This window comes from Micromonospora sp. NBC_00821 (assembly GCF_036347035.1).
GTDB lineage: Bacteria > Actinomycetota > Actinomycetes > Mycobacteriales > Micromonosporaceae > Micromonospora > Micromonospora hortensis.
This window is the reverse complement of record NZ_CP108880.1, coordinates 3768025-3878758: the sequence shown is the minus strand read 5'-3', so window position 1 is coordinate 3878758 and position 110734 is coordinate 3768025. Positions and strand designations below refer to the sequence as shown.

Here is a 110734-nt window from a genome sequence, read left to right as displayed (position 1 = left end):
CAGGGGTTGGGGTTCCTCCTCGCCGACGCGGCCACCCAGATCTCCGCCGCCCGCGCGCTGACCCTGGCGGCGGCCCGGCTGCGTGACGCCGGCCGCCCGTACTCGATCGAGGCGGCCAAGGCGAAGCTGTTCGCCACGGACATGGCGATGCGGGTGACCACCGACGCGGTGCAGGTGCTCGGCGGCGCGGGTTACGTGGCCGACCACCCGGTGGAGCGGTACATGCGTGAGGCGAAGGTGTTGCAGATCGTGGAGGGCACCAATCAGATCCAGCGGATGGTGATCTCCCGGGCGCTGGCCAAGGGCTGACGACGGCACGCGGTGGTGGGGCCGCGGTGGGTGCGTCACGGCCCACCGCGGTCCGCCACTCGGGTACCTCGTCGCCGTGCGACGGTTTTCCCGGTAGGTTGCACGCCGTGGAGGAGATCGACCGCGCTATCGTCGCCGCGCTGACCGCCGACGGCCGTCTGTCGTACACCGACCTGGCCGAGCGGGTGGGGCTGTCGGTGTCCGCCGTGCACCAGCGGGTCCGTCGGCTGGAGCAGCGCGGGGTGATCAAGGGGTACGCCGCCCGGGTGTCGTTCGAGGCGCTGGACCTGCCGCTGACCGCGTTCGTGGCGATCCGGCCGTTCGATCCGTCGCAGCCGGACGACGCACCGGAGCGACTGGCCCACCTGCCGGAGATCGACTCCTGCTATTCGGTGGCGGGGGAGGACTTCTACCTGCTGCTGGTGCGGGTGGCCAGCCCCACCGACCTGGAACGGGTGCTCCAGGAGATCCGCACCTCGGCGAACGTCACGACCCGGACGACTGTGGTGTTGTCCACGCCGTACGAGAACCGGCCGCCGAAGATCAGCTCTGCGGCACCGAGTCGGTCGCGGTCCCGGGCGCCGGAGGAGCCGGCTGGTTCCACCGCAGGATGACCTGCCGGCCGTGTTCGTGACCGAGCGCGCTGACCGTGGCGGTGTCCAGGCGTAGCCGCCCACCGGCGGACGGGGGCAGGCCGATCCAGCGGGCGCCGAGCACCCGCAGGCTGTGCGCGTGCCCGACCAGCGCGACGGTGCCACGGTCGAGCAGGGGGGTGACGCGGGCCAGCACCCGGTCGAGCCGTTCGCCCACCTGCGCGGGGGACTCGCCGCCGGGGCAGCCGTCGGTCCAGATGTTCCAGTGCGGATCGTCGTCGTGGATGTCGACGGTGGTGCGGCCCTCGTACTCGCCGTAGTTCCACTCGCTGAGGTCCTCGTCGACGGCGTCGACGGTGAGCCCGGCCAGCTGCGCGGTGCGCAGCGCACGGGAGCGGGGGCTGGTCAGCACTGTGACGAAGCGCCGGCCGGCCAGGAACGCGGCCAGGGTGCGCGCCTGTCGCTCGCCGTCGGGTGTCAGCTCCAGGTCGGTGTACGAGGTGTGCCGCAGGCTGGCGCTCCAGGTGGTCTCGCCGTGCCGGATCAGCAGGAGCTCTCCCATGCGGTCAGTTAACCATCGTGGGGCGGTGCCGACAGGAGACCCTCCCACTACCTATCTTCCTAGGATGCCTTAGCGGGTGTGCCGACCGACACTGCCGGTTTCGGCACCCGGAGACCGGGCAAGCGAGCCAGGACAACCGCCAGACCGAGGAGGCGCGATGAGCTTCACCGAGAAGGCAAAGAACAAGGTTGAGCAGATGGCCGGCGCCGCGAGGGAGCGCGTCGGCGACATGACCGACAACGAGCGGATGCGTGGCGAGGGCGCCAGCCAGCAGAGCGACGCGCGCGCCAAGCAGGCCGGTCAGAACGTCAAGGACGCTGGTCGCAACGTGAAGGACTCGTTCACGAAGTGACCTGAGCGGTCCATGGGTCCCCGGGCGCACCGTCGCCCGGGGACCCGTCGTGCTGCGTTCCCTGGTGCTGGCGGCGTTGGCCCTTTTTCCTGCTCGGCGTGGCGGCACCATGAACGCCCCGCGCAGTTCTGCGTGGCCAACTGCGGTGGCGGCCTCGGCACCCTCTCGGGCGGGAGAACCCTTGGTGAGCCATATACCTGGGAGTCATATTTATGCCTCTGAGGTATATCGCTTACCGGAGCGGCACCGCCCCGACGCGCGACGCGCGCAAGGCCCGCGTCGCCAGGGGCCACTGCCTGCTCTGGACGAGGTGGGCGAGGTGCGTCCGCCGGCGTTCGGGACGGTGCGCGCGGGACAGTGAGGCGCTTTCGCGTCTGCGATGATCTGCGGCGTGATCCGACCCCGCCTCCGCCCATTGTGGTGCGGCGTACTGGTTGCGGCTGCCGTTGTCGGCAGTGTCGCGTGCACGGCCTCCCGGGTTCCACCGCCGGAGGGGCCGGTCTTCGTCGGCTCGTCCGCCTCCGCCTCCGCCTCCGCCTCCGCGGCCGCGCCGCAGGCCGGCGCATCGCAGGCGGTTCCGACGCCGACGGCTGCCGCCACTCCAGAGAGTGCCCCGACGCCGACGGTTGCGGCTGCTGTCCCGGGGGCGACGCGGGTGGGGAGCAGGGCGCCGGTGGTGGATCACGGGCCGCGTACCGGCGCCACTGTCGCGCTGACCTTCGACGCGGACATGACCGACGGGATGTTGGCCAGCCTCCGGGCCGGCCGGGTGAAGTCGTACGCGAACCTGCGCATCCTCGACCTGCTGGAGCGCGAGCAGGTGCCGGCGACGTTCTTCCTGACCGGCAAGTGGGTCAAGCGGTATCCGGACGTGACCCGGCGGATCGCCGGCAACCCGCGCTTCGAGTTGGCCAACCACACCTACGGGCACGCGGCGTTCACCGCCGACTGTTACGACCTGCCCCGGCTGCCGGTCGACGAGCTGGCCGGCGATGTGGCGAAGACGTTCGAGGTGATCGCGCCGTACGGGGGTCGGCAGACCCGGTACTTCCGGTTTCCGGGGTTGTGCCACGACGCGGCGGCGTTGGACGCGTTGGCGCCGCTGGGTGTGACGGTGGTCGACGGGGACGTGGTGAGCGGCGATCCGTTCGCGACGGCGTGGAAGCCGTTGGTGCGGGCGGTGTTGGACCACGTACGCCCCGGCTCAGTCGTGATCATGCATGTGACCGAGGCGAACGCGGCGATGACGGATGAGGCGTTGCCGCACATCCTGGCGGGGTTACGGGAGCGAGGGCTGGTGCCGGCGCCGTTGTCCGAGGTGCTGGCCGAGGGCTGAGGCTCAGCTTTCCTGCACGTCGTCGACGGTCAGGACGATCTTTCCGCGGCGGGATCCGTGCTCGGCCGTCTGGTGCGCGTCGTCCGCCTTCTCGAGCGGGAAGGTCGCTTCGATGGGCACCCTGAACCGGCCCTCGGTGAACAGTTCGGCTGCGGCGGGCAGGCCGTGGCGGCCGTCGGGTTCGCCGGCCAGTTGCCCCATGGACAGGCGGACGCCGTGGGTGGGCGCGGTGAAGTCGGCCAGGGTGAGCACCGCTGTCGGGTCGCCGGTGAGGTGGAGCAGTTCGGGCAGGGACCCGGCGCCGGCGACGTCGAGGGCGCGGTCGATCCGGGTCACGCCCAGGGCGTCGAGGCGGCCTGTGAGGTCGGGGCCGTAGGTGACCGGTGTCGTCCCGAGCTGGCGGAGGAAGTCGTGGTTGTCGGCGCGGGCGGTGCCGATGACGTGGACGCCGCGGGCGGTGGCGAGTTGGACGGCGGTGCTGCCGACGCCACCGGCGGCGCCGTCGACGAGGAGCGTCATGCCGGGCCGTAGGTCCAGCAGGTCGAGGGCACGGGTGGCGGTCTCGATGCTGGTGCCCGCCGCGCCCGCCTGGGCCCAGGGCATGGCGGTGGGCTTGTGCGCCCAGAGCTGTAGTACCGCGAACTGTGCGCTCGCGCCGCCGAGTCTGGCCAGCTCGACTATGCCGAAGACATGGTCGCCGAGGGTGACCCCGTCGACGTCGTCGCCGATCTCGTCGACGATGCCGGCCGCGTCGACGCCGGGGATGTGTGGCAGCGGCAGTTGGGCGCTCATCGGGGTGCGGCCGGAGCGGAGGCCGATGTCGACGGGGGAGACGCCGGCGGCCTGGACGCGGATGCGGATCTGGCCGGCCCGGGGCCGTGGCGCGTGAGTGGTCCCGAGGTGCAGTACCTCGGGGCCGCCGAACCGGTCGTACTGCACGGCGAACATCAGGGGCTCCTCTGCCTGGGAAGACGGGGTGATGGTCGTACCGTAGGCCGGAAACGGAGCGGCCGTTCCGCTGTGGGGTCAAGTGAGAGGGAGGGCGGTCGGAGATGTCTCAGATGCAGCGTGCCGATGCCCGGTTCAACCGTGACCGGGTGGTGGCGGCGGCACGGGAGGCGTTCGCGTCGGCGGGGCTCGAGGTGCCCATGCGGGAGGTGGCGCGACGGGCGGGGGTAGGTGTGGCGACCCTGTACCGGCACTTCCCGACGCGTACGGAGTTGGTCGCGACGGTCCTGGCCGAGCGGGTGGACGACTGCGGTGTGCGGATGCGCCGCGCGCTCGACGACCCGGACCCGTGGCGGGCGTTGTCCGGCGTGGTGCGCGAGTTCGCCGAGCGGCAGATCCACGACCGGGCGCTCAACGAGGCGTTGTTGGGGCCGGGTGAGGTGAGTGCGGCGTTTCAGCGGGAGCGGCGGGAGCACGCGCAGGCGTTGAACGTGCTGGTCGGGCGGGCCCGGGCGGCGGGTGTGCTGCGCGACGGCGTCGACGTGGACGACGTGCGGGCCGGTCTGCTGGCCATCGCGTCGCTACGGCGGTTGCCGGCTACGACGAGCTCCCGGGTGATCGGTAGGGTCGCCGATCTGGTGCTCGCCGGTCTCCGCGCCTGACTGGTGTGGGCTGTCACGGTTGTCGTCGCACCGGACATGGACTGGATGTGAGCTCAGGGACAGAGCAGGACGAGGGCCGCTTCCGGCGGGTCTACGCCGAGGACTTCGAGGCGCTGTTGGCGTACGCGTTGCGTCGGGTCGCGCATCCGGAGGATGCGGCTGACGTCGTCGCGGAGACCTTCCTGGTGGCGTGGCGTCGCCGGCAGGACATTCCGGACGGCGGTGAGGCTCGGCTGTGGCTGTACGGGGTGGCCCGGCGGGTGTTGGCCAACCAGCACCGTGGTGGTGTTCGGCGGCAGCGCCTCGGGGAGCGGTTGCGCCAGCAGATCGTGGTTTCGGTGGCCGATCCGGGGAGTGAGGTGCCGGAGCGGCTTGCGGTTCGGGCGGCGTTGGCGGGCCTGGCCGAGGTGGACCGGGAGGTGCTGATGCTGACCGTGTGGGAGGGTCTGCGGCCGCATGAGGTGGCTGCGGTGCTGGGGGTGGGTTCCGCCGTGGTTCGGACCCGGTTGTCGCGGGCGAGGGCGAGGTTGCGGGGGCTGGTCGGTGACGACCCGGGGCCGCCCGGACATGTGCTGGATGTGTTGACCGCGCCTACCCGTACGGAGGACTGATGAGCGGCGATGAGCGTGTTGACCGGCTGGTTCGGGATGCCGACCCGGGTGGGCTCGGTGGCGTCGGGGACCTCGCAGGGGTGAAGCGAGCCCTCTTGGAGGAGATCGTGTCCGAGTCGGGGGTCGAGGGCGGTGCCGGTATTGCGCGGCGGCGGTTGCGGGTGCGTCGCTTCGCGGGCGTGGTGACGGCGGCAGCGGTGCTCATGAGCGTCGTGCCGGCCTCCATGGTGTTGCGGGGGCAGGCCGAGGGCGGTGGGGTTTCTCCGATTGTCACCCCGGCCGAGGGGGTCGTCTTTTCGCCGTTGGTGCTGGCGGCGGCGGAGCGGAACCCGCGGCTGCTGATCGATCGGCCTGGCTGGAAGGTGACTGATCTGTCGGGGTTCACCGAGGAGCTGGGCATGATCCGTTTTCGCCGGGGTGAGCGGGAGTTGGAGATGAACTGGTTTTCGGCGTGGGTGTACACGTATCGCTATTCCGATCGGCTGGCCGACGGTCCTCCGAAGTCGGTGCGGGTCGCTGGTTGGCCGGGTGATCTGTTCCAGAACCTCAACGGTGATTTCACGGTGCTGTTGCGTCCCCACGACGACGTGGTGGTGGAGATGAGCACCTCCGGGAACTGGTCGCGTGAGGACCTGGACAGGGTTCTCGCGGACATCGTCCGGGTGGACGCGCGGACGTGGTTGGCCGCGCTTCCGGCGGAGATGGTCGTGCCGGTGGGGGAGAGGGCGGCGAAGGTGCTCGTCGATGTGCCGCTGCCGCCCGGGTTCGACGTCGCGGCGCTGGAGGACATCGGCGTGAGTGACTCGTACCAGTTCGGTGTGGGTGTGACGTCCCGGGTCGGCTGCGGGTGGATCGCGGAGTGGCAGCGGGCGAGGGCGAGTGGGGACGAGGCCGGGGTGCGGCGGGCCGCCGACGCGTTGCGGAGCAGTCACGGGTGGCGGGTGCTGCGGGACATGGACAAGGCCGGTGACTGGCCGGAGGTGTTCTGGGAGTACGCCGACGAGATTTCGGCTGGGACCCTGCGACCCTCCTACGTCCCGGGCTTGGGCTGCCAGTGACGGAAGACAGCGGCGCCCCCGGGAAGACCACCCCGGGGGCGCCGCTGTCGGTGGGTCAGTCGTCGCGGTGGTCGTGCCACCACTGCTGGCCACCCTCGGGCAGGGTGTCGATCGGGTCGTAGTAGGCGTAGCGCTTGTTGAGCGCCTCCAGGTCGGCGGATTCGATGGAGGTGCGGTAGTTCTTCGTCCAGTAGGAGATGCCGCGCTCACGGTCGTAGTCGGTGAGCATGTGCACCCAGCGCTTGCCGACGAAGGGGACGTCGCAGACGATGCGGGGGGTGGCGTAGCCGGGGAGGTAGCCCATGATGTCGTGTTGGAGTTGTTGGGCGTGCCAGACCGGGACCCGCCAGTGTTCGGCGTTGGGGATCATGTCGCACATGTAGAAGTAGTACGGCAGGATCCCGGCTTCGCCTTGGAGGGCGAAGCAGAGGTCGAGTAGTTCCGGGGTGGTGGCGTTGACGCCGCGCATGAGCACGCCCTGGTTGCGGACGTCGCGGACGCCGACGTCGAGGGCGGTCTGGGCGGCCTTGGCGACCAGTGGGGTGAGCGACTGGGCGTGGTTGACGTGGGTGTGGATGGCGAGGTTGACGCCGCGGCGGGCGGCGGTGCGGGCCACCCGCTCCAGGCCCTCGACGACGTCGGGCTGCAGCCAGTGTTGGGGTAGGCCCATGAGGGCCTTGGTGGCGAGCCGGATGTCGCGGACCGTGTCCAGTTCCAGCAGGCGCATGAGGTACGACTCGAGGTTGCGCCAGGGGACGTTGGCCACGTCGCCGCCGGAGACGACCACGTCGCGGACGCCGGGGTGGGCCTTGAGGTAGGCGATGTGGGCGTCGTAGCGGTCGACGGGCTTGAGGGTGAGTTTGAGTTTGTCGACGGCGGGGGTGGAGTTGCCGACGAGGTCCATGCGGGTGCAGTGCCCGCAGTACTGGGGGCAGGTGGAGAGCAGTTCGGCGAGGACCTTGGTCGGGTAGCGGTGGGTGAGCCCTTCGGCGACCCACATGTCGTGCTCGTGGAGGCTGTCGCGGCTGGCGTAGGGGTGTGAGGGCCAGTCGGTGCGTCGGTCGGAGGCGACCGGGATCATGTAGCGGCGGATGGGGTCGGCGAGCAGCGCCTCGGTGGTGAGGGTCGCGAACGGCACCATCGTGTTGATCATTTGTGGTGGCACCAGCATGGACATGGTGGCCAGGGCCAACTGGTCGGCCTCGAGGTCGGCGTAGAAGGTTTCGTCGATCAGGTCACCGAAGACGGCGCGGAGCTGCTTGATGTTCTTCACGCAGTTGACGCGCTGCCACTGGGCGGATTCCCACTGGTCGCGGGTGACGTGGCGCCAGCCGGGGAAGCGGGTCCAGTCGGGTTCGACCAGGGGGCGGCGGTGGTATTCGTAGGGCTGCCCGGCGGTCGGTGTGGCGGCCGGGACGTGACGGGGGTGCGGGATGGTCTGGGTCACGGCCCCTCCTCGGTGTTACGGCTGATCATCGGAGCCCGAAGGCTACTGGAAAATATTCGGTACAGAAACTAGTCTGCCGTAAGTTTTCCCGTTACGCGAGCCTTGACCGGGGCTTCGGACGGCTGTCAGGGGGAGGTTGGCGTGACGTCACCGGTGGGACTGCACCGCGTCGTGCAACCGGCGGGGGTGCTGCCGCAGGCGGCCTGGCGCCTGGACACGTCGGCGGCGATCGCGCCGAACGAGGTGCGGATCCGGGTGCAGCGGCTCAACCTGGACGCGGCGAGCTTCCGGCAGTTGTCCGAGAAGCACGGCGGGGACGGTGACGCGGTCCGCGCCGAGGTGCTGGAGATCATCGCGACCCGGGGGAAGATGCAGAACCCGGTGACCGGTTCCGGCGGGATGTTGATCGGCACGGTCGAGGAGGCCGGTCGGCGGTCTCCGCTGGGGCTGAGGGCGGGGCAGCAGGTCGCGACGCTGGTGTCGTTGACGTTGACGCCCCTGGTGATCACCGATGGGTTGGCCCGTTGGGACGGGCGCAGCGAGCAGGTGCCCTGCGACGGGTGGGCGATCCTGTTCGCGCGCTCCATCGCCGCTGTGCTGCCCGACGGCGAGGACCCGCAGTTGTCCCTCGCCGTGCTGGACGTGTGCGGGGCGCCCGCGCTGACCGCCCGGGTGGTGTCGCGCTACGTCGAGGAGCGTCGGCGTAGCGGTGATCCGACGCCGGTGCGGGTCGCGGTGATCGGTGGGGCGGGTAAGAGCGGGTCGCTGTCACTGGCGGCGGCGCGACGGGCGGGCGCCGCGCGTACCGTCGGGGTGGTGCCGGTGGCGGCCGAGCGCGATGCGCTGACGGCCGCCGGTCTGGCGTCGGTGGTGGCGTTGGCCGACGCACGTGACCCGGTGGGGTTGTCCACCGCGGTGACCACGGCGCTGGGGGTGCCGGCGGACGTGACGGTGGTCTGCGTGGACGTGCCGGGGTGTGAGCACGGGGCGGTGCTGGCCACCGCCGACGGCGGGACGGTGATCTTCTTCTCGATGGCGACGAGCTTCTCCGCGGCCGCGTTGGGCGCGGAGGGGTTGGCGGCGGACGTGACGATGCTGGTGGGCAACGGGTACGTGCCGGGGCACGCGGAGTTGGCGTTGGGGCTGCTGCGGGCCGAGCCTGGGGTGCGTCAGCTGTTCGCGGCGCGGGTCGCGGCAGACTGAGGTCATGACGAACCCCTCGACGTTGTATCGCGGCGGCGTGCTGCACTGCCCCGCCGACCCGAGCGCCACCGCGCTGCTGGTGTCCGGTGGGCGGATTGCCTGGTTGGGGACCGACGGTGACGCGCCGCCGGCCGACCGGGTGGTGGACCTGGGCGGGGCGTTGGTGACGCCGGCGTTCGTCGACGCGCACGTGCACGCCACCGACACCGGGTTGGCGTTGTCCGGGTTGGCGTTGTCCGGGGTGCGTTCGGCGGGGCAGCTGCTCGACGCGGTGGCGGGGTTCGCGGCGGGTCTGCCGGCGGACGCGGTGGTGCTGGGGCACGGCTGGGACGAGTCGGGTTGGTCGGATCCGACGTTGCCGGACGCCGCGGCGCTGGACCGGGCCGCCGGTGGTCGGCGGGTGTACCTGTCGCAGGCGTCGATCCACTCGGCGTTGGTGTCGTCGGCGTTGCTGGCGGCGTGTCCGCAGGCGGCGCAGGCGGCCGGGTACGACGCGTCGGGCTGGTTGCGGCGCGACGCGCACCACGTGGTGCGGGCGGCGGCGCAGGCGTCGGTGAGTCGGGCGCAGCGGGTCGCGGCGCAGCGGGTGGCCCTGGGTCACGCGGCGTCGTTGGGGATCGCGGCGGTGCACGAGTGTGGTGGCCCGGAGATCTCCGACGAGGAGGACTTCACCGGTCTGCTGGGCATCTCCGGCGCGGGGTTGCCGGAGGTGTACGGGTACTGGGGTGAGTTGGGTGGCGCGGCGCGGGCCCGGGAGTTGGGCGCGGTCGGCGCCGGTGGGGACCTGTTCGCCGACGGGGCGTTGGGCTCGCGCACGGCGCACGTGTCTCGGCCGTACGGCGACGGTGATGGCTGCGGGCACGGGTACCTGTCGGTCGAGCAGGTGCGCGATCACCTGTTGGACTGCGCGGCGCACGGCATGCAGGGCGGTTTCCACGCCATCGGTGACGCGGCGATCGGCACCGTCCTGGACGGGTTCGCGGCGGCGGCGCGGACGGTGGGGGTGGAGCGGTTGCGCGCGGCCCGGCACCGCATCGAACACGCGGAGATCATGAGTAAGGCGTTGATCGCGCGGTTCGTGGAGTACGGGGTGGTGGCGAGCATGCAGCCGGCGTTCGACCGGTTGTGGGGCGGCGCGGGCCGGATGTACGAGACGCGGTTGGGGTTGGACCGGGCGTTGGAGTCGAACCCGATGGGTGCGATGCACTCGGTGGGGGTGGCGTTGGCGTTCGGGTCGGATTCGCCGGTGACCGCGCTGGACCCGTGGGGTTCGGTGCGGGCGGCGGTGGCGCACCACAACCCGGCGCAGCGGATGGGTGTGCGCTCGGCGTTCGCGGCGCATACCCGGGGCGGGTGGCGGGCGGTGCACCTGGACGTCGAGGGGGTCCTGGCGTTGGGTGCGCCGGCGACGTTCGCGGTGTGGTCGACGCCGGCGGGGGTCGAGCGGGGTCTGCCGGTGTTGCAGGCCGAGGACCCGGAGGCGCGGGGTCCGGACGATCCGACGCCGTTGCCGGTGTGCCGGCGTCTGGTGCTGCGCGGTGAGGTCATCTACGAGGAAGGGTCATCATGACCGGAAAGCTTGATCTTGATCCGGTGCTGGTGGCGCGGGCGCGGGAGTTGGCGCGTCGGGCCGGGCAGCCGGTGGTGGACCTGGCGCGCAGCCACACCACGGTGTCGGTGGAGCGGGCGGTGCTGCGGTTGGCCGGGGTGACCGGCGCCGACCCGGATGGCATTCCGTGGGTGAACCGGCTGGTCGACGCGGTCGCCGCGGACGTGGGGTTGGGTCACGGGGTGGCGGTGCCGGTGTTCGACGCCCTGGTCCGTGAGGGCAGCACCGACGTGACGTTGCTGGCGCAGAAGGCGGCCGCCGGGTCGGTGCGGTTCGCCCTGCCCACCGGGAGGGCGGCCACGGCGGCCCGGTCGGCGGCGCGCAAGGCGGTCGGCGCGGGCATTCGGCGCATCGACCGGCGGCGCGCCGAGCGGGACCGGCTGGTGAAGCGCCACGGCGACCCGGCGCAGCGGCCGTGGATCTACCTGATCGTCGCCACCGGCGACATCTACGAGGACATTCCGCAGGCGCAGGCGGCGGCGCGCGCCGGCGCGGACGTGATCGCGGTGATCCGGTCCACCGGGCAGTCGTTGCTGGACTACGTGCCCGAGGGCGCGACCCGGGAGGGGTTCGCCGGCACGTACGCCACGCAGGAGAACTTCCGGCTGATGCGCGCGGCGTTGGACGAGTCGTCGAAGGAGGTGGGCCGTTACGTGCGGTTGACCAACTACGCGTCCGGGCTGTGCATGCCGGAGATGGCGACGCTGGCCGGGTTGGAACGCCTCGACATGATGTTGAACGACTCGATGTACGGGATTTTGTTTCGCGACATCAACCCGGTGCGCACGTTCGTCGACCAGCGGTTCTCCCGGCAGGTGCACGCCCGCGCCGGGATCATCATCAACACCGGTGAGGACAACTACCTGACCACCGCCGACGCTGTCGACGAGGCGCACACGGTGACGGTGTCGCAGTTGCTCAACGAGTTCTTCGCCCACGAGGCGGGGCTGGCGGACTGGCAGTTGGGGTTGGGGCACGCGTTCGAGATCAACCCGGAGGTGCCGGAGTCGTTCCGGTTGGAGTTGGCGCACGCGTTGCTGGCCCGGGAGTTGTTCCCCGACGCCCCGTTGAAGTGGATGCCGCCGACGAAGCACATGACCGGTGACGTGTTCCGGGGCAACCTGCTCGACGGGTTCTTCAACCTGGCCGGCGCGCTGACCGGTCAGGGCATCCTGCTGGTGGGGATGATGACCGAGGCGGTGGTGACGCCGTGGTTGTCCGACCGGGACATCGCCCTGCAGAACGTGCGTTACGTCCTCGGCGCGGCAGGTGGGCTGCACGAGGACTTCGTGCCGGCGCCGGGCGGGTTCATCCGCCGCCGCGCCAACCAGGTCCTCGGTGAGGCACTGGACCTGCTGGAGCGCATCGGGGAGCAGACGCTGCTCACGGCGATCGCCGAGGGCACCTTCGGGATCATGAAGCGGCCCGCGGACCGCGGCAAGGGCCTGTCCGGGGTCGCCGCGCACGAGGCCGACTACTGCAACCCGGCCACCGACATCCTGGAGGCCGCCGCGTGAGCAAGCAGATCGTGCGCCCGTACGGGGACACCACCGGTGACGGGATGGTGCAGGTGTCGTTCACCCTGCCGGTGACCCACGACAAGCGCGCCGAGGGCGCGGCGGTGCAGTTGGCCAACAAGATGGGCATCGACCCGGCGATGGTGGTGCACGCCAGGCCGATGGGCGACGGGTTCACGTTCTTCGTCGTCTACGGGCGGGTCAACCACCTGGTCGACCTGGGTGCCGTGCAGGTGGTGGAACGCGACTTCGCGCTGCTGTCGGCGAAGGACGTCAACACCGTGATCAAGCAGCGGTTGCGGCGCAAGCTGTCAGTGGTCGGGGCGTGCATCGGCACCGACGCGCACACGGTGGGCATCGACGCGATCCTCAACGTCAAGGGCATCGCGGGGGAGAAGGGCCTGGAGTACTACCGGGAGTTGAAGGTCACCAACATGGGCGCGCAGGTCAGCGTGCCGGAGTTGGTGGAGACCGCCCGGGCGGAGAAGGCCGACGCGGTGCTCGTGTCGCAGGTGGTCACCCAACGCGACGCGCACCTGCACAACACCCGGGAGATGTCCGCCGCGTTCCGGGAGGCGATGCCGGCGGGGCGGCGTCCGCTGCTGATCGTCGGTGGTCCCCGCTTCGACGAGTCGATGACCGACGAGTTGGGCGTGGACCGGATCTTCGGTCGCGGCACCACGCCCGGCGAGGTGGCCAGCTACCTCGTGCACGCCCTGATCACGCAACGGAAGGCGATGGCATGACCGACGCACGGCTCGGGTTGACGGTGACGCACCGGCGGTATGTGCCGTACTCGCACGCCCACTACGCCGGCAACCTCGTCGACGGGGCGTACGCGCTGGGGTTGTTCGGCGACGTCGCCACCGAGGTGTGCATCCGCACCGACGGTGACGAGGGCCTGTTCGCCGGGTACGCCGATGTGCGCTTCCACGCGCCCGTGCACGCCGGGGACGTGGTGGAGGTCACCGCGCGGGTGTCGCGGGTGGGCACCCGCAGCCGCACCCTCGAACTGGAGTGCGCGGTGGTGTGCCGGGGTCGCCCGGACCGCTCCGCGTCCGCCGCGGAGGTCCTCGACCCGCCGATCGTGGCGGTCACCGCGACCGGCACCGTGGTCGTCCCCGCCGCCAGCGTGAGTCGCGAGGAGTGAGCCGGGGTTGCGAGCCCCGCAGTCGCGAACAGGAAAACTCGTGAGCCTGGCGGTCTGCGCCGACGTCGGTTCCACGTACACGAAGGTGGCGGTCGTGGACCTGGCCGCCGGTGTCCTGGCCGGTGCGGCGTCGGCGCCCACCACTGTGGGCACCGACGTGTTGCACGGCCTGGACGCCGCGGTCGCGGCGGCCACCGCCGGGCTCGGCGCGCGCGACGTGCCGTGGTACGTGTGCTCGTCGGCCGGTGGTGGGCTGCGCCTGGCCGTGATCGGCTACGAGCCGCTGGTCACCGCGCAGGCCGGCCGGCGGGTCGGGTTGTCCGCCGGCGCGCACGTGGTGCACGTCGCGGCCGGACGGCTCGGCGCCGCCGACCTGACGGCGTTGCGGGCGGCCCGCCCGGACGTGGTGCTGCTCGTGGGCGGCACCGACGGCGGCGACGCCGACACGGTCACCCACAACGCCACCCGCCTGGCCCGGGCCCGGTGGCGCCGGCCCGTGGTGTACGCGGGCAACGCCGACGTGCGCGAGCAGGTGACCGGGCTGCTGCGTGACGCCGGGGTGCCGGTCACCGACGCCGACAACGTCCTGCCGCGCATCGGGGTGCTCGCCCCGGCGTCGGCGCGGGCGGCGATCCGCGCGGTGTTCCTGCGCCACGTCATCGGTGGTAAACGACTGTCGCGGGGTGCCCGGTTCGCGCGGCTGGTGCGGGCGGCCACCCCCGACGCGGTGCTCACCGGTGTGGAGGTGCTCGCCGACACCCTGGGCGGTGACCTGGCCGTCGTCGACGTGGGTGGGGCCACCACCGACGTGTACTCGGTGCTCACGCCCGACGAGCGGGCCACCGGGCCGGGCCGGGAGGTCGCCGGCAGCCTGTGGCGGGCCCGCACCGTGGAGGGCGATCTGGGCATGCGGTGGAGCGCCCCCGGGGTGGTGCGGGCCGCCGCGGAGGAGCGGCTGCTCACCGACGGTGAGGCCGACGACCTGGGTGCCGCCGCGGCGCGACGGGCGGCCGACCCGGCGTTCCTGGCCGTCGACGACGTCGAGCGGGCCGTGGACCGGCGCATCGCCACCCTCGCCGCGACGGTGGCGCTGCGCCGGCACGCCCGGGGCGCCGCCACCGGTGAGCGGGCCGGGAGGGACCTGCGCGACGTACGGATGCTGGTGGGCTCCGGTGGGGTGCTGCGACACTCGCCGCCGGACGTGTCCGGGCAGGTGCTGACGGCGGTCCTGGCCGACCACGCCGGCGGGTGGGCGCTGCCGCGCGCCGCCGCGGCGGTGGTCGACGCCGACTACGTGTTGGCCGCCGGAGGGCTGCTCGCCGAGGAGCACCGGGGGGCGGCGCAGGCGCTGCTGCGTCAGCATCTGCGGACGCATTGAGACTCGCCGACCCGACACGCCGTGTCGCAACACACGACAGGCCGGCTGCGGGTTGACAACCGACGGGGGTCGGCACGTACCGTCTTTGAGTCCTACCACGGGAAGCGGCTGTTGTTCGCTTCGTCCCTTCGTCCGCTGGCCGAGCGACATTTTTGAGCGTCATCGTCGCGGCGGCCAGGTCCAGCGGGCGGGGGTCGGCGGGGCGGCGCGAACCGGCCGCGGTTACCGGTGTACGGGCAGGGTGAGGTGCACGGCCAGTAGACAACGGCCCGGCGGGGGCAGCCAGTCCACGTCCGGTCGGTCCGAAGGTCGTCGTGCCCCATCCTCGCCACACCGGCCGGGAAGGGCCTGGGAGCATCGGGGCGCGGCGCGAGCCGCGCCCCGATTTCATGTCCACCGGGCGGTTCGTGCCCGACGGCCCGACCGGTCCGGTGCACCCGCCAGCCAGGTAACCTTCGCCCCGTGATCGAGGTGAAGCGGTGACGACCCTGGACCGGGATGAGACGCACACCCCGGCGGCGCTGCCCCGGCCGGTCGTTCCCGGTCGGCCGCTGCCGCTGCGGGTCGCCGTGCCCCTGGCCGTGGCCGCCGGGCTGGCCCTGCTGGTGGCGTTCCCCCCGTACGGGGTGTGGCCGCTCGCGCCCGTCGGGGTGGCGTTGCTGGCCGCCGCCGCGCATCGGCGGCGGTTACGCGCCGGCGCCGGCCTGGGCTTCCTGACCGGGGTGGCGTTCTTCGCCCCGCTGCTGGCCTGGACGAACCTGCACACCGGCTACCTGCCGTGGGTGCTGCTGTCGCTGCTGCAGGCCGGCTACCTGGCGTTGCTGGGGGTGGCCACCGCCTGGGTGTCGCCGCTGGTCGACCGCGTCCGCTGGGCGTGGCCGGCGCTGACCGGGCTGCTGTGGGTCGGGCAGGAGGCGCTGCGCGACCGCACCCCGTTCGGCGGGTTCCCGTGGGGGCGGTTGGCGTTCAGCCAGGACGGCTCACCGCTGCTGCGCCTGGCCGCGCTCGGCGGCGCCCCGCTGGTCACCTTCGTCGTGGCCCTCATCGGCGGGTTGCTGGTCACCGCCGCCTGGCGGGGCTGGGTCACCGCCCGACGCCGGGCAGCTGAGCCCACCACCGCGCCGGGCGACGCCACGCCGGGCGCTGACGGCCCGCTGGACGGCCCGGCACGCCCCGGGGGTGCGTCGGCGCGGCCGTGGACGCCGGTGGTCGTACCGGCCGTCGTGGCCGTCGCGCTGACCGCCGGGGGCCTGCTGGTGCCGGTGGCCACCGCCGGGTCCGGCGACACCGTCACCGTGGCGATCGTGCAGGGCAACGTGCCCCGGCTGGGCCTGGACTTCAACGCCCAACGGCAGGCGGTGCTCAACAACCACGTCGACGCCACCATCGAACTGGCCGAGCGGGTCGCCGCCGGGCAGCAGCGGCGACCCGACCTGGTGGTGTGGCCGGAGAACTCCAGCGACATCGACCCGCTGCGCAACCCCACCGCCGGTGCGCGGATCTCCCAGGCCGCCGACACCATCGGCGCGCCGATCCTGGTCGGCGCGGTCCTGCTGGGTCCCGACGCCGGGCAGGTCCGCAACGCGGGCATCCTGTGGCGCCCCGGCACCGGCGCGGACCTTGGGCAGCTGTACACCAAACGCCACCCGGTGCCGTTCGCCGAGTACGTGCCGCTGCGCGACGTGGCCCGGATGGTCAGCAAGAAGGTCGACCTGATCCGCAACGACTTCGTACCCGGAAGCACCCCGGGCGTGGTACGCGCCGGCCCCACCGTGCTCGGTGACGTGATCTGCTTCGAGGTCGCCTACGACGAGGTGGTCCGCGACACCGTCACCGGCGGGGCGCAACTGCTGGTGGTGCAGACCAACAACGCCACCTTCGACGTGGCGGAGGCCCGCCAGCAGATGGCCATGGTGCGGCTGCGGGCGGTGGAGCACGGACGGCCGGCGTTGATGGCCTCCACGGTCGGGGTGTCCGGGTTCGTCGCACCCGACGGGCGGGTAAGCGATGCCACCGGGTTCAACACCCGGGAGGTCGTGGTGCGGCAGTTGCGGCTCGACGACGGACGCACCCTCGCCACCCGCCTCGGCTGGTGGCCCGAGGTGGCGCTCGCCGCGCTGGCCGCGGCGGCCCTGGTCGGCGCGGCGGTGCTGCGCCGGCGGCAGCGGGTCAGGCCCGGATAGCAACAGCCGGTACGCCGGCGGGAGCGGAGGAACCGTGATCCAGGCGACCGATACGATCCGACGCGCGGACGAGGTGCCCGGGGTGGGCCGGGTGCTGGTGGTGATCCCCACCTACAACGAGGCCGACAACATCGCCGTGATCGTGGGCCGGGTCCGGCGGGCCGCCCCGGCGGTGCGGATCCTCATCGCCGACGACAACAGCCCCGACGGCACCGGCGCGATCGCCGACGCCCTCGCCGACGGCGACGCGCACGTGCAGGTGATGCACCGCCAGGGCAAGCAGGGCCTGGGTGCGGCGTACCTGGCCGGGTTCGGGTGGGCGCGCGAGCGTGGCTACCAGGCGGTCGTGGAGATGGACGCGGACGGCTCGCACGCCCCGGAGGACCTGCCGGCGCTGCTGGACGCCGCCCGCGACGCCGACGTGGTCATCGGGTCCCGGTGGACCAGGGGCGCGCGGGTGCTCAACTGGCCGCTGCGGCGGCTGTTGCTGTCGCGTGGCGGCAACCTGTACGCGCGACTGGCGTTGGGCATGCCCGTCTCGGACGCCACCGGCGGTTACCGGGTGTACCGGATCAGCGCGTTGGACGCCATCGACCTGGAGTCGGTGACCTCGCAGGGCTACTCGTTCCAGGTGGAGCTGTCGCGGCTGGCGCACCGGGCCGGGGTGCGGATCGTGGAGGTGCCGATCACCTTCGCCGAGCGGGAACGCGGCGACAGCAAGATGAGCCCGAAGATCGTGGCCGAGGCGCTGTGGCGGATCACCGCCTGGGGGGTGCGCGACCGGCGCCAGGCGGTGCGCCGGGGCCTGCACGGCACCGCCACCGGCCAGGCACGGTGGCCGTGAGCGGGTCAGGCACGGTGGCCGTGGGCGCGGCCGTGTCATGCTGGATGAGCGGAACACGTCCGTGGTGTCCGCAGGAATGGCGATGAGGTGAGATGCGCCGAGGACTGAGGTTCGTACCGTTGGCCCTGTTGCTGGCGGTGGTGCTGGAGCTGGCGGTGTTCGTCGGCGTGGGGCGGGCGCTGGGGTTCGGCGCGGCGGTGTTGCTGGTGTTCGCCGCGTCCCTGCTGGGGTTGGTGCTGCTGCGCCGCGAGGGGATGCGCGCCTGGCGTGGGTTCCGCGCCGCCGCGGCGGCCGGGCAGCCACCGGGTGGGCAGGTGACCGATGGGCTCGTCGGGTTGGCCGGCGCGCTGTTGCTGGCGGTGCCCGGCCTGGTCAGCGGGTTGGTCGGGTTGCTGCTGCTGGTGCCGCCGGTGCGTCGACTGGCCCGCGCCGGGGTGCGCCGCGCCACCGAGCGGCGGGTGTCGTCGATGGTCGCCGGTGACCTGTTCGGGCCCCGCACGGTGCGGGTGCGCCAAGGTGCGCCGCAACCCACCCCGCAGCCGACTCCCCAGCCGGAACAGCCGGTGGTGGTCGACGGCGGTCGCGCCATCGAGGGCGAGATCGTCGAACCCGGCCGGCACTGAGACCAGGCCAGCTACCCCGCTGAAGACAGACACGACGGCGCCCCCGGGGTCTTCCCCGGGGGCGCCGTCGTCGTGCGTCGTGCGGCTCAGGCGCGGCCGCGGCGGGTCCGAACCTCCTGCAGGCGCTCCTCCAGGATGTCCTCCAGCTCGGCGATGGAACGCCGCTCCAGAAGCATGTCCCAGTGGGTACGCGGCGGCTTGGCCTTCTTCTGCTCCGGCTCGTTGCCGTCGACGAGTCGGGCGACGCTGCCGTCGAACTTGCATTCCCAGGTCGTCGGGACCTCGGCGTCGACGGCGAACGGCACCTCGAACTGGTGGCCCTTGGCGCAGAGGTACTCGCGGGTCTGACGCGGCGCGAGCTCCGTGTTGCGGTCGGATTCGTAGCTCACCGCGCCAAGGCGGCTTCCGCGCAGCATACGCTCGCCCATGATCGACTTCCCCTCGTTCGTGGTGCTGGTCTTCTGGGTGTAACGGTGCGTCCCCGTCGAGCCATTCCCGCCCGAGGGCGTGAGGCGTCCACGGGTGGGCCGGGACCAAGGGTAACCGGCCGGGACGCTCACCCGGTGAGGTGATCCCCAGGCGGGTCGGGACAACGGTGTGTGTCCGCTGCCACCGGGGAGGTTAACCGCCCGAGCCTACCGAAGGTTGCGCCACGATCATCAGGTGGCGTCGCCGGGAGTGGCGGCGCCGAGGCGGGCCAGCGCCAACGCCAGGTCACTGACCTGGTCACCGAGCTGCGCCACCCGCCGCTGGGCCAGGTCCCGGTCGGTCTCGGCGGCGTCGAGTCGTACCGTCAGGGCGGTGCGGTGACCCTCGGCGGTCGCCGCGGCCTGCCGGGCCACGCTCAGCTCGGCGGTGAGCGTGTCGCGCTGGGCGGCCAGGGCCGCTACCTCCGCGCGCAGCCGCGCGGCCAACTCGGCGGCCTCCTGCCGGGCGCCGTCGGCCTGCCGGGCGGCGACCTCGGCGCGGTCGCGGGCCCGGTCGGCCTGCTCGCGCGCCCGGGCGGCGTCGGCGGCCTCGGCGCGGGTCCGCGCCGCGTCAGCGCGGGACTGCTCGATCTGGCGGCGGACGTCGTGCACCTCGGCCTGCCACCGACCGGCCCGCTCGGTCGCCTCGGCGGCGGCCCGGCCGGCCCGTTCGGCCTCGGCGCGTAGCGCGTCGCGTTCCACGCCCAGGTCGGCCACCCGCTGCCGTTGCGCGTCGCGCTCGGTGCGCAGGTCCCGCGCCTCGACGCGGGCCTGGTCGCGGTCGCGCTCGGCCTGGGCGCGCAGTGCCTCGGCGGCGCTGGCATCGTGGCGCGCCTGGTCGCGGGCGGCCTCGGCGTGCCGCGCCCGCTCGTCGGCGGCGGTGGCCTGCCGCTGCGCCAGCTCGGCGCGCTGGCGGGCGTCGTCGGCCTCGGCGCGGGCCTCGCGGGCCTGCTCGCGGGCGCGCGCCGCGTCGGCCGCCACGGTCTCGGCGTCGTCGCGGGCCTCGTCGCGTTCGGTCTGCGCCGCGGCGATCTCGGTGGCGGCCTCCGCGCGGACCTGCGCGAGCTGCCGCTGCACACCCACCGGGGACAACTCGGCGTGCAGCGACTCGGTCAACGTCTCGACGATCTGGTCGAGTCGGTCCACCGCCTCCCAGGTGCGGGCGACCTGCCCGGGCAGACCGGGGGCGTTGCGGTGGCGCATCCGGCTGTTGCGGGAGGCGCGCTGGCAGGCGCCGTCGTTGTCGCGGCAGTAGCGAAACGGTCGGCCCGCGCCGACACGCTGCGGCACCGGCGCTCCACAGTGGGCGCACGGGCGGGTCTCGGTGGTGCTGGGCTGGGCGTCCATCGAGGGCGAAGTCTAGTGCCGCCCGATCAGCTCGCCGCCCGGGCTGTGGCGTCCAGGGTGTAGCGGCGTTGCAGCAGCAGCGCCGCGAGCATCGTCACCGCCGGCAGCAACCCGAAGCCGTAGCGGACCGCAGCGAGCGCGGCGTCCGGCTGCACCGGCGACTCACCGGCCGTGGACGCCACGAAACCACCCACTGTCAGGCACAGCGCGTACGCGTACGGGCCCAGGGCCGCGCCGGTGGCCTCGGTGGCCGTCCACACCCCGGTGTAGGTGCCGGCCCCGGTGCTGCCGGCGTTGCTGGCGGCGCGAATCACGTCGGGCAGCATCGAGAACGGCAGCAGCTGCATGCCGGCGAACGCCACCCCGAGCACCGCCACCGCGGCGACCAGCACCGGCAGGCCGGCCGGTCGGCCCACCGCCAGCACCACCGAGCCGATCGCGAACGCGCCCTGCGCGCCGAGCAGCGCCCGCTGTTTGCCGACGCGTCGGGCCACCACCAGCCAGGCCGGGGTGACCAGCAGCGCCGGCGCCACGAACGCGGCCACCAGCACCGTGGTCAGGCCGGGGGCGCGCAGCTCGTACTCGGCGTAGTAGGGCACCCCGGCGAGCACCAGGTGGGTGGTGGTGGACATCGCCAGGTACGCGGCGACCAGCCACCGGAACTGCCTGTCGCGCAGCGCCGTGCGCAACGCCCGCCACCCACCGTGCCCGGACGCGGCGCTGGCCGGCGCGGACCCGCGCAGCCGGGCGATGCCGGCGACACCGACCAGCATGGCCACCAGCATCCCCACGGCCAGGACCACGCCCATCCGCTGGTAGCCGTCCCGCGTCGCCGCGTCGCCGCCGGTGAGCAGCGGGGCCAGCAGCCCGGAGACCAGGATGCCCAGGGTGAGCACCACCATCCGGAACGCCATCAGCCGGGTGCGTTCGTGATAGCCGATGCGCAGGTCGGCCGGGGTGGACAGGTAGGGGACCTGGTAGGCGGCGAAGAGCAGGTTGCCGGCGATGAAGAACACCGCCACCCACGCCGCCGCCGACGCGCCGGTCAGGCCGCCGGGCACCGCGAAGAGCGCGGCGAACGCGACAGGCAGGGCGCAGCCGAGCAGCAACAGGCGACGACGGTCGCCGCGTCGGGTCTGCTCGACGTCGGCGCGGTGCCCCACCCAGGGGTGCAGCAGCACGTCGGCGATCTTCGGCAGCAGCAGCGCCAGGCCGGCCAGCCACGGTCCGACGGCCAGCACGTCGGTGAGGAAGTAGAGCAGCAGCAGGCCGGGCACCGTCACCCAGACACCCATGCCGAGCGAGCCGGCCGCGAAGCCCGCCAGGGGGCCGCGCGGCAGCGTCGCGTCGGTGGCGGCCGCGGGCCGCCGGTCCAGCCCGGTCATCGCCGCATCCTCTCCGCAATCCAACGGTTGCTGGATTCTAGGGGCAGAATGGCGGTCATGACCATGCCCCGCCGCCGCCCGGGTCGGCCCCGCCGTGACGAGACCCGGCCGACCCGCGAGGTGGTGCTCACCGCGGCGACCGCGCTCTTCGCCGAGCGGGGCTTCGACGCCGTCGGGCTGCGGGAGGTCGCCGCCGCCGCCGGGGTCGACGTCGCCACTGTCGCGCACCACACGGGTACGAAGGCGGCGCTCTACGACGCGTGCTTCGCCCGGGTGTTCGCCGCCGAGCGGGACGTGCTGACCGAGGCCGCCGAGCAGGCCCGCGCCGCTCTCGACGCGGGTCCGGACGCGGCGCGGCGGGCCCTGCACGAGCTGGTCGACGTCTTCGTCGACTTCCTGGAGGACCGCCCCGAGACCACAGCGCTGTGGCTGCGCCGCTGGTTGGAACCGCAGCGGCACGCCGAACTCGACCAGCGCTACGCCGACCCGTTGTACCGGCTGGTCGCGGAGCTGCTCACCGCCGCCGCGGCGACCGGCGCGCTGGCCGAGCCGACCCCGCACATCACCGTGCGCAGTCTGGTGTGGGCGACGCACGGGCACGTGGTGGCGCTGGCCGCGGGCGCGCCCGGGGCTCGGGAACGGCGCGAGTTCCGGGCGTTCGTGCATCGCCTGCTCGACGGGCTGTACGGACCGCCGACCCCTTGACGGGCCGCCGCCACGCGACGATTATCCATCGGACGTTGGATTAATGGGGGCGGCAATGGGCGTACCACAGCGGGTGGCGGTGATCGGGGCCGGCGCCGCCGGCCTCGCCGCGGTCAAGGCACTACGCGACGCCGACGTGCCAACTGTGGGCTTCGAGGCCGCCGAGCAGGTCGGTGGCCTCTGGGTGTACGGGGCACCCGACTCACCCGCGTACCGCACGCTGCACCTCAACACCAGCCGTGGTCGTACCCAGTTCGCCGACCACCCGATGCCGACCGACTGGCCCGACTACCCCGACCACCGTCGTGTCGCCGGTTACCTCGCCGACTACGCCACCCGCTTCGGGCTGGCCGACACCATCCGGCTGCGTCACACCGTCGAGCGGGTCACCCAGCACCCCGACGGCACCTGGACGGTCACCGCCAGCGGTCCGAGCGGCCCGGTCGAGGTCACCGTCGACGCCGTGGTCGTCGCCAACGGGCACAACCGGGTGCCCCGGCTGCCCGACCCCGGCTACCCCGGCACCAGCACCGCCGAGCAGATCCACAGCCACGACTACCGGGGCCCGGAGCAGTTGGTCGGCAGGCGGGTCCTGGTCGTCGGCGGCGGCAACTCCGCGATGGACATCGCCGTCGACGCGTCGTACGCCGCCACCCGGACCCTGCTGTCGCTGCGCCGGGGCGTCTGGGTGGTGCCGAAGTACCTGCTGGGGCGCCCTTCGGACACTCTCAACGGGGCGTTGGCCCGCCGGCTGCCGTGGCGTCTGCGCCAACGCATCAGCCAGACGATGCTGAGCACCACAGTCGGCAACCCCGCCCGCTACGGGCTGCCCGCGCCGACGCACGGCTTCCTCCAGGACCACCCGACGCTCTCCGACGGGTTGCTGTCGCGGCTGACCCACGGTGACGTCGAGGCCCGACCCGGCGTCGCCGCCCTCGACGGCGACCGGGTGGAGTTCACCGACGGCCGCAGCGACAGCGTCGATCTGATCATCTGGTGCACCGGCTACCGGGTGGACGTCCCGTTCCTCGACCCGGCGCTGCTCGCCGGAGGCGCCGACACCCTTCCGTTGTACCGGCACGTGTTCCACCCCGACGCCCCCGGGCTGAGCTTCGTCGGGTTGATGCAGTCCACCGGCTCCGCGTTCCCCCTGGTCGAGGCGCAGGCCAAGCTGATCGCGGCGCACCTCGCCGGCCGGTACGCGCTGCCGGACCCGGAGCGACAGCGCGCCGCGTGCCGGGCCGAACTGCGGGCCGCGACCGCCCGCTGGGGTCAGCGCCGCCCGGCGATGCGGGTGGACTTCGACGTCTACCTGGCCGAGCTGGCCAGGGAGTTGACCGCCGGGACCCGCCGCGCCCGCTCCGGCGCGACGCCCCCGGTGGGGGCACCCCGGTGAGGGACCGAACACTTGCCGGTCGGCGGGTGCTGGTCACCGGGGCGAGCGGGACCTTCGGCCGCCACCTCGGCGCCGCCCTGAGCGCGGCCGGCGCCCGGGTGGTGGGGCTCGACCTGCACGCCCGTCCCGACGACGACGTTCCGGTGCTGGGCTGCGACCTGACCGACCCGGACGCCGTGCCGGCGGCGGTGCGGGCCGCCGTCGACCGACTCGGCGGGCTCGACCTGCTGATCAACAACGCCGGGGTCGGTGGTCCCGCTCCGGCCGAGTTGCCGCCCGACGAGGTGGTCCGCCGGCAACTGGAGGTCAACCTGCTCGCCGCCTGGCGCACCACCGCCGCCGCGCTGCCCCCGCTGGTCACCGCACGCGGGCGGGTGATCTTCGTGTCCAGCCGGATGGCGGTGCTGCCGCTGCCGCTCGCGGCCGCGTACGGGGTGAGCAAACGGGCCCTGGTCGCCTACGCCGACGCGCTGCGCCACGAGGTGGGCAGCCACGTCGGGGTCAGCGTCGTCTACCCGAGCATGGTCGCCTCCCCGATCCACGACAGCACCGCCGAGGCCGGCCTGTCCCTGCGAGGAGTGTCGCGCCCCGAACCCGTCGAAGGGGTGGTCGCGGCGATCCTGCGGACCGCCACCGCCCGACGGGCACCCCGGGACGTGGCGACCACCGCACGCGGCCGGCTGGAGATGGCCGTCGGCCGGCACGCTCCCGCGCTGGCCGACCGACTGGTCCGCCGCACCCTCGCCGCCCGGCTCGCCGCCGGTGACCTGGACGCCGCGCCACTGGCCGCCGGGATGCTCGGCCGCCAACGGGGGCACTGAGCACCGGGTCAGGGCGTGGCGACGGCCGCGCGCGACCGGTCGGCGGCGATCCGCACGGCCAGCGCCGCGAGCGCCGTGCCGGTCACCCACCGCTGCACCCGCAACCACACCGGCCGGCGGGCGAAGAACCCGGCCAGCGAGCCGGCGCTGAGCACGATCAGCGCGTTCACGCTCAGCGCCACGACGATCTGGGTCAGACCGAGCAGCAGGCTCTGCGTGGCCAGATGCCCCCGCGTCGGGTCGATGAACTGCGGTAGCAACGACACGTAGAGGATCGCGATCTTCGGGTTCAGCAGGTTGGTGACCAGGCCCATGGTGAACAGCCGCCGGGGCGGGTCCGGCGGCAGCGGCGCGGGCGTGAACGGCGAGTGCCCACCCGGACGCAGTGTCCGCCAGGCCAGCCAGAGCAGGTAGCCGGCGCCGGCCAGCTTCACCACCGCGTACAGCGTCGGCACCAGGACGAAGACGGTGGCCAGGCCGGCGACCGCCGCCGCCAGGTAGACGCCGAAGCCGGCGGCCACCCCGAGCAGCGAGACCAGACCGGCTCGGCGGCCCTGCGCCACCGAGCGGGACACCAGGTAGACCATGTTCGGGCCGGGCGTGAGCACCAGCCCCAACGCCACCAACGCGATACCCAGCAGTGCACCAGTACTCACCACGACGCTTCCCCCGTTCGGTAGTCCCCACACCGACCGTAATCGGGATGAACATCCCACCCCAGGGCCACCTGACAGGCCGTGGCCTGCGATCCGTGGTGATCTACTCACGTTCGGCGCAACGGCGCCACAGTCGGCGGGAATGCGCGCCGTCGCGGACGTGCTGACCCCTGGCAAGTGCGTGTCGCCGGCCGGAGGCGGCGCGTTACGGTGGCCAGGGAGGTGCCGCACGGTGACCGAGGCGTGGGAAGCGTCAGTGGAGGCGAAGATCCAGGACGCCGTTCAGCGCGGCGAGTTCGACGACCTGCCCGGCATGGGCAAGCCGATCCCCGGTCGGGGGGCGCCGTACGACGAGGCGTGGTGGATCAAGAGCTTCCTGGAGCGCGAGGCGCTCCCCAGCGACCTGCTCCTGCCCACGTCGCTGCAACTGCGCCGACGCATCGAGCAGGTCCCCGACGAGGTCCGTGACCTGCCCACCGAACAGTCCGTCCGCGACTTCGTGGGGCAGCTGAACGGGCAGATCGTGGCGTGGCTGCGCTTCCCCGACGACGGCCCCCGGGTCGCGGTGCGCCCGGTGAACGCCGAGGACGTGGTCCGCCGTTGGCGCGCCGAACGTGCCCGCCCCACGGTGACGACGACCGGCACCGAAGCGGCGGTCGTTCTGCCGCCGACGCGCCGGCCCCGCCGTAGCTGGTGGCGTCGGTGGCGCCGTCGGGGCTGACCCCCCGGCCACTGCCACGGCAGACTGTGCCGATGATGATCGAATCTCGGTCACCCGACATGCCCTCGACGCCGGGTGTCGTCCTGCGGCAGTGGTGCGCCGACGACCTGGATGAGCTGGTGCGGGCGTACCGGGATCCGGTCCTGCGCCGCTGGACCAGAGCTCCGGTGACCACCCCCGCCGAGGCCCGACGGTGGTTGGACGGCGCGCTGCGCGACTGGGCCGACGGGCGGCGGTACACCTTCGCCGTCCTCGACGAGCAGGCCGACGGCGCCCCGCTGGTGGGCAACGTGGTGCTCAAGGGGGTCACGCCGCAGCGTCCGGCCCCGGAGGTCGGCTATTGGACGGCGTCGTGGGCACGCGGCCGCGGCGTCGCCCCGCGTGCGGTCACCGCGCTGAGCCGCTGGGCGTTCGACAGGTTCCCCGAGGTGACGCGTCTCGACCTGCTGCACCAGGTGGACAACGTCGCGTCCTGCCGGGTGGCGCAGAAGTGCGGCTTCGTGTTCCAGGAGGTGCTGCCGGCCCGGCCGCCCTTCCCACTCGACGGCCACCGGCACTCGCTGCACACCGGGTAGCCGGGCATCACCTGCCCGCGCCGACCGTCCGCACCTGTCACGAACGGATCCGAACAGGTCCGAACGCCTGCTCCCGGCCTCGACGACGCGAACGCGGATACGGTCGGGGCCGAGCGCCCAGATGACCGCCGGCGCGGGAGGGACGGGGCGACGTGACCGAGCGCGCCGCGACGTACGCCGAGGTGTTCGCGGTACGCGAGTACCGCCACCTGTTCGGTGCGTACCTGCTGTCCCTGGCCGGTGACCAGCTCACGGCCGTGACCGTGGCGTATCTCGTCTTCAGCGAAACCGGCTCGGCCGCGCTGGCGGCGGCCGCGTACGCCAGTTCCTACCTGGCCTGGCTCACCGGCGGACCGCTGCTGTCCGGCCTGGCCGACCGGTTCCCCCGGCGAAGCGTGATGATCACGTGCGACCTTGGCCGCGCGGCGCTCATCCCGCTGGCGGCGCTGCCGGACCTCCCCGCGCCAGCCCTGGTGGTGCTCCTCTTCGTGGTCAACCTGATGCGGCCACCGTTCGTGGCGGCGCGGGCGGCGTTGATGCCGGAGGTGCTCGACGACGACCGCTACACGGTGGCCAACGGCGTGGACAACATCTGCGCCCAGGTTGTTCAGGTGGTCGGCTTCGCCGTCGGGGGGAGCCTGGTGGCGGTGCTGTCGTTGCGCGGTGCCCTGCTGGTGGATGCCGGCACGTTTCTGGTGTCGGCACTTCTGATCGGGATCGGTGTGCGTTCCCGCCCCGCGCCCCGACCGCGGTCGAGCCCGACCGGTGAGGCCCGGGCGGTTGGCCTGCGGGTGATCTTCGCCGATCCCCGGCTGCGGTCCTACGTTCTCCTCCTGTGGACGGCCAGCGCCTTCACCTACGCGGCCGAGGGGCTGATGGCGCCGCTGGCCCGACAGTACGGTGGCGGCGCCGCCACCGTCGGGCTGTTGCTGGCGGCGGCGCCGTTGGGGATGTCCCTCGGCGGGGTCGCGCTCACCCGGTTCTGTCCACCGGCGGCCTGGCCACGGCTCATCCTGCCGTTGGCCGCGATGTCGGCCGGCGTGCTGACGGTGGCGTGGCTCGTCCCTCCGCTGTGGATGATGCTCCTGTTGTTGGTGCTGGCCGGAGCCGCGAGCGCCTTCGCCATCCCTCTGAACGCGTTGTTCGGCCGGGCGGTGCCGACGCAGTACCGGGGACGCGCGTTCGGGGTGGCCATCACCGGTCTCAGTGGGCTACAGGGGACGGCGATGGTCCTCGCGGGTCTGGGCGCCGACCGGTGGCCGGCCACCACGGTGATCGGGTTCAGCGGATTGGCGGGCGCGGTGGCGGTTCTCGCTGTCGTGCCGCTGTGGCAGCGGCGACCCGACTCCAGACCTGCCACGTCCGAGTCTCCGGTCGAACAAGCCCGAACGACTCCGAACGCCGACACCGGTACCGCCGAAGCAGTCCGTGGCCGACGCTGAGGTCACCTGGCGGGCACGGGGGCCGTCACCGAGGGGAGAGGAGACGGGCATGCGCAGCGTTCGCAACCGTGGCATCAGCTGGACCTGACCCTGACGCTCCAACCGGGTGGTCGCCCGGCAGGCGACCACCCGGCCCTCACCGTCGGTGCGAGTCAGTCGACCGCGGCCCGCCAGCTCCAGGAGGTGCGCCGGGCCCGGCCGGGCAGCTCACCGCGGCCGGTCATCCAGAGCAGCACCTCGGGCGCCGCCCCGGGCGGGGCGTCCGGGAAGAGTCGCCGCAGCACCAGCGCGCTCAGCCGCTGCGGCGGCTGCCACGGCACGCCGAGACCGACGGTGACGTCGTGGGTGTGCAGCACGGTCTCGGCCACGCCCATGGCGGCGAAGCCGGCCGGATCGCACGCGCCGAAGTGCCAGGCCCGCGCCTCCGGCCCGGCGGCGTCGACGGCCGCGGCGAGCAGACCGGCGCAGGCCCGCACCACTGTGAGCACCTGCGTCGGGCTCGCGTCGGGGGAGACCCGCAGGTCGTACGGCAGATAGCCGTCATCCGGGCGGCCGGTGACCTGGCCCGCGTACGCGAGGAGGTCGTGCGCGACGTGCGCCGCTGTGGTCCAGCAGCTCCAGCTCAGCGAGCCCGCCGGCACCGACCAGTCGCGTTCCCGGTGTGGCAGCAGCACCCGGGTCATCTCGTCGGCCGCCTCCCGAATGTCGGCGCCGGTCACCGCCGACATTCGCCAACCCTCCGGGCAGCACCGGGCGTGGAAACCGCGTTGTGGGTAGGGACAGTCGAAGCATGCAAGAATCCATCCTCGCATATGGGGGGAGGCGAACGGAGTGTTGCCCAACCTTGTGGTGGACACGACGGTGCTGCCCCCGGCGGACCGTTTCGCGTTCTGGTATGCCCTGGTCGCCCAGGAGACCGCGCCGGCGCACATCAGCAGCGGCCATCTGGACAACTTCGTGGCCTACGCGCAGGCCATCGATCTCGGCCGCATCCGGATGACCTCGCTGCGTTACCCGTCGCTGGACTCGATCCGGCCCACGACACTGGTCCGCCGAGCCGAGGGGAACGTGTATCAACTCGCGCTACCACTGACGGGTCGCAGCACCCTGATCCAGGACCGCACCGAGTCCACGCTGGAAGCCGCGAACCATTTCACCCTCTTGGACACCGCACGGCCGCACGTCGCCCGTCACCGCGCGGACGGTCCCGGTCCCGCCACCTCGATCACCGTGCAGATACCGCACGCGGCGCTGCCCCTGGCGCCGGACCGGCTCCGCCGCCTGCTGGCCACGCCGATGCCGTCGCACCTCGGCGTCGGCGGGCTGTTGGCCCACCACCTGCGCAGCATCGCGGCGCACCCGGAGCAGTTCGAGCCGGCCCAGGCCGAGATCCTGGGCGGGGTGGCGGTGGACCTGCTCACTGCCGCGCTCGCTCAGTACCTCGACATCGAGGACACCCTGTCACCGGAGGCGCGGCAGACCGCACTGCGGGCCCGGGTCGTCGACTTCATCGACCGCCACCTCGACAGTGACGAGCTCAGCCCTCGCAGCGTCGCCGCCGCCCACCACATCTCGCCGCGGTCGCTGCACCGCCTGTTCGAGGCGGAGTCGACGACGGTTGCCGAACTCATCCGCGCCAAGCGCCTGGAGCAGTGCCGGCGTGATCTCGGCAACCCGCTGCTGCGGCAGTCGATCCAGTCCATCGCCGCCCGTTGGGGTTTCCCGGACAAGGCCCACTTCAGCCGCCTCTTCCGTGCCCACTACGGACGTTCACCCCAGGAATACCGCACGGGCGTCGCTCGCCGAGATCGGTGACCCGCCGACCGCTACCGCCGACGGTCGGTCGGATCGTCCTCGACGAAGTCCCGGACCGCGACGCGGATGCTCTCGCCGTACGGGTCGTCCGGTAGCCGTTTTAGGTGTTCACGGGCCAGGGCGAGGTTCTCCCGGGCCGGGCCGACGTTGCCCAGACGCCGGTGGCAGTCGGCCAGGTTGAGGTACAGCGACGGCAGGAACGCCTGGACCTGGAGCGAGGACAGATACCGCTGGGCGCGTTCGTCGGTCAGGTCGGACACGGCGGCCAGGGCACGTTCGTCCCAGGCCAACTCCGCCTCGGTGGTGTCCTGCAGGTCGGCGAGGTAGTGCGCCAGGGTGCAGCGGTGCAGGGCGTCACCGGTGGGGCCGAGTTCGTCCCACAACACGGTGAGCAGCTCACGGGCTCGGGCAGGTGCGCCGCTCTGGCCGAGCTGCACGGCCTCGATGATGCGGGTCATGGTCGGGTCGACGGTCGCCTGGTCGGTCATGTCGCCGATGGTCGGGCCTCAACCCGGTCGAGGGTCAACTCCGGACGAAAGTCGGGCTGGCCGAGCGGAGCGCGGCGTCGATCGCGCAACCCGCCGGGCGGACGACGCTGGCCGAACCAGTTGACCTTGCGCCTGCATGTCAGCAGGGTGTTCTCTACCCGGCGGAGGGAGGCAGATGCGGCGGCGAGACTACTCAGGACCCGAGGACCTGATCGCCATGCAGCGTGCCGTCCAACGCTCCTGGACACCGGCGAGCCGATGGCACATCGGTGACCTCGCCTGGCAGCGCAACGCGGCGCCGCGGTCAGCCTGGCCTGCCTGCACGCGCTCCGGGCAGCCGGCGCCACCCGCGCCGTCGTCTACCCCCGTGCCCGGACACCTTTACCAGCGGCTCGGATTTCGCCCAACCGCGCGAACCGTCACCCATTGTCGTTCCGCCTGAGCCAGAGCCACACCACACTCGGACTCGACGATCCCGACGTCGACATGGAGTTCCGCCACGCGGTGTCGCCGACAACCCCTCACCGCCGGGCCACGATGGCCTCGAGGACTGAGCGGACGGATGTCGGGCGGTGGCCGATGACTGTCTCCAGCGTCGGATCGGTCACGGCGAACTCCTTTCCTCGCGCCGCGCGGTACATGCCGAGCGTGAAGTCGGCCGCCGCCGCGGGCATGCCTCGCTCGATGGCGGTCGCCCGCCACTGGTCGTCGTCCGCGACGACCCGTTCGACCACGCGGCCCGTGATGTCGCTGAGGATAGCGGCCACCGCTTCCAGGTCGAGCATCTCCGAGGCGGTCAGCGGTGCCGTGACCCCGTCGAGTACGCCGTCCTCGGTGAGGGCGACGGCTGCGGCCTCGGCCAGGTCGGCGTGCGCGGTCCAGGACACCGGGCCGTCCGCCGGCGCCACGAGTTGCCCGGTCTCCAACGCCGTGCCGATGGAGAAGCTGAGCGTGCTCGCGTAGAACCCGTTGCGCAGGGCGGTGAAGGGAACCCCCAGTCCGGCCAGGTGTTCCTCGGTCGCGGCGTGCGTGGGCTGGGCGGCGAAGAGTGAGTCCCGGGAGGCGGCCTGGTGGCTGGTGTAGAGGATTCGACCGGCTCCCGCGGCGCGGGCGGCGTCGATGGCGGCGCGATTCGCGACGAACGCGCCGGGGCCGCGGATGGCGGCGGAGACGATGAGGACCTTGTCGGCACCCTCGAAGGCGTGCCCCAGCGTGGCCGGGTCGGTGAAGTCCGCGGCGCGCACCCGCACCCCCCGCTCGGCGAGGCCGGCGGCCCTGTCGACGTCGCGCACGCTCACGCCCACCGCGTCGGGCGGTAGCCGGTCGAGCAGCCGCTCGACGATCTGGGACCCGAGGTTTCCCGTGGCACCGGTAACGACGATCATGATGAACACTCCTTGTTATCGGTGTTACGCCAGTCAAGTTAGCACCGCTAATCCTTAGCTAACAAGATGCTGTTAGCATCGGTTCATGGTGATGACGCAGGACACCCGCGACGACGTCCGCGCGGGCATCGTCGCGGCGGCGACCCAACTGCTGCGGGAGAAGGGCGCGAACGCGGTGACGACGCGGGCCGTCGCCCAGGCCGCAGGCGTGCAGGCGCCGACCATCTATCGCCTGTTCGGCGACAAGGACGGCCTCATCGACGCCGTCGCCGAGCACGTCATGGCCACCTACGTCAGCGGCAAATCGGTCGCAGCGGACGGCGCGACGGGTGATCCGGTCGCGGACCTGCGCGCCGGATGGCGCGCGCACGTGGCGTTCGGCCTGACAAACCCCGAGCTGTACGCGCTGATCGCTACCCGGGGGAGCGGCGCGCCCTCGCCGGCGACGATCGCCGGCCTCGACGTGCTACGGCGACGGGTCCGGCGACTCGCCACAGCCGGCCTCCTGCGGGTCGACGAGGAGCGGGCGCTACTGATGATCCACTCTGCGGGCAACGGAACTATCCTCACCCTGCTGGGAACGCCCGCCGACCAGCGCGACCTCGGCCTGGTCGAGGCCATGCTCGAGGCCGTGCTCACCAGCATCCTGGCGACAACTCCGGCCACACCCGACACGAGCGCGAACGCGGTAGCGGTGACCTTCGCGACGGTGCTGCCCGACCTCCCGGGGCTCACCGACGCCGAACGCGCGCTGATGGCCGAGTGGCTCCACCGATCGCTGACCCACCCAACGCCGTGATCACCTGGCGAGGAAACGACTCGACGGGATCACGTTGGCGAGATAGCTTGCAGTCGACCGTGACACCGCCCGAGGAGGTGAGACCCATGAACGTTGTAGCGATGTGGGTACTCCCCCTTACCGTCATGGTCGGGCGATTGACGTAGGTGTCGCCGGGAGCGCCTTGCCAACACGGCACTCCCGAAAGGCAACACCTATGTACCCTCCGCAATTCAGCGCCGAGCCCCCGTCGACCGATCGCACGCCCCGCACGTACGACGTGATCATTGCCGGCTGCGGGCCGACCGGTGCGGTGCTCGCCGCCGAACTACGACTGCACGACGTGCGGGTCCTCGTCCTGGAGAAGGAGACCGAACCGGCGTCGGCCGTCCGGATCGTCGGCCTGCACATCCGCAGTCTCGAGCTGATGGCGATGCGCGGGCTGCTGGACCGCATCCTCCCGCACGGGCGGCAGCGTCCGGCCAGCGCCTACTTCGCCGCCATCGCCAAGCCCGCGCCCACTGGCCTGGATTCCCGGTACGCCTACCTGCTGGGTATCCCGCAGCCGGTCATCGAACGGCTGCTCGAAGAGCACGCCATCGACCTGGGCGCGCAGGTTCGGCGCGGTCGGGCGGTGGCCGGGTTCGAGCAGGACGACGAGGGTGTGACAGTCGAGCTGGCCGACGGGGAACAGCTGCGCTCGCGCTACCTCATCGGCTGCGACGGCGGGCGCAGCACGGTGCGCAAACTCCTCGGCGTCGGCTTTCCCGGCGAACCCGCACGGACCGAGAGCTTGATGGGCGAAGTGGAGGTGGGCGTTTCGCAGGAGGAGATCGCCGCGAATGTGGCCGAGATCCGCGAGACCCACCAGCGGTTCTGGCTCCGGCCCGCGGGCGTCGGGGTCTACAGCGTCCTGGTTCCCGCCGTCGGGGTCAGCGACCGCGCCGAACCGCCCACCCTCGACGACGTCAAACGCCAGCTGCGCGCCATCGCCGGGACCGACTTCGGCGTGCACTCCCCGCGCTGGTTGTCCCGCTTCGGCGACGCCACCCGGCTGGCCGACAGGTATCGGGTCGGGCGGGTGTTGCTGGCCGGCGACGCGGCGCACATCCATCCGCCCATCGGTGGACAGGGCCTCAACCTGGGCGTCCAGGACGCGTTCAACCTCGGCTGGAAACTGGCCGCGCGGATCCGCGGCTGGGCGCCGGAGGCACTGCTGGACACCTACCAGGCCGAACGCCGTCCGGTCGCCGAGGCGGTGCTGGACAACACCCGCGCCCAGACGGAGCTGCTGTCCACCGAACCGGGTGCCCAGGCCGTACGCAGGCTGCTCATCGAGTTGATGGACTTCGACGAGGTGAACCTCCATCTGCTGGAGAAGATCACCGCCATCGGTATCCGCTACGACTTCGGCCCCGGCCCCGACCTGCTCGGTCGCCGTCTGCCCGACCTGGACGTGAAACAGGGCCACCTCTACGGTCTGCTGCACCGCGGCCGCGGCCTGCTGCTGGACCGCACCGAACGCCTCACCGTCGGCGGCTGGTCGGACCGGGTCGATCACGTCGCGGATTCGACTGCGGCACTGGACGTTCCGGGTGTCCTGCTCCGCCCCGACGGCCACGTCGCCTGGATCGGCGACGACCAGCGGGACCTGGACGACCACCTTTCCCGCTGGTTCGGGGAGCCCGCCCACTGATCTCAGGCCACCGGCCTCGACATCGAGGTGAAAAGTGTGGCCCAGACCAACCATCGGCGGACGGGCTCGGGGCGACGCCCCGAGCCCGGTCACTCAGGTTTGGTGGAACCGCCAACGGGTCGCGGTCAGCCCGTCCGGGCCGTAGCCGAAAGCCCGGACGGGGGAGACCTCGTAGAAGGCATACTCGGGCGATCCCGGCAGACTCTCGTCATGGACTCGTCCGTCCCTGATGGCGAACGTCCAGTCGTACTTTGTCGCGAAGGCGGCGGCCACCCGGCGCAGCGCGGTGCCGCCCGACACCTGGTGAGCTCCACCGCTGACCACCAGGTCGAGGTCGTCGCTGCTCACCGTGATGACAGCACGGGGGTTGCGGGCCAGGTTTCGGCTCTTGCGGGAGGTCGGGCGGCTCGCGATGCGCGGCACCCCATCCACCAGCACCACCATCACCGGCGCGGCATGTGGTCGGCCGTCCGGTCCGACAGTGGACAGCCAACACTTGTGCGCGGACTCCAGACAGGCCAATGCCTGGCTCCAGGGCTTGAGTGTCGCCAGGTCGGTGTTGAAGGGTGTTGCATCGTCCTGCCGGAAGAGAAGCTCAGCGACTGGCGTGTCGACTGTCATGACGCATCATTTGTCGTGTCGTACTCGTCGTGCAGCCGCCACCACTGGTAGGGCTGGGTCTGCGGCCAGCCTTCCGGCGAGTCCTCCCAGGTCTCCTGTCGGCCGTATGGCGTCAGGTCGAGGAAGGTCCAGTTACTGCCGAGGCGTTCCACGCCCCTGGCGGTGGTGGTGTAGGTGCGGAAGATCCGGTCCTCGGCACGGAGGAAGACGTTCAGCGCGAATCCGTCGCCGGTTCCCATGTCGGCGTTGAAGCTGTTGTTCAGTGACGAGTACCAGGGCAGGGTCCAACCCATTCGCCGCCGCAGCGCCAGCAGGTCGTCCAGTGGGCCATGGGACGTCAACGCCAGGGTGACGTCGCGGGCGTTGAGGTGGGCCGGGTGCCCGACGTTGTCGGTGAACAGCGAGCAGCCGGAGCAGACAGCGTCGACGCCGTGCCACATGAAGGTGTACACGATGAGCTGACGGCGGCCTTGAAACAAGTCGGTCAGACTGACAGGCCCGGACGGGCCCTCGAACACGTACTCCTGCTCGACCGGTGTCATCGGCAGCCGGCGACGTGCCGCGGCTACCGCGTCGAGCTGGCGGGTGAGTGCCTTTTCGTGGACGCGCAAGGTGTTCACTGCCTCTTGCCAGTCCTCGGTCGACACGATCGGCGGATGGTTCATGCGGGCCTCTTTCGGCTTCCAGACGCGTGTGGAGGGGGCATAGACCAGTCCGTTCCTTAAGGAGATGGACTGATGCGACGCTAACAGAGTCAGTTCCCTGAAGGAACCATCTTGCGTATCGTGGCGTCATGCAGCGAACGCAGTTCGGCGCCATGGCGTGCTCGATCGCCCGCACCCTCGACGTCATCGGTGAGCCGTGGTCTCCGCTGGTCCTGCGGGACATCTACGCCGGCACGCACCGCTTCGAACAACTCCAGCGCGGACTCGGCATGTCCCGCAAGGTGCTCGCCGAGCGGCTGAACTGGCTGGCCGAACAGGGCGTCCTGGCCCGGCGTGAATATTCCGCCCGGCCGGTCCGGCACGAATACCTGCTCACCGACAAGGGGCAGGAGCTCTGTGACCTGCTGCTCGTCATGGTGCGGTGGGGTGACCGGTGGACGGCGGGCGAGGCCGGCCCGCCGGTGCTCCACCGCCACCACGCCTGCGGCAAGATCAGTCACGTGGAACTACGGTGTTCGGAGTGCGAACAGCCCATGCGGGCTACGGACATCGATCTGTTGCCCGGGCCTGGGGCCGACGACCCAAAATCTTGATCATCGGATCGGTCAACACCACCGTGATCCGCATGCGAAGCGCGTCCCATCGACGGCGGCCACCTGCCAGCCCACTGCGAGCAGCCGCGCCGGGCGGAGGTCGGCCCGGGCGTCGACGAACACGGCGTGGGTGGCTCGGTAGGAGTCCGGGCGCAGGCGATGCTGGCTGCGGTGCCGCACGCGCAAGGTCGATGCTGGGCGGCCTATCTGATCAGGTGTCATCGAGGATCAGCCGATCGGCATTCGCGGTGATCCACATTGCGTCGCGTCGGTAGAGCCCGACGTGACCGCGAATGTCCTCCTGGCCCTGATCAGCCCGCGCCTCGGTGAAGGCGGCGAGGTCGTGTAGCCGAAGGGCTGCGACCTGGAGGACGTGAGCAGGGTCTTGGGCCGAGCCGTAGGTATCGCAGAGCAGGCGCAGCCGACGTGCCCGTTCGCCCAGGTCACTGGCGATTGCGTCGCCGTTGTCGGGATGGGCCAGCGGCACCAGTCGGTAGGCGAGGTAGGCAAGATCCCACGACCGGGGACCGGGCGAGGCCGTGTCCCAGTCGATGACTCCGGTGAGCCGCCGGTCGGTGAAGACCATGTTGTACGGCGCGAAGTCGTTATGACAGACGACCTCAGCTGGCTGCCGCACCGGGAACTGCCACACCTCGCCGACGGTGTCGAAGCTGGTGCTGGCCTGGTGAAGTTGTGCGAGGTAAGCACCGGCATCGGTGAGGACGGCATCGCTCCAGATCCAGTCCGGCAGCGGGTACCGCGGCACGATGCCCGGCAGGTACGAGACGCTGTCGCGTCCGTGCTCATCGGTCCCGAGTGGCTGCGGAGCCCAGGTGACGCCGTGCTCACGCAGATGTCGTAGCAGGCGTTGAATCGTCGGGCTCCAAGCCCCGGCGGTCCGCCGGACAGTGGCACCGACACGTGTCGCACCCCCCATGTTGCCCCCGGGCAACGCTTCCTCCTGCTCGTCGGCCGCGTTCGCGCCGTGGTCATCCATGCCCACATCCTCAGCGCGTGAGGTCCGCGAAGCCAACGCGTTCTTGAGGCGGAGCTGAAGCTCGTGGCCGGGGCCAGGGGAGCCAAATACTGGATTGTTATTAACGATAATCCGTTAATAACCTGGGACGAAAGGAGCGAAACGTACAGGCACCATAATGACAGTTCTTGTGCGTAAGGAATCAGGATGTTGTGTTGACGGCTCTGGCCTGCCCTACTGGTGAGTGCGTCTGTTCGACTGTCGCGAGCTCTCGGCGCGCAGGCTTGCTTTAGCCACTGTCCGGAGCGAGGGCGTCAAGGCGTTCCTGCAGCGCGCGGGTCTGCTCGTGGTCGGGGCCGCGCTGGCTGCGGGACGCCTCGACTGCGGCGCCGAGCTCGGTGCGGGCCTCGGCGGTACGGCCGAGCCAGTGCAGGATCTGGGCATATTTCACGCGGGTTGCGAGGGTGGCCTCGTGATGCTCGCCGAAGTCGCGGCGGCGCTGGGCGACGGTCGCCCGATAATCGGCCTCGAGCGCCTCCAGCGTGACGCGGTCGGCGCCGGGGATCACGCCGTGTCCGGCGACGATCTCGTCGAGCCACGCGAGGTAACCGGAAGGGTCGTTCTCACCGAGTGACGGGAGCGCGGCAAGGTACTGCGGCGAGCGCAGCGCCGGCCCGGCCCGCATGGCCAACTCCTGCGCTGCGGCGAAGTTGGTGTCGACGTAGACGTTGATCAGCGCGTTGGCGCACTTGGCCCACTGGACGACCTGTTCGTCGCCGCTCCGGACGCCTGCGACGTCGTCGTGGGCCTCGACGGCCAGATCAACCCGTCCGGCGCGCAGGTGGCCGCACAACGCGCTGAACGCGACGAGCACCCGCGCCCGCCGCACGCCCTCGTCCCCGGTCGCGTCGGCGAGCGCGCCGAGCGCTCGGTGCGCCCGGGCCGCTCCCTCCGCGTCGCCGCGCCGGACGTACACCATGACGGCCTCGAACCCGATCGCCGTGAGGTTTCCCAGGACGGTGTCGGCGGCCCGGTGCGGGCGGTAGGACGTGAGCAGCGAGACGGCGAAGCCGAGGAGGTCGTCGTCCGGGCCACCGCCGGGCTCGGTGAGGGCGAACAGCCGCCGGGTCCACGCGGCGGCCACGAAGACCTGGTCCGCGCGGTCCGGTTGGTAGACGGCCGCAAGGTCGCGCACTGCATCGGCCTCGGCCCGGGCGGCCTCCTCGATCCGCCCCGCGTTGGCCAGCCTGTTCGCCAGGCTGTTCGCCGCCACCGCCCGCGCCAGCAACGGCCCGTCCCTCGCCACCCGCACCGCCTCCCGGGCCGCCGCCTCTGCCTCGGTGTCCGGACCGTCGGCGAGGCGCTCGTGGAGGCGCCCGCGGGCTATCAGCGCCCGCTGGAACGCAAGGCGCTCGTTGTCGTCGAGGGTCCGCCCGACCGCGACGGCGGCCTCGATGACGACGGCGGCCGCGTCGACCCGCTCGACCGGCTGCCCGCCAACATTGTCCAGCCAGGACAGCCCGAGGTCGACGAAGGCGTCGACGAGGACGGCGGCCGCCTTCGCGCCGATCCTGGTGAAGATGTTGACGGCGAACGTCGCGTACACCCTCATGCCGTTCAGGTCCCGCCGGCGCCCCCTGTCCCGGCACAGCTCAATCACGGCGGCGGGCAGCGCCTCGGCAACGGCGCCGCGCGCAGCGGCCACCAACGGATCGCTCTCGTCGGCGGCCTCGCGCCGGGCAGCCAGTGCGCGGGCCGCGGTGAGGATGGCCTGGGCGTGCTCGACGCCGTGGCCGTCCGGGGACTGCACCGCGTGCTCCCGGATTATGGTGACCGCGCGCATCGCCGGGTCCAGCGCCTCCTCCGGCCGGTCCGCGTCGATCAGGGCCTGGGCGCGGCCGAGAGAGACCAGGCCGAGGAGGTGGTAGGCCCCGCCGATGTCGCCCCGCTCGGCCGCGGCGGAGTCGATGGCGAGCCGGGCGTGGATCTCGGCGCGGTCGGACGCGGCGGCGGCTGACCCCGCGCGGCCGGCGTTGAGCAGCCGCACGCTGAGGGTGTGCCAGGTCGTCGCGACCACGCCAGGGGAGCGGATGCCCAGCTCGGCCAAGGCGTGGACGGCCGCCTGGGCGGTGCGGATCGCGGCCAGGTGCTCGCCCGACGCAGTGTGGCACGCGGAGCGTACGCGGAGCGCTTCCAGCAGGTGTAGTCCGGGGTGTAGCCGTGCGGCCTCCACCGCCGTGGCCGCTACCTCGCTCGCACGTGCGAGGTCACCGGTCTCCAGGAGCCGCTCAGCGTGCTGCACGGCGAGTCCCGCATGCTCCGGCGTGCCGGCGCCGACTCCACGATCGAGCAGGATCCCGGTGATGACGGCATCGGTCGAGCCAAGCACCGTCGTGTGCGGCGGGATGCTCGCCCGCGCCGCGACGAGAACCTCGGTCGGCAGGTCGGTCTCGCGCAGGACCCGGTCGAGGTGGACCCCCATCGGCTGGCCGGTCTCCACCGCGACCCTGATCGCCGGGCCGACGAGCCGGGCTGGGTCGCGCAGCAGCGCGTCGACGATCCACCTCCCCACGTTCTGCTCACGCTGCGCGAGCCGGGTCAGCACGGTCAGGGCGTGGACGGCCTGCTCCTCAGTGAACGGCACCGAACGCCCCGAGCAGAAACGGATCGTCGTCGAGCGTCGCGGCGACCAGGTGCTCGCCGAGCAGGTCCGGCTGGACGCCCGCGAGCCAGGCCGCCGCGGGGTAGAGACAGTGCAACACCTCGCCGACGACGGCCAGCGCGGCATCGGGTTGGCCGCCGAGCAGCGGAGCCTGCCGCAGCAGCTCGACTGTCTCGGCCGGGCCGGCCGCCCCGCCGGCCATCGTGACCAGCGCAGCCGCCTGCCGCACCGCACGGCCGGCGAGTTGCGGCAGACCGGCGTCGCGCATCGCGCGGTCGAGGAAGCCCTGCTCGCGGCGCAGCGCGAAGTCGAGCAGCCCGTCCTGGGTCTGGGCCGGGTCGCCGAGGACGGCGGCGAGCGCGTGCAGGTGGATGAACAGCACGCGGTCGTACAGCGGCGAGTCGAGCGGTTCCCCGAGCACCGTGCCCGGCATGTCGAGGGCGGCACCGAACGCGACGACCGCCTGACGGTGGATGTCGGCGCGGGAGCCCGGATCGCTTGCCAGCGGCGCCAGCTCGTGCCGGGTCGCGGCGGGCCCGTTGACGAAGTCGCCGACCGGGCCCGGGGCGTGCCGCAGCTCCAGCCACCAGTCGCCGGCCGACCGGGCCAGCAGCACGATCCGGACCCGGCTGCGGCAGCCGAGCGCAGCCTCGATGAGGGCGGCGGTCGCGCCCCGGCGGATTTCGGCGTAGTCGACCGCGACCAGCACGCCGGCCGCCCCGGCGGCGAGCAGGTCGAGCTGCCTGGCGGTGACACGTTCGACAGTTGGGTGCAAGAACCCGGCCCGCCAGGAGTTGTCGCGGGCGCGGGCACACGCTTCGAGCAGGAGGCGGGTCTTGCCCATGCCGCCCGGCCCTGTGTAGATCCGCAGCGACGTCATCGGTCCGTCCGAGAGCCCGCCGACGAGGTCCTCCAGGGCCCGTTCGCGGCCGAAGAAGGGCACGATGCGGTACTGCGCCCGCAGCAGCGCGCTCGGCGGGTACTGCTCGCGCCACCAGGGCCACGCAGCGTCGTGCAGGACCGCCGACGCCTCGAGAACCTCCTGGGTCTCGCGCAGCTCGTCGGTGGCGGCGGCCTGCGCGGAGAGCCGAGACAGCACCGCACCCTGGAACTCGCGGGTGAGATCCGGCAGCTCGGCCGCTTCGGCGGCGAGGGCACCGACGGCCGCGTCGAGGGCCATTCCGGTCAGCCGCCGATCGGTGTCGTCGAGCCTGGTCAACGCGGGCTCGGCGCGGCGGCGCATGACTGCGGCCGCCCGGTCCGGGTCGAGGTCGGCGCCGGTGAGGTCGGCGACGGTCAGTGGATGATCGGTCAGGATCTGCCGCACGTTCTCCAGCGCCCGGGCGGTGGCCGCGGCGTCGATCCCCTCACCACGAGCGAATGCGACCAGGCCGGCCTCGATCCGGTCGGAGACCCTCGCGAACCGCTTCCGGGCGTCCGGCGTCGCGCCACCGAACGCCAGGTCGAGGGCGACCCCGCCGGCTTCTTGCAGGGCGGCGACCGGCCCGCCGAACAGCCCGGCGAGGGAAATCCGGGCGACGCGTTGCGCGAACCCGCGCGACTCCGCCGGCATGACAGCAAACCGTAGTCGATTCAGCACGCTCACGAGTTCCCGCCGATCCGGTTACTCAGCGAACTCGGTGCCCGAGACGGACCGGAGACGGCGCCGCACGCACTCAGTCCGCCTGCCGCCCGTAAGCCGCCCGTGCTGCGGCAACCTCGGCGGCCTGGCGGACGCGCCACCTTCGCTGGGACTCGCTGTTGCACACACGACACACCTTGCGGTAGCGGCCACTCACGGGATCGATCTCACGCTCGTGCCCGCGGCGGCAGCGCGGCTGCTGGGTGCGGTTGCGGCAGTTGTCGGCGTGTGTCACCTGCTGCAGATGAGTGGGTTCGATGCAGTCCGGCACGCCACAAAGGTGGCGCACGTCCAAACTCGGTTCGTAGCCGCCCACGAAGACAACGTAGGCCGTGATGTGGGCCCAAGCCCTCCCGGCGACCTTCTGGTACACGCCCCGCTGGCTACCGTAGCCGCAGACGATCAGGCAGCCGTCGTCTCGACGAACCGAACGATCGATGAGGTACGCCCGCAGGGTCTCCTCAGTGAAATGTCGGGACAAGCCCTTCACCTGCGACAGCATCTCACCAGGTTAGGTCAGTGCTCCGACGCCTTCGACCTGCTGGTACCCCGATCCGGCGGGCGCCCTGCCCTGAGCAGCGCCGCGGCGACGGAGTGGGTGCCGTAGACGTCAACTGTTGACTGCGAACCGGTCGAGGGCTCGAAGGACGTGCTCACGCGTCTCGGCGGTGCCGAGATGCCCCGCGTTCTCGACAACGATCAACTCCGCGCCGGGCCAGGCGCGGTGCAGTTCCCACGCCGTCTGCAGCGGCCCACCCAGGTCGAGTCGACCATGGATAAGGACACCTGCGACGCCGGCCAGCCGACCGGCATCGTGCAGCAGTACGCCTTCCTCCAGCCACGCCCCGTGGGAGAAGTAGTGCGCGCAGATTCTCGCGAAGGCCAGCCGCGCCGCGGAAGGGCGGTCGCCGTACGGATTTGCTGCCCCGCCGGTCTCTCCGGACAGCACCGCGTCCTCCCAGGCGCACCAATCGGCCGTGGCCTTCTCCCGCACGGCGGGGTCCGGATGTTCCATGAGAACGGCGTAGGCCGCGACGACGTCACCGTCGCGTGGTGTGCCCGGGGCTCCAGCGAGGAACCGCTCCCACTGCTCGGGGAAGAACCGGCCGACGCCCCGGTAGAGCCAGTCGATCTCGGACCGCCGGGTCATCGTGACCGCGGCGATGACGATCTCGGACACCCGTCGGGGTTGCTGTTGCGCGTAGGCCAGGATGAGCGTGGAGCCCCAGGAACCGCCGTACAGCAACCACCTGTCGATGCCCAGGTGCTCGCGCAGCCGTTCCATGTCGGCGATCAGATGCCAGGTGGTGTTGTGCCGCATGTCAGTCGTCGGGTCGCTCGCGTGCGGTGTGCTGCGGCCACAGCCACGCTGGTCGAACAGGACGATCCGGTACCGGTCCGGATTGAAGTGCCGGCGCCAGCCGCTCCCACACCCTGACCCGGGTCCGCCGTGGACGACCAGCGCGGGCTTGCCGGCCGGGCTACCACAGACCTCCCAGTACACGAGGTTGCCGTCGCCGACATCGAGCATGCCCGCCTCGTACGGCTCGATCGGCGGGTAAAGCTCGTTCAAGGCCCGGACCTCCAAGAAGCAGGAATCGATGTCGCAGTGGCACCTCTCTACAACGATGGCGCATTCACTGAAGATCAGACGTCGCGAGGTGCTGGACCGCCGCGTCGATGCTGGCCGCAGCCGCTGGCAGCAGCGGCAACCGTACTCTCGGGGTCGGGATGCGGCCTTGCGTGTGTAGCACCCCCTTGATCACGGCGGGGTTGGGCTCGGCGAACAGGGCGGCGGACAGTCGCCTGAGCTGGTGTCCCAGCGGCCGCGCCTGATCCGCCTGCCCTGCCTGAAGGGCTGCGGCCAGCGCACGGAATTGTGCTGTGGCCACGTGTGCTGAGGCGAGGATGGCGCCGTGTGCGCCGAGTGCCAGCATCGGCGCCAGCAACTCGTCGGTCCCGGCGAGGACGGTGAACCCTTGGGGTGGGTCGATGAGAAGATCGACCGCGTCGCCGTCGATGGCGCCCGGCGCGTACTTGATACCGATCACCGCGTCGATCGCCGCCAGCCGCCGTACCGCACCTGTCGACAGGTCTTGTCCGGTGCGGTGCGGCACGTGGTAGACCACGAGCGGCACCGGGCTGGCCGCCGCGAGGGCGTCGAAGTGCGCCACTACGCCATCCTCGCCGGGGCGCAGGAACGGTGGCACCAGACACAACGCGGCGACCACCGATCGGCGTGCGGCCAGCGCGTGCAATTCCTCGGCGGTGTTGGCGCCGACCAGTAGCGGGGCACCTCGCCTCATACAGACCCCGGTCAGCACCCCCAGCACCTGGTTACGTTCGGCGGCGCTCAATGTGGTGGCTTCGGCGGTGGTACCCAGTGCCACCAGACCGGCGGCACCGGCGGTCAGCACGTCGTGCGCGAGTTCTTCCAGTACGCCCAAGGCCACCGCCCCGGCCTCGTCGAAGGGAGTGATCAAGGGAACGTACACGCCGTTCAACGTCATGGATTCAGCCTGGCTGACGGCACCAGTAAGATCCAGTTCCGATTCCTGCGCTGATGCGTAAGGTGAGCTGATGCTCGATGGACGCCGGTTGCGGCTGCTCAGTGACCTGGATCGGCTCGGCACGATCTCCGCCGTCGCCGCCGTCCATGCGTACTCACCATCGGCAGTCTCCCAGCAGCTGGCCGTGCTGGAACGCGAAGCGGGTGTCGCGCTGCTGCGGCGCAGCGGCCGCCGAGTGGAGTTCACCGCCGCCGGCCGGGTGCTCGTACGTCATGCCGCGACGGTGCTCATCGCGCTGGAGGAGGCCACCGCCGCGGTCGCCGCCGTACGCTCCGAGCCTGCCGGGCCGATCCGCATCGGCGCCCATCCCACCGCCGTGCGCACGGTGCTGCCGGCGGCGCTGGTCTCGCTCGGCCGCGACCATCCGGGGTTGGAACTGTCAGTCAGCGAACTCGACCCGGTCACGGTGCCCGGCGCGCTGCGCGACCGCCGGCTGGACGTGGGCCTGCTACATGACTACGACGTCGTGCCGGCCGTCACGGACCCGTCGCTGGAGTCGGTCCCGCTGCTGCACGAGGCCGTCTACCTCGCCGTAGCGGCGGACGCACCGGTCACCACGCTCGCCGATGCCCACGACACCGCGTGGATCCTGGCCAGCTCGGGCACGCTGTGCCATGACGTGGCTCTGCGGGTGTGCCAGGGCGCCGGGTTCACCCCGCGTGCACGGCACCACATTGATGACTTCGCCGCAGTGCTTGCCCTGGTCAGGGCCGGACAGGGGGTCGCGCTGGTGCCCGAACTAGCGGTGATCGCGCCGGAGACGGGAGTACGGCTGATCGCCGCGCCGACTCGACGACGCACCCGGATCGGGTACCGCCGCGGCGCCGCCGAGTTGCCGGCAGTGGCAGCCGTCGTCACCGCGCTACACGCCTCCGCACGAATGTTCGCCGCAGGCGGGCCTTGGTTGTCATGTTCTCCGTAGAGGAACGCGACCTGATCCGGCAGCGGCTGCTGCACCTGGCGGAACACGACAGCGCCATCGTCGCCGCCGCCATCACTGGCTCGCACGCCACTGACGATGAGGACCGCTGGTCAGACATCGATCTGGCCTTCGCAGTCAGCGACCCGCTCGACGCCGTCATGCGTCGGTGGACGCGACAGATGTATCAGGACTTCGCCGCGGTGCACCACTGGGACCTGACGGCCGGGTCCGCGATCTACCGGGTATTCCTGCTTCCTCGCTGCCTGGAAGTCGACCTCGCGTTCAGCCCGGAAGCCGAGTTCGGGCCGCGCGGCCCGAGTTGGCGACTCATGTTCGGGCAATCCACACCACCCCCAGCGGCCAGGACGAGCGGCCAGGACGAGATGGCCGGCCTGGCATGGCACCACGCTCTGCACGCGCGGATCAGCATCGAGCGAGGCAGATACTGGCAAGCGGAGCACTGGATCAGCGCCATGCGCACCCAGACGATCGCGCTCGCCTGCCACCGTCTGGGCCTCCCCACCAGCTACGCCAAGGGCGCCCACCTCCTACCCGCCGACATCAGTGGGCCGCTCGAAACGACACTGGTCCGCTCCACCGACGAGACCGAGTTACGTCGCGCGCTCCGGGCCGCCGCAACGGCCCTGGCCGAGGAACTCACTCGTACGGACCCGAACCTGGCCGGTCGACTACGCCCGATTCTCACCGAACTCGCCACCATCACATGACGCCCTGAAGCAGCAACCCGCGCGTCGGCGTCACCGACCTGCACGTGTGTCGGTGACGCCGACGCGCGTCTCAGGTGCGGACGCGGTAGTGGAGGTGGACGACGCCGCTGCTGAGTCGGCGACTGTCCAGTAGCTCCAGGCCGAGGCGGGTGCCGCTGGGCAACCCGGGCTTGCCTCCGCCGGTGAGGATGGGGTGGATCAGCAGGTGACACTCGTCGACCAGTCCGGCCCGGAATGCCTGCGCCGCGAGGTGTGCGCCCCCGACGGTGAGGTCCTTGGTGGCCGAGGTTTTCATGGCGCGTACCGAGGCGGGGTCGAAGCTCGTTTCGATCCGAGTATTGGCGGTCGAGGTCGCGTCCAGCGTGGTGGAGTAGACGACCTTGTCCGCTGTCTGCCAGACGTCGGCGAAGTCGGCCGTGAGCTTCGACTGTGCGGCCAGGGCGGGTTCGGTCTCCCAGAGGGCCATCGACTCGTACAGGCGTCGGCCGTAGAGGTAGGTGCCCATGGGCCGGACGAGATCAGTGATCAACGCGAGGTACTCGTCGTCGGGTGGGGTCCAGTCGAAGCTGCCGTGTTCGTCCTCGATGTAACCGTCGAGGGACACGTTCGTCACGTAGATCAGCTTGGCCATGGCGCTACACCTCGACGTCGATTGCGACGGGGTGGGCATTCCGCAATGTGGTGTCCAGTTTGGAGAAGGCCTCGTTCCAACCCTGGTCGGCGGGGCCAACCACCCGTCCCGGGAGCCACTGACGGATCTCGAGGCGCGTCCGTCCATCGGCCTCGTCGTGGAACTCGACACGCATCCTTGTCTCGTGCGGCTCAATGCCCTCCGGCAGCTGACCGGTGACGTGCGCGACGCCGTCGAGCAGTTCACCGTCGGCGACGTCGCTGAGGTCGATGTGAACGTCGACGCGAAGGCCGGGTTGGGTCGGGAAGACCTCGGTCCACCGCTGGTAGCCGCCGGGCCGGACGTCGAAGTCCATCTCCTCGCGGGGTATTGAGTTGCCGATCGGTCCCCACCACGCCGCCAGGTGGTCCGGGTCGGTGAAAGCTCGGTAAACCAGCTCCCGTGGCGCGTCCACCACGCGTGAGATGACGATCTGCGGCTTGTCGCTGTCCATCAATTCTCCTTGTCGTGAGCCTGACTCAGGGGTTGGGGGACCGCCGGGTCGTGGACCGGCCGGTCCGTTGCGCGACTGACGGCCTGCACGGCCGCGAGGTGGGCGTCGAGGCGGGTGAGGGACGTGTCCCAGAGCCGGCGGTAGCGCTCGATCCACTCGGCCGCTTCGCGCAGCGGGGCGGCTTCGATGCGACTCATCCGCAACTTGCCCGACCGGGTGCGCGAGATGAGCCCAGCGCGCTCAAGCGCCTTCAGGTGCCGCGACACCGCCGGCATCGAGATCGGGAGGGGAGCGGTGAGCTCGGTGACCGTGGCGTCGCGGTCGGCCAACTCGGCGAGAATCGCCCGTCGAGTCGGGTCGGCGAGCGCCGAGAACACCGCGCTGAGTTGATCGCTGCCAGACACCAGAGCCTCCCACCTCACTTAACCAACAGGTTAAATGTAGTGCCGGATGAACGAGTGTCAACACGCCGAGACAGCGTGCTGACCGCCGTGGGACGCGAGGATCAGCTCGGCGACGGCGTCTGGACGGTCGAGCGGAACGAGATGGCCGCTGCGCGCGACGAGCGTTCCCGTCAACTCGTCGGTGACCGGGGCCAACTGGTGGTGCAGGAGGTCGCCGACCGTGTTGCCGCCGACGGCGAGGGTGGGCACGGTCAGCCGTCCCGCCGCGAGGATCGCTGCCGCGTTCTGCTCCGCCGCCCGGTAGTAGCCGAAACCGCGGCGCAGCGCCTCGCGGCCGGTGTACGCGTGGACGAACGCGTCCCGGATCTCCGGCGGCACGCCCCGGCGCTCGTAGGTCCCCGCCGTGAGGAACCAGTCCAGGTATTCGCCCTCGTGACCCTCCAGCACCGTCTCGGCCAGCCCGGGGGCGGAGTGGAAGCCGAACCACCACGGCGGCGTGGCGAATCCGCCCGGCAGGCCGGGCAGCACAGCCTCCATGAGGACCAGTCGGCGGACGCGGGTCGGGTGCCGTACGCCGAGCAGGAAGGCGGCGGGCACGCCGGCGTCGAGGGCCACCACATCCGCCCGGTCCAAACCGAGTGCGTCGAGCAGCCCGAGCATGTCGTCGGCACCGGTCGCGGCGTCGAAGCCAGCTGCCGCGTGGGCGCTGTCGCCGAGCCCGCGTAGGTCGGGCGCGATGACCCGCCGCCGGCTGGCGATCAGCGGCAGGACGGAGCCCCACACCTGCCAGGTGTGCGGCCAACCGTGCATCAGCAGCACCGGCGGGCCGGCACCGTCCAGCGCCACATTCAGCTCGGTGCCATTCGTTGGGATCCGTCGTATTTCCATCTCATCCTCACCGGTTACCATCGGTTACCTACTCAATCATGGAGAGCGGCGAATGATCGGACAAGACGGCACTTCACCGACACCTGGTGAGCTGGAGGTAACCGGGGATCTCTTCAGCCCGGCCTGCCCGACCCGGGAGCTGCTCGACCGAATCGGCGACAAGTGGACGTCGATGCTGATCAAGGTGCTCGCTGAGGTCCATCCGGGCGAACTCGGGTTCGCCGAGCTGCGCCGCCGGACGCCCGGGGTGTCGCACAAGATGCTCTCGCAGACCTTGCAGAGCCTGCGCCGTGACGGCCTGGTCACCCGCCGCGTCGAGCCGACAGTGCCCCCACGCGTCTACTACGCCCTGACCGATCTGGGTGTCTCGTTGGACGCACCGCTGGCAGCGGTACGCGCCTGGGCTGAGCACCACATGGCTGCGGTTGGTAGGGCCCGCCGCCGTCACGACGATCAGGTGGCCGCCGACCTGGCTAGCTGAGGTGCGCCCATGCCGGTAGCCAGACCTCGGTGCCGGGTGCCCGCACCCGTCGGGAGCCGAGGTGGTCGCGGAGCGCGGCCAGCGCGGGGTGCGGGTTGTCGTCGCGCCAGATGAGGGACATGGGATAGATCGGGGCCGGGTCGCGCACCGGCACGCGACGGAGGTCGTAGCTGTCCGGCCAGAGGTACCGGGTGCGCTCGCCGGCGAGGGTCGCCAGCTCCGTGGAGTCGGCGATCTCGGCCAGCAGCGCCTCGTTGCCGAAGACCGGTCCGACCAGGTCGATGGTGAGGCCGAACGCGGCGGCGAGTTCGTCGTAGTAGTCGGCCCATTCGGTGCCGGGGGCCATGCCGGGCATCCAGATGCGGTGGTCGGCGAGTTGTGCGGGCGTGACGGTGCGGGCGTTGGCGAGCGCGTGGCGGGGGCCGACCAGCAACTCGTGGTGCTCGTCGATCACGCGCGTGGTCCTGATGGCGGACGGCAGGTGGCGTGCGGCGACGGTGACGGCGTGGAAGGTGGCGTCGACAGTTCCCGCCTCGACGGCGGCCATCGCGGCGTGGACGTCGGCGTCGAGGGTGACGACGTCCAGCTCGATGCGGGGATGCGCGCGGTGGAAGTCCTGCAGCAGCACCGCCGGTGCGATCCGTCGGCTGTGCACGTCGACGCGCAGTGCCCGGCGGCCGGGGCGTACGGAGGCGTCGGCGCGTGCCTCGGCCCGCAGCAGCTCGCGGGCGTGCGGCAGGAACGTCTGACCGTCGACGGTGAGGTGGGTGCCGCGCGCGGTGCGGGTGAACAGCCGTACCCCGAGGTCCTTCTCGAGTGCGGCGATGCGCTTGGAGACGGCCTGCTGGGTGATCGACAGTGCCGTGGCGGCGTCCTGGAACTGGCCGGCGTCGACGGCGGCGACGAAGGTGCGGACGGCGTCGAGATTCACCCGCCGAACCCTACTGACACAACGTCTGGTTGTGGCTCGCCGCCCATGCGGTTGTTTGATCCATGGTCGCCGGCCTTGCTGTGATCACACCGGTCAACGACGAGTTGTCGCGAGCGGGAGGTGTGGGCTTGTCAACGAGACGTTCCCTGGGCCGGCCGTTCGGCTGGTTGTGGGCGTCGTACGCGGTCAGCGCCTACGGCTCGGGGCTGGGATTCGGGGCGTTGCCGTTGATCGCCGTGCTGGTGTTGCGGGCCAGCCCCGCCCAGGTGTCCGTGTTGGCCGCGCTGGGGCCGGCGGTGGGCGCGCTGATCGCGTGGCCGCTCGGGCCGTGGGTGGAGTTCCACCGCAAGCGGCGGGTGATGATCGCGATGGACCTGGCCCGGTTCGTGGTCCTGCTGACGATCCCCGTCGCGTACGCGCTGGACCGGCTCAGCTTCGGGCAGCTGCTGGTCGTCTCGGCCGTGCTCGCCACCACCAAGATCGCCTTCAACGCGGCCAGCGGCGCCTTCCTCAAGGCCCTCGTGCGGCCGGACGACCTGCTGGTGGCCAACGCGCGTTTCGAGTCGACGACCTGGAGTTCGATCGCGCTCGGGCCGCCGCTGGGCGGCGCGGCGGTGGGACTGTTCGGGCCGGTCGTCACCGTCGTGGCCGACGCGCTCAGCTACCTGCTCTCCGCGGTGGGCCTCACCGCCATCCGCGGCCACGAAGACCACCCCCGGCGCACCGGCGCAGGCCGGGTCCGGGCCGGTGAGCTGTTCGACGGCTGGCGGCACCTGCTGACCCACCCCGGTCTGCGGGCGCTCTACCTCAACCAGTTGCTCGTCGCCGGGCTGATCATGGCCACCGAGCCGCTGCTGGCAGTGCTCCTGCTCGGCGAGCTGGACTTTCCGCCCTGGCAGTACGGCCTCGCCTTCGCCGTACCCTGCGTCGGCGGCCTCATCGGGTCACGCCTGGCCCGTCGGGTGGTGGCTCGGCACGGCCAACACCGGATCATCCGCACCGTGGGCACGCTGCGCGCGATCTGGCTGATCGGCCTCGCGTTCGTCCAACCCGGCGTGGTCGGTCTCGCCACGGTGATTGCCGTCGAGTTGGCGATCATCATCAGCATGAGCCTGTACAACCCGGTGCTCGCCACCTACCGCCTTCAACAGACTCCGAAGGATCGCATCGTCCGTACCCTCTCTGCCTGGTCGATCGGCAGCAGCGCGGCCATCGCCAGCCTCAGCGCGCTCGGTGGGCTGCTCGCGCAGGCCACCAGCCCACGTACGGCGATCACGGTCGCGGGGCTGGTGATCCTCGCGAGCCCGCTGCTGCTGCCCCGGCGCCCGGACGCCGATCGACGGACACCGGCGCACCGGGTCTACGGGCGCTGCCACTGTCGCAACACGGCGTCGGCCCGGCTGATGGCGCGACTCGGCATGCGGCAGGAGGCACGCCATGTCGAGAGTTACCTGTTTCGGGGGGAGTGGGCCGACCAGCTCGTCTTCGCGATCCTGGCGCACGAGTGGCGGGCCGGGACCAGCACGTCGCAGGGTGGGACGCGCCAGTAACTGGATACGGCCGAGAGCACGGTATCGCCGTACCCGCGCGTCGCGGCGGCGGTCGATCGCCGCCGCGAGACGCGGGGTGTGCCCACTCAGGCCCGGCGCGCGAGCCACTCCCGGTAGGAGGTGGGCGCGATGACGGCGTCGTCGCCTGCGATGAGGACGTCGCCGGACATGGCGGCGAACATGCCCGCGCCGTTGTCGGTGGTGACGGTGCGCTGGTCACCGCCGGCGGCGAGCGTGATCCGCCCGAGCTCGTCGAGGGCGAAGACATCGGGCCCGGCGACGTTGCGGATGCCCTGCAGCGGCGCGCCCATGCTGACCTCGGCGACGGCCTGCGCCACGTCGGCGGCGGCCATCGGCTGCACCGGCGTGCTGGGCAGGCGGACGGTGGTGTCGTCGGCCGTCCAGGACAGGATCGACTCGATGAACTCGAAGAACTGGGTGGCGCGGACGATCGAGTACGGAATCGGACCGGCCGTGAGGATCTCCTCCTGGAGGCTCTTGGCGCGGTAGTAGTCCAGGTCGGGCACCTGGTCGACGCCGACGATGGAGAGGATCACCGCGTGGCCGACGCCCGCGCGAGCGGCTGCGGCCAGCAGGTTGTCCATGGTCGTCTGGAAGAACGCGGGCGAGGCCTCGTCGAAGGTCGGCGAGTTCGTCAGGTTGACGACGACCTCGGCGCCAGCGAGCCCGTCGGACAGGCCCTGCCCGGTGAGCAGGTCCACTCCGGTGGACGGCGAGAGCGGCACCGCCTCGTGCCCCGCGGCCTGCAGGATCTTGACGACCTGCGACCCGATGAGGCCGGTCCCGCCCAGTACGGCGATCTTCATGTCATGCACCTTCCCGTGACTGCGTGGTCCGACTGCTGAGGTTCAGCAGTTACTCGGACCTTCCTTGTCCGAGTAACTATACTCGGACACAACGAGTCCGAGTATCGGGGTGACTAGGGTGACGTCATGAAGATGTCCGGCGGGGTCGAGTGGGCGCTGCACTGCTGCGTGGTGCTCACCGTCAGCCACACGCCCGTTCCGGCGGCCAAGCTGGCGGACCTGCACGACGTCTCCAGCAGTTACCTCGCCAAGCAGCTCCAGGCGCTCGCTCGCGCCGGCCTGGTCCACTCCGTGCAGGGCAAGTCGGGCGGCTACGTGCTGACCCGCGCACCGGAGAGCATCACCCTGCTCGACGTGGTCCGGGCCGTCGACGGGCCCGGCCCGGCCTTCGTCTGCACCGAGATCCGCCAGCGCGGCCCGTTCGCGACACCGGCCGACGCCTGCACCACGCCGTGTCCGGTGTCCCGCGCCATGTGGGCGGCCGAGGCCGCGTGGCACCAGGCGCTCGCCGCGGTCACGATCGCCGATCTCGCCCGCGACGTCGATGCCACCTCCGGCCCCGAGGCCCTGGTCGGCATCCAGGCCTGGCTGACCGGCGGAGCCTGACCCCGACCCGGCGCAGCCGGGTGAGCACTGTCAGCCGGTGTGGCGTACCTCGGTGTCCCAGATCTGCGCCCACGGACGCCGCAGCCCCCGGCACACGTGGATCGGGCCGCCGTTCTCGTCGTTGTCGACCTCGACGCGCTGGTCCACCCGCCCGGCGAGGGTGCACTGCTCGAACCAGGTGGTGAGCTGGTCGGGGCGCTCCCAGCCGACAGCGACGACCACGTCCGCGTCGGCGGGCGGCCGACCGAAGTCGACCATGCTGTTGTGCCCCGAGTACGCCCGGGGCAGACCACGGGCCGGCCCGTAGCGGGCCACCGCGCCGGCCTCTCCGTAGTTGCCGGTGAGGACGACCGCCCGCGAACGCTCCTGCGGCGGCAAGCCACGATGGACGACCGCGAGAGAGTCGGCGAACTCGGGCCAACCGATCGTCTCGCCGGCGTCGTAGTTGACGTCGACCACGAAACCGGGCAACCGGTCGGCGGGCAGCACCGGCAGCAGCAGCACGACGTTGGGCAGCAGGAACGGCACCACGCCCAGCGCGAGCAACCCCCGACGCCACCAGAACGACCCGCGCGACGCCCACGCCACGGTGACCAGCGCGCCGGCGCCGGTGAGGACCAGCAACAACGGCGCGTCGTAGTAACCCTTGCCGCCGGCGATCAGCACGACGCCGACCACCACCAGCCACGCCCAGCCCACCGCCCGGTAGGCCCGCCACGCCGGTCGGCGAAGCAGCGCGACGAGGCCGGCGATCCAGATCGGTACGGCGTACGGGCTGATGATGACGAAGTGGAGGGTGAAGGCCTCAAGGCGGCCACTGTAGGAGCTGTCACCGTCGGAGATGGACCCGGCGACGCCGAGCTGCGGAAACCCGTTTGTCGCCTGCCAGATCAGATTCGGCGCGGCCAGCAGCACGGTGATCCCGGCGGCGGCGAGCACCCACCGGTCGCGCAGCAGTCGACGCGGCCCGGCGATGAGCACTCCGGCGACCAGGCCGACGGCCAGCAGTGCAGGCAGCAGCTTGCTGAGCATGCCCACACCGAGCGCCAGCCCGATGCCCAGCGCCCACCGGCTGTCACCGGTGCGCAGCAACCGCACCGCACACCACGCCGCGGCCAACCAGACCAGCAGGTCGACGGTGGTGGTGCTGAGCAGGTGACCACTGGCGAGCACGATGCCGGAGAGCGCGGCGAGCACCGCCGCGAAGAGCTGCCCGACCCGGCCACCGCCCAGCTCCCGGGCGATGGCGGCGACCAGCAGCACCGCGGCGCCGGCCAGCACCGCCGACGGGGTCCGCAGCACCACCAGGTTGCCCGGGGCGATCGTGTCGAGCAGCCGGGCCAGCACCGGGACCAGGGGCCCCTGATCGACGTAGCCCCAGTCGAGGTGCCGACCGGCGAGCAGGAAGTACAGCTCGTCGCGGTGATAGCCGTAACGGCCCGCGAGAAGCAGCAGCGTCACGGTGGTCGCGGCGGCCACCAGCCACGGGCCACGGGTACGAGCGCCGGGCTCCGGCGCCCGCCCCGACGGCGGCGACTGGGTCGGCCGCTGAGGTCGGTCGATCTCGATCGCGGGCTCGCTCACCCGCTCATGATGACCTGCGGCGTCGCCGCGTGGGTGCCCCAACCGGCGTTCGGCACTGTCCCGAATGCGGGTGGCCGAGGCGGGTGCGAAGATCAGCTTTGTCACTCGGACCGAAAGGACGATATGCGCTATCGCACTCTGGGCAAGACCGGCACCGTGGTGTCCACCCTGTGTCTGGGCACGATGACCTTCGGCGCGGAGACCGACGAGGCCGGCAGCTTCGCCCAACTGGACCGGTTCGTCGAGGCCGGCGGCACCTTCATCGACACCGCTGACGTCTACTCCACCGGCGTCTCCGAGGACATCATCGGGCGCTGGCTGCGCAGCCGACCCGACCTGCGTGACCGCCTGGTGATCGCCACCAAGGGCCGGTTCCCGATGGGCCCGGGGACCAACGACGCCGGCCTGTCCCGGGTGCACCTCACCCGCGCCCTGGACGCCAGCCTGCGCCGACTCGGCGTCGAGGCCGTCGACCTTTACCAGGCGCACGCCTGGGATCCGCTGACCCCGCTGCCGGAGACGCTGCGGTTCTTCGACGACGCGGTCAGCGCCGGCAAGATCCGCTACGCGGGGGTCAGCAACTTCACCGGCTGGCAGTTGCAGAAGGCCGCCCTGCTCACCCAGCACCTCAACCTCACCCCGATCGTGACCCTGCAACCGCAGTACAACCTGCTGGCCCGGGAGATCGAGTTCGAGTTGGTGCCGGTCTGCGAGAACGAGGGCATCGGCATCCTGCCGTGGTCACCGCTGGGCGGCGGGTGGCTGACCGGCAAGTACCAGCGCGACAGCACGCCCACCGGCGCGACCCGGCTCGGCGAGAACCCGCAGCGCGGCGTCGAGGCGTACGCGGGTCGCAACGCCGAGGAGCGCACCTGGCGGGTGCTCGACGCGGTCCGCCAGATCGCCGAGGACCGTGGCGTGTCCATGTCGGCGGTCTCGCTGGCCTGGCTGGCGGCCCGACCGGCGGTCACCTCGGTGATCCTCGGCGCGCGGACCACCGAGCAGCTCGACGACAACCTGACCGCCGCCGACCTGGTCCTCGACGCCGAGCAGATGCGGCTGCTGGACGAGGCGAGCGCCCCGCTGGTGGGCGACTACCCGTACGGCGCTGCCGGGGTGCGTCAGCGCGGCCGTGACCTGCCGGCGGGATCATGACCTCGTTCCCTGAGCCCACCGACCCGGCCGGCAGCCGCACCGAGGTCTTCCTGCGCTACCTGGACTACTTCCGCGAGTCCGCGGTGGCCAAGGTGTCGGCGCTGGCCGAGCCGGAACTGCGGCGCAGTCGGCTGCCGTCCGGGTGGACCCCACTGGAGCTGCTCACCCACCTGCGCCACGTCGAGCTGCGTTGGATCGAGTGGGGTTTCCAGGGCCGGGACGTCGCCGAGCCGTGGGGCGACCGTCGCGACGACCGCTGGTACGTCGCTCCTGACGAGACCCGGGCGGATCTGGTGGCGGCGCTGCGGGCGCAGGGCGCGCACACCACGGCCGTGGTGACGGCGCACGACCTGGCCGAGATCGGCGCGCCGGGCCCGCGCTGGAGAGGCGCGGACCCGGCGTCGCTGGAGCGGGTGCTGTTCCACCTGGTGCAGGAGTACGCCCGTCACCTGGGTCACCTCGACGTCGTCGCCGAACTCGCGGGCGGCCCGACCGGTGAGTGAGGCCGTCGGCCCGATAATGGGCTGATGCCGCTGCTCGTCGCACCAGCCCTGCCCGCCGGGAGCCTCGCCGCCCAGGAGCAACCCCACCTTCCGGTACGACCCGGGCTGGCCCTGCGGCCGTGGCGCGACGACGACGCTCCGGCCGTCCGGGCCGCCTTCGACTGTCCGCGGATCCAGCGGTGGCACGTCCGCCGCGTGGACGGCGACGACGAGGCGCGGGCGTGGACGGCGCAGTGGGTCGGTCGTTGGCGTGACGAGACGTCGGCCAGTTGGGCGATCGTCGACGCCGACGACCGGCCGTTGGGTCAGGTGGGGTTGCGGGGCGTGCTGCTGGTCGAGGCGTCGGCGCAGCTGTCGTACTGGTTGGTGCCCGCCGCGCGCGGCCAGGGTCTCGCCACCGAGGCGCTGCTCGCCCTGACCCGGTGGAGTTTCACGCGGGCCGGTCTGCACCGGCTGGCCCTGGAGCACTCGACGGCCAATGCGGCGTCGTGCCGGGTGGCCACGCGGGCCGGCTTCGCCGAGGAGGGCGTGGCCCGCGGGTCGGTCCGCCACTCCGACGGCTGGCACGACATGCACCTGCACGCACGGCTGCGCACCGACGGCCCGATCTGATCAGATTGTCGGCGCGGGTGGCGTCGTCGTCGGCGTCGCACCATCCTCGTCGGCCCGTCGGATCGCCCGTGGCAGTCGCAGCGCGACGACTCCGGTAGCCACCAGTCCGCCGATGCCCGCGACCATCAGGGTCACCGGGGCGGACGTGGCGTCCAACAGGACACCACCGGCGAGGTAGGACGTAGCGGCGGCGACCCCGATCGCACCGTACAGATTGCCGAAGACCCTGCCGAGCATTCCCGCTGGCACCGTACGTTGCAGCAGCGTGCTGGAGGCGACGTCCATGGCCGCCAACCCGAACCCACGGACGGCTTGCAGCCCGATCGCGGCGGCGACGGCCCAGGCGAGCCCGGTCAGCAGGTTGCCGACACTGCTGACGGCGAAGCCCGCGATCAGCAGCAGCGGCATCGATGCCCGCGAGCCCCATCTGGACAACATGGCGTATCCGGCCACCAGTCCGACACCGACAGCGCCCAGCAGCAGCCCGACAGCGGATTCACCGACGTGGAAGGTCTTCTGGGCCAACAGCACCAGGGCCACGTCGTCGACCCCGTTGAAGGCGACCACAGCGGTGAAGCCAAGGAAGATCACCCGCACCGTCGGAACACTCAACAGATAACCGATGCCCGCTCTGGCCTGTCGCAGCAGGGACGGCTGGTGCCCATCGCCGGTGGCCGGCGGAAGTGAGGGGAGCGTCGCGAGCAGCACGGCCGAGACCAGGAACGACACGGCGTCGACGAGCAGCACGCCACGCAGTCCGACCAGCGGGAACAGGGCTGCGGCGAGCAGGGGGCCGACCGCCTCCGCCGCGTTGGAGCCGAACCCGAGGGTGGAGTTGGCGGTTTCCAGGCCACTGTCACCGACCAGTGCGGGCACCGCCGCCCGAGACGCCGGTTGGAAGAGCTGCGAGGCGGTGGCGCGAATCGCGACGAGTGCCAGCAGCACCGGCAGCGAGGGCATCGTCAGCACGATGACCAGCAGGACCACAGCTTGGATGAGTTCGCAGACGACCATCAACCGTCGCAGATTGAGCCGATCGGCGAGGGCACCGGTGAAGGGACCCAACAGGGACGGAGCGAAGTCTCCGACAAGGAGCAGAAGCGCGACTGCCAGCCCCTTACCCGTCGTCTCGGCGACGTGGAAGATCAGTGCGACAAGGCTGAGTGAATCGCCCGCGTACGAGACGAGCCGTGCCGAGAAGAGCGTTCGGAACGGCCTGTTGCGGCGAAGCAGCTGGGTGGGACGCAACGGCGCAGCGCCTGCCGTGGCGAACGCTGCGCCGGACATCTCGACCTTCCCCTGTCGTCAAGGGTTGCGGTGAGGCGTCGTGCCGCCGATACACACGCCGGGTGACACCGTTCACCGACCAGCCCGTAGGTGAAGGTAGCCATCACAGCGTCGGTGAGCGCGGTATTTACCGTTGCCGGGGAGCTGATTCAGGAAGCGACCGGGACGTTGGTGCTGGTCCCGTTGTCGTTGGTGACCCGTACCTCGGTCGCGGTCGCGGGCAGGAGCGCCGCGTTGCGGCCGGCGTCCTGCCACTGGCCGTCGCCGACCCGGTAGCTCAGCGCTGACCCCTCGGCGGCGACGAGAACGCCCTGGTCGTCGGGCAGTCGTAGCCGCACGGGTAGGGGTGCCGACCAGTCCGCGGTCGTGCTGGCCACCGCCTCGAACGGAAGGTACTTGCGGGCGAGCAGTGCGATGACGCGGGACGGGTCGTCGTCGTACTGGACGGTTTCCACGAGGAGCCGTTGGCCATCGGGGGTTGCCCCGTAGACCCACAGGAGGGGAGAGCCGTTGTGCGTGTGCGCTCCGACCGGGTCGATGTATTCGGCGAGGGCTTCCGTCGGCGCGTTCACCTCTTTGGCAGCCGGGTCGGTGCCCCAGACCTGCTCCGCGCCGGGCAACGTGTGACGAAGAAGCGGTGGTGCGGACCGATCCTTGTTGTCGGGGAAGTAGATCTCGCTCGTGCCGTCGATGTGAATCACGTTCTGCCGTCCAACGGGAGTCCTGGAGAGCGCGACGGTGAGCTTCGTGCGCTGCGGCGACACCGACAACACCGCCGCACCGTCCTGGAATGCCACCGGCTCGAAGGTTCGCTCGACCTTGCCATCTGGCTTGTACCGCAGTTGCGGGGAGAACTGCACCGGTTGCCCGAAGTCCAGCACAAGGAGCACGTCGCGCTGCGGTCCGAGCAGTACTGCCTGCTCGAGGCCGTCTGTTTCGCTGTCGGTGGCCTGCGTCAGGGTGCGGACGCGCGGGCCGCCGGCTGTGGGTTCGACGAACCCCACCGTCGTGCCGTGTGCGGTGGCGTGGGCGACGTAGGCGGCCGGGCCAGCAGGCGTTCCTCCTGCCCACACCACGTGCGGCTCGCCGCGCGTCCGATCTCCGACCTCCTTGATCCGGCGCTGCCACACCTGGCGGACCTGCCGCAGGTATCCCTCGTCGGCGGCCAGATCACCGCGAGTGGGCTGGTCGAGCAGCGGTGACGCGACAGGAGCATCTCCGGCGTTGCCGGGCAGGTCGAGGACGCCAGCCACGGGCACGGCCACCACGACCGCGCAGACCGCCGCCAACACGGCTCGCCGGCGCACCACCCGCCGCCGCCCACCCCGACGCACCTCAGCGAGCAGGCCCGGTGGGCTGACCAGGTCATCCGTCGCGCGGTGCAGGATGCCGCGCACGTCACTGTCGTTCATGGTCATCGCGAACTCCCGGGTCCAGTGATGGGCATGACGAGGTTCGATCCGGCCAGCGCCTCTCGCAGCCGAGCCAACCCACGGGAGGCGTGACTCTTCACCGCGCCCTCGGAGCAGCCCATCGCCGCCGCGACGTCGACGACCGGCAGGTCTTCCAGGTAACGGAGCACGACAGCGGCCCGCTGCCGAGCCGGCAACGACCGCAGCGCCCCGACGACCAGCTCGCGAACCGCCACCACGTCGGCGTGGTCCCGGGCAACCCCGTCGTGGTCGCCCAGCGACTGTTCCGGACGCCGGGAACGCCACCGCCACCGGTTGATCGACCGATTGACCAGCGCACGTCGCGCGTACGCCTCCGGGCTGCTCTGCACCCGACGCCAACGCACGTACATCTGCTCCAGCACCTCCTGAAGCAGGTCCTCCGCCGCGTGCCGGTCTCCGGTCAGCAGGAAGGCAACCCGCAACAGCACCCCCGACCGTGAGCGAACGAAGTCGTCGAACTCCGCCCCGCGCGAATCCCTCATCTGACCTCCCGGCCTCGTCAACCAGCAAGACACCAGGTGGGCTCGCGAGGTTTACCGGTCCGGCAACTTCGCCCGGTCGGACCCGGTGGAGGGCCGGTGATCCGGGTGGCGCGGGTGGTGGACGGCCAGCGGTCAGTACGGGCAGCTGCGCCCGTCGCGCACCATCTGCGCGTACTCGGGGCCGGTGATGCGCAGCCGATCGGTCTCGGTGCCGTCCTTGGCCCGACAACCGTTGAACGGACTGAGGTAGACCCAGGTGTAGGCCGAGTCGTCAGCGCGCCCGGTCACCTCGAACGGCTTGTCGCCGGGCGCCGAGATCACCATCGTCTGGCGTCGTCCGTCGGCCAGGTAGTCCAGCTCCAGTCGCCATCGGCAGTGCTGCTTGGCGCTGAGCGCTCGTACCTGGATGACGTTCTTCTCACCCTTGGGCAAGGTGATTTTGTGGCTGGCGAAGAACGGGGCACCGGCGTCCTCGCCATCCGGGTCGTCGACGAGCATGCGGGGATTCGGCCGATCCACGTGTGTCACGAGGACGATCTTCTTGGAGTCGCCCTGGGATTCGTTGGGCTCCTGGATCCCGGTGAGTGGGGGACGGCAGGGCTCGACGAGGACGGGCCGGAGGTCGACGGCCTCGGCGGCCTCGTCCCGGGTGCCGACGAGGGTGATTTCCCAGGTGCTCCGTTCGATGTCGACAGCGCCGGCCTCGACGGTCGGGTCGTCCGGCCGCTTGGCGTCCAGGCGAGCCAGGTCGGCGCCGGCGGGGTAGACGTAGTCGAGCGCGCCCTCCTGTGGGTAGGGAACGTGTTTGAGGTCCAGGACGACGACCGGCCCCCGGCCAGCCAACTGCTCGGCCAGCTCGTTCGCGGGCTTCCACTGGTTGATCGCGCCGAGGACGACGGCGCCGAGCCAGGTGGCGACGGCACCGACCACGATCGTCAGCAGCCAGGTGACGGGACGCTTCCACCAGGCGACGGTTGCCGGCGCGGGGGGCGGCGCGGCCGCGGTGACACCCTTACGGCGACGCGGGGGCTTGTTACGTGGACTCATGGGCCGGAGTCTCCTGCGTATCGATGGACGTGTCGGTGTCGAGGAGCCGACGGGCCAGCAGCACGGGCAGCGCGACGAGCCAGCCCCAGGCCGCGCCGAACCGCAGCGCCGAGGTCAACTGCAGGCCCAGGGACTCCCAGGGGGCACACCCGGTAGGGGAGTCCGAGATGGCGCAGCCGACGAGGACATCGGACGTCGCTGTCAGCGCGGACGCCGTGATCGTGGCACCCCAACAGACCACGACGAGCCCGAGGCGGTGCCCGGAATTCGGCAGGCCGCCGACCAGCGCCCAGAGCAGGAGCCACAGCACCACCAGCAGGGCGAGGGCGAGCACCGACCTGTGCACCCAGAGGTCCATCGACAGGGGATTCGGATCGATCTCGTGGGTCAGCCGGTACTCCACGTCATCGCGTGTGCGTGGCGGCGGGGACAGGGCGGGGCGGGACAGGAACACAGTGAGCAACGCCAGGAAACCTCTCCCCGAGTAGCTGTCCCACACCGCCTGGGTGCCGTTGATCAGCATGAGCACCAGCACCGGGAGGACGCCGGCCAGGGCAAGGTTCGGGCCGCGTCCTCGCACGTCGCCGATCAGCGGAACGCGGGCCGCTGGCGCGCTGTCGACAACCGGGGCCTGAGCCTCGCCGTCACCTTCGTCGGTCTCTGTCCTGAGCCGGTCCAGCAGCAGTATCGCCAGGCTGGCGCAGCCCACCAGGGAGGCGTTCGTGCCCGCCAACAGGCAGCCGAGAAAGAGGGCGTCGGACGTCCAGCCGGTCAGCGTCAGGTGTGCGCTGGCGAGGAGCGTGGAATGGTCCAGTGCCTCGTTGGCGTACCAACCGGTGGGGGCGGTGTGGACGCGGACCACGAGGGTGGCCCACCAGAGCAGGTCCCCGACCGCCGTGGCGGTGAGGGCCGCGGCCGCGCCGACCATCGCCGCCACGAACGGGTGCGTCCGCCGGGTGACCAGGCCGCAGGCCAGGTACGTCGAAACCCCGACCAGCAGAATCACGACCCAGCGGATCAGCGGCGTCACCGCGTCCATCATCGGGGCGGTCATGGGGTCGAGGGGGGCGAAGAAGACAACCCCCTTCGCGACGAGGGTCCGGAAGTCGACGGCGGTCCGCGTGACGGTGATCGGCCCCGACATGGAATTGACCTCGGCGGTGACTCCCAGGTACATCAGGGTGGCGCCCACCGCGGCGAGCACGGCGACGACGATCCTGAATGGTCGGCTCATCGGGCCGGCCTCATCCCGGGGCCTGTCGTCACGCCGTCAGTCTCCCGCATCGTGCTGACTCGTACCGACCCGCGGAGGTGGTTGACGACAGCTCAGCGGGCCTCTGCCCAGCCGACGAAACGCGGGGTCAGATCGGGCAGCGCGACGTCCGGGTTGAGCTTGGTGAGATCGTCGGTGGCTTCCTCCTGGACCTTCGCCAGGTGGATCAACAGACCCGGCCGATCCTCGCGGTACTCGCCGAGCAGGCGCAGCTTCGCTGCCGAGCAGGGCCACAGGATGCCGCAGACCGGGCAGCGCCACGACGGGCGCAACGGGGAGTGCTTCGGACGCTCGGGCATCAGCCGACCCCGACTGTCGCGCACCGTCGAACCGGTGTGGGGACGCTCGCGGCGGCGGTCAACAGGACCACGTCTCCGGCTCTGAGAGCGCTTCGTACCTCGTTCCGCACAGCTTCTCCTCCTCGTCGCAGCACCGTCTACACCGCACTGTGCCGGGGGTTGCTGGACAAACACACAGCGTTAACTAATCTTCTCGGAGCAGCGGATTTGTTCCAGGGGAGGGACGGCATGAACCACGCCTTTGTCGCGGCGCTGGCCGCGGCGGGTCACACCGCCGAGAGCCTCGCAGGTCAGCTCGGTGTGCACCCGAAGACCGTCGCCAGGTGGGCAAACCCGGGGCACATTCCCCAGAGCCGACATCGTGCGACAGTGGCGGGGCTGCTGGCAAAGGACGCCGACGCGCTGTGGCCGGACGTGGTCCGTCGCCGTGAGCCGGTGTGGTTCCGGCCGTGGGTCGACCTCGAACGTGAGGCTGTGACACTGCGGTCGTTCCAACTCGCGTGGGTGCCTGGGCTGCTGCAGACCGAGGCGTACGCCCGGGCGACCCTGGCCGGTGGGGTGCTGACACCGGAGGCGGTCGCCGAGTTCGCCGAGGCGCGGATCAACCGGCAGGCGATCATCGGCCGGGGAGGCGGTCCGCTGCTGATCGCCGTGCTGGACGAGGGGGTGTTGAGGCGGCGTGTCGGCGACGACCGCACCTTGATGGCTGTGCAACTCGCGCGCCTGCTCGGGCACGCCGAGACGGGCAGTGTGCAGCTCCACATCGTCCCGTCGGATGCGCCCAGCTACCCCGGGCTCGACGGACCGTTCACCATCGCCGACATGCCGGACGGGTCACGGGTCGCGCACGTCGACAGCGCGGCACAGGCGCAGATCCTCAATCAAACGTCGGATCTTGTTAGCCTGGAACGACGGTGGGAGCGTATTCGCGGCGAGGCCCTGCCCCGAGGGCGTTCGTTGGAACTTCTCAGAGAAGCGGCAGCATCATGGACATGACCGGTGCGCGGTGGCGGAAGAGCACGAAGAGCGGCGGCAACGGCGGTGACTGCGTCGAGGTTGCCGACAACCTTCCGGGCGTGGTCCTGGTCCGTGACACGAAGGACCGCGACGGCGGCACGCTGACGTTCAGCCCACGGTCGTGGCGTGGCTTCGTCGCGATGGCCCGCAAAGCCGGCTGACCAACCACATCGCACAAAGGCTCCCGGCGCTGGCCGGGAGCCTTTGTCGTGGATGGGCCCGGCCGTCGCTCACCCACCCATCGAGATTCGAACTGATCAACGGACGGCAGCGGGGTCGGCCGGTTGCGATTGCGGGGTCGCCGGCCAGGTGAGTCGGCGTACGCCGGGCACGAGGGCGGTACCCGCGCAGGCGGCGAGGACCAGCAGGCCCGCGACGGCCAGCGGGACGGGTGCGCCGAACGTGTCGGCGGCCAACGGCGCCAGGGCGTAGCCCAGCGGCATGGCGCCCAGCGACACCAGCCAGTCGTACGAGGTGACCCGGGCCAGGACCTCCGGCGGAAAGTGGTGCTGCACGACGGTCTCCCACACCGGGTTGAGGTAGCCGAGGGCGGTCAGCGCGACCGCGTAGGCGGCGATCACCGCAGGGGCGGGCGCGGCGACGGCGAGCAGGAACAGCGGGGCGGCGTAGCAGGCCAGCCCGAGGTTGGCCAGCAGCACCGGCCGGTGCAGCCGGACCCGCCCGGCCAGCAGCGATCCGGTGAGCATCCCGATCGCGCCGGCCTGCAACAGCAGCACCCAGGTCGTCTCGCCGCCCAGGCGGTCGATGGCGACGGCCGGCCCGAGGGTCATCAACACGGCGGCGGCGCCGTTCCACACGCCGTGCCCGAGCAGGCTGGTCCAGAACCAGTCGCGGGCGCGTACCTCGCCGAAGCCGTGTCGCAGGTCAGCGAGGACGGAACGGCGGGGCACCGGCACGTGGCGGACCCGCACCAGCGCGAGCAGCGTGGCGCTGAGCGCGAATGACGCGCCGTCCAGGATGAACGCCCAGCCGGGTCCGGCGGCCCAGACCAGCGCGCCGGCCAGCGCCGGGCCGGCGAGGCGGCTGGTGTTGGCGGTGATCCCCATCAGGGCGTTGGCCCGCTGCCGGTCGGCCGGTTCGACGGTGCCGGCGACCAGCGGGGACGCCGTCGGAATGGCGAACGCCGAGGCGGTGCCGCCGAGCGCGGACGCCACCACCACGGCGGTCAGTGACGGGTCGCCGCCGAGCAGCTCCACGCCGACCGCGAGCTGCGTCGCGCAGCGGACCAGGTCGGCCAGGAGGGCGACCCGGCGGGCGTCGAACCGGTCGGCCACCACGCCGCCGAACGGCAGCAGGACCAGCCTGGGGACGACCGCCGCGGCGAGGACGACGGCCAGCGCGCCGGTGGAGCCGGTGGCCCGCAGCACGGCCAGCGCCAGCGCGGCGGGCACCACCGCGTCGCCGAGAGCGGAGATGGTGCGACCCAGGAACAGCAGCCGGAAGGAGTGGTTGCGCAGCGGGTGAGCCATGCCCACAACATACTTCGACATCGAATATTTCGGCAACGAATATTTCGGCGCTGAGGTAAGCTGGCGCGGTGACCACCACTCCGGACGTCGTCGACCGGCACATCGAGCGTTGGCTGCCCGTGGTGCCCGACCTCGACGCGGACGTCGAGGGGGCGGTGACCAGGATGATCCGACTGACCCGGCATCTGCGGGCCGTCAAGGAGCGGGTCCTGGTCGACCTCGACCTGCCGGCCCACGAGTACGACACCCTGCACGCCCTGGCCGGTCGCGGTGGCCGGGCCGCACCTTCTGACCTCGCCGCGGACCTCACGATGGCCCCCGCCTCGATCACCGCGCGGGTAGACACGCTGCTACGGCGGGGCTTCGTCCGCCGGATTCCGTCGACAGTCGACCGTCGACGCGTCGACGTGGAACTCACCGAGGCGGGTCGGGCCGCGTGGCGCGGGGCGATGGAGGTCCAGGGCGCCGAGGAGCACCGCCTGCTCGGCGCGCTCACCGCGACCGAGCGGCGACACCTCTCCGACCTGCTGCGCCGGGTGCTGCTCGTCGCCGAACAGCCGCAGACCGACTGAGAGGGCCAAAAATCGCCTGGCGGTCCGCGTACCGCTGATGCGAGGGTGACCGGCGTGACTGCGCATGTGCTGGCCGGGGCCCTGGCCGACGACGGACGGCGACGGATCTTCGCGGCGATCGTGCTGGGTGCTACCAGCGCGACCGAGGTCGCCGAGCGGACCGGCCTGCCGGCGCGGGTGGTGCTCACCGGGGTCCGCCGGCTCACCGACGCGGGCCTCGTCACCGGCGCGGACGGCGCGCTCGCGCCCGACGAGGCGTCGCTGCGGGCCGCCACGCGCGACAGTGGCCCGGCCGTCGACGCCGAGCCCGGCGTCGACCCGGTGCTGCGGACCTTCCTGCGCGCGGGCGTCCTGGTGAGTCTGCCGGCGCAGCGGGGTCGACGGCGGGTCGTGCTCGCGCACATCGCCGAGCAGTCGTTCGAGCCGGGCACCCGCTATCCGGAGCGGGCCGTCGACGACGCGCTCAAGCCGTGGTGCGCCGCAGGCGGGTCGGATCACGCGACGCTGCGCCGGTATCTGATCGACGAGCAGTTGCTCACCCGCGAGCACGGCGTCTACCAGCTGCTCTGATCGTCCGCCGCGCGACCGTGCTGTCCTTCGTCTCCGTGCTCGGCGTCGAGGGCACCGGCGGCGCCAGGCTCGCCCTCGACGCGACGCACGTGGCAGTGGCGGTCGCGTTGATCGCCCTGCGGCCCCGCCCGCGCCGGTAGGCGGCCCGCTGCTATTCCCCCCGCCCACCTCGTGTCGCGCTGACCACCGGGTGGGCGATATCCTCGGGAGTTGATGCGCCGAGGTTGCTAGCATCGCCGTCATGGCACGAGGTATCTGGTCGCAGAAGGTCCGCTCCGCCCGCTGACGGCGGCGCCCTTCCTCTGCTGAATTCGCGCTCGCCGTCCCGGTTCCCGCCGGGCGGCCATCAGCTGCTGCCCGGCTCCATCGCGAGCTGCGGAGCACCGTTGAACCTCACCCCGAACCCCGAAACCATGTCCCGGCCCGTCGAGGCCGGCAGCGCACACGTGCGCGCCACCGACGTCACAGTGACCCGGGGGTCCCGTCGCGTCCTGACCGACGTCTCGGTCACCGTCTCCGCCCGGTCGCGGGTGGCGGTCGTCGGCGAGAACGGTCGTGGCAAGACGACACTGCTGCACGTCCTCGCCGGGCTGATCACGCCGGACGACGGCACCGTGCAGCGGGCCGGCACGATCGGCCTGGCCCGCCAGGACCTGCCCACCCGCGACGGCGAGACGGTCCGCACCCTCACGTCCGAGGCGCTGGCCGCGTCGCTCACCGCCCTCGCCGCGCTGGACGAGGCGACCCTCGCCCTGACCGCTGGCGATCCGGGCGCCGAGGACCGCTACGCCGCCGCGCTCGACGCGGCCACCCGCCTCGACGCGTGGGACGCCGAACGTCGCGTCGACGTGGCACTGGAGGCCCTCGGCGCCTGCACCGACCGCGACCGTCCCCTGGCGACCTTGTCGGTGGGCCAGCGCTACCGGGTGCGGCTGGCGTGCCTGCTCGGCGCGCGCCACGACGTGCTGCTGCTCGACGAGCCGACCAACCACCTCGCCGCCGACGGCTTGGACTTCCTGACCCGCCGTCTCCGCGAGCACGACGGCGGTCTCGCGATCGTCAGCCACGACCGGGCGCTGCTGCGCGACGTCGCGGACCGGTTCCTCGACCTCGACCCCACCCACGACGCGAAGGCACGGCTCTACGCCGGCGGTTATGACGCCTGGCAGGACGCGCGGCGCCGCGATCGGGAGCACTGGGAGCAGGAGTACGAGCAGCAACAGACCGAGCGTCGACGACTCCAGGACGCGGTGTCGAAGGCCCGCGACCGCCTCTCCACCGGCTGGCGGCCGGACAAGGGGACCGGCAAGCACCAGCGCCAGTCCCGCGCGCCGGGCGTCGTGCAGGCCCTGAACCGGCAGCAGGACGCGCTCCAGGCACACCGGATCGACGTACCTCAACCACCGCAGACGCTGCGAATGCCGGACCTCGGCGTACGGCAGGGCGCGCCGCAGGTACGCGCGCAGGGCGTCGCCGTCGACGGGCGGCTCGCCAACCCGGTCGACCTCACCATCGACGGCGGCGACCGGCTGCTCGTCACCGGGCCCAACGGCGCAGGGAAGTCCACACTGCTCGCGGTGCTCGCCGGAGCGCTCGAACCCACCGACGGGTACGCCTGGACGGCGAGGGAGGCCCGGGTCGCCCGGCTCACCCAGGAGGCCGCCGGGCAGGCCTCCGATCTCACCGCCGACGAGGTGTACGCCGGCCAGGTGGGACGACTGGTGTCGCGTGGGGTGCTGCCCCCCGCCGAGGCCGTGTCGCTCGGATCGCTCGGGCTGCTGGACTCCGCCGCGACGCGTACGCCCGTCGGGCGGTTGTCGCAGGGACAGCAGCGCCGCCTCGACCTGGCACTGGTGCTGGCCGGGCGGCCCACGCTGATCCTGCTCGACGAGCCGACCAACCACCTGTCGTCGACACTGGCCGACGAGCTGACCGCCGCGATCCGCGCGACGAGCGCCGCCGTCGTCGTCGCCACCCACGACCGGCAGTTGCTGCGGGACCTGGCCGACTGGCCGCTGCTCCGGGTCGGCGACCCGGCGACCCCGGGTACGCGAACCGGGGCGACCGGATAAAGCCGTTGACCGGGCGGTGATGATCAACAGGTGACCATTACCGCCCGGCCCACCTGGACGACCAGCACCAGCCGGCCCGAGCACCCCGACGCGGTGCTGCTGCTGCGCGAGTACATGACCGAGATGGTGGTTCGCTATCACCGTCGCCCGGCAGTGCCCGGCGAGGTCGACGCGGCGTTGGCCGAGTTGCCCAGCGACGACCTGACCGCGCCGGGCGGGCTACTCCTGCTCGCCCACCACGGCCCCGACCTGGCTGGCTGCGCCGGGCTGCGCTGGCATTCGGGCTGGGCCGAGCTGACCCGGGTGTTCATCCGCTCCGAGCACCGCGGCGCCGGTGGGGGCGCGGCGCTGCTGGCCGCCGTCGAGGAGCAGGCCCTCGCGGCCGGGGCGGACCGGATCCGGCTCGACACCCGGCACGACCTGGTCGAGGCCCGCGCCCTGTACGCCCGGCACGGCTACGCCGAGATCCCGGCGTACTCGCGGGGCCCCTACGCCGAACACTGGTTTGAGAAGCGGCTGTCCGGAGCGGTTGACGTCGGCGCGCGGACGCGCTAAACAAGAAGAGGAAGTTGAGTCAACCCGGCTCAACTCATCACCTTCGGCCAGGAGAACCGAGGAGGCATGACCATGTTGATGCGTACCGACCCGTTCCGCGAGATCGACCGGCTCGCCGAGCAGTTCTTCGGTACGGCGGCACGTCCCGCGACGATGCACCTGGACGCCTACCGCGACGGTGACCACTTCTACGCGGCGTTCGACCTGCCCGGCGTCGATCCGGACACCATCGACTGCACTGTCGAGCGCAACGTGCTCACCGTCCGCGCCGAGCGTCGCCGGCCCGTCGGCGACGGCGTCGAGCTGGTCGCCGCCGAGCGCCCGATGGGCACCTTCACCCGACAGCTGTTCCTCGGCGACACGCTCGACACCGACAAGCTGGAAGCCGGGTACGAGAACGGGGTGCTGACACTGCGCATCCCGGTCGCCGAGCGTGCCAAGCCCCGCCGGGTGACCATCCAGGCCAACGGCGGCGCCCGGCGAGAGATCAACGCCTGATTCGACACGGCGACGGGTGGGACCGGCGCGCCTGCAGGCCGATCCCACCCAAGACTGAGAGCCTTTTTCACATGGTGTTCTCCGACGCTCCGGTGCTCGCCCGCCCGTCCGCGCCACCGGCGCTGCCGAGTGGGCCGGTCGAGGTCACCGAGGCGTGGCTGCGCAACCGGCGGCTGTCCGAGCACACCCGCGACGCCTACCGACGCGACGTCACCGGCTGGCTCCGCTGGTGCGCCGATCACGATCTGGACCCGCTGCGGGCCACGTTCCTGCACGTCAACGAGTACGCCCGCGCGCTGGAGAGCAGCGTCGGCGCCCGCAGCGGCCGCCCACTGACCCCGGCGACCGTCGCGCGTCGACTCTCGGCGCTGTCCAGTTGGTACGACTTCCTGGTCAAACTGAGCGCTGTGCCGGCCAACCCGGTCTCCGGCGCCGACCGCCCCCGTGTCGACCGGGACCACTCCGCCACCGTCGGGCTCACCCCCGAAGAGGTGGACGCCCTGCTCAGCGCCGCCGACGCGGACACCGGCGCGACCGCCGTACGCAACCGGGCGGCGCTCGCGCTCCTCGCCGACCTGGGTCTGCGGGTCGGGGAGCTGATCTCGCTGGACCTGACCGACCTCGGCACCGAACGCGGCCACCGCAGCGTGCGCTTCATCGGCAAGGGCGGCAAACAACGTCGCCGCGCCCTCACCCCCGGCACCGGGCACGCCCTGGACGCCTACCTGGCCCAGCGGGCCGCCGCCACCGGCGTGCCGGTGCCACAGCTCACCGGCCCGCTGCTGGTCACCGCCAGCGGTGCCCGACTGGACCGGCACTCGGTGTTCCGGATGGTCCGTCGGCTCGCCCGCGCCGCCGGCATCCCAGCCTGGGCGAAGCTGTCCCCACACTCACTGCGGCACGCCTTCGCCACCACGGCCCGCTCGGAGGGCGTGCCGTTGGAGGACGTCCAGGACGCCATGGGCCACGCCGACCCGCGCACCACCCGCCGCTACGACCGGGACCGGCACAACCTCGACCGCGACCCGGCCTACGCGGTGTGGGCGGCCCGGTCACGTCGTCGCGGCTGAGCGCTACCCGCCCGACGTCGGGTTGTCGATCAGCGGTAGACGTCCGGTTTCGGTAACCCGTCCGGGTTGACGAGAGTGACGGCCATGCTGATTCCTTCTGTCGTTGTGGCGGGCTCTTCTCAGCTCTGCGGGCGGGGGCAGATGCAGAACGGCTGCCCGATCGGGTCGAGGAGCACCACCCACCGCTCGCCGCCGGGCTGGAATGCCGGCTTCGACGCCCCAGCGGCGACGAACCTCTCCTCCGCCGCGGCCAGGTCGTCGACGTAAAGATCCAGGTGGTAGCGCTTGTCGCCGGTCTGGTCCGGCCAGGAGGGTGGTCGGTATCCCTCGACCAGCCCGAAGCCGATGGAGACGCCACCGGAGCTGATCATCGCGTATTCGGGTTGGCTGTGGGTGACCTCCCAGCCCAGCGCCTCGTGGTAAAACGCGGCGTGGCCGGCGGGATCGGAACTGTCGAGGTTGACCATCGCGAGGTCGGCAGAGGCTGTCACGCCGGCAGTATGCCGGCGGGGCCCGACAACTTCGCCCCGCGAGTAGAGGTCAGGGGACGTCGAGGGGCCAGAACGTCACGCGGGCCGTGCCGTCGCGGCAGATCAGCCCGGCGCCGACCCGGCGGCAGTCGGTCACACCCGCCGGGAGCACCGCGGACACCCGATGACCCTCACGCCCTACCGTCGCGACCAGGGAGCGCCTGCCGTCCGCCGCCAAACCCAGCACGACCAGGGGTTCCGTGGTGCCCCGTGGGCCCCCCACGGTGCGCCAGCGCGCCCCGGCCGGCCACGTCCACACCCGCGCCCCGGTGCCCGCGTCGATCGCCCAGCGTCCCTGCTCGTCCTGCCCGCAGAGCAGACCCTGGCAGGGCCGCAGGATCAGCTCACCCGGCTGCACCGGCGATCGCCAGCGCGGCATCAGCCCGGGTAGGTCGTAGCCGGTCAGCGCGACCGCGCCGCCGTTCGGGTGGCGTAGCACCAGGTGCGCGCCGACGAGCTGCGGATTGTCCGGGCCGTAGTCGGCCGGCGGCAGCTGTCCCCGCCCACGTTCGGTGCCGTCACGGGCGTCGAGCAGCCGGACCAACCCGTCGTCCTGCACCAGCAGCACCCGCCCGGGCACGCCGGGCAGCGCTCGCAGCACCGCCGTGGAGGGCAGCGGGACCGACCACCGGGTCGCGCCGGTGCCCGGGTCGACGCCGTGCACCGTGCCCTCGACCCGCCGACCCGGTTCGGCGGCGCTGCGCACCTCGCGCACCGCGACCGCTTCGTTTCCGGCCGCGTACACGCGCTCGGGTCGCCGCCACACCGGCTGGCCGGTACGCAACGACCGCGCGGTGGTCACCCGCGCCCCGAGCGCCTGGTCACGCTCGACCAGCAGCAACAGGTCACCGGCGACCTCCGCGGACCACCCGGCGGCGGGCGGCACTGTGACCCGCCACCGCGGCGGGCCGTCCGGCGCGGCCGAGTCGTAGGCGCTCAGCGTCGGCGGGTTCGGTTCGGGGTCGACGACCAGCAGCAGCGGCCCGGCGCCGAGCACTGTCGCCCGGGCGGGCACCGCCGGCCCGACCTGAGGCGTCAGGCGCACGGGCGGGGCGGAACCACCGAGCAGGACACAGGCCGCCACCAGCACCGCCACCCACCACCGGCGGGACACCTGCGGTGGAGGCGGGTGTTCCTCCAGGGGCGCGCCCCGGTCGTCACCCAGCTCGATCAGCACCGACATGGGCGCTTACCCGTCCGCTCGCGCCGGCCGGTCAGCAGAGCAGGTCGAGGTGGTGGTGGGCGTCCTCGGCGATCTCCTCGTGCCGCAGCCAGCGGCGCGCCCACAGCCGGGCGGCCAACTCCGCCTGCTCGTCGCCCCACGCGGCGTGCTCGACGAGCAACGCGGTGGTCAGCGCGTACGCCAGGCGCAACGCCAGACCGCGGGCGCCCGCGAGCACCGCCGACGCAACCGGGTCGACGGTCACCGCGGCGATGGTCTCCCGCAACTGCGTGGCGGCGGCGGCCAGGGTGTCGGCCAACACCGGCGACAGCGGCCGCGCCAGGTCGACGGCGGCGGTCAGCCGGCTCAGCAGCGGCGCCCCGGCGTCCTCCCGGGTCAGCGCGCGCAGCACATCCAGGGCCAGCACATTGGTGGTGCCCTCCCAGATCGGCAGCACCTGGGCGTCGCGCAGCAACCGGGGCACGCCGGTGTCCTCCACGTAACCGGCCCCGCCAAAGCTCTCCACGTACTCGCTGGCGGAGCTGACGGCCAGCCGGCCGGTGGCCAGCTTCGCCAACGGCGCCACGACGCGCAGCTCGGCCGCGGCCTCCGGGTCGGCGCCGACCTCGACCCGCCCGAGCAGGGCGAAGGCGTGCCCAGCGAGGGCGAACGCGCCCGCAGCGTCGACGGCGAGGGTGCCCAGGGTGGCCCGGTGCAGGGGCGAGGACACCAGTGGGCCGCCGGCGACGTGCCGCACCTCGGCGTACGCGCGGGCGTAGGCGAGACCCCGTCGCATTCCGCCGGCCGCCGCCGCGGCGTTGTGCACCCGGGTCACCACGACCAGGGTCATCGCCCGAACCAGACCGGGCACCGCCGGGTCACCCAGCGGGAGGGCGTACGCGTCGCGCAGGCCGATCTCGGCGGTGGGCAGCGCCCGGGTGCCGAGCTTGTCCTTGAGCCGGTGCACTGTGACACCCGGCGCGGGTGCGCCCGGCGCCGCGCCGTCGGCCAGCGGTGAGTCGACCGCGTACCGGGGAACGAGGAACGGGGCGAGCACCCGGCTGCCCCGCCCGGCGCCCTCCGGCCGGGCCAGCGCCACCGCCATCGCGGCGTCGGCGGCGGAGCAGAACCATTTCTCCCCGGTCAGCCGCCACGAACCGTCCGCCGCGGGTCGGCCGAGCGTGCTGGAGCGGCCCAGATCGGAGCCGCCCTGCGACTCGGTCATCCACTGCCCGCTGGTGATCGCCGTGGCCGGGTCCGTGGAGATCAGCCGGGGCAGCCACGCGTCGCGGACCGTGGCGTCGACGTCGGGCATGCTGAGCAGCGCCGCCGCCCCGTCGGCCATCGCCACCGGGCAGGAGAACGTCGCGGACTCCGGCCCGTACAGGTGCAGCAGGGCGTGCTGCACGACCCGCGCGGCGGCACCCCAGGTGCCCCGGGCGTCCGGCAGGTAGGGCAGCGCCACCACGGCGTGCCGGGCGGCGGCGGCGCGTTGCGCCTGCCAACCGGCGGAGGTGTCGATGCGGTCGATCCGGGCACCCCACGGGTCGTAGCGGACCAGCGTCGGCGGGTGCGCCTCCGCGTCGGCGTGCGCCGCGCGCAGTGGCCCGATGACGTCGGCGGCCAGGTCCGCGAGACGGCCCTTCGCGGCGGCGTGCCCGCCCGGGCCGAGGTGACGCTCCAGCCAGGACCGCAGCAGGCCATCGCCGGCGTACGGGTCGACGGGGGGTGGTACCGGCTGCACGAAGCGGCTCATCGATCGGCTCCTGGCACTGCTCGGGGGTGTGCGCCGACGGTAGACGATGCGGGGCCGCCGCGAACAGGGCACACCCGCCCATCGGGCGCACCCAGTTTCCGGCTTGTCGCCCGTCAGCGTGAGCGTCTTCTCTACGGTCGGTAGTCGTGGGTGCGGGCCAGTCGTGGAGCCGACCGGCCCGGCGTCACCGCCCGATGCGCACCGGGTTGGCGTTCGCCGGGTTCGGCGTGGCGCTGTGCTGCGTGGGGGTGGCCGGATTGGGCGCCTGGAACCTGCAGACCGTCCGGCAGGCCGCCGGCCCGATCCGGGAGACCGCCGACGGTTTCCTCAGCGAGGTGGCCCTCGGCGACAGCGACCGGGCGTACGAGCGGCTCTGCGAGGACGCGCGCAGCCGCTGGAGCGCTATCGGCTTCACCAGTTGGGTGCGGACACCACCGATGGTCACCGACTACGAGATCACCGACGTGTCGGTCGCCACCCGCAGCGGCCGACCGCACGGCACGGTGACAGTGAAGGTGACCCGCAGCGGCGGGCTCAGCGAGGAACGGCGTCTGCCGGTGGTCCGTGAGGACGGGAACTGGCGGGTGTGCGGTGACCCTTTCTAGGCCCCCGGTCGCCGCCCCGACACGCCCACAGCTGCTGCGCCCACGCGAGGGGGTGCAGCCGACCACCTCGACGGAACTCTTCTTCGACCTCGTCTTCATCTTCAGCATCACCCAGTTGTCGCACTACCTGCTCGCGCACCTGGACTGGCGGGGCGCGGGGCGTACCGGCCTGTTGCTGGCGCTGGTGTGGCTCGTCTGGGTCTACACCACCTGGCTGACCAACTGGCTGCAACCGGACCAGGGGCCGGTGCGGACGATGCTGATCGGGGTGGGGCTGGGCAGCCTGCTGTTGTCGGCGACGATCCCGGAGGCGTTCGGCTCCACCGGCCTGCTCTTCGCGCTGGTCTACGTCACCGTGCAGGTGGGCCGCACAGTGTTCGCGTTGTGGGCGGTGCAGGGCAGCCCGTGGTTGGTGGCCGGATTTCAGCAGTCGCTGCCGTGGATCACCGGGACGTCGGTGCTCGTGGTCATCGGTGGCCTGGTCGGCGGTGCCGCCCGGGACGCGGTGTGGACGGCGGTGATCGTGATCGAGGTGGTCGGCCTGTCGATCGGCTATCCGTTGCCACGACGGGGGCGCAGCCGACCCGAGCGGTGGATGGTGGAGGGTGGGCACCTGGCCGAACGGTGCGCGGCGTTCGTCCTGATCGCGCTGGGGGAGTCGATCCTGGTCACCGGCAGCACCCTCACGTCGCACGTGGACCTGGTGACGTCCGGGGCGTTCCTGCTGGCGTTCGGCGGTTCGGTGGCGCTGTGGTGGGTGTACTTCGCCCGCTCGGCCCCGGCCGCCACGGAGTTCATCGCCCACGCCGGGGAGCGCACCGGGGCGTTGAGCCGGGTCGCGTTCAACTTCCTGCACCCGGTGATCGTCGCCGGTGTCGTCGTCACGTCGGCGGCCGACGAGCGGTTGCTGCGGGAGCCCGGCGCACCGGCCACCACTGTCGACGTACTGCTCACCCTGGGTGGTCCCGCGCTGTTCCTGACCGGGCACGCCGCCTACAAGGCGCTGTTGTGGCGGACCCTGCCGATCAGTCGGGTCACTGCGGTGGTGGTCCTGCTGGCGCTGATGCCGGTCGGTGTGGTGCTGGAGGCACCCGTCGCGGTGTGCGCCGCTGTGGCGTTGGCGGTGACTGTCGCCGTGATCCTGACCGACCGGTTCCGGTCACTGGCGGCCGCGCGGTGACCGGCGCGTCGCCAGGACGCGGTCCACGTCATCCGCAGTTACTGCGCCCGCGCCGTGGCGTGGAGCGGACCACCTCCACCGAGCTGTTCTTCGACCTGGTCTACGTCTTCACGATCATCCAGCTGTCGCACTACCTGGCCGAGAACCTCAGCTGGCAGGGCGTCGGACGGACAGCGGTGCTGCTGAGCCTGATCTGGCTGGTCTGGATCTACACGGTGTGGGCGGGCAACTGGCTGCACCCGGACCGGACACCAGTGCGGGCCACGCTGCTGGTGGTGACGCTGGGCAGCCTGCTGCTCGCCGCCGCGCTGCCCACCGCCTTCGGCGACAACGGTCTGCTCTTCGCCCTGGCGTACGCGGCGGTGCAGGTGGGTCGCACGGCCTTCTCCCTGTGGGCGATCCGGGGTGAGCCCTGGCTCGGCGACAGCTTCCGGCAGTGTTTCGTCTGGATCGCCGGTACCGGGACGCTGGCGGTCGTCGGCGGGCTGGTGGACGCCCCGGCCCGGGAGCTGATCTGGATCGCGGTGATCGTCGTCGACTCGATCGGGCTGGCGACCGGGTTTCCGGTGCCCGGGATGGGGCGCAGCAGGCCGGAGCACTGGCGGGTGGAGGGCGGGCACCTGGCCGAACGCTGTCAGGCGTTCATCCTCATCGCGCTGGGGGAGTCGCTCCTGATCACCGGTGGGACGCTGACGCAGCGGTTGGACCGGGTGACCATCGCCGCGTTCCTCCTCGCGTTCGCGGGTTCGGTGGCCCTGTGGTGGGTGTACTTCGACCGGGCGCAGGCCAGCATGGCGGCGTTGGCGGCCGCGGGTGAACGGGCCGGGCGGCTCTCCCGGCTGGTGTTCAACTATCTGCACCCGGTGATGGTGGGCGGCATCGTCGTCACGGCAGTCGGTGACGAGCGGCTGCTGCACGATCCCGGGGAACCTGTGGGCTGGGCGAGCGCGCTGGTCGTCCTGGGCGGTCCCGCGTTGTTTCTGGCCGGTCACGCCGCGTACGAGATGGCGCTCGGTCAGGCCGGGGTGGTCGCCCGGGTCGCGGCGACGCTGCTGCTGCTCGCGCTGTCCCCGGCGGCGGTGGCGTTGCGGGCGCCGATCGCGGTGGCCGCCGGGGCGGCGCTGCTGACCACGGTCGGGGTGATCGTGGTTGACCGAATGTCGGCGCGGCGGGCCGCTCAGTCGCGGGGGCCGAGGTCGCCGCTGCGGTAGTGCCGGCGGCAGAGCACCTGGTAGCGCACCTCGGCGGTGTCGACGGTGTCGCCGATGACGACCTGGGCACCCTCACGGACGACCCGGCCGTCGACGACGCGGGCGTTGAGCAGCCCTTCGCGGCCGCACCAGCAGAGCACCTCGACCTGGATGCGGGCCACCTCGTCGGCCAGCTCGAACAGGCGTTGCGCGGCGGGGAACAGCCGCGAGCGGAAGTCGGTGGCCAGGCCGAACGCGAACACGTCGACGTCGTAGCTGTCGACCAGCTCGGCCATCTGCTCGACGTGCTCGACGGTGTAGAAGCACGCCTCGTCGCAGATCAGGTAGTCGACGCGTACTCCGTCGGCCCACCGGCCGCGCACCAGGGCCCGCAGGTCCAGGTCGTCGGTGACCTCGATGGCCTCGTGGGCCAGGCCGATGCGGGTGGTGACCTGCGGTCCCAGCGACCGGTCGATGCGGGTGGTGACCAGCCCTCGCCGACCCTGCCGGGCGTGGTTGTAGTTCATCTGCAACGCCATCGTGGACTTGCCGCAGTCCATCGGCCCCCAGAAGAACTTCAACGCCGCCGCGTGCACCGGACGTCCGTCGAGCCCGCGCGCGGCCGCGCACCCGGCCGGGGCGTGCGGCTGGCCGGGGAACGGGTGGGCCAGGCAGGTCGGGGCGGTGGCGGCGTCGTCGGTCACGGTCGGGCAGCCTAGCTGATCGACCGCATCTGATCTGTCGGGCGCGGGACGCGTGCTCAGAGCACCCGGGGTGGGGTGTTGCCCGCGGCCACGATGGCCCGGCGGATCGGCACGGCGGCGAGGAGCAGGAAACCGACCACGAAGAAGATCAGCAGTGAGACCAGGCCCACCCGGTAGGAGGAGGTGAGCTGGAACACCAGGCCGAAGGCGAGCGGCCCGAGCCAGCTGGTGCCCTTGTCGCTGATCTCGTAGAAGCCGTAGTACTCGCCTTCCTTGCCGGCCGGGATGAGCTGGCTGAACAGCGACCGGCTCAGCGCCTGGCTGCCGCCGAGGACCAGGCCGATGGCCGCGCCGAGGACCATGAACGGCAGCGGCGCCTCGGCGGGAAGCCGGAACGCGGCGATGATCACACCGGTCCAGAGCACCAGGCTGAGCAGCACTGTCTTCCAGGCGCCGATGCGCTTGGCCAGCGCGCCCAGGCTCAACGCGCCGCCGAAGGCGAGGAACTGCACCAGCAGGATCGTGATGATCAGGGTGCTCTGCTCCAGGCGCAGCTCTTCGGTGCCGTACTGGCTGGCCAGGGTGATGACGGTCTGGATGCCGTCGTTGTAGACCAGGAAAGCCAGCAGGAAGTACAGCGTCAGCGGGTACGCCTTGACCTCGCGCATGGTGCGGGCGAGTTGCCGGAACCCGTCGGTGAGCACGTTGCCGCCGCTGGCCAGGGCCGCGACGCTGGGGCGCTCGCGCAGCCACCGCAGCGGCACCAGGGTGAACAACGCCCACCACACGCCGGCGGACACGATCGACCAGCGGGCCAGGTCCAGGGTGCGTTGCGGGTTGTCGCCCTCGTCGAGCAGGGTGATCGCGACGAGGTTGAGGGCCAGCAGCAGGCCGCCGCCGAGGTAGCCCAGCGCCCAGCCGCGACTGGAGATGCCGTCGCGTTCGTCGGGGCCGCCGAGCTGCGGCAGGAACGAGTTGTAGACCACGATCGCGGCGCCGAAGGAGATGTTGGCGACCAGGAAGAGCGCCCCGCCGAGCAGGTAGCGGTCGCCGGTGACGAAGGCCATCGCGATGGTGGCGCCGGCGCCGGTGAACGCGGCGCCGCCGAGCAGCCGCTTCTTGTGCGCCGACCGGTCGGCGATCGCCCCGATGACCGGCAGCACGAACACGGTGAGGAACACCGACAGCGAGATCAGGTACGGGTAGTAGGACCCGGCGGCGATCTTGATGCCCAGCGGGTAGACGGAGCCGTCGCAGGAGTCCGCGCCGAGTTCGCAGCCGGCCGCCAACTCGGCGACGGTGGTCAGGAACGGGCCGAGGAACACGGTGATCACGGTGGTCTGGAACGCGGAGTTGGCCCAGTCGTAGATGTACCAGCCCCTGCGTTCCCGGCGGGTGCTCGCCGGAGGCGGGGTGTCGTCCACCGTGGGGGTCACGGTCTCGGCCATCGGGGGTCCTTCGATGGTCAGGCGGCCCAGTGGCCGCGGCTGCGGTAGACGTCGCGCAGCACGCCGACGTGATCGGTCATGATGCCATCCACGCCACGATCCAGTAAGTCGTGCATCTGGGCTGGTTCGTCGATCGTCCAGACGTGCACCTGCAGGCCGATGCGGTGGCAGTAGTCGAGGAACCGGCGGTCCACCACCGGCACCCGCCCGTAGCGTGGCGGCACCTGCGCGGCGACCACCGACGGGGGCAGTCGCAGCGGGCGTCCGTGCAGGGAGGCGAGCCGCAGCCGGGCGACCCCACGCATGCCGAGGCTGGTGGCGACGCGCCCGTCGGTGAGCGCGCGCAGCCGGGTCAGTCGGGCGTCGCTGAACGAGGCGAGCAGCACCCGGTCGGCGGCGCCGGCCCGGGTCACGGTAGCGACCGTCGGCGCGACGCCGCTGTCGGCCTTCACGTCGATGTTGAAGCGGACCTGCGGCCAGGCGCCGAGCACCTCGTCGAGCCGGGGTACGACGGCAGCGCCGCCGACGCGTACGGAGGCGAGGTCGGCCCAGCTCATGTCGGCGATGCGGCCCGCCTCACCGGTGACCCGGAGCAGCGTCGGGTCGTGGAAGATCACCGCGACGCCGTCCGCTGTGGCGTGCACGTCGGTTTCCACGTACCGGTAGCCGAGCCCGATGGCCCGGGCGAACGCCTCGGTGGTGTTCTCGTCGCCCTCGGCGGCGCCGCCACGGTGGGCGAACGCCAGCGGCGCGGGCGCGTCGAGGTAACCGAATCGGGTCAACACGCGACGCAGTATGCCCTCGGTTGGTGGAGCGCGGATGGCCTGCCGGCGAAAATCAGGCCCGTGGCGCCGGCTGCCACCCCCACCGCGCCGATCTTGCAGTTTCGGTCGCGGATACGCGTGGAACGTTCCTTGTGTCGGGACAGCAAGTGCACGATCGCGAGAGGGTGCGGTCAGCTCCAGTCGGTCTGGTGGCCGTCGTGGCGCAACAGGTCCAGCAGTTCGGCGTCGCTGGGCCGGTGGGCGCGGGTGAGCGCGGCGGTCAACTCGTCGACGCCGACCGGGTCCGGCCCCTGCACCTCGACCGCCCGTACGGTGGCGCCCTCGGTGCGGTAGAGGGCGATGGACGGGTCACTGTTGTCGGTCTCGTGGGTCACGATCAGCGTGCTCCCGCCGCCCAGGTCGGTGCAGGTGCGCAGCCGTGGCGAGCCGCAGTCGACGCCGTCGGGTAGCCCGCTCGCGGGGTGCGGCACGCGCAACCGCCAGAGCACTGGCACGGCGCGGCCGTCGGCGGTGCGCAGCGGGTAGGCGACGTCCAGGCCGCCACGTTCCAGCCAGCCGACGGCGCCGGAGCGGGTCACCTCGTCGGGGATCAGCAGCTGATCGCGAGGCCACGGTGACGACCGCGTCAGGTCGGCGAGGTCCCGCTGGTCCTTGGCGTGGTGGTGAGCCGTCCGCAGCCCGGCGTAGCCGATGCCGGCGACGACGACGAGTACCACTGCGACGAGGACGAGAGGGCGGCGCGACACGTGATCATTGTCCCCGTCGCCGGGTCGGCTCAGGTGCCCGGGCACCTGAGCCGACCCGGTCAGCGCCCCAGGAGCCGCAGCGTCTCGTCCCAGAGGACGTCGGCGTCCCTGTCATCGAGGGCGTACGTGAGCACGCCGCTGCGGCCGTCGGCCCGCTCGGCGATGACCGGGGCCTCGTTGCCGTCCTCGAAATAGCGGCCGGTCACGCCCTCGACCTCGGGGCTGGCGGCCAGCAGGACCGAGGTGGCCGCGCCCTGCTGGGGGGTCTTCCAGCCCGGCGGCACCTCCAGGCGGTTGCCCTGCTCGTCGAGCGCGCCGACCCAGCGCAGTTGCGCGTCGTCGAGGTGGCGTTGCAGGTTGGTCATGATGCCGCCGGGGTGCAGGGCGTTGGCGGTGATGCCGTCGGCGGCCCATTTCCTGGCCAGGGCGACAGTGAACAGGATGGTGGCGGTCTTCGACTGGCCGTACGCCGACCACGCCTCGTAGGGGCGGGTGGTGAAGTGGATGTCGTCGAAGACGACCGGGGACTGCTGGTGGGCCGACGAGCTGACGACGACGACGCGGGCGCCGTGCGCGGCGACCAGCGCGTCGCGCAGACCCAGGGTCAGTGCGGCGTGACCGAGGTGGTTGATGGCGAACTGCGCCTCCCAGCCGTCGGCTGTCCTGGTCAGCTCGGGCACGGCCATGATGCCGGCGTTGTTCACCAGGATGTGCAGTGGGCCTGTCCAACTGGCCACGAAGGCGTCGATGGAGGCGCGGTCGGCCAGGTCGAGGTGGTCGACCCGGACCTTGCCGGGTGCCCCGCCGGCCGTGATGTCGGCGGCGGCGCGCTCACCGGCGGCGGTGTCGCGTACGGCCAACGTCACCTCGGCGCCGGCGTCGGCCAGCGCTCGGGCGGTCTCCAGGCCGATCCCGGACGCGCCGCCGGTGACGATGGCTCGTCGGCCGGTGAGGTCGATGCCGTCGATCACCTCAGCGGCGGTCGACTGGGCCGAGTACGGGGTGATGATTCGTGACATTTCGGGCCTCCAGAGGCGCGAGATCGTGGCGGTTCGGTGAGGGGTGTGTCAGCGGTGCAGCAGCCGCAGAGCCCGGCGCAGCCGGTCGCGGAACTCGTCCCTGGAGGTCGAGGTCGACTTCCAGGTGAGCGCTGCGGAGAAGAGCAGGTCCATGACGTCGTCAGCGGTCCGCCCCTCGTCGAGCAGACCGGCCGGGGCGACGGCGTCGATGTGGGCTCGCAGGGCCGCTTGAGCTCGCACCTGGTAGTCGTGGAACATCGAGCCCAACTGTGGCTCGCTGTTCTCCAGCAGGTCGTTGAGATCGCGGGCCATCTGGGTGTCGATGTACGCGCCCATCAGGGCGTCCAATCCGGCCACGACCCGCTCGTCGAAGCTCGTCGACTGGTCGGCGAGGCGGGCTTCCATGGCGTGCTGGGCGCGCTCCATGACGCCCTGCATGGTGGCGCGGTACAACTGCTCCTTGTTGGGGAACATCAGGTACAGGCCCGGTCGGGAGATGCCCGCCGCCTTGGCGACCGCCTCCATCGACGTCTTCTGGAAGCCGTAGCGCCCGAACACCGCTACCGCCGCCGCCAGGACGGCGGCGCGCTTCGGGTCCTCGACAGACGCTTCTACTGTGCTCACGTTAGACAGATTAGACGATTTTCCAAAAGTTGTCTAACGCGTTCGCGGGGTGGACGTCAGGTCGAGCGGCGGCGGTGCGCCCGGGTGAGGTCGCTGGGACGGCCGGGGTCGACGTGGCGGGGCAGGTCCGGCTCGTCCGGGCGCAGCGGGGCGAGGGTGTCGGTGAGCGCGTCGATGATGCGGTCGGTGGCACGGCGGGCCGCACCGGGGTTGGCGGCAGCCGTCTCGCCCAGGTCGACGGGGGTGCCGAAGTGCACCCGGATCACCGGTCGACGCCACAGCGAACGGCCGATGCCGCGCAGCATTCCGCGCGGCGCCTGATACGGCAACACCTCGTGCGAGCCCCACTGGGCGACCGGGACGACCGGCGCGCCGCAGGCCAGGGCGAGGCGGGCGGCGCCGGTCTTGCCGCGTTCGGGCCACAGGCCGGGGTCCAGGCCGATGCGCCCCTCGGGGTAGATGAGGATCACCGAGCCGCGCGCGACGGCCGCCGCGGCGTCGTCGAGGGCCCGGTGCACGGCACTGGTGCCCCGGTCGACCCGGATGTGTCCGGCGTGGCGCATGGCGGCACCGAACACCGGGACGCGGAACAGCCCGGCGGTCGCCATGATCCGCGGCGCGACGCCACGAGTCTGGCAGGCGGCGGCCATGACCACCGGGTCGAACGGGCTGATGTGGTTGGCGGCCAGCACCAGCGGGCCGCGACGCAGGTGCGCCGGGACGTCGCCGGTGACCTCGAGGCGGGCGAGCAGGCCGACCAGGCCCCGGGCCAGCAGCAGGGCTGCGCGCCAGATCAGCGGCGGCTGCCAGGCGGTGTGTGCGGTGTCCATCAGCGCGCCATCGTCGCACGCGCCGGCGGGGCCGCGAGGGCGGGTCGGGTGATCAGGGTCATTGGCCCCGGGAGGGTGCGGGCCGCCCAACCGTCTACGACGAGCAGTAGTATTTACTACGTCTCGTAGTACGAATGGCTGGGGGTTTTCAGGTGGACGCGTTGGACGTTGCCCGCTGGCAGTTCGGTGTCACCACCGTCTACCACTTTCTCTTCGTGCCGCTGACCATCGGCCTGTCCGTGCTGGTGGCCATCCTGCAGACGATGTGGCACCGCACCGGCAACGAGCGGTACCTGAAACTCACCAAGTTCTACGGCAAGCTGTTCCTGATCAACTTCGCCATGGGCGTGGTCACCGGCATCGTGCAGGAGTTCCAGTTCGGCATGAACTGGAGCGACTACTCCCGCTTCGTCGGTGACGTCTTCGGCGCACCCCTGGCCATCGAGGCGCTCGTCGCGTTCTTCCTCGAATCCACCTTCATCGGCCTGTGGATCTTCGGTTGGGACCGGCTGCCCAAACGGGCGCACCTGGCCAGCATCTGGGCCGCCGCGATCGGCACCAACCTCAGCGCGTACTTCATCCTCGCGGCGAACTCGTTCATGCAGAACCCGGTCGGCTACCGGATCAACCCCGACAGCGGGCGCGCCGAGCTGACCGACTTCCCGGCCGTGCTGACCAACAAGGTCGCCCTGATCACCTTCCCGCACACCCTGGCCGGCTCGTTCCTGGTCGCCGGGTCGCTGATCGTCGCCGTCGGCCTGTGGCACGTCATCCGCAACCGCGACTCCGCCGACGCCGGCGCGTACCGCTTCGCCACCAAGTTCGGCTCCTGGGTGGTTCTGGTCGCCTCCGCCGCCGTGCTGTTCACCGGCGACATCCAAGGCAAGATCATGACGGACGTGCAGCCGATGAAGATGGCCGCCGCGGAGGGCCTCTACACCACCGAGAGCCCCGCCTCGTTCTCCGTGCTGACCATCGGCAGCCTGGACGGCAGCCGCGAGGTGTTCGCCATCAAGATCCCGTACCTGCTGTCGTACCTGGGCACCGGCGACCCGAACGGCACGGTGCACGGCATCAACGACCTGCAGGCCCAGTACGCCACCCAGTACGGCGCCGGCAGCTACACCCCGATCATCCCGGTCACCTACTGGAGCTTCCGCTTCATGATCGCCTTTGGGATGGCGGCCGGCGCGATCGCCCTGCTGGTGCTCTGGAGCCAGCGCAAGGGCCGCACCCCGAGCAGCACGTGGCTGCTGCGCGCCGGGCTGGCCATGCCGGTGCTGCCGTTGCTGGCCAACTCCTTCGGCTGGATCTTCACCGAGATGGGCCGGCAGCCGTGGATCGTCTTCGGCGAGATGCTCACCCGCAACGGGGTGTCGCGCAGCGTCTCGCTGGCCGAGGTGCTCACCTCGTTCACCGCCTTCACGCTGATCTACGCCACCCTCGCCGTGATCGAGGTCAAGCTGCTGCTGCGCTACGCCAAGGCCGGCGTGCCGGACGTCAGCGAGCAGGCCCCCACCGACGACACCGACGACGCCGAGCGCCCGCTCGCCTTCGCCTACTGATCCCGGAGCCCATCGTGGAACTGACCACCATCTGGTTTCTCCTCGTCGCCGTGCTGTTCACCGGGTACTTCATCCTGGAGGGCTTCGACTTCGGCGTCGGCATGCTGCTGCCCGTGCTCGGCCGCGACGACCGGGAACGCCGCGTCCTGATCAACACCATCGGCCCGGTCTGGGACGGCAACGAGGTGTGGCTGATCACCGCCGGTGGCGCCATGTTCGCCGCGTTCCCCGAGTGGTACGCGACCCTCTTCTCCGGCTTCTACCTGCCACTGCTGCTGATCCTGCTGGCCCTGATCGCCCGGGGCGTCGCGTTCGAGTACCGGCACAAGCGCCCCGAGGCGTCCTGGAAGCGCCGGTGGGACGCGGCGATCGTGGTCGGCTCGCTGCTGCCGGCGATCCTGTGGGGCGTCGCCTTCGCCAACATCCTGCGCGGCGTGCCACTGGACGCCGACCACGAGTACGTCGGCGGCCTGCTGAACCTGCTCAACCCGTACGCCCTGTTGGGCGGCGCGACCACACTCGCGCTGTTCCTCACCCACGGTGCGGTGTTCCTCGCCCTGAAGACCACCGGCGACATCCGCGAGCGCGCGGGCGCGCTCGCCGTACGCCTGGGTGTGGGTGCCGCCGTGCTCTCGGTCGGGTTCCTGACCTGGACGTTGAGCATCCGCTCCAGCGCGGCCGCCGTCGTGCTCGCCGTCGGCGCGGCCCTCGCCCTGCTCGGTGCTCTGGCCGCCGCCCGGGTACGGCGGGAGGGCTGGGCCTTCACCGGCACCGCCGTGGCGATCGGTCTGGCGGTGGCGACCCTGTTCGCTGCGCTGTTCCCGAACGTGCTGCCCTCCACCCTGGACACGGCCGGCACGCTGACGGCCACCAACGCCGCGTCCACCCCGTACACCCTGAAGATCATGACCTGGGTGGCGGTGTTCTTCACTCCGATCGTGCTGGCCTACCAGGGCTGGACGTACTGGGTGTTCCGCAAGCGCATCGGCGTGGCCAACATCCCGCAGCACTGACCGACTCGACACCCCGCCGATCTTGCAGTTTCGGTCGCCGCGATGCGTGGAAATGCCCCGCATGCCGCGACAGGAACTACAAGATCGCGTGGCTAGTTGATCATGATGCGAGTAAATCGGCCTTAGGTGCGCGGCCGTCTCGCTACGGTGTGCCGATGCCCGCCACCGTGCACGTACGCGAACTCACCGCCGACGACCTCGACGCCGCCTGGGAGCTGGGCCGGTTCGCGTTCGGCTCCGACCCGCAGCGGCCCGCGCAGGCCACCGCCACGCCCGCCGGCCTGACCCGTCACGGCGCGTTCGACGACAGCGGTCGGCTCGTCGGCAAGGCCGTCGACCTGCACCACGACCAGTGGTGGTCGGGCCGGGCGGTGTCGGCAGCCGACGTCGCCGGGGTGGCGGTCGCCCCCGAGGCCCGGGGCCGGGGCGTGGGCCGTGCCCTGCTCACCGCCCTGCTGCGCGGGGCCCACGCGCGTGGCGCGGCGGTGAGCGCGCTCTATCCGACCGTCGCCGCCCCGTACCGGGCCTGCGGATGGGAGACCGCCGGGGTGCTGCGCACCGTCGATCTGAGCACCGCCGCTCTGCCCCGGCACCGGCCCGCGTCGCACCTCACCGTGCGGGCCGGCACGGTGGTCGACCTGCCCGCCGTCGCCGACCTGTACGAGCGCGTCGCCCGGTACCGCAACGGCATGCTGACCCGCCGGGGTGAGCTGTTCGACTTCTTTGCCGTCGACGGGGGTCTGCCCGGCGACGGTCTCACCCTCGTCGAGGCCGACGGCGACCTGGTCGGCTACGCCACCTGGCAGCGGGGCCGGGGTTACGGCGCGAATTCCGTGCTCACCGTCGACGAGGCCCTGGCCGTCACCCCCGAGGCCGCCCGGGAGATCGTCGGGGTGCTTGGCAGTTGGGCCAGCGTCGCGCCGACCCTGCGGCTGTGCCCCCTCGACGGGGACGCGGTCAGCGTCCACCTGCCGTTGGAGTCGGCCCGTGACCACGAGCGGGACCTGTGGATGCACCGACCGGTCGACGTCGCCCGCGCGGTGAGCGCGCGGGGGTGGCCCGCGCACGCCCGGGGTGTTGTCGACTTCGGCCTCACCGACGCGCTCGCCGACTGGAACTGCGGCACCTGGCGGTTGACCGTCGCCGACGGCGCCGCCGAGCTCACCCGCGTCGACGGCGAGGCCGACCTGCGGTTGGACGTGCGCGGTTTCGCCCTGCTCTACGCCGGGGCCGCCCTGGCCCGCTCGGTCGCGCAGGCCGGGCTGCTGCACCACAGCCCGGGTGTCGACCCGGCCGCGCTCGACCTCCTGGCCTCCGGCGGGCCCGCGCAGTTGCTCGATTACTTCTGACCGGCTGCCGACGGTTTCCGCCTCCGACGTGGGAACCCGACGTCGGCAGCGGACAGATACAGGTGTGACAGCCGAGATGCGGGCCCGGATCCGGGCCGGAGACACCGATGCGTTGGGCGAGCTCTTCGATGAGCACGCCGACGCGGTTCATCGACATGCGCTGTGGAGCGGAAGCGATCCGGCGCACGCCGAGGACGTGGTGTCGCTGACCTTCCTCGAAGCGTGGAGGATCCGCGAATCCCTGCGCCCGGACGGGGACAGCCTGCGGCCGTGGCTGCTCGGGATCGCGACCAACGTCCTGCGCAATCGCCGACGGGCAGCGCGCCGGCACCGGGAGGCGTTGCGGCGGCTGCCGGTACGCGACACCGTCCCGGACTTCGCCGACGCGGTGGTCGACCGGATGTACGACGCCGACCAGGTGGCCGCCGCGATGGCGGGACTGCGGGCATTGCGTCGCGCCGACCGGGAGGTGTTCCTGCTCTGCGTGTGGTCGCAACTGGACTACGCGGCGGCGGCCGAGGCGCTGGGCGTACCCGTCGGGACCGTGCGCTCCCGGCTGTCACGGGCCCGGACCCGGCTGCGAGCACTGGCGCAGCAGGAGCTGGCCGGCACCCGGATGACCCCCGTCGAGCAGGGAGAGTACCGATGACAGAGCCCACCGCCCCGCCCGCGCCGGCCCTGCCGGCGATGCGCCGACAGGCACTGCGGCATCATCTGTTGACCGAGATCCGGCGGCCGTCGAGGCGGCCACGGATGAGGGTGCTCGCGCCCGTGGCGGGCGTCCTGACCGTCGCCGTCGCGGCCGGGATGATCGCCCAGCCGTGGTCGCCCGACAGCGCGCCATTGATCGTCCCGGTCGAGCAGGGGGAACGCCTCGGGGCGTCACTGCTGCTGAACCGGATGGCCGCGGTGGCCACCGACAAGCCGGGGCCACCCTCCGGCGAGGGCGGGTACGTCTACATCAGGAGCCGGGGCGCGTTCGCCGAGCTCGGTGACGGCCCGGCGCGGCTTCGACCGGTGCACGAGCGGGAGATCTGGATCCCCCGGCACGAGCGGGGTGACGGCCTGCTGCGGCAGCCGTTCTTCCACGCGCCGATCATCGGTGTGATCCCGCAGCGCGAGACACTCACGGACGTGACGCCGAACGCGGCGCTGGTCGACCTGCCCGAGGACCCGGACGCCCTGCTGGCGAAGCTGTACCGGGAACGCCAGCAGCGGGGCCGGGGCAACAGCCGTGACGGCGCGGCGTTCACCGCGATCGGCGACATCCTGCGCGAGTCGTTGGTGCCGCCGGTCACGAGCGCCGCGCTCTACCGGGCCGCGGCGAAGATCCCCGGGGTCGAGGTGGTGCGCGGGGTCGCCGACGCGGCCGGGCGGCGGGGGATAGCGGTCGCGCACACCGAGCGGAGCCGCCGCGACGAGTGGATCTTCGACGAGCAGACCTTCGACTACCTCGGTGAGCGCAGCTATCTCGTGGCGGACACCGACGACGGGCCGGCCGGAACGGTGCTGGGCACGACCGCGGTGCTGCAACGGGCCGTGGTGTCGGAGCTCGGGCAGCGCCCGGCGCGCTAGGTGCTCCGGGCGGCCGGCCCCAGGGCTCACCGTCCTGGGCGCCGGTCGCCCGGTTGCGGCGTGCAGTCAGGCCGGTCACCGCCAACACGGCCTCGGCGCGGTCAGGCCGGGATCACCGCCAGCTCGGCGTTCGCGCGCTGGGTGACGATGGTGAGCACCCGCGCTGCCGTCCTGGCCTCGTCGGCGGGGATCTCCGCGTACAGCCGGGCGCTGAGGTCGGCGACGGCGGCGACGACGCCGCGCTGCGTGGCGCGACCGGTGTCGGTGAGCGTCAGCCGCGGTTCGTCGCCTCCGGCCGCGCCGTCGGCCCGCGCGAGGTCGGCGTCGACGAGTTGGTCGACCACCTGGCGCACGGCCGACTCGTCGATCTTGAGCGTGTTGGTGACCCGGTGCGTGAGGTGTGCGCGTTCGACCGGGCCCTGGGCGAGGACGTGCAGCGCGACCACCTGGTTGAACGTGACGCCGAGGGGGCTGATGGCCCGTTCGAGCAGGGCCCGGGTGGCGTAGTGGGCGTGGCCGATGACCTGGCCGTTGAGGGCGGGGATGGTGGACATGACGCCTCCTTCGATACGTTGGCTGAACCAACGTTGGTCCCGCCAACGTAACACCCGATCGTGGGTCGCACCAACGATTACTGCTAGGCTTCGCCCCATGGACAACGCGGCCCCGCAGTCACCCGCCGGGCTCAGCACCACCCCGAGCTGGCTACTCAACCAGACCGCCGGACACGCCGCCCGCCTGCTCAGCGAGGGCTTCGCCGCGCACGACCTCCGCGGCTACCACTACCGCCTGCTGGCCACCCTGGCCCAGGATGGGCCCGCGAGCCAGGCCGACCTCGGCCGCCGCTGCGGCATCGACCGCAGCGACGTGGTGGCCGCCATCAACGACCTGGCCGGCCGAGGGCTCGTGGTGCGTGCCCCCGACCCGGCCGATCGCCGCCGCAACGTCATCAGCGCCACCGACGCCGGCGCCGACGAGGCCCGCCGGATGGGCGTGACCCTCGAACGCGTCCAAGCCGACCTGCTGGCCCCGCTGTCGGCCACCGAACGCGAGCAGTTGACGCGACTGCTCACCCGACTGCTGCACCACCACAGCCGGCACTGACCCGTCTCAGCGGGCCTCGCGTAGCTCCGCCAGCCGGGCCTCGATCTCGGCCAGCTCGGCGCGTAGCTTGTCGGCCTGCTGCTCCGCCTCGGCCCGCTCGGTGCCCAGGATCTGCTCCACCGCCTCCTGCACCCCCGGCACGTCGACCAGGGCCACCATCTTCAACGCCTCCGCCGGCTTCACCACGTACGGCTTCGCCAGTGCCTTGCTGCCCTGCTGCGCGGCGACGGTCCACTCACCGTCGGCGTACGCCAAGGTCACGGTGAGGCCCGCGGGGCCCTTCGGCTTGACGGCCTTGACCGCCCGCCGCGCCGGCGGCTTCTCGGTCTGCTCCACCTTCGGCTCCTCCTGTCGCTGCGCGGGCACCCGCGGCATGTCCAACACGAACTCCGGCGCGGCCACCGCCGGCGGCTCGGGCTCGGCCTCCGGCTTCGGCTCCACCACCCGGCGAGTGACGCCCTTGGGCGCCACGGCCAGGTCGGCGGGGGAGAACGGCAACTCGTCGCGACCGAAGCGCACCACCACGAACTCGTCGGACACCTCCGGGTCGGTCAGCTCGATCACCTGACCGACCTGACCGGCGATCTGCCCCGCCGCCGCGGTGAACACCACCCGCGGTTTACGCCCGGCCGCCAACGACTCCCGGATGCTCTGCACCTCGCTAGTGGACAAACCCTGGCCGGCATCCATCACAACCCTCTTCCGTACACCTGTTTGATTGCTGTCTTGATACCAGCCGACTGCGACACCCGCCGCACGGGGCTCACGCCCGCTCAGCCGCCCAGCGCCCGCAGCGCCCGGTCGGCGTGCTCGTTCATGCTGACCTCGCTGTGGATCACCTCGATGACCCGCTGGTCCGTGCCGATGACGAACGTCATCCGCTTCATGCTCAACGGCCCCAGCGGCACCCGCCGCTTGACGCCGAACTGCTGCGCCACCGCGCCGTCAGCGTCCGACAGCAGCGGATAGTCGAAGCCGTGCAGCTTCGAGAACTCGGCCTGCTTCGCCACCGGGTCGCGGCTGATGCCCACCCGCGTCGCGCCCAACGCCGTGAACTCCGCCGCGAGGTCACGGAAGTGGCAACTCTCCGCCGTGCACCCCCGGGTCATCGCCGCCGGGTAGAAGAACAGCACCACCGGCCCGGCCGCCACGAACTCCGACAGCCGCCGCGGCGTGCCCGTCTCATCCAGCAGCTCGAAATCCTGCACCACGTCGCCGACACCCACACCCGCCACCGCGCACCTCCATCGTCTGATCGACAGCGCGGTGAGCGTAAGCGATCACGCCCAGATCGCCGCCACCTCGTCGGCCACCACGTCGGCCTGGGCCCGCCCGGCCCGCGCCGCGCCCGCGCGCCGAGCCGGGTCCAGCACGTTGCGGCCGATCGCCGTGCGCGCCGCCGCGTCCGGCGTCAGCACCACCACCCGCGACCCGGCCGCCCGCAACGCGTCCACCTGCGCCGACAGTCGTGGCATCGGCCCGAACGCCGCCGACGTCGGCGCGAGCACCAGCACCCTGCGCGCGTCCGCCGCCAGGTCCGCGTTCACGCTCGAACGCATTCCACCGTCGACGAAGCGGCGTGCGCCGATCGTCACCGGCGGCCACACCCCGGGCACCGCGCAACTCGCGCCCACCGCGTCCACCAGGGACACCCCGCTGTCGCTGTCGAACACCACGAACTCACCGGACGACGCGTCCACCGCCGTGACCAGCAGCCGCCGCCGCGGCCACTCCCGGTCCGGCAGACGGGCCTCGATCACCGCCCGTCGCGACGCCTCCGACTGGGTACGCGCCGCCACCGCCATCGCCCCGATGCGGGCCCGCGAACGCACCGCGTCACGGGTCCGCCCACCGGCCCAGATCAGCCGCGCCAGCGTCGCGAAGCCCAACCGTGCCGCCAGCTCACTCGACGGCGGCGCCAACTGCTCGGCGTAGAAACGCTCGACGGGCAACCCGGAGCACACCTGCGCGCCGACCATCGAACCCGCCGACGTGCCCACCACCAGATCCGCCTCGGTGACCGGCACGCCCCGCTCGACCAACCCGGCCAGCAGCCCCAACTCCCAGGCCACCCCGGTCACCCCGCCACCGCCGAGCACCAACGCCCGCTGCATGTGACCCTCCTCTCGACGACCGACCCGCGCCGGTCACGGTAGCGTCGGCACGACCATCGCGCAGCGGTCAGACCCCCCGGGAGGCACAGTGGCACCCGTCACCCTCGTCACCGGCGGTGGCCGGGGCATCGGCGCGGCCACCGCCCGCCGGCTCGCCGCCGCCGGTCACCACGTCGCCCTGTGCTACCGCCGCGACGAGGCCGCCGCCACCGCCGTCCTGGCCGACCTGCGGGCCGCCGGCGCACAGGCCATCGCGGTACGCGCCGACACCACCGACCCCGAACAGGTGCACACCCTGTTCGACGCGGCCGCGCAGCTCGGCCCGCTCACCGGCCTGGTCAACAACGCCGGCGTCACCAGCCTGATCGGGCCGTTCACCGAGCTGCGTGTCGAGGACCTGCGCCGGGTCGTCGACGTCAACCTCGTCGGCTACGTCCTCTGCGCCCAGCAGGCCGCCCGCCGGCTCACCGACGGCGGGGCGATCGTCAACGTCTCGTCGGCGGCCGCGACCCTCGGCAGCCCGGGGGAGTACGTGCACTACGCCGCCGTGAAGGCCGCCACCGACACCCTGACCGTCGGCCTGGCCAAGGAACTCGCCCCGAAGGGCATCCGGGTCAACGCCGTGGCCCCCGGCATCGTGCGCACCGACATCCACGCCGATTCCGGGGTGCCCGACCGCGCCGACTCCGCCGTCGGTCGGATCCCGCTGGGCCGCGCCGGCGAACCCGACGAGATCGCCGCCGCCATCGCCTGGCTGCTCGGCCCGGACGCCTCGTACGCCACCGGGACCGTGCTGCGCGTCTCCGGCGGCCTCTGACCACGTGTCCACCCGGTCGGAAACCCGCCGGGCGTCCACGCCGTCGGAGACCGCCGGATCCGGCTCAGTGGGTGAACAGCTTCGCCGCGGTCACCACGGTCTGGGCGACCCCGTAGCCGAGCAGCGCCGCCACCACCAACCAGGAGATCCACAACCGGGTCTGCTGCCCGGGTCGGCTGTCCTCACTCATCGCGTACCACTCCTCTGCGTTGTCATGTCCCCGTCCACGTCCCGATCCGCGTCCTCATCGGCGCCCTGTTGCGCCCTCTGCTCCGTCGACGGTTCGTGGTAGCGCTGCGGGACCGGCCGCACCAGCAGGTTCGCCACGAAGCCCACGGCCAGCACAGCCACCATCGTGAACAGCGCCGGGCGGTACGCCGCGGCCGTCAGCGAGCCCGGCTCGCCCTGCGCGTCGAGGAACCCGTTGACGATCAGCGGGCCGGCGATCCCCGCCGCCGACCACGCGGTCAGCAGCCGACCGTGGATCGCACCGACCTGGAAGGTGCCGAACAGGTCCCGCAGGTACGCCGGCACTGTCGCGAAGCCACCGCCGTAGAACGACAGGATCACGCACGCCAACAGCACGAACAGGGCCGTAGAGGTCTGCCCGACGAGCGCCAGCAGCGCGTAGAGCACCATGCCGACACCCAGGTACACCAGGTAGATCGGTTTGCGGCCGATGATGTCCGAGGTGGACGACCACACGAACCGCCCGGCCATGTTGAACAGCGACAGCAGACCCACGAACCCGCCGGCCGCCGCGACGGTCACCGCCGAGGTGCCGTTGTCGCGGAAGAAGTCCTGGATCATCGGGCTGGCCTGTTCCAGGATGCCGATGCCGGCGGTCACGTTGCAGAACAGCACGACCCACAGCAACCAGAACGAGCGGGTCTTCACCGCGTTCGCCGCCGACACGTTCGCCGTCGTGACCAGCGGCTTCGCCGCCACACTGGCCGGGTCGAAGCCGGCCGGCCGCCAATCCTGCGCCGGCACCCGCACGTTCGCCACCCCGAACATCATGATGACGAAGTAGCCCAGGCCGAGGGTCACGAACAGCCACACCAGGGCGCTGCCCGACGCGGTCGACCCCGCGTTGGCCGGGTCGTAGCCGGCGTCGTAGAACGACAGCAGTTGCCGCGACAGGGGAGAGGCGACCATCGCCCCACCACCGAACCCCATGATCGCCAACCCGGTGGCCAGCCCCGGCCGGTCCGGGAACCACTTGATCAGGGTGGAGACGGGGGAGATGTAGCCGATGCCCAGCCCGATGCCGCCGAGCAGCCCGTAGCCCAGGTACAGCAGCCACAGCTGCTTCGTGGCGATGCCCAACGAGCCCACCAGGAAACCCGCCGCCCAGAAACAGGCCGAGACGAACATGGCCTTACGCGGCCCGTTCGCCTCCACCCAGGTCCCGGCGACCGCGGCGGACAACCCGAGCATCACGATCGCGATGCTGAAGATCACCCCGATCGCCGTCTGGCTGGTGTCGAAGTGGGCGATCAGGGAGTTCTTGTAGACGCTGGTCGCGTAGACCTGACCGATGCAGAGGTGGATGGCCAACGCCGCCGGGGGGATGAGCCACCGGCTGTAGCCGGGCGGCGCGACGGTGTGCCGACGATCGAGTGCGGAAAGCATGCGCTGCTTCCTCTCCGATGAGGACGAGAAACGTCGCCCCCAACGTGCCCACAGCACTCGTAAGCGGCAAACCTCACCGTCGCCGGACGGTCGTTCCGCTGAGCTGAGCGGTCAGTCAGCGTCCGCGCGACGGGCGCCCGTTGGAGGCCGGCGCGCGGCCGGCCTCCAGCGGCGCACCGGCTCAGGCCGCGACCGCCGCCTCGGCGACCCGCTCGGCGTCGGGGCGCAGTTGTGGGGTGGCGAGCGAGATGGCCAGGTTGACGATCGCGAAGACGGCGGCGATCAACAGGCCACGGTGAAACCCGTCGACCAGCGCCTGCTGCTGACCGGCGCCGCGGCTGAGCGCGTCGGTGACGTGGGTGACCGACAGCGTCGTGACGATGGCCAACCCCAGCGCGCCGCCGACCTGGTACACGGCGGTGACCACACCGGACGCGGCGCCGGCCTCATGGTGCTCGACGTCGGAGATCGCGGAGATCTGGGCGGGTACGCCCAGCGTGGTGATACCCAGACCGAACAGCAGCAGGCCGGGCAGCAGCTCGCCGGCGTAGGAGCCGGTGGCGCTCGCCCCGCTGAGCAGCAGCAGGCCGATCACGCTGAGCAGCGCGCCGATGATCTGCAGGGTGCGGGTGCCGAGGCGGTGTACCAGTTGGGTGGCGAGGGCGGCGCCGGCGATGGCCGTCGCGCCCATCGGCAGGAACTGCAGGCCGGCGGTCAGCGGCGAGGCGCCGCGTACCTGCTGCAGGTAGATCGCGGTGAGGAAGAACATCGACAGGAACGCGGCGCCGTTGAGCGCCAACGCCCCACTGGAGACACTCAGCGCCCGGGAGCGGAACAGCCGCAGCGGTACCAGCGGCGCGGCCGAGCGCGCCTCGACGCCGACGAAGACCGCCAGCAGCGCGACCCCGCCGATGAGGGTGGCGAGCACCTGCGCCGAGCCCCAGCCGGCGGACTCGGCCCGGACCACGCCGAACACGACGGCGAGCAGACCGGTGGTGCCGAGGACCGCGCCGAGCGCGTCGAAGGTTCGGGGGCCGGGCTGGGAGTGCCGTACGGCCGCCACGAAGGTCGGCACGATCGCCACGAGGGCGATGACGATCGGTACGTTGACGAAGAAGACCCACCGCCAATTCAGCGCGTCGACGAGCAGGCCGCCGGCCACCACGCCCAGGGTGCCGCCGAGCCCGGCGAGGGCGCCCCAGATGCCCATGGCGATGTTGCGTTCCCGTCCGTGCGCGAACGTGACGGTGAGGATGGCCAGCGCCGCGGGGGAGAGCAACGCGCCGCCCAGGCCCTGCACGGCGCGCGCGGCGATCAGCAGGCCGGGCGAGGTAGCGAGTCCGGCGAGCAGGGACATGGCCCCGAACAGCGCCAGACCGACGATGAAGATCCGGCGGGCGCCGAGCAGGTCCGCGGCGCGACCGCCCAGCAGCAGGAAACCACCGAAGAGCAGGGTGTACGCGCTGATCACCCATTGCAGGTCGTCAGCGGTGAAACTCAGATCGGCCTGGATGTTGGGCAGCGCCACGTTCACGATCGTCACGTCGAGGATGACGATGAACTGCGCTACCGACAGCACCGCCAGAGTTGCCCAGGGACTACGTCGCATGCCTACCTCATCGGAGAGAGGGCGTCGCACGACGCGGTATACGCCGTACATCTACAACGTATACCGCCTTGTGTACGTAGTACACTGGGCTGGTGGTCAGTATGAGCAAGGACACCCCGCAGCGTCTCGACCCCACCGCGATCGTCGCGAGCGCACTGCGCATCGCCGACGCCGAGGGCCTGTCCGCGATCACCATCCGTCGGCTGGCCCAGGAGCACGGCGTCACCCCGATGGCGCTCTACCGGCACTTCCGGGACAAGGGCGACCTGCTCGACGCGCTCGCCGCACGCCTGCTCGCCAACATCCGCCTGCCCGAGCCGACCACCGCGCCCTGGGACGAGCAGGTCCGCGCCATCCTGGCCGCCTGCCTCGCCGCGCTACGCCCACACCCCACCGTCGCCGGGCTCGTCCCCACCCGCATCCTGCTGTCCGAGCCGGGCCTGATCCTGGTGGAGCGCATCCTCGCCCTGCTCCACGGGGCGGGCTACCCCCCGGAGCAGGCCACCGAGATCGGCAGCCAGGCCCTCTGCTCCCTGGTGACCCTCGTCGCCACCGAACCCGGCGCCATGGGAAGCACCGACCCGGACACCCGCGCCGACGCCATCCGCGCCAAGCGGGCCGCGCTGCAAGCGTTGGCGCCGCAGCGCTTTCCGCACATCCTCGCCGCCGCCGACGCACTCACCCTCTGCGGCGACCGGGACGGCTACTACAACCTGGGCATCGAGTTCGCCGTCGCCGGCATCCGCGGCATCCGCCCGGCGACCCGCACCACCGGGTGATCCCACCCGCACCGCTCACCAGCGGTGCGGGCGTGACCGGCCCGGCCCTGGCCCGCCGCTACCGCAGGTCCGGCAGGTGCCAGCCGCCAGCCAACGCCTCGGCGTCCGCCGGACCCCAACTGCTCTTCTCGTACGACTGCACCGCCGTCGGCAGATCCAGGATCGGCTCGACGATGCGCCACTCCTGCTCGATCGTCTCGGCACGCGCGAAGCGCAGGTGCTCACCGTCCATCGCGTCGTCGAGCAGCCGCTCGTACGCCTCCTGCCGGCGACCGAGAGCCGCGCCGAAGTCGACGGACAGATCCACCGGACGGCTCGCCACCTCGGCACCCGGGCTCTTCGCCTGGATCGACATGGTGATGCCGTCACCGCGCCCCAGGCGGAAACGCAGCAGGTTCGCGGCCCTCGCCGTGCCCCGCTCGGCGGGGATCAGCGAGCGCTGCGGCTGCTTGAACTCGACCACGACCTCCGTCGCCGTCCCCGGCAGGGACTTGCCGGTGCGCAGGTAGAACGGCACGCCCGCCCAGCGGGGGGAGTCGACAGTCAACCGGGTGGCCACGAACGTCTCCGTGTTCGAGCCCGCCGCCACACCGGGCTCGTCGCGGTAGCCGGCGTACTGCCCCCGGACGGTGGACTCCGGCGACAGCGGCGCGACCTGCCGCAGCACCGCGGCCTCCGCCTCCCGGAACGCCGCGGTGTCCTCGCTGGCCGGCGCCTCCATCGCGATGAGCGCCACGACCTGAAGGATGTGGTTCTGCAACACGTCCCGGGTCGCGCCCACCGTGTCGTAGAACCCGGCCCGGCCCTGGGTGCCGAACCCCTCGGCGAGGGTCACCTGGATGTTGTCGATGTGCTCGCTGTTCCACAGCGGCTCGAACAGCCGGTTGGCGAACCGGAAGGCGTAGAGGCTCTCGACGGCTTCCTTGCCGAGGTAGTGGTCGATGCGGAACACCCGCTCCGGCGCGAAGGCCGCGCCCAGGGTGCGATCCAACTCGCGGGAGGACTCCAGGTCACGCCCGAACGGCTTCTCCACGATCACCCGACCCCGGTCGGCCAGACCCACGGCCGCCAGGCCCTCGACGACGGAGCCGAACACCGCCGGAGGTATCGCCAGGTAGAACAACGGCCGCTCGGCGTCGCGCAGCCGCTCAGCCAGCCGCTGGTAGGTCGTCGGGTCCGCGTAGTTGCCGGAGATCATCGAAAGGTTGTCCGCCAGCCGATCGAAGGTCTCGTCGTCGATCTCGTCATTGGCCTCGGCAACCGACTTGCGGGCCATGGTGACCAACTGCTGATCATCCCAGGGGGAGCGGGCCACGCCGATCACCGGAACGTCGAGGCGGTCGCGCCGGGTCAACTCGTACAGCGCCGGAAACAGCTTCTTCGAGACGAGGTCTCCCGTGACGCCGAACAGCACTACCGCGTCTGAGCGCACGTGCATGGCACTTCCCATTCGATCATCCGAGCCTGATCTTCCGAACGGACAACGGCACGACCCACTCCAGGAATTCCCCAGCGTGCGGCGTACGTGAGGTCGGCGACAACACTGTCTCGACAAGCCCTTATGTTAAGGAAGGTTTACAGTACAGGCGAAACGCCGGTAGCCTGCGACTCTAATCGACGAAGGTCGATCACCATGAGGCCTGGAGGTACCGTGCGTCGCCGACACACCACCACACGGCTGCTGGCCCTAGCCGCCCTCGCGCTACCAGTCATCCTGCCCACAGCGCCCGCCACCGCCGCGACACCCACCGCACCAACCCGACACCTCAGCGACGTCATCCCCGCACCCGTCGAAACCCACCCCGACGCGCACAACACCTTCCGGATCACCCCCCTGACCGTCATCCGCACCACCCCAGGCTCAGCCGCCGCCCGGCGCATCGGTCACCAACTCGCCACCACACTGCGCCCCGCCACCGGCCACCCCCTGCCCGTCCTGCCCGCACGCTCCACCCCGCTACCCGAGATCGCCCTGCTCATCGGCGGCGCCGACGACCGCATCGGCCAACAGGGCTACCAACTCGACGTCACCCGCCGCAGCGTCACGATCCGCGCCAACACCCCCGAAGGGCTGTTCGCCGGCACCCAGACCCTGCGCCAACTGCTCCCCGCCGACATCGAGGCACCCGACCGGCAGAGGACCACCTGGACAGTCCCCGGCGGACGAATCATCGACTACCCACGCTTCGCCTACCGCGGCGCGATGCTCGACCTCGCACGCCACTTCCACACCGTCGACGACATCACCGCCTACGTGGACCTGCTCAGCCAGTACAAAATCAACTACCTGCACCTGCACCTCACCGACGACCAGGGCTGGCGCATCCAGATCGACTCCTGGCCCCGCCTCACCACCGTCGGCGGCGGACCCGGCACCGGCGTCGACGGCGTCGGCCCCGGATACCTCACCAAGGCCGACTACAAGGCCGTCGTCGCCTACGCCGCCGCACGACACATCACGATCATCCCCGAGATCGACATGCCCGGGCACACCAACGCCGCCCAGTCGACATACCCCGAACTCAACTGCGACGGCGTCGCACCGCCCCCGCGCACCGACATCGCGGTCGGCTACAGCTCGCTGTGCATCAACGACGAACTCACCTACCGCTTCGTCGAGGACGTCATCCGCGAACTCGCCGCCATCACCCCCGGACCATTCCTGCACGTCGGCGGCGACGAAGCCCACGCCACCACCGACGAGGACTACCGCACCTTCATGAACCGGGTCCTGCCCCTGGTCGCGAAGTACGGCAAGCGCGCCTCCGGATGGAACGAGATCACCCAGGCCGACCTGCCCACCGACGCCGTCGCCCAGTTCTGGGGCACCGGCACCACAAACGCCAGCCTCGCCGCGGCCGCCGCCCGCGGCAACAAGATCATCATGTCGCCGGCGAACAAGGCCTACCTCGACATGAAGTACGACGCCAACACCCGCCTCGGCCTCCGCTGGGCCGGCCTGATCGAGGTGTCCGACGCCTACGGCTGGGACCCCGCCACCCGCGTCACCGGCGTCGGCGAGAACGCCATCCTCGGCGTCGAGGCCCCACTGTGGTCCGAGACGCTACGCACCCTGGACGACATCGAATACATGGCCTTCCCCCGCCTACCCGCGATCGCCGAACTCGGCTGGTCCACCACCGCCAGCCACGACTGGGAATCGTTCCGAACCCGGCTGGGGGAGCAGGCACCCCGCTGGCGACTGCAACAGGTCGACTTCTACCCGTCCCCGCAGGTGCCCTGGATCTGACCCGCACCCCCGTCGCACGCTGATCGTGGGCGCCGGCCGGGTCGGCCGGCGCCCACGACCCTCAGCGACCGCAGGCGGCGTCCAACGCCTTCAGCGGCGGGTCGAGATCCGGCGCCTCGATCTCGGTGGCCTTCGCACCGGCCAGGTGCTTCTCCACGCCCGCGGCCAGGGTCTCCAACGCGGTCCGCACCTGCACGTCGGCAGCAGTCGGCGCCGCCGTCTTGAGGTCCTGCAACAGCGCGGTGTAGTGGCCGCGAACCTTCGCGCCCGCCTCCTTGGCACTGACCGGCTTGTCGATCGCGGCGATCGCGTCGTCGGCCATCGCGACGTAGTGCTTCTTGACAAAATCGAGACTCGCGTCGCAGACCTGCTTGCTGTTCGCCGCCACGTCGACGGTCGGGCTGGGCGCCCCGGTCGGCGACGGCGCGCCGGCCCCCGCGCTCTCCTTCTCGGCAGGCTGGCAGCCCACAACGAGGCCGACGGTCGCGACCAGGCCAACCACAATACGGACAGGCTTACTCGTCAAGGTGTTCCCCCGTGATGATGTGCGACCCCGCGGTTCGCGGTGAACGCGCGGCGGCCAGAGCGCACCACTGTAGACACCGGACGGCCATGACGCAGACCAGTTTCATGTCCGGCGTCCCGGCCCAACCTCGCACCTACACCGTGATCGACACGGCAGGGCACCACCTGGCGCACGAACAACCCACCCTGCTGCGATCACTCACCCAGGACTGGCCACGCCGCACGCGGACCTGACTGCCCAAGCTGGGGGAGCGGGTCCAGCACTGGTTCAGACTGGTCAGACACCAACGCTCTGCCGCTACCAGCGCGGTCACTGACGTGTTTCACCACGACGCGTGAGTGGTGCACGCTCACCTTGAAGAGCGGCAGTCAACTGATCCAAGCCCAGCGAACCCAACTCCAGCGCCTGACCATGGAATGCGCGCCGGTCACCGGGAAAGGACGACCGGCCGGCCAGCCACACGCGCTCACCCACCTTGTAAGCCAGCGCCTGCCCTGGCCGGCCCAGGTAACGCGCGAGCTCGGCGGATGCGTACGGCCCCTGATGACAGCGGTCCCGCAACAGCTTCAGCGCCGCGTCCGCCGTCCACGCGGCTCCGTCGTCAAAGGGCATCGGCAGTCGCAGGTGCAGGCCGATGTCGAGCACGACCCGCGCGGCACGCAGCAGCCGCATGTACAGGTACCCCATTCGAGCACCCGGCTGCTCGTAGAGCCCAAGCTCATCCATGAACCGCTCGGCGTACAGCGCCCAGCCCTCCTGGCTGCCGGAGAGGCCGCCGAGCAGGTTGAGTCGCTGTCCCAGGCCACCCCGGCAGACCTCGGAGCCAAGGTGGAGGTGATGACCAGGAACTCCCTCGTGATAGGCGGTGCTGTAGGCGTACCAGGTGGGAAAACTCGCTGCGTCCTCGGGGACGGACCACCAGACCCGACCCGGCCGGGTCAGGTCCCGCGACGGCCCGGTGTAGGCAATGCCGGACGACGTTGTCAACCGCGACTCGATGTGCCGAAGCGGGGCGGGGATGTCGAAGTACACACCGTCCAGTCGCTCGGTGGCGGCCTCCAACAGCTCCTGCAGCCACGCAGCGAACGCCTCCCTGCTGTGCAGGGCACCGGGTGCGTCGGGGCTGTTGAGCCGGGCAAGCGCCTCTGGCACGCTCCCGCCCAGGGCCTTCGCCTCCGCGATCAATTCAGCCTCTGTCGCTCTGAACTCGTCCCAGCCCCAGTCGTACAGCTCGCGCAGATCAGGCTGGGCCGCGAGGAAGGTACGCACCCAGAGTGCGTACCGCTGCTGACCGAACGCTTCCTGCTCAACGGCCCGCGGTGCCAGGTCCGCGGTCAGCATCCCAACCAGTTTCTGGTACGCCTCTCGCGAGCCCGTCGCTGCAGCCTGCAACGACGCCCGCTGACGCCCCTCGCCGTAGCGGTCCACCAGGGCGACATCGTCGTCGATCCAGTTGCGGCAGCGCTGCGTGACGAGCTCCACCTGACGCCGTGCCGGCACATTGCCGCGCTCCGCGGCGAGTAGGAGGCTGCGGGCGTACCCGTCCAGGGCTGCGGGGATCGCGGCCATACGTGCGCCGACACGAGCCCAACCCTCCTCGAAGGCCGCGCCCTCGGCACCGCGGACGGGAACCGCGGCCTCGACGGCCTGGCGGATGAGCTGGAGCGGACCGGTGGCCGCGGCGTGCAGTTCGCGCAGGTCCTCTCCAGCGTCGTGGAAGGCGAGACGCGTACGCAGCCGCTCGGCGAGGTGGGCGTGCAACGGGCCCGCAGCCGGAAGAGCATCGCCCAAGCTCTCCAGCTCGCGCAGGGCGCGGGCTGCGAGGTCGGCGCGGGCCTGGTGGCCCTCCGGGCCGTAGTCGGTAAGCCCGTCGACATCCTGCTCGCCAGCGTCGACGACCGCTGTGCAGGGGTCGAGGCCAGCCGTGTCGCACAGGAGTCGATCCGCGAAGTCCTCGATCACGCCGCCAATGCTAGGACCTTGCCCCAGCTGCCGTGGTGCAGAAGCAAGCTGGTGAGAGTGGCGCAGGACGAATGAGAACTGACATCAGTCTGCTCGGCTGCTTCGACCCCACCGAGGCGCGATTCGATAATGCACATTATGTAAAGTAGCGCGTTCCGAGGGTCCCCTCTCGGCCTGGCGACAGGGGTCAGTCGCGCATCAGGCCGGGCGGACACGCGTCCTCGTCCGGCCCGACGAGGCGCGCGTTGACCAGCGGGTTGCGCCGCAGGATCGTCAGCACGGCAAGGCTGGCGCCGACGTCGGCCCAGGTGTCGTCCCACAGGGCCGAGACGAGCCAGGAGCGATCCGCCGGAAAGAACAGGTCGGGCAGCGCACCGTCGCTGCCGCGCATGTGACCGACACGCCAGGCGAGAGCCTGTTCCGGTCCGGCCTGGACCAACACGTAGGACCAGTCCCCGTAGAGGGACACCCTCGCGGCGCTCGGAAAGACGACGTCGTGGGCGCCGGTGTCGAGAAAGCCGAGCCACCAGGGCTGATCCGACGTGCACGACACCAGTTCGTCGATCACCGCACGTTCGTGGGCGTGGAACTCGACATCCTCTGGCCGGTGGAACGTGCCGTACGCCTCGTATATCGGCGGGATCGCCGTGGTGACCGACAGACCCTGCGTGGTGCGCCCGGCGAGCCAGGCGACGTCGCTGGCCGTGCCGAGCCGCCAGTTGCGCCCGTCCTTGCTGACGTCCCTGGGCTCCGTCGGGATCGTTGTGTCCCGCGTCCCGCTGTCGACGGCGGCGGGTGACGCGTATGGAGCCCACCCGGCTCGGCCAGCGGCCCGCCACTGGTGCCCCTCGGAGCAGACCAGATCCGTCGGACCGTCGAGGTCCCGGTACACGATGGGTGTGCCGGGTCGACCGCAGGTGGGACACGTGGCGGCGAGCGACGTCATGCCGCGCACGTTACGTGCTTCTCGGTCAGCTCCAGCCGTACTCGTGGCGGTTCGGGATGAGGTCCCCCTCTCCCCCTGGCTCACCGCTTCCCGGATACGCGAAATTGCTGCATAATATCCCTTATGCATGACAAACAGGACGAATCGCTCGTGGTGCTGATCGAGGAGTTCCTGACCGCGCGGGCCACCCGTAAGCCCTCCCCCCACACCCTGGCCGCGTACCGCAGGGATCTGCACGCAGTCGCGGCCCTGGTCGCGGAGGCCACTCCCCTCCCCCTCGACGCGCTGTCGATCACCGACCTCTCCCCCCGTGTGATGCGGGCGGCCTTCGCCCGGTTCGCCGCTCCCCGGGCACCCGCGTCGGTGCATCGGGCCTGGTCCACCTGGAACAGTTTCTTCACGTTCCTGGTCGCTGACGGGTTCGTGGCGGGCAACCCGATGCCGGCGGTCGGGCGGCCCCGGGCGCTACTCCCCCAGCCGAAGCCGCTGCGCGGCGCGGACACCCCCGAGGTGCTGCTCGCGTCCGCCGCGCGCGAGGACGGTCGTCAACGCGACCCGTGGCCGGAGCGCGACCTGGCGGTGTTGGCGGTGGCGCTCTGCGCCGGGCTGCGCCTGTCGGAGCTGCTGGCGTTGCGCGTCGACTCGCTGGGCGGCCGGGCCGGTGAGCGGCGGGTCGAGGTGGCGGGCAAGGGTGGGCGGCCTCGGGTGGTGCCGATCGAGGCGGATCTGGATCGGGTGCTGCGGGACTACCTGGACAGTCGGGTGCGGCGCTTCGGTTCGCGGTCGGTACGCCCCGACTCGCCGTTTCTGGTGGATCGGCGTGGTGAGCCGTTGCGCCGTGGTGGCCTGCAGTATCTCGTCGAGTCGTGTTACCGGCGGGCCGGCATCGGCGACCGGGTGCCGCGTGGTGCGCGGCTGCACGCGCTGCGGCACACCTTCGCTACCCGGTTGGCGGAGGACGGTGCGAGCGCGGCGGAGATCATGCGGTTGTTGGGGCACGCGTCGTTGGCGTCGTCGCAGACGTACATCGAGGTGACGGCCGGGCAGCAGCGTGACGCGGTCCGCGCCAACCGGACCAACCGCGCGTTGGCGGGTCTGGTGCCGCCCGGGTGAGGGTGGTCAGTGTGCGCGGTGGCCGGTGCCGTCGGCGGTGACGGGCAGGGGGCCGAGGACGGCGTTGATGATGTGGATGCGGGCGTTGGTGGCCTGGTAGTCGGCGCAGACCGTGTCGGCGCGGTCGCCGAGGCGGGCGGTGGGCCCGGTGCGGGTGACGGTGACGGTGACGCCGTCGAGGGTGGTGGCGGTGCCGGCGGTGGTGAGGTCGGTGATCGGGTGGGCTCCGGTGATGAGGTGGGCTTTCAGCAGGGTGCGGAGCTGGTCGGTGTGGTGGGTCATGAGGTCGTCCCAGTTGTCCTCGGAGAACGTGGCGGCGAAGGCGTCGTCGGAGGGGGCCAGGAGGGTGACGCCGTCGGCGGCGGGCAGGTCGGTGAGGACGCCGCTGGTGCGCACTGCCGCTTCGAACGTGGTGAGGGTGGGGATCCAGCGCAGCGCCTGGTCGACGGGTTGCCCGGCGAGGAAGCTCGGGTTGCCGGGGTCGGTGCCGGTGGGCAGGGCGGCGCAGAGTGGCCCGGTGGGCTGGGGTGCGGTGCTCGCGGGCGCGGCATCCGTGTGGGGAGCTGCGGGGTTGCCGGTGCAGGCGGCGAGCAGCAGGGTCGGCACGAGCAGGCCGAGCGTCCGTCGGACGCGCCGAGCGCCGTGGGGTCGTCGGGGTTGTCGCTGTGGGGTGGCGGGGTGCGACACGGCGGCCTCCACGGGTGCGGGGGTTGCTGGTGAGGTGCCGGCGGCGCGGGTGTGGGGCCCGCGCCGCCGGCGTGATGGCTCGCTACTTGTCGGTCACAGTGCCGCGCACTGGCTGGTGCGGGGGCCGTGCACGGTGTTGGCGATGCCGAGGTTGGTCGGGGTGGCGCTGTTCGCGGTGCAGTTGAGCGGGCCGCGGATGGTGGTGCCGGCCAGCACGGGTGCGTCGGTGCCGGTGGTGTTGCCGGACAGGTCGACGGGGCCGGCGATGGTGGCGTCGATGATGGAGATCGTGTCGGTGGTGGCGATGCGGACCGGGCCGTTGATGGTGCTGTCGGCGAGCAGGATGCCGGCGGCCCTGGTGGCGGTGAGTGGGCCGCTGATTGTCGTTGCTGTCGTGACGAGTGCCGCGCCGGCCCGGACGGTGACCGGGCCGTTGATGGTGGCGTCGTCGGCGCAGGTGAAGCCGGTGACGGTCAGGGGTCCGTTGCGGCGGCCGGTGAGGGTGGGGTAGACGCGTTCGCCGTCGGTCAGCTTCTCCACGCCCTTGCCGTCGAGGAGCAGGGGGATGAGGCCGCGTTCGGGTTGGTTGAGGGGGACGTAGTGCTCGTCGCCGATCGTGATGACCTTCCAGCCGTGGGCGGCGATGCGCTGGGCGACTGTGGTGCCGATGCCACCGGGTCCGTCGGTGCGGGCGCCGTTGTACTGCGCGTCGGTGAGTTTGTAGGCGCAGGGCGGGGTGTCGAGGATCAGGTCGGCGGGGGGCGCGTCGAGTGGTGGTGGGCTGTCGCCGGGGTGCGGTGCCGGGTGGGCGGGGATGGGGCGGGAGCCGCGGAAGACGAGTCGGCCGGTGTTGGCGGCTTGGGATTCGATGGCTTCGCTGCGGGCCTTCAGGATGTCGGCGCGGTCGGCGCGGTGGTAGTCGAGGAACTGGTGGAACGTCCACAGGGCCGAGTAGGTCTTGCGGCGTCGGTTGTTGGCGGTGTTGCCCTCGTCGGGACGGGTCTGGCCGCCGGAGCTGCGCAGTTCCAGCAGGGAGTTGGTGACGTTCTTGAGCCCGAGGGTGTTGCGCAGGATGGTCTCTTCGCTGAGGCCGACGTTGCCGCCGCCTTCGCAACCGTAGGGGCAGGCCCACCAGCCGGCTTCGGCGCCCTTGGCGTACATGTGGCCTTCGATCATGTCCTGGGACTGGTCGAAGATGGGTTGGGCGACGTTCTGGTGCCGTGGGGGCAGCATCGGCAGGTCGCCGGCGCGGGAGTTGCCGAACTCGTGGCCGTCGTAGCCGGCGACGGGTCGGTAGTCGCGGACCATTGTGATGTACGCGGTGGTCTCGGGTTGGCGGATCAGGGAGTAGTCGCGGTTGAGGTCCTGGCCGGTGGAGTTGCCGCGGGTGTTGTTGGCGCGGCCGTCTCCGTTGATGGTGGGGACGATCAGGACGGTGGTGTGGCTGAGCAGGTCGGTGATGCGGGGGTCGGTGCTGAAGGCGAGTTGGCGGGCCATGATGAGGCAGGCTTCGCGGTCGCCGGGTTCGTTGCCGTGCACGTTGCAGTTGATGGCCACGGGTGCGGTGGCGGCGACGGCTTGCGGGGTGGCCGCCGGGGTGGGGTGGCCGATGACGAGCATGTTGATGGGTCGGTTCTGGACGGTGCGGCCGAGTTCGACGACGCGTACGCGGTCGCTGAGGGCGTCGATGGCTGCGGTGTAGGCGTACTCGTCGGTGTCGCTGGTGTACTGCGCGGCGTGGGTGGTTTCCCAGCCGGTGCGTAGGTGCTCGCCGGGGGTGGTGGGGTTGCCCCAGGGTGCGGTGGTGGTGGCGGTGACTGGTTCGGAGTAGGGCTGTTCGGTGGTGCCGGTGCGGGCGCGTACGCGCCATTGGAAGGTGTCGCCGGGGTTGTAGCCGGCGTCGGCGAAGGTGGGTGCCTGTTGGTTGATCTGGCGGTTGGGTCGCCAGATGCCGACGATGGTGGGTGTGCCGGTGGGGGTGTTGTCGGCGTCGACGGGGGTGCGTTCGATCTGGTAGTCGGTGGCGCCGTCGACGGGTTGCCAGGCGAGGGTGGTGTATCCGTCGGCCTGGTGTGCGGTGAGGGCGGTGACCTGGTCGGGTGGTGCGGCGTTGTGGGCGTTGGCGGGGGTGGCTGCGGTGGTGAGGGTGACGGCGATGAGGGTGGACACGGCGATGAGGGTGGGTCGCTGGCGTCTCATGTGGCCTCCGACGAGTTGATCGTGGCGCGTGTCGACCAGCATGGTTGTCGAGGTCCGTCGATGCAATGATCTTGAGGGAATCTTGCGACTTGGCGGTCCGCTCCCCCGCCGACCCTTGATCGACTCGGCTTTCAGGAAGGCGCGGTGTCCGGGGCGCGGGGATGCGCCGGTTCAGGAAGCCGGGGCAGCGGCAGGCCGAACGGTCGGCGCGGTGAGGCGTCGCGGTCAGCGGGCGTGGCGCAGAGCCCAGTCGAGGGCGACGTCGGCGATGCGCTGCCAGCCCTGCTGGGCGGGCAGCAGGTGCGCGTACCCCTCGAAGAGCTCGACCTCGGTGATGGTGTCGCCCTTGTAGTGAGCGGCGTTGGCGCGTTGCACGCTGGGCGGCATGATGTGGTCTTCCGAGCCGGAGATGAACAGCAGCGGCGCGCGCTGGTCGTTGCGGTAGTTGACGGCGATGTCCTGGGGGCCGGGCAGCAGGTTGGCCAGGACGCTGTCCCAGAGGATGCCGCCGGCGGCGGGGATGGCGTAGCGCTCGTACAGGGCGCGGGCGGTCTGCTCGTCGAAGGTGTTGGTGAACGCGTAGTTCCACTGTTCGAAGGTGAACCCGACGGCCCGGTGCCGGTTGGCGGGGTTGCGCAGCACCGGGAAGGTGGAGCGCAGCTGTGAGAGGGGGGTCACCGTGACACCTTCGGTGGGTGCCGAGTTGAGCACGACCGCCGAGGCGCCGTAGCCGCGGTCGAGCAGCACCTGGGTGAACGCCCCGCCGGCGGAGTGGCCCATGAGGATGGGTGGCGTGGGCAGCGCGTCGAGCACCTCGGACAGGTGCGCGATGATCTGTGGTGCGGTCAGCGTCTCCAACGGCCTGGGGTCGGCGTTGATCGCCTCGACCTCGCCTTCCAGCCCGGGGTACGTGGGAGTGAGCACCCGCAAGCCCTTGTCCTGGTAGTGGGTGACCCAGTGTTCCCAGCTGCGGGGGGTGACCCAGAACCCGTGGATGAGGACGATCGTGTCCGGCGTGTCGCTCATGGTCAGCTCCCTGTGGTGTCGGGGGTGGCGATGGCGCGACAGCGTGGTGTCGGCGAGCCCACCCTAGACATTCGTGAGCCGCGATGCGGCCGGTTGGGCGATGATGTTCAGCCGAGGTCGACCAGCAGGGGGCGGTGGTCGGAGATGGTGGACGCGGGCGCGGTGACAGCGCGTACGGGTGGGAGCTGGTCGAGGGCGTGCCGGTCGGCGAGGATGTGGTCGAGTTGGACGCGGGGCTGCCCGGACGGGTAGGTGGGGCGTCGGCCCAGGGGGTGCCAGCCGGAGATGAGCCGGGCCGCGCCGGCGGGCAGGTTGAGGTCGCCGAGCAGGACGCGGGGCCCGGGTAGCGCGCGCAGGGCACGGACGGTCTGACGTAGTTGGCGGGCGTTCCAGCCGGGCACGAAGGACAGGTGGGTCGCGGCGACGGTGAGGGGGCCGTGCGGGGTGTCCAGGACGGCGGCGAGGACCACGCGGGGTTCGTCGTGCAGCAGGATCAGGCCGCCGCGGGGGCCGGGCACGTAGACCGGTGAGCGCACCGGCGCCGGCTTGAGGCGGGTGACCTGCCAGCTGCGTACGGGGTGTCGGCTGATCAGCCCGATGCCGTAGCAGGGTTCGCCGTGGCCGTCGTCGTCGTGGCGCAGTGGGCGGAACTGTTCGCCGGGGGTGCCGACGACGGCGGCGGCGAAGCGGTGATGCGGTGCGCCGAGGGCGCGGGCGGCGATGGCGGTGAGGTCGAGGTGGCCGCTGCGGCGTTGGTCGCGGTCGACCTCCTGAAGGGCGAGCACGTCGGCGTCGAGGGCCCCGATGGCGGCGGCGAGTCGGTCGGAGTCGACGAGCCCGTCGGTGAGGGACCGTCCGTGCAGCAGGTTGAAGGTGGCCAGGCGCACTCCTGCACCTTACGTGCCCGTGGCATGGTTGCCCGGTGGTGAAGGTCTTGCTGTGTTCGATGCTGGTGTTCGTGGCGGTCGGAGCGTTGGGGGTGTGGTTGCGGCGTACGCGGGGTCGGTGACCGGGTGAGGCTGGCCACTCGGGTGCCGCCGGGGCGCGTCGGGTGGGCAGACTTGCTGCCCGTGGACGCCGTGACGCTGAGTACCCTGCTGGCCGCCGCCGCGATGGCCGGGTGGGTCGATGCCGTGGTCGGTGGTGGCGGGTTGTTGCTGCTGCCGGCGTTGTTGGTGGCCGCCCCGGGGTTGCCGGTGGCCACCGCGTTGGGCACGAACAAGTTGGCCGCGATCTTCGGTACGGCCACGGCGGCGGCGACGTACGCCCGCAGGACGACAGTCGACTGGCGGGTGGCGGGCCCGGCGGCGGGGTTCGCGGTGCTCAGCGCGGGTGTGGGCGCGGCGCTGGCCGGGGCGGTGCCGGCGTCGGCGTACCGGCCGGTCGTGCTGGTGGTGCTGGTGTCGGTGGCGGTGTTCGTGCTGCTGCGTCCCCGGATGGGGGTGGTGGCGGTGCCGGCGAAGCGCACCCCGCTGCGGGTGGCGATGGTGATCGCGGTGGCCGGGGTGGCGATCGCCCTGTACGACGGGTTGATCGGTCCGGGCACCGGCACGTTCCTGGTGTTGGCGTTCACCGCCCTGGTGGGCGCGGATTTCGTGCACGGCTCGGCGATGGCGAAGGTCGTCAACGCGGGGACGAACCTGGGCGCGTTGGTGGTGTTCGGGGTGACCGGGCACGTGTGGTGGTTGCTGGGCGCGGGCATGGCGGTGTGCAACATCGCCGGCGCGGTGCTGGGGGCGCGGATGGCGTTGCGCCGCGGTTCCGGGTTCGTGCGGGTGGTGTTGCTGGTCGTGGTGGTGGCCCTGGTCGCGAAGCTGGGCCACGACCAGTGGGTGAGCTAGCCGAGGCGGCTGGGTGAGTCGAAGCGCCCGGCGCGGATCTCGCGCAGGGCCCGGCGGCGGGTGTCGCCGCGCAGGGTGTCGACGTAGAGCCGCCCGTTGAGGTGGTCGGTCTCGTGTTGCAGGGCGCGGGCCAGGAATCCGCTGCCGGCGATGGTCAGCGGCTCGCCGTGCTGGTCGACGCCGTGGGCGGTGGCGTGCAGGGCCCGCACGGTCGGGAAGTACAGCCCGGGAATGGACAGGCAGCCCTCCTCGTCGTCCTGCAGCTCGTCGGACAGCTCCAGGGTGGGGTTGATGAGGTGGCCGCGGTGCCCGTCGGCGTCGTAGACGAACACCTGGGCGCTGACGCCGATCTGCGGTGCGGCGACGCCGGCGCGGCCGGGGGCGCCGAGCAGGGTGTCCATCAGGTCGGTGACGAGGGCCCGCAGCTCGGCGTCGAAGGTGGTGACCGGTTCGCATCCGGTGCGCAGGACTGGGTCGCCGATGATCCGGATGGGCCGCATGGTCATGGGGTTCAGCGTATCGCCGTGCGGTGCCGCGGTCAGCGCCCGGCCAGGGTGGCGCGGACCGGGGTGGTCTTCGCGGCGGCCTCGGCGACCTCGGCGCGTGCGTCGCTGTCCCAGGTGATGCCGCCGCCGGCCCAGGTGTGCAACCGCTGGCCGTCGGCGGCGGCGGTGCGGATGGTCAGGCCCAGGTCGACGTGGCCCGGGGCGACCCAGCCCAGCGCACCCATGCTGGCGCCCCGCCCGACCGGTTCGAGGGCGCTGATCTGGGTCAGGGCGGCGAGTTTCGGGGCGCCGGTGACGGAGCCGCCGGGGCAGGTGGCGCGCAGCAGGTCGGCGAGGCCGAGGCCGTCGGCGGCGGCGGCGCGGACTGTCGACTCGGCCTGCCACAGGTCGCACCAGCGGCGCACGGCGAACAACTCGTCGACGGTGACGGTGCCGGTGCGGGCGATGCGGGCGAGGTCGTTGCGTTCCAGGTCGACGATCATGATGTGTTCGGCGCGTTCCTTCGCGCTGGTGAGCAGTTCGGCGCGGCCGGTGGCGGTGGCCGGGCGGGTGCCCTTGATCGGTCGGGTGATCACCTGCCCGTCGGTGACCTCGACGAGGGTTTCCGGGGAGGCGCAGCCGATGGCCCAGCCGTCGCCGGTGAGGACGCCGCCGTAGCGGGCGCCGGGGAGCGCGCCGAGGCGGCGCAGGGCCGGCAGCGGGTCGCCGGTGTAGGGGGCGGCGGCGTGGCCGACGATGTTGCTCTGG

At 71.7% G+C, this 110734-nt stretch carries 117 protein-coding genes (2 of these 117 running past the window's edge); 58 read left to right on the top strand and 59 right to left on the bottom strand.

Translation table 11 applies throughout. The annotated features are described in order from the left end of the window. On the top strand, positions 1-309 hold the 3' portion of the coding sequence (locus tag OHB44_RS17890) for an acyl-CoA dehydrogenase family protein (protein WP_238685569.1). The gene continues 834 nt to the left of window position 1, outside the view; the window shows 309 of its 1143 coding nt (coding positions 835-1143); its start codon lies off the left edge, out of view; its stop codon occupies positions 307-309. A gap of 107 nt (positions 310-416) precedes the next feature. Then, complete coding sequence (locus OHB44_RS17885; protein ID WP_091398289.1) at positions 417-923, top strand: Lrp/AsnC family transcriptional regulator; 507 nt, start codon at positions 417-419, stop codon at positions 921-923. Here the strand turns inward: OHB44_RS17885 and OHB44_RS17880 are convergent. Further along, on the bottom strand, positions 853-1464 hold the full coding sequence (locus tag OHB44_RS17880; protein ID WP_210785778.1) for a histidine phosphatase family protein: 612 nt from the start codon (positions 1462-1464) through the stop codon (positions 853-855). The genes OHB44_RS17885 and OHB44_RS17880 overlap by 71 nt on opposite strands. Positions 1465-1621: 157 nt before the next feature. On the opposite strand from OHB44_RS17880, the gene OHB44_RS17875 reads away from it, so the two are divergent. Both OHB44_RS17875 and OHB44_RS17870 read left to right on the top strand, forming a co-directional pair. Next, complete coding sequence (locus OHB44_RS17875; protein WP_088989634.1) at positions 1622-1816, top strand: CsbD family protein; 195 nt, start codon at positions 1622-1624, stop codon at positions 1814-1816. Positions 1817-2489: 673 nt separating this feature from the next. Then, positions 2490-3152: a polysaccharide deacetylase family protein gene (locus tag OHB44_RS17870; RefSeq protein ID WP_145788528.1), complete on the top strand. Its 663-nt coding sequence runs from the start codon at positions 2490-2492 to the stop codon at positions 3150-3152. A 3-nt stretch (positions 3153-3155) separates the two neighbouring features. On the opposite strand, the gene OHB44_RS17865 is transcribed toward OHB44_RS17870, so the two are convergent. Beyond that, positions 3156-4100: an NADP-dependent oxidoreductase gene (locus OHB44_RS17865; RefSeq protein ID WP_330437619.1), complete on the bottom strand. Its 945-nt coding sequence runs from the start codon at positions 4098-4100 to the stop codon at positions 3156-3158. A gap of 113 nt (positions 4101-4213) precedes the next feature. Between OHB44_RS17865 and OHB44_RS17860 the strand changes: the two genes are divergently transcribed. The 3 genes from OHB44_RS17860 to OHB44_RS17850 are packed head-to-tail and all read left to right on the top strand — an operon-like array spanning position 4214 to position 6431. Next, positions 4214-4762, top strand: coding sequence for a TetR/AcrR family transcriptional regulator (locus OHB44_RS17860; RefSeq protein WP_330437618.1), 549 nt, complete (start codon positions 4214-4216; stop codon positions 4760-4762). A 47-nt stretch (positions 4763-4809) separates the two neighbouring features. Next, complete coding sequence (locus tag OHB44_RS17855) at positions 4810-5373, top strand: RNA polymerase sigma factor (protein WP_330437617.1); 564 nt, start codon at positions 4810-4812, stop codon at positions 5371-5373. Then, positions 5373-6431: a hypothetical protein gene (locus OHB44_RS17850; RefSeq protein WP_330437616.1), complete on the top strand. Its 1059-nt coding sequence runs from the start codon at positions 5373-5375 to the stop codon at positions 6429-6431. The genes OHB44_RS17855 and OHB44_RS17850 overlap by 1 nt, the downstream gene beginning before the upstream one ends. Positions 6432-6486: 55 nt before the next feature. Here the strand turns inward: OHB44_RS17850 and OHB44_RS17845 are convergent, their stop codons facing one another. Then, a complete protein-coding gene (locus OHB44_RS17845; RefSeq protein ID WP_266302449.1) occupies positions 6487-7878 on the bottom strand; it encodes a KamA family radical SAM protein in 1392 nt (463 codons plus the stop codon). Between the two features lie 153 nt (positions 7879-8031). Here OHB44_RS17845 and OHB44_RS17840 point away from each other — a divergent pair, with 153 nt between their 5' ends. The 9 genes from OHB44_RS17840 (at position 8032) to OHB44_RS17800 (ending at position 18385) form a co-directional block, all read left to right on the top strand. Then, positions 8032-9081 (top strand): zinc-binding alcohol dehydrogenase, encoded by a 1050-nt coding sequence (locus OHB44_RS17840; RefSeq protein WP_238685958.1) that lies wholly within the window; start codon positions 8032-8034, stop codon positions 9079-9081. A 4-nt stretch (positions 9082-9085) separates the two neighbouring features. Beyond that, the gene (locus tag OHB44_RS17835) at positions 9086-10651 is read left to right on the top strand and encodes an amidohydrolase (RefSeq protein WP_238685575.1); all 1566 of its coding nucleotides are present in this window, start codon (positions 9086-9088) and stop codon (positions 10649-10651) included. Next, positions 10648-12207, top strand: coding sequence for a lysine 5,6-aminomutase subunit alpha (locus OHB44_RS17830; RefSeq protein ID WP_238685576.1), 1560 nt, complete (start codon positions 10648-10650; stop codon positions 12205-12207). The genes OHB44_RS17835 and OHB44_RS17830 overlap by 4 nt, the downstream gene beginning before the upstream one ends. Then, entirely contained in the window at positions 12204-12953 is a 750-nt protein-coding gene (locus tag OHB44_RS17825) for an OAM dimerization domain-containing protein (protein WP_308193702.1), read from the top strand. Before OHB44_RS17830 ends, OHB44_RS17825 begins: the two co-directional genes overlap by 4 nt. Further along, positions 12950-13357, top strand: a complete 408-nt coding sequence (locus OHB44_RS17820) for a hotdog domain-containing protein (protein WP_330437615.1) — start codon at positions 12950-12952, stop codon at positions 13355-13357. The genes OHB44_RS17825 and OHB44_RS17820 overlap by 4 nt, the downstream gene beginning before the upstream one ends. A gap of 40 nt (positions 13358-13397) precedes the next feature. Beyond that, entirely contained in the window at positions 13398-14735 is a 1338-nt protein-coding gene (locus tag OHB44_RS17815) for a glutamate mutase L (protein ID WP_330437614.1), read from the top strand. A 479-nt stretch (positions 14736-15214) separates the two neighbouring features. Continuing rightward, positions 15215-16918, top strand: a complete 1704-nt coding sequence (gene lnt / locus OHB44_RS17810) for an apolipoprotein N-acyltransferase (protein WP_442932613.1) — start codon at positions 15215-15217, stop codon at positions 16916-16918. Between the two features lie 34 nt (positions 16919-16952). Further along, positions 16953-17762 (top strand): polyprenol monophosphomannose synthase, encoded by an 810-nt coding sequence (locus tag OHB44_RS17805; protein ID WP_238685579.1) that lies wholly within the window; start codon positions 16953-16955, stop codon positions 17760-17762. A 92-nt stretch (positions 17763-17854) separates the two neighbouring features. Then, on the top strand, positions 17855-18385 hold the full coding sequence (locus OHB44_RS17800) for an FxsA family protein (protein WP_238681388.1): 531 nt from the start codon (positions 17855-17857) through the stop codon (positions 18383-18385). An 86-nt stretch (positions 18386-18471) separates the two neighbouring features. On the opposite strand, the gene OHB44_RS17795 is transcribed toward OHB44_RS17800, so the two are convergent. The 3 genes from OHB44_RS17795 to OHB44_RS17785 all read right to left on the bottom strand — a co-directional run bounded on the left by OHB44_RS17795 (position 18472) and on the right by OHB44_RS17785 (position 21584). Beyond that, positions 18472-18813 carry an RNA polymerase-binding protein RbpA gene (locus OHB44_RS17795; protein WP_091398247.1) on the bottom strand — a complete coding sequence of 114 codons (342 nt, stop codon included), beginning with the start codon at positions 18811-18813 and terminating at the stop codon, positions 18472-18474. Positions 18814-19044: 231 nt separating this feature from the next. Beyond that, the gene (locus tag OHB44_RS17790; protein ID WP_330437613.1) at positions 19045-20199 is read right to left on the bottom strand and encodes a hypothetical protein; all 1155 of its coding nucleotides are present in this window, start codon (positions 20197-20199) and stop codon (positions 19045-19047) included. A gap of 26 nt (positions 20200-20225) precedes the next feature. Further along, positions 20226-21584: an MFS transporter gene (locus OHB44_RS17785; RefSeq protein ID WP_330437612.1), complete on the bottom strand. Its 1359-nt coding sequence runs from the start codon at positions 21582-21584 to the stop codon at positions 20226-20228. 57 nt (positions 21585-21641) lie between these two features. On the opposite strand from OHB44_RS17785, the gene OHB44_RS17780 reads away from it, so the two are divergent. The 3 genes from OHB44_RS17780 to OHB44_RS17770 are packed head-to-tail and all read left to right on the top strand — an operon-like array spanning position 21642 to position 24506. Then, positions 21642-22289: a TetR/AcrR family transcriptional regulator gene (locus OHB44_RS17780; RefSeq protein WP_238685582.1), complete on the top strand. Its 648-nt coding sequence runs from the start codon at positions 21642-21644 to the stop codon at positions 22287-22289. Between the two features lie 55 nt (positions 22290-22344). Beyond that, on the top strand, positions 22345-23685 hold the full coding sequence (locus OHB44_RS17775; RefSeq protein WP_238685583.1) for a flavin-containing monooxygenase: 1341 nt from the start codon (positions 22345-22347) through the stop codon (positions 23683-23685). Continuing rightward, complete coding sequence (locus tag OHB44_RS17770) at positions 23682-24506, top strand: SDR family NAD(P)-dependent oxidoreductase (RefSeq protein ID WP_238685584.1); 825 nt, start codon at positions 23682-23684, stop codon at positions 24504-24506. The genes OHB44_RS17775 and OHB44_RS17770 overlap by 4 nt, the downstream gene beginning before the upstream one ends. Positions 24507-24514: 8 nt before the next feature. Here the strand turns inward: OHB44_RS17770 and OHB44_RS17765 are convergent, their stop codons facing one another. After that, the gene (locus OHB44_RS17765) at positions 24515-25165 is read right to left on the bottom strand and encodes a LysE family translocator (RefSeq protein ID WP_266302458.1); all 651 of its coding nucleotides are present in this window, start codon (positions 25163-25165) and stop codon (positions 24515-24517) included. Positions 25166-25394: 229 nt separating this feature from the next. Between OHB44_RS17765 and OHB44_RS17760 the strand changes: the two genes are divergently transcribed. The 3 genes from OHB44_RS17760 to OHB44_RS17750 all read left to right on the top strand — a co-directional run bounded on the left by OHB44_RS17760 (position 25395) and on the right by OHB44_RS17750 (position 27900). Further along, a complete protein-coding gene (locus OHB44_RS17760; RefSeq protein WP_238685586.1) occupies positions 25395-25883 on the top strand; it encodes a J-domain-containing protein in 489 nt (162 codons plus the stop codon). Positions 25884-25915: 32 nt separating this feature from the next. Further along, positions 25916-26458: a GNAT family N-acetyltransferase gene (locus OHB44_RS17755; RefSeq protein ID WP_330437611.1), complete on the top strand. Its 543-nt coding sequence runs from the start codon at positions 25916-25918 to the stop codon at positions 26456-26458. 152 nt (positions 26459-26610) lie between these two features. Continuing rightward, positions 26611-27900 carry an MFS transporter gene (locus OHB44_RS17750; protein WP_330437610.1) on the top strand — a complete coding sequence of 430 codons (1290 nt, stop codon included), beginning with the start codon at positions 26611-26613 and terminating at the stop codon, positions 27898-27900. 152 nt (positions 27901-28052) lie between these two features. On the opposite strand, the gene OHB44_RS17745 is transcribed toward OHB44_RS17750, so the two are convergent. Then, positions 28053-28628 carry a maleylpyruvate isomerase N-terminal domain-containing protein gene (locus OHB44_RS17745; RefSeq protein ID WP_330437609.1) on the bottom strand — a complete coding sequence of 192 codons (576 nt, stop codon included), beginning with the start codon at positions 28626-28628 and terminating at the stop codon, positions 28053-28055. 103 nt (positions 28629-28731) lie between these two features. On the opposite strand from OHB44_RS17745, the gene OHB44_RS17740 reads away from it, so the two are divergent. After that, complete coding sequence (locus tag OHB44_RS17740) at positions 28732-29715, top strand: helix-turn-helix domain-containing protein (protein WP_330437608.1); 984 nt, start codon at positions 28732-28734, stop codon at positions 29713-29715. A gap of 11 nt (positions 29716-29726) precedes the next feature. Here the strand turns inward: OHB44_RS17740 and OHB44_RS17735 are convergent, their stop codons facing one another. After that, complete coding sequence (locus OHB44_RS17735; protein ID WP_266302464.1) at positions 29727-30203, bottom strand: hypothetical protein; 477 nt, start codon at positions 30201-30203, stop codon at positions 29727-29729. Positions 30204-30724: 521 nt separating this feature from the next. Continuing rightward, the gene (locus tag OHB44_RS17730) at positions 30725-31588 is read right to left on the bottom strand and encodes an NmrA family NAD(P)-binding protein (RefSeq protein WP_330437607.1); all 864 of its coding nucleotides are present in this window, start codon (positions 31586-31588) and stop codon (positions 30725-30727) included. An 85-nt stretch (positions 31589-31673) separates the two neighbouring features. Here OHB44_RS17730 and OHB44_RS17725 point away from each other — a divergent pair, with 85 nt between their 5' ends. Next, positions 31674-32387 carry a TetR/AcrR family transcriptional regulator gene (locus tag OHB44_RS17725; protein WP_330437606.1) on the top strand — a complete coding sequence of 238 codons (714 nt, stop codon included), beginning with the start codon at positions 31674-31676 and terminating at the stop codon, positions 32385-32387. 196 nt (positions 32388-32583) lie between these two features. After that, entirely contained in the window at positions 32584-34062 is a 1479-nt protein-coding gene (gene rox / locus OHB44_RS17720; RefSeq protein WP_330437605.1) for a rifampin monooxygenase, read from the top strand. 93 nt (positions 34063-34155) lie between these two features. Here the strand turns inward: rox and OHB44_RS17715 are convergent, their stop codons facing one another. Together OHB44_RS17715 and OHB44_RS17710 are read right to left on the bottom strand one after the other, a co-directional pair. Continuing rightward, on the bottom strand, positions 34156-34683 hold the full coding sequence (locus OHB44_RS17715; RefSeq protein ID WP_330437604.1) for a pyridoxamine 5'-phosphate oxidase family protein: 528 nt from the start codon (positions 34681-34683) through the stop codon (positions 34156-34158). Beyond that, positions 34680-35348, bottom strand: coding sequence for a DUF899 domain-containing protein (locus OHB44_RS17710; protein ID WP_330437603.1), 669 nt, complete (start codon positions 35346-35348; stop codon positions 34680-34682). The genes OHB44_RS17715 and OHB44_RS17710 overlap by 4 nt, the downstream gene beginning before the upstream one ends. A 128-nt stretch (positions 35349-35476) precedes the next feature. Between OHB44_RS17710 and OHB44_RS17705 the strand changes: the two genes are divergently transcribed. Beyond that, positions 35477-35941, top strand: a complete 465-nt coding sequence (locus OHB44_RS17705; protein WP_330437602.1) for a winged helix-turn-helix transcriptional regulator — start codon at positions 35477-35479, stop codon at positions 35939-35941. Positions 35942-36152: 211 nt separating this feature from the next. On the opposite strand, the gene OHB44_RS17700 is transcribed toward OHB44_RS17705, so the two are convergent. The 6 genes from OHB44_RS17700 to OHB44_RS17675 all read right to left on the bottom strand — a co-directional run bounded on the left by OHB44_RS17700 (position 36153) and on the right by OHB44_RS17675 (position 43731). Then, positions 36153-36938, bottom strand: coding sequence for an aminoglycoside phosphotransferase family protein (locus tag OHB44_RS17700; protein WP_330437601.1), 786 nt, complete (start codon positions 36936-36938; stop codon positions 36153-36155). Between the two features lie 268 nt (positions 36939-37206). Further along, positions 37207-39561 carry a hypothetical protein gene (locus tag OHB44_RS17695; RefSeq protein WP_330437600.1) on the bottom strand — a complete coding sequence of 785 codons (2355 nt, stop codon included), beginning with the start codon at positions 39559-39561 and terminating at the stop codon, positions 37207-37209. Continuing rightward, positions 39548-41152 (bottom strand): NACHT N-terminal Helical domain 1-containing protein, encoded by a 1605-nt coding sequence (locus tag OHB44_RS17690; RefSeq protein ID WP_330437599.1) that lies wholly within the window; start codon positions 41150-41152, stop codon positions 39548-39550. The genes OHB44_RS17695 and OHB44_RS17690 overlap by 14 nt, the downstream gene beginning before the upstream one ends. 103 nt (positions 41153-41255) lie before the next feature. After that, positions 41256-41723 (bottom strand): HNH endonuclease, encoded by a 468-nt coding sequence (locus OHB44_RS17685; protein ID WP_330437598.1) that lies wholly within the window; start codon positions 41721-41723, stop codon positions 41256-41258. A 108-nt stretch (positions 41724-41831) separates the two neighbouring features. After that, positions 41832-42794: a prolyl aminopeptidase gene (gene pip / locus OHB44_RS17680; RefSeq protein ID WP_330437597.1), complete on the bottom strand. Its 963-nt coding sequence runs from the start codon at positions 42792-42794 to the stop codon at positions 41832-41834. A gap of 64 nt (positions 42795-42858) precedes the next feature. Next, positions 42859-43731: a dihydrodipicolinate synthase family protein gene (locus OHB44_RS17675; protein WP_330441247.1), complete on the bottom strand. Its 873-nt coding sequence runs from the start codon at positions 43729-43731 to the stop codon at positions 42859-42861. A 70-nt stretch (positions 43732-43801) separates the two neighbouring features. Here OHB44_RS17675 and OHB44_RS17670 point away from each other — a divergent pair, with 70 nt between their 5' ends. Continuing rightward, positions 43802-44713: a LysR substrate-binding domain-containing protein gene (locus OHB44_RS17670; protein ID WP_330437596.1), complete on the top strand. Its 912-nt coding sequence runs from the start codon at positions 43802-43804 to the stop codon at positions 44711-44713. Next, positions 44701-45441 carry a nucleotidyltransferase domain-containing protein gene (locus OHB44_RS17665; protein ID WP_330437595.1) on the top strand — a complete coding sequence of 247 codons (741 nt, stop codon included), beginning with the start codon at positions 44701-44703 and terminating at the stop codon, positions 45439-45441. Before OHB44_RS17670 ends, OHB44_RS17665 begins: the two co-directional genes overlap by 13 nt. 70 nt (positions 45442-45511) lie before the next feature. Here the strand turns inward: OHB44_RS17665 and OHB44_RS17660 are convergent, their stop codons facing one another. From OHB44_RS17660 to OHB44_RS17645, 4 genes are read right to left on the bottom strand one after another with little or no spacing between them, the layout of a single operon-like run. Next, positions 45512-46072 (bottom strand): dihydrofolate reductase family protein, encoded by a 561-nt coding sequence (locus OHB44_RS17660; RefSeq protein ID WP_330437594.1) that lies wholly within the window; start codon positions 46070-46072, stop codon positions 45512-45514. 4 nt (positions 46073-46076) lie between these two features. Beyond that, complete coding sequence (locus OHB44_RS17655) at positions 46077-46565, bottom strand: SRPBCC domain-containing protein (protein ID WP_330437593.1); 489 nt, start codon at positions 46563-46565, stop codon at positions 46077-46079. After that, entirely contained in the window at positions 46565-46969 is a 405-nt protein-coding gene (locus OHB44_RS17650) for an ArsR/SmtB family transcription factor (protein WP_330437592.1), read from the bottom strand. Before OHB44_RS17650 ends, OHB44_RS17655 begins: the two co-directional genes overlap by 1 nt. Before the next feature lie 57 nt (positions 46970-47026). Next, positions 47027-47857, bottom strand: a complete 831-nt coding sequence (locus OHB44_RS17645; RefSeq protein WP_330437591.1) for an alpha/beta fold hydrolase — start codon at positions 47855-47857, stop codon at positions 47027-47029. A gap of 52 nt (positions 47858-47909) precedes the next feature. On the opposite strand from OHB44_RS17645, the gene OHB44_RS17640 reads away from it, so the two are divergent. Continuing rightward, positions 47910-48338, top strand: coding sequence for a winged helix-turn-helix transcriptional regulator (locus OHB44_RS17640; protein ID WP_266302477.1), 429 nt, complete (start codon positions 47910-47912; stop codon positions 48336-48338). Here the strand turns inward: OHB44_RS17640 and OHB44_RS17635 are convergent. Further along, positions 48331-49269, bottom strand: coding sequence for a LysR family transcriptional regulator (locus OHB44_RS17635; protein ID WP_266302478.1), 939 nt, complete (start codon positions 49267-49269; stop codon positions 48331-48333). The two genes, OHB44_RS17640 and OHB44_RS17635, sit on opposite strands and share 8 nt — an antisense overlap. 128 nt (positions 49270-49397) lie before the next feature. On the opposite strand from OHB44_RS17635, the gene OHB44_RS17630 reads away from it, so the two are divergent. After that, positions 49398-50819, top strand: coding sequence for an MFS transporter (locus OHB44_RS17630; protein WP_330437590.1), 1422 nt, complete (start codon positions 49398-49400; stop codon positions 50817-50819). A gap of 86 nt (positions 50820-50905) precedes the next feature. Here OHB44_RS17630 and OHB44_RS17625 read toward each other — a convergent pair whose 3' ends face one another. Continuing rightward, entirely contained in the window at positions 50906-51646 is a 741-nt protein-coding gene (locus OHB44_RS17625; protein WP_330437589.1) for an SDR family oxidoreductase, read from the bottom strand. 126 nt (positions 51647-51772) lie between these two features. Here OHB44_RS17625 and OHB44_RS17620 point away from each other — a divergent pair, with 126 nt between their 5' ends. After that, positions 51773-52252 carry an RrF2 family transcriptional regulator gene (locus OHB44_RS17620; RefSeq protein WP_330437588.1) on the top strand — a complete coding sequence of 160 codons (480 nt, stop codon included), beginning with the start codon at positions 51773-51775 and terminating at the stop codon, positions 52250-52252. Positions 52253-52282: 30 nt separating this feature from the next. Here the strand turns inward: OHB44_RS17620 and OHB44_RS17615 are convergent, their stop codons facing one another. After that, a complete protein-coding gene (locus OHB44_RS17615) occupies positions 52283-53836 on the bottom strand; it encodes an ArnT family glycosyltransferase (RefSeq protein ID WP_330437587.1) in 1554 nt (517 codons plus the stop codon). A 123-nt stretch (positions 53837-53959) separates the two neighbouring features. On the opposite strand from OHB44_RS17615, the gene OHB44_RS17610 reads away from it, so the two are divergent. Genes OHB44_RS17610 through OHB44_RS17600 form a run of 3 tightly spaced genes read left to right on the top strand, consistent with a single transcriptional unit; the run spans position 53960 to position 56106 of the window. After that, positions 53960-54991: an aldo/keto reductase gene (locus OHB44_RS17610; RefSeq protein WP_330437586.1), complete on the top strand. Its 1032-nt coding sequence runs from the start codon at positions 53960-53962 to the stop codon at positions 54989-54991. Then, entirely contained in the window at positions 54988-55494 is a 507-nt protein-coding gene (locus OHB44_RS17605) for a mycothiol transferase (RefSeq protein ID WP_238685614.1), read from the top strand. Before OHB44_RS17610 ends, OHB44_RS17605 begins: the two co-directional genes overlap by 4 nt. A 24-nt stretch (positions 55495-55518) precedes the next feature. Next, complete coding sequence (locus tag OHB44_RS17600; protein ID WP_330437585.1) at positions 55519-56106, top strand: GNAT family N-acetyltransferase; 588 nt, start codon at positions 55519-55521, stop codon at positions 56104-56106. Here OHB44_RS17600 and OHB44_RS17595 read toward each other — a convergent pair whose 3' ends face one another. From OHB44_RS17595 to OHB44_RS17570, 6 genes are all read right to left on the bottom strand, one after another. Beyond that, positions 56107-57393 (bottom strand): MFS transporter, encoded by a 1287-nt coding sequence (locus tag OHB44_RS17595; protein ID WP_330437584.1) that lies wholly within the window; start codon positions 57391-57393, stop codon positions 56107-56109. It abuts the gene before it with no gap. A 149-nt stretch (positions 57394-57542) separates the two neighbouring features. Further along, positions 57543-58811, bottom strand: a complete 1269-nt coding sequence (locus OHB44_RS17590) for a hypothetical protein (RefSeq protein ID WP_330437583.1) — start codon at positions 58809-58811, stop codon at positions 57543-57545. Then, a complete protein-coding gene (locus tag OHB44_RS17585) occupies positions 58808-59329 on the bottom strand; it encodes a SigE family RNA polymerase sigma factor (protein ID WP_238685618.1) in 522 nt (173 codons plus the stop codon). The genes OHB44_RS17590 and OHB44_RS17585 overlap by 4 nt, the downstream gene beginning before the upstream one ends. A 132-nt stretch (positions 59330-59461) precedes the next feature. Continuing rightward, positions 59462-60376, bottom strand: coding sequence for a hypothetical protein (locus OHB44_RS17580; RefSeq protein WP_330437582.1), 915 nt, complete (start codon positions 60374-60376; stop codon positions 59462-59464). Next, a complete protein-coding gene (locus OHB44_RS17575; protein ID WP_330437581.1) occupies positions 60363-61610 on the bottom strand; it encodes a hypothetical protein in 1248 nt (415 codons plus the stop codon). The genes OHB44_RS17580 and OHB44_RS17575 overlap by 14 nt, the downstream gene beginning before the upstream one ends. A 92-nt stretch (positions 61611-61702) precedes the next feature. Continuing rightward, complete coding sequence (locus tag OHB44_RS17570; protein ID WP_210785620.1) at positions 61703-61948, bottom strand: flavin reductase; 246 nt, start codon at positions 61946-61948, stop codon at positions 61703-61705. Positions 61949-62176: 228 nt separating this feature from the next. Between OHB44_RS17570 and OHB44_RS17565 the strand changes: the two genes are divergently transcribed. Together OHB44_RS17565 and OHB44_RS17560 are read left to right on the top strand one after the other, a co-directional pair. Further along, positions 62177-62944, top strand: a complete 768-nt coding sequence (locus OHB44_RS17565) for a DUF5753 domain-containing protein (RefSeq protein WP_238685961.1) — start codon at positions 62177-62179, stop codon at positions 62942-62944. Then, positions 62935-63126: a DUF397 domain-containing protein gene (locus tag OHB44_RS17560; protein WP_238685622.1), complete on the top strand. Its 192-nt coding sequence runs from the start codon at positions 62935-62937 to the stop codon at positions 63124-63126. The genes OHB44_RS17565 and OHB44_RS17560 overlap by 10 nt, the downstream gene beginning before the upstream one ends. Positions 63127-63222: 96 nt before the next feature. Here OHB44_RS17560 and OHB44_RS17555 read toward each other — a convergent pair whose 3' ends face one another. Further along, on the bottom strand, positions 63223-64455 hold the full coding sequence (locus OHB44_RS17555) for an MFS transporter (RefSeq protein ID WP_238685623.1): 1233 nt from the start codon (positions 64453-64455) through the stop codon (positions 63223-63225). A gap of 68 nt (positions 64456-64523) precedes the next feature. On the opposite strand from OHB44_RS17555, the gene OHB44_RS17550 reads away from it, so the two are divergent. The 7 genes from OHB44_RS17550 to OHB44_RS17520 all read left to right on the top strand — a co-directional run bounded on the left by OHB44_RS17550 (position 64524) and on the right by OHB44_RS17520 (position 69792). Continuing rightward, entirely contained in the window at positions 64524-65027 is a 504-nt protein-coding gene (locus OHB44_RS17550) for a MarR family winged helix-turn-helix transcriptional regulator (protein WP_238685624.1), read from the top strand. 54 nt (positions 65028-65081) lie between these two features. After that, positions 65082-65597 (top strand): DUF2087 domain-containing protein, encoded by a 516-nt coding sequence (locus tag OHB44_RS17545; RefSeq protein ID WP_330437580.1) that lies wholly within the window; start codon positions 65082-65084, stop codon positions 65595-65597. Between the two features lie 17 nt (positions 65598-65614). Continuing rightward, positions 65615-65737 carry a hypothetical protein gene (locus OHB44_RS17540; protein ID WP_330437579.1) on the top strand — a complete coding sequence of 41 codons (123 nt, stop codon included), beginning with the start codon at positions 65615-65617 and terminating at the stop codon, positions 65735-65737. Between the two features lie 246 nt (positions 65738-65983). Continuing rightward, positions 65984-67669 (top strand): ABC-F family ATP-binding cassette domain-containing protein, encoded by a 1686-nt coding sequence (locus tag OHB44_RS17535; protein WP_330437578.1) that lies wholly within the window; start codon positions 65984-65986, stop codon positions 67667-67669. 30 nt (positions 67670-67699) lie between these two features. Then, positions 67700-68224: a GNAT family N-acetyltransferase gene (locus OHB44_RS17530; protein WP_330437577.1), complete on the top strand. Its 525-nt coding sequence runs from the start codon at positions 67700-67702 to the stop codon at positions 68222-68224. A gap of 72 nt (positions 68225-68296) precedes the next feature. Beyond that, complete coding sequence (locus OHB44_RS17525) at positions 68297-68722, top strand: Hsp20/alpha crystallin family protein (RefSeq protein ID WP_238685962.1); 426 nt, start codon at positions 68297-68299, stop codon at positions 68720-68722. A 71-nt stretch (positions 68723-68793) separates the two neighbouring features. Beyond that, positions 68794-69792 (top strand): tyrosine-type recombinase/integrase, encoded by a 999-nt coding sequence (locus OHB44_RS17520; protein ID WP_238685628.1) that lies wholly within the window; start codon positions 68794-68796, stop codon positions 69790-69792. Positions 69793-69911: 119 nt separating this feature from the next. Here the strand turns inward: OHB44_RS17520 and OHB44_RS17515 are convergent, their stop codons facing one another. Genes OHB44_RS17515 through OHB44_RS17505 form a run of 3 tightly spaced genes read right to left on the bottom strand, consistent with a single transcriptional unit; the run spans position 69912 to position 73240 of the window. Beyond that, complete coding sequence (locus OHB44_RS17515) at positions 69912-70283, bottom strand: VOC family protein (RefSeq protein WP_238685629.1); 372 nt, start codon at positions 70281-70283, stop codon at positions 69912-69914. Between the two features lie 49 nt (positions 70284-70332). Beyond that, complete coding sequence (locus OHB44_RS17510; RefSeq protein WP_330437576.1) at positions 70333-71505, bottom strand: outer membrane protein assembly factor BamB family protein; 1173 nt, start codon at positions 71503-71505, stop codon at positions 70333-70335. A gap of 31 nt (positions 71506-71536) precedes the next feature. After that, positions 71537-73240, bottom strand: coding sequence for an acyl-CoA dehydrogenase family protein (locus OHB44_RS17505; protein WP_266302496.1), 1704 nt, complete (start codon positions 73238-73240; stop codon positions 71537-71539). A 146-nt stretch (positions 73241-73386) separates the two neighbouring features. Here OHB44_RS17505 and OHB44_RS17500 point away from each other — a divergent pair, with 146 nt between their 5' ends. From OHB44_RS17500 to OHB44_RS17490, 3 genes are read left to right on the top strand one after another with little or no spacing between them, the layout of a single operon-like run. Further along, on the top strand, positions 73387-73845 hold the full coding sequence (locus OHB44_RS17500) for an Rv0361 family membrane protein (RefSeq protein WP_372488361.1): 459 nt from the start codon (positions 73387-73389) through the stop codon (positions 73843-73845). Continuing rightward, complete coding sequence (locus tag OHB44_RS17495) at positions 73832-75025, top strand: low temperature requirement protein A (RefSeq protein ID WP_266302497.1); 1194 nt, start codon at positions 73832-73834, stop codon at positions 75023-75025. The genes OHB44_RS17500 and OHB44_RS17495 overlap by 14 nt, the downstream gene beginning before the upstream one ends. Positions 75026-75084: 59 nt before the next feature. Next, a complete protein-coding gene (locus tag OHB44_RS17490) occupies positions 75085-76236 on the top strand; it encodes a low temperature requirement protein A (RefSeq protein WP_238685633.1) in 1152 nt (383 codons plus the stop codon). Here the strand turns inward: OHB44_RS17490 and OHB44_RS17485 are convergent. The 7 genes from OHB44_RS17485 to OHB44_RS17455 form a co-directional block, all read right to left on the bottom strand. Continuing rightward, entirely contained in the window at positions 76203-76919 is a 717-nt protein-coding gene (locus OHB44_RS17485) for a thymidine kinase (RefSeq protein ID WP_112586966.1), read from the bottom strand. The genes OHB44_RS17490 and OHB44_RS17485 overlap by 34 nt on opposite strands. 56 nt (positions 76920-76975) lie before the next feature. After that, positions 76976-78367 (bottom strand): MFS transporter, encoded by a 1392-nt coding sequence (locus OHB44_RS17480; RefSeq protein ID WP_088948214.1) that lies wholly within the window; start codon positions 78365-78367, stop codon positions 76976-76978. A gap of 17 nt (positions 78368-78384) precedes the next feature. Further along, positions 78385-79152 carry a glycerophosphodiester phosphodiesterase gene (locus OHB44_RS17475; RefSeq protein ID WP_330437575.1) on the bottom strand — a complete coding sequence of 256 codons (768 nt, stop codon included), beginning with the start codon at positions 79150-79152 and terminating at the stop codon, positions 78385-78387. 170 nt (positions 79153-79322) lie between these two features. Further along, on the bottom strand, positions 79323-79898 hold the full coding sequence (locus OHB44_RS17470; RefSeq protein WP_330437574.1) for a hypothetical protein: 576 nt from the start codon (positions 79896-79898) through the stop codon (positions 79323-79325). Between the two features lie 59 nt (positions 79899-79957). Beyond that, the gene (locus OHB44_RS17465) at positions 79958-80917 is read right to left on the bottom strand and encodes an SDR family NAD(P)-dependent oxidoreductase (RefSeq protein WP_330437573.1); all 960 of its coding nucleotides are present in this window, start codon (positions 80915-80917) and stop codon (positions 79958-79960) included. A gap of 48 nt (positions 80918-80965) precedes the next feature. Then, on the bottom strand, positions 80966-81541 hold the full coding sequence (locus OHB44_RS17460; protein WP_330437572.1) for a TetR/AcrR family transcriptional regulator: 576 nt from the start codon (positions 81539-81541) through the stop codon (positions 80966-80968). 56 nt (positions 81542-81597) lie between these two features. Further along, positions 81598-82371 carry a lysophospholipid acyltransferase family protein gene (locus OHB44_RS17455; RefSeq protein WP_330437571.1) on the bottom strand — a complete coding sequence of 258 codons (774 nt, stop codon included), beginning with the start codon at positions 82369-82371 and terminating at the stop codon, positions 81598-81600. A gap of 152 nt (positions 82372-82523) precedes the next feature. Between OHB44_RS17455 and OHB44_RS17450 the strand changes: the two genes are divergently transcribed. From OHB44_RS17450 to OHB44_RS17430, 5 genes are all read left to right on the top strand, one after another. Beyond that, positions 82524-83936 carry a cytochrome ubiquinol oxidase subunit I gene (locus tag OHB44_RS17450; protein ID WP_330441246.1) on the top strand — a complete coding sequence of 471 codons (1413 nt, stop codon included), beginning with the start codon at positions 82524-82526 and terminating at the stop codon, positions 83934-83936. A 14-nt stretch (positions 83937-83950) separates the two neighbouring features. Further along, entirely contained in the window at positions 83951-84949 is a 999-nt protein-coding gene (gene cydB, locus OHB44_RS17445; RefSeq protein ID WP_330437570.1) for a cytochrome d ubiquinol oxidase subunit II, read from the top strand. 155 nt (positions 84950-85104) lie between these two features. Beyond that, positions 85105-86298: a GNAT family N-acetyltransferase gene (locus OHB44_RS17440; protein WP_330437569.1), complete on the top strand. Its 1194-nt coding sequence runs from the start codon at positions 85105-85107 to the stop codon at positions 86296-86298. A 64-nt stretch (positions 86299-86362) separates the two neighbouring features. Beyond that, positions 86363-86947 carry an RNA polymerase sigma factor gene (locus tag OHB44_RS17435; protein ID WP_238685642.1) on the top strand — a complete coding sequence of 195 codons (585 nt, stop codon included), beginning with the start codon at positions 86363-86365 and terminating at the stop codon, positions 86945-86947. Further along, positions 86944-87873 carry a CU044_5270 family protein gene (locus OHB44_RS17430; RefSeq protein WP_330437568.1) on the top strand — a complete coding sequence of 310 codons (930 nt, stop codon included), beginning with the start codon at positions 86944-86946 and terminating at the stop codon, positions 87871-87873. Before OHB44_RS17435 ends, OHB44_RS17430 begins: the two co-directional genes overlap by 4 nt. Positions 87874-87974: 101 nt before the next feature. Here the strand turns inward: OHB44_RS17430 and OHB44_RS17425 are convergent, their stop codons facing one another. Then, positions 87975-88427, bottom strand: coding sequence for a MarR family winged helix-turn-helix transcriptional regulator (locus OHB44_RS17425; RefSeq protein WP_238685644.1), 453 nt, complete (start codon positions 88425-88427; stop codon positions 87975-87977). 97 nt (positions 88428-88524) lie between these two features. On the opposite strand from OHB44_RS17425, the gene OHB44_RS17420 reads away from it, so the two are divergent. Next, a complete protein-coding gene (locus OHB44_RS17420) occupies positions 88525-88977 on the top strand; it encodes a MarR family winged helix-turn-helix transcriptional regulator (protein WP_238685645.1) in 453 nt (150 codons plus the stop codon). A 6-nt stretch (positions 88978-88983) separates the two neighbouring features. Here the strand turns inward: OHB44_RS17420 and OHB44_RS17415 are convergent, their stop codons facing one another. From OHB44_RS17415 to OHB44_RS17405, 3 genes are all read right to left on the bottom strand, one after another. Further along, positions 88984-89667, bottom strand: a complete 684-nt coding sequence (locus OHB44_RS17415) for a hypothetical protein (protein WP_238685646.1) — start codon at positions 89665-89667, stop codon at positions 88984-88986. 83 nt (positions 89668-89750) lie between these two features. Further along, positions 89751-90212 carry a peroxiredoxin gene (locus OHB44_RS17410; protein WP_308193706.1) on the bottom strand — a complete coding sequence of 154 codons (462 nt, stop codon included), beginning with the start codon at positions 90210-90212 and terminating at the stop codon, positions 89751-89753. A 45-nt stretch (positions 90213-90257) separates the two neighbouring features. After that, positions 90258-91091 (bottom strand): patatin-like phospholipase family protein, encoded by an 834-nt coding sequence (locus tag OHB44_RS17405; RefSeq protein WP_238685647.1) that lies wholly within the window; start codon positions 91089-91091, stop codon positions 90258-90260. An 88-nt stretch (positions 91092-91179) separates the two neighbouring features. Here OHB44_RS17405 and OHB44_RS17400 point away from each other — a divergent pair, with 88 nt between their 5' ends. Next, positions 91180-91908 carry an SDR family oxidoreductase gene (locus tag OHB44_RS17400; RefSeq protein ID WP_330437567.1) on the top strand — a complete coding sequence of 243 codons (729 nt, stop codon included), beginning with the start codon at positions 91180-91182 and terminating at the stop codon, positions 91906-91908. A gap of 64 nt (positions 91909-91972) precedes the next feature. Here the strand turns inward: OHB44_RS17400 and OHB44_RS17395 are convergent, their stop codons facing one another. The 3 genes from OHB44_RS17395 to OHB44_RS17385 form a co-directional block, all read right to left on the bottom strand. Further along, complete coding sequence (locus tag OHB44_RS17395) at positions 91973-92098, bottom strand: MFS transporter small subunit (protein WP_266302508.1); 126 nt, start codon at positions 92096-92098, stop codon at positions 91973-91975. After that, positions 92095-93543 (bottom strand): OFA family MFS transporter, encoded by a 1449-nt coding sequence (locus tag OHB44_RS17390; protein WP_330437566.1) that lies wholly within the window; start codon positions 93541-93543, stop codon positions 92095-92097. Before OHB44_RS17390 ends, OHB44_RS17395 begins: the two co-directional genes overlap by 4 nt. Positions 93544-93724: 181 nt before the next feature. After that, positions 93725-95152 carry a DHA2 family efflux MFS transporter permease subunit gene (locus OHB44_RS17385; protein WP_266302510.1) on the bottom strand — a complete coding sequence of 476 codons (1428 nt, stop codon included), beginning with the start codon at positions 95150-95152 and terminating at the stop codon, positions 93725-93727. A gap of 101 nt (positions 95153-95253) precedes the next feature. On the opposite strand from OHB44_RS17385, the gene OHB44_RS17380 reads away from it, so the two are divergent. Further along, positions 95254-95931, top strand: a complete 678-nt coding sequence (locus tag OHB44_RS17380; protein ID WP_330441245.1) for a TetR/AcrR family transcriptional regulator — start codon at positions 95254-95256, stop codon at positions 95929-95931. A 58-nt stretch (positions 95932-95989) separates the two neighbouring features. On the opposite strand, the gene zwf is transcribed toward OHB44_RS17380, so the two are convergent. After that, a complete protein-coding gene (zwf, locus tag OHB44_RS17375; RefSeq protein WP_266302511.1) occupies positions 95990-97369 on the bottom strand; it encodes a glucose-6-phosphate dehydrogenase in 1380 nt (459 codons plus the stop codon). A 213-nt stretch (positions 97370-97582) separates the two neighbouring features. On the opposite strand from zwf, the gene OHB44_RS17370 reads away from it, so the two are divergent. Further along, a complete protein-coding gene (locus tag OHB44_RS17370; RefSeq protein WP_330437565.1) occupies positions 97583-99181 on the top strand; it encodes a beta-N-acetylhexosaminidase in 1599 nt (532 codons plus the stop codon). A gap of 61 nt (positions 99182-99242) precedes the next feature. Here the strand turns inward: OHB44_RS17370 and OHB44_RS17365 are convergent, their stop codons facing one another. Continuing rightward, positions 99243-99683, bottom strand: coding sequence for a hypothetical protein (locus OHB44_RS17365; protein WP_330437564.1), 441 nt, complete (start codon positions 99681-99683; stop codon positions 99243-99245). Between the two features lie 110 nt (positions 99684-99793). Here OHB44_RS17365 and OHB44_RS17360 point away from each other — a divergent pair, with 110 nt between their 5' ends. Next, complete coding sequence (locus OHB44_RS17360) at positions 99794-99940, top strand: hypothetical protein (RefSeq protein ID WP_330437563.1); 147 nt, start codon at positions 99794-99796, stop codon at positions 99938-99940. A gap of 76 nt (positions 99941-100016) precedes the next feature. Here OHB44_RS17360 and OHB44_RS17355 read toward each other — a convergent pair whose 3' ends face one another. Continuing rightward, positions 100017-101669 (bottom strand): DUF885 domain-containing protein, encoded by a 1653-nt coding sequence (locus OHB44_RS17355; RefSeq protein ID WP_330437562.1) that lies wholly within the window; start codon positions 101667-101669, stop codon positions 100017-100019. A 187-nt stretch (positions 101670-101856) separates the two neighbouring features. Further along, positions 101857-102615 carry a hypothetical protein gene (locus tag OHB44_RS17350; protein ID WP_330437561.1) on the bottom strand — a complete coding sequence of 253 codons (759 nt, stop codon included), beginning with the start codon at positions 102613-102615 and terminating at the stop codon, positions 101857-101859. A 123-nt stretch (positions 102616-102738) separates the two neighbouring features. On the opposite strand from OHB44_RS17350, the gene OHB44_RS17345 reads away from it, so the two are divergent. Beyond that, positions 102739-103728 (top strand): tyrosine-type recombinase/integrase, encoded by a 990-nt coding sequence (locus OHB44_RS17345; protein ID WP_330437560.1) that lies wholly within the window; start codon positions 102739-102741, stop codon positions 103726-103728. Positions 103729-103734: 6 nt separating this feature from the next. Here OHB44_RS17345 and OHB44_RS17340 read toward each other — a convergent pair whose 3' ends face one another. From OHB44_RS17340 to OHB44_RS17325, 4 genes are all read right to left on the bottom strand, one after another. After that, on the bottom strand, positions 103735-104415 hold the full coding sequence (locus OHB44_RS17340) for a fasciclin domain-containing protein (protein ID WP_330437559.1): 681 nt from the start codon (positions 104413-104415) through the stop codon (positions 103735-103737). Positions 104416-104508: 93 nt separating this feature from the next. Beyond that, the gene (locus OHB44_RS17335) at positions 104509-106614 is read right to left on the bottom strand and encodes a M14 family zinc carboxypeptidase (RefSeq protein ID WP_330437558.1); all 2106 of its coding nucleotides are present in this window, start codon (positions 106612-106614) and stop codon (positions 104509-104511) included. A gap of 225 nt (positions 106615-106839) precedes the next feature. Continuing rightward, the gene (locus OHB44_RS17330) at positions 106840-107640 is read right to left on the bottom strand and encodes an alpha/beta hydrolase (protein ID WP_330437557.1); all 801 of its coding nucleotides are present in this window, start codon (positions 107638-107640) and stop codon (positions 106840-106842) included. Positions 107641-107747: 107 nt separating this feature from the next. Then, on the bottom strand, positions 107748-108527 hold the full coding sequence (locus OHB44_RS17325) for an endonuclease/exonuclease/phosphatase family protein (RefSeq protein ID WP_238685661.1): 780 nt from the start codon (positions 108525-108527) through the stop codon (positions 107748-107750). Positions 108528-108710: 183 nt separating this feature from the next. Here OHB44_RS17325 and OHB44_RS17320 point away from each other — a divergent pair, with 183 nt between their 5' ends. Then, entirely contained in the window at positions 108711-109481 is a 771-nt protein-coding gene (locus OHB44_RS17320; RefSeq protein WP_330437556.1) for a sulfite exporter TauE/SafE family protein, read from the top strand. Here OHB44_RS17320 and def read toward each other — a convergent pair. Both def and OHB44_RS17310 read right to left on the bottom strand, forming a co-directional pair. Beyond that, on the bottom strand, positions 109478-109987 hold the full coding sequence (gene def / locus OHB44_RS17315) for a peptide deformylase (protein ID WP_330437555.1): 510 nt from the start codon (positions 109985-109987) through the stop codon (positions 109478-109480). The genes OHB44_RS17320 and def overlap by 4 nt on opposite strands. Before the next feature lie 32 nt (positions 109988-110019). Next, on the bottom strand, positions 110020-110734 hold the 3' portion of the coding sequence (locus OHB44_RS17310; protein WP_442932700.1) for a chorismate-binding protein. It continues 464 nt past the right edge of the window; 715 of the gene's 1179 nt are visible here — the last part of the coding sequence; its start codon lies beyond the right edge, outside the window; the stop codon is at positions 110020-110022.

What these genes read in the sequence shown, in the direction of transcription:
- OHB44_RS17880 (WP_210785778.1), bottom strand. Translation starts at nt 1,464, where the DNA reads ATGGGAGAGCTCCTGCTGATCCGGCACGGCGAGACCACCTGGAGCGCC.
- OHB44_RS17875 (WP_088989634.1), top strand. Translation starts at nt 1,622, where the DNA reads ATGAGCTTCACCGAGAAGGCAAAGAACAAGGTTGAGCAGATGGCCGGC.
- OHB44_RS17865 (WP_330437619.1), bottom strand. Translation starts at nt 4,100, where the DNA reads ATGTTCGCCGTGCAGTACGACCGGTTCGGCGGCCCCGAGGTACTGCAC.
- OHB44_RS17860 (WP_330437618.1), top strand. Translation starts at nt 4,214, where the DNA reads ATGCAGCGTGCCGATGCCCGGTTCAACCGTGACCGGGTGGTGGCGGCG.
- OHB44_RS17850 (WP_330437616.1), top strand. Translation starts at nt 5,373, where the DNA reads ATGAGCGGCGATGAGCGTGTTGACCGGCTGGTTCGGGATGCCGACCCG.
- OHB44_RS17835 (WP_238685575.1), top strand. Translation starts at nt 9,086, where the DNA reads ATGACGAACCCCTCGACGTTGTATCGCGGCGGCGTGCTGCACTGCCCC.
- OHB44_RS17830 (WP_238685576.1), top strand. Translation starts at nt 10,648, where the DNA reads ATGACCGGAAAGCTTGATCTTGATCCGGTGCTGGTGGCGCGGGCGCGG.
- OHB44_RS17820 (WP_330437615.1), top strand. Translation starts at nt 12,950, where the DNA reads ATGACCGACGCACGGCTCGGGTTGACGGTGACGCACCGGCGGTATGTG.
- OHB44_RS17800 (WP_238681388.1), top strand. Translation starts at nt 17,855, where the DNA reads ATGCGCCGAGGACTGAGGTTCGTACCGTTGGCCCTGTTGCTGGCGGTG.
- OHB44_RS17795 (WP_091398247.1), bottom strand. Translation starts at nt 18,813, where the DNA reads ATGGGCGAGCGTATGCTGCGCGGAAGCCGCCTTGGCGCGGTGAGCTAC.
- OHB44_RS17790 (WP_330437613.1), bottom strand. Translation starts at nt 20,199, where the DNA reads ATGGACGCCCAGCCCAGCACCACCGAGACCCGCCCGTGCGCCCACTGT.
- OHB44_RS17785 (WP_330437612.1), bottom strand. Translation starts at nt 21,584, where the DNA reads ATGACCGGGCTGGACCGGCGGCCCGCGGCCGCCACCGACGCGACGCTG.
- OHB44_RS17780 (WP_238685582.1), top strand. Translation starts at nt 21,642, where the DNA reads ATGACCATGCCCCGCCGCCGCCCGGGTCGGCCCCGCCGTGACGAGACC.
- OHB44_RS17775 (WP_238685583.1), top strand. Translation starts at nt 22,345, where the DNA reads ATGGGCGTACCACAGCGGGTGGCGGTGATCGGGGCCGGCGCCGCCGGC.
- OHB44_RS17755 (WP_330437611.1), top strand. Translation starts at nt 25,916, where the DNA reads ATGATGATCGAATCTCGGTCACCCGACATGCCCTCGACGCCGGGTGTC.
- OHB44_RS17745 (WP_330437609.1), bottom strand. Translation starts at nt 28,628, where the DNA reads ATGTCGGCGGTGACCGGCGCCGACATTCGGGAGGCGGCCGACGAGATG.
- OHB44_RS17735 (WP_266302464.1), bottom strand. Translation starts at nt 30,203, where the DNA reads ATGACCGACCAGGCGACCGTCGACCCGACCATGACCCGCATCATCGAG.
- OHB44_RS17730 (WP_330437607.1), bottom strand. Translation starts at nt 31,588, where the DNA reads ATGATCGTCGTTACCGGTGCCACGGGAAACCTCGGGTCCCAGATCGTC.
- OHB44_RS17725 (WP_330437606.1), top strand. Translation starts at nt 31,674, where the DNA reads ATGGTGATGACGCAGGACACCCGCGACGACGTCCGCGCGGGCATCGTC.
- rox (WP_330437605.1), top strand. Translation starts at nt 32,584, where the DNA reads ATGTACCCTCCGCAATTCAGCGCCGAGCCCCCGTCGACCGATCGCACG.
- OHB44_RS17715 (WP_330437604.1), bottom strand. Translation starts at nt 34,683, where the DNA reads ATGACAGTCGACACGCCAGTCGCTGAGCTTCTCTTCCGGCAGGACGAT.
- OHB44_RS17710 (WP_330437603.1), bottom strand. Translation starts at nt 35,348, where the DNA reads ATGAACCATCCGCCGATCGTGTCGACCGAGGACTGGCAAGAGGCAGTG.
- OHB44_RS17705 (WP_330437602.1), top strand. Translation starts at nt 35,477, where the DNA reads ATGCAGCGAACGCAGTTCGGCGCCATGGCGTGCTCGATCGCCCGCACC.
- OHB44_RS17700 (WP_330437601.1), bottom strand. Translation starts at nt 36,938, where the DNA reads ATGGATGACCACGGCGCGAACGCGGCCGACGAGCAGGAGGAAGCGTTG.
- OHB44_RS17690 (WP_330437599.1), bottom strand. Translation starts at nt 41,152, where the DNA reads ATGCCGGCGGAGTCGCGCGGGTTCGCGCAACGCGTCGCCCGGATTTCC.
- OHB44_RS17685 (WP_330437598.1), bottom strand. Translation starts at nt 41,723, where the DNA reads ATGCTGTCGCAGGTGAAGGGCTTGTCCCGACATTTCACTGAGGAGACC.
- OHB44_RS17675 (WP_330441247.1), bottom strand. Translation starts at nt 43,731, where the DNA reads ATGACGTTGAACGGCGTGTACGTTCCCTTGATCACTCCCTTCGACGAG.
- OHB44_RS17670 (WP_330437596.1), top strand. Translation starts at nt 43,802, where the DNA reads ATGCTCGATGGACGCCGGTTGCGGCTGCTCAGTGACCTGGATCGGCTC.
- OHB44_RS17665 (WP_330437595.1), top strand. Translation starts at nt 44,701, where the DNA reads ATGTTCTCCGTAGAGGAACGCGACCTGATCCGGCAGCGGCTGCTGCAC.
- OHB44_RS17660 (WP_330437594.1), bottom strand. Translation starts at nt 46,072, where the DNA reads ATGGCCAAGCTGATCTACGTGACGAACGTGTCCCTCGACGGTTACATC.
- OHB44_RS17655 (WP_330437593.1), bottom strand. Translation starts at nt 46,565, where the DNA reads ATGGACAGCGACAAGCCGCAGATCGTCATCTCACGCGTGGTGGACGCG.
- OHB44_RS17645 (WP_330437591.1), bottom strand. Translation starts at nt 47,857, where the DNA reads ATGGAAATACGACGGATCCCAACGAATGGCACCGAGCTGAATGTGGCG.
- OHB44_RS17640 (WP_266302477.1), top strand. Translation starts at nt 47,910, where the DNA reads ATGATCGGACAAGACGGCACTTCACCGACACCTGGTGAGCTGGAGGTA.
- OHB44_RS17625 (WP_330437589.1), bottom strand. Translation starts at nt 51,646, where the DNA reads ATGAAGATCGCCGTACTGGGCGGGACCGGCCTCATCGGGTCGCAGGTC.
- OHB44_RS17620 (WP_330437588.1), top strand. Translation starts at nt 51,773, where the DNA reads ATGAAGATGTCCGGCGGGGTCGAGTGGGCGCTGCACTGCTGCGTGGTG.
- OHB44_RS17610 (WP_330437586.1), top strand. Translation starts at nt 53,960, where the DNA reads ATGCGCTATCGCACTCTGGGCAAGACCGGCACCGTGGTGTCCACCCTG.
- OHB44_RS17605 (WP_238685614.1), top strand. Translation starts at nt 54,988, where the DNA reads ATGACCTCGTTCCCTGAGCCCACCGACCCGGCCGGCAGCCGCACCGAG.
- OHB44_RS17600 (WP_330437585.1), top strand. Translation starts at nt 55,519, where the DNA reads ATGCCGCTGCTCGTCGCACCAGCCCTGCCCGCCGGGAGCCTCGCCGCC.
- OHB44_RS17595 (WP_330437584.1), bottom strand. Translation starts at nt 57,393, where the DNA reads ATGTCCGGCGCAGCGTTCGCCACGGCAGGCGCTGCGCCGTTGCGTCCC.
- OHB44_RS17590 (WP_330437583.1), bottom strand. Translation starts at nt 58,811, where the DNA reads ATGACCATGAACGACAGTGACGTGCGCGGCATCCTGCACCGCGCGACG.
- OHB44_RS17585 (WP_238685618.1), bottom strand. Translation starts at nt 59,329, where the DNA reads ATGAGGGATTCGCGCGGGGCGGAGTTCGACGACTTCGTTCGCTCACGG.
- OHB44_RS17580 (WP_330437582.1), bottom strand. Translation starts at nt 60,376, where the DNA reads ATGAGTCCACGTAACAAGCCCCCGCGTCGCCGTAAGGGTGTCACCGCG.
- OHB44_RS17575 (WP_330437581.1), bottom strand. Translation starts at nt 61,610, where the DNA reads ATGAGCCGACCATTCAGGATCGTCGTCGCCGTGCTCGCCGCGGTGGGC.
- OHB44_RS17570 (WP_210785620.1), bottom strand. Translation starts at nt 61,948, where the DNA reads ATGCCCGAGCGTCCGAAGCACTCCCCGTTGCGCCCGTCGTGGCGCTGC.
- OHB44_RS17565 (WP_238685961.1), top strand. Translation starts at nt 62,177, where the DNA reads ATGAACCACGCCTTTGTCGCGGCGCTGGCCGCGGCGGGTCACACCGCC.
- OHB44_RS17560 (WP_238685622.1), top strand. Translation starts at nt 62,935, where the DNA reads ATGGACATGACCGGTGCGCGGTGGCGGAAGAGCACGAAGAGCGGCGGC.
- OHB44_RS17555 (WP_238685623.1), bottom strand. Translation starts at nt 64,455, where the DNA reads ATGGCTCACCCGCTGCGCAACCACTCCTTCCGGCTGCTGTTCCTGGGT.
- OHB44_RS17525 (WP_238685962.1), top strand. Translation starts at nt 68,297, where the DNA reads ATGTTGATGCGTACCGACCCGTTCCGCGAGATCGACCGGCTCGCCGAG.
- OHB44_RS17520 (WP_238685628.1), top strand. Translation starts at nt 68,794, where the DNA reads ATGGTGTTCTCCGACGCTCCGGTGCTCGCCCGCCCGTCCGCGCCACCG.
- OHB44_RS17510 (WP_330437576.1), bottom strand. Translation starts at nt 71,505, where the DNA reads ATGTCGGTGCTGATCGAGCTGGGTGACGACCGGGGCGCGCCCCTGGAG.
- OHB44_RS17505 (WP_266302496.1), bottom strand. Translation starts at nt 73,240, where the DNA reads ATGAGCCGCTTCGTGCAGCCGGTACCACCCCCCGTCGACCCGTACGCC.
- OHB44_RS17480 (WP_088948214.1), bottom strand. Translation starts at nt 78,367, where the DNA reads ATGGCCGAGACCGTGACCCCCACGGTGGACGACACCCCGCCTCCGGCG.
- OHB44_RS17465 (WP_330437573.1), bottom strand. Translation starts at nt 80,917, where the DNA reads ATGTCACGAATCATCACCCCGTACTCGGCCCAGTCGACCGCCGCTGAG.
- OHB44_RS17455 (WP_330437571.1), bottom strand. Translation starts at nt 82,371, where the DNA reads ATGGACACCGCACACACCGCCTGGCAGCCGCCGCTGATCTGGCGCGCA.
- OHB44_RS17440 (WP_330437569.1), top strand. Translation starts at nt 85,105, where the DNA reads ATGCCCGCCACCGTGCACGTACGCGAACTCACCGCCGACGACCTCGAC.
- OHB44_RS17430 (WP_330437568.1), top strand. Translation starts at nt 86,944, where the DNA reads ATGACAGAGCCCACCGCCCCGCCCGCGCCGGCCCTGCCGGCGATGCGC.
- OHB44_RS17425 (WP_238685644.1), bottom strand. Translation starts at nt 88,427, where the DNA reads ATGTCCACCATCCCCGCCCTCAACGGCCAGGTCATCGGCCACGCCCAC.
- OHB44_RS17420 (WP_238685645.1), top strand. Translation starts at nt 88,525, where the DNA reads ATGGACAACGCGGCCCCGCAGTCACCCGCCGGGCTCAGCACCACCCCG.
- OHB44_RS17415 (WP_238685646.1), bottom strand. Translation starts at nt 89,667, where the DNA reads ATGGATGCCGGCCAGGGTTTGTCCACTAGCGAGGTGCAGAGCATCCGG.
- OHB44_RS17405 (WP_238685647.1), bottom strand. Translation starts at nt 91,091, where the DNA reads ATGCAGCGGGCGTTGGTGCTCGGCGGTGGCGGGGTGACCGGGGTGGCC.
- OHB44_RS17395 (WP_266302508.1), bottom strand. Translation starts at nt 92,098, where the DNA reads ATGAGTGAGGACAGCCGACCCGGGCAGCAGACCCGGTTGTGGATCTCC.
- OHB44_RS17390 (WP_330437566.1), bottom strand. Translation starts at nt 93,543, where the DNA reads ATGCTTTCCGCACTCGATCGTCGGCACACCGTCGCGCCGCCCGGCTAC.
- OHB44_RS17385 (WP_266302510.1), bottom strand. Translation starts at nt 95,152, where the DNA reads ATGCGACGTAGTCCCTGGGCAACTCTGGCGGTGCTGTCGGTAGCGCAG.
- OHB44_RS17380 (WP_330441245.1), top strand. Translation starts at nt 95,254, where the DNA reads ATGAGCAAGGACACCCCGCAGCGTCTCGACCCCACCGCGATCGTCGCG.
- zwf (WP_266302511.1), bottom strand. Translation starts at nt 97,369, where the DNA reads ATGCACGTGCGCTCAGACGCGGTAGTGCTGTTCGGCGTCACGGGAGAC.
- OHB44_RS17360 (WP_330437563.1), top strand. Translation starts at nt 99,794, where the DNA reads ATGACGCAGACCAGTTTCATGTCCGGCGTCCCGGCCCAACCTCGCACC.
- OHB44_RS17350 (WP_330437561.1), bottom strand. Translation starts at nt 102,615, where the DNA reads ATGACGTCGCTCGCCGCCACGTGTCCCACCTGCGGTCGACCCGGCACA.
- OHB44_RS17345 (WP_330437560.1), top strand. Translation starts at nt 102,739, where the DNA reads ATGCATGACAAACAGGACGAATCGCTCGTGGTGCTGATCGAGGAGTTC.
- OHB44_RS17335 (WP_330437558.1), bottom strand. Translation starts at nt 106,614, where the DNA reads ATGAGACGCCAGCGACCCACCCTCATCGCCGTGTCCACCCTCATCGCC.
- OHB44_RS17330 (WP_330437557.1), bottom strand. Translation starts at nt 107,640, where the DNA reads ATGAGCGACACGCCGGACACGATCGTCCTCATCCACGGGTTCTGGGTC.
- def (WP_330437555.1), bottom strand. Translation starts at nt 109,987, where the DNA reads ATGACCATGCGGCCCATCCGGATCATCGGCGACCCAGTCCTGCGCACC.